A 111,689-nucleotide genomic window follows, 5' to 3' on the forward strand; every position below is an offset into this window, starting at 1 on the left:
CCGGATCAGGATCAGCAGTAGGCCAGACCGTTGTAAGAAACCTGCCGACGTGACAGGCTTGTCCGAAAAACAGTTTTGGTAAGCACAAGTCGGCAGGTGGATCCTTGATGAAAAATGCTGTTTTGGTCACATTGACCAGTCTCTCAACCCTGAGTTCGGGTGCTGTCTGGGCTGATGATTGGGAGTTCGTCATTGCCCCTTATCTCTGGGGACCGGATTTCAGAACCTCGCTGGATATTGGGCCGAACCCTCCGGTTGATGGCAGCAAATCCATCTTCGACATTCTAAACAGTGCTTTCCTGATCGCGGGCGAGGCCCGGAAAGGGCGTTGGACGATCGGAGGCGAGTTCAACTATCTGAATCTGGGCGACACCGTTTCAATCGGACCATTCAGCAACGCCGCGAGCTGGGAGCTGGACGGGATCATGACCTCGCTCGCGGGCAGCTACGCTGTGGCAGAGGACAGCCAGTCCCGGATCGAGGTGCTGGGCGGGCTGCGCCATTGGGATCTTGATCTGTCGACAACTGTGGCCGGTTTCACGGCAAGCACTGACCAAAGCTGGACAGATCCAATCATTGGGGCACGATACTCTCGTGCGCTGAATGAGCGGTGGAAACTTGCGGCCATGGGCAACATCGGTGGCTTTGGCTATGGGTCGAAATTCCAGTGGGAAGCCCTCGTTCAAGCCAATTGGAGCTGGACCGAAACCGTCGATGTTGCAGCCGGCTACCGTCATCTGAGCGTTGATTTTGAGGACGGCCGCAACGTTGTCGATCTTATTCTGACTGGCCCGTACGTGGCGTTGGCGTTCAAGTTCTGAGCTTTCACGCAAAATGCAAAAAAGGCCGGAGAGGATCTCCGGCCTGTCTTGGGCAGTTGGGGGGTCTTGTCAGCCCGCGGCGCGCTTGTCGTCGGGGCGGAAGCCGATCTGGTTCGAAGCGGCAAAGCGCCCTCCGCCGGCTTTTTCGATCTTTCCATCGCGCAGAAGCTGGCCGAACGAGCGCAAGCTTTCTTCTCGGTTGAACTCATCCTGCTTGAGTGAACGCACCTTGTTCATCAGCTGCGGACGCGAGAACTGCTCCTGACCTTCGATGAAAGACAGGTAGGCCGCGGCCGCCTCCAGCAGGTCGGGCAGGGATTGTGCGCCCTGCTCCTGAGCGAAATGGGCAAAGCCGCCTTCTTCGGATGCGTCGTCGTCTTGTGCTGCGGTCACGCGGCGCGGGGTGACCGGACCGGCGTCCGCGTCCTGCGTATCGATGCGCTGCTCGGCCACCAGCTTGAGCGGCGCGGCCGTATCCGACTCGGGGCGCATGCTGGTGACATGGATTTCCGGACGACGGGGGCTGACGACCGAGGCCAGGTCTCCACGATATTTCTGGTTTTCGTCCTCATCCGCATCGCGGGCCTTGCCGCCTTCAGCTTCGGTCGCTGCCACAGCTGTGCGCAGGTGGGAATAAGTCTCCCGCTTGTCCGAAGTGGCCGGGTCGTCCATCTGGGCGTCGGCCTTCTCCATCAGGCGCAACACGTCCGAGTCCACGTCCTGAGGCTTGTTTGCGTCGCGTTTCGAGCGCGCATCCATCTCCGCCTCGATTTCCGAGATCTCACCCAGGATGCTCTCTTCGTCTTCGGCAGTCAGGACGCCGTCTTCCGCGAGTTCAGAGGCTTCCTCATCCGCATCTTCGGGCTGGTCACCCAGAATGTTGAGGATGTCGTCAGCCTCGGGTTCCGAGTCGGTGTCCTCTTCAAGATCCGCGAAGAGAATGTCGGACGAGGCTTTTTCATCACTGGCGGCCTGGTCGTCTTCGAACGTTTCTTCCGCCGCGGCTTCCTCAGCCACTTCCAGATCAGCTTCAACTTCCTGAGCATTTTCGGCGGCTTCATCAGCCTCCGCTTCGACTTCCGGTGCTGCCGGGAATTCTTCTTCCGCTTCGAATTCGACTGCGGCCTGAGTTTCTTCCTCCGCAAGGTCGGCAAACGGGTCCGTGGGCTGTTGTGTGGCCTCTACCGAAGCATCTTCCTGCGTCACCTCTTCGGTTGCATCCAGATCGTCGGGGCTGAGCGCTCCGGCTTCGAATGCGGCCGAGATGGCGTCGATCTGGGGCTCGGGCGAGGCCAGAAAACCGCTGTCTTCGTCCTCGCTGTAGGCGGGGGGCGTCTGGTCACTATGCGAGACGACCGCGCGGATGCGCTGCAGCTTGGCGGCGATGCTGTCGGCGCCCTGGGGGGCTGCAGATTCGACCGGCTCGGCATCGGCAAAGAATGCGGCAGCACCAGCCGCCGGTGCCGTGTCGACCACGCTCAGGTCAGGGCTGGCGGGCGCCGGAGTGCTGGCCACGGGTGCGGGTTGTTGCGGGGCCTCGTCATGAGCTTCGTCCGTTGCGCGCAGCAACAGTCCGGTGTCGTTCTGCTTGGCTTCCACCCGGCGCGAAGCGTCACGCTGAGCGATACGGGTCAACATTTCTGCGTCTGGTTGCGGAGGCTCGGACCCGAAATACCTGTCATCCGCGGCAAGATCGCGGAAGTATTCGGCAATCGCTTTCATCGTCTCGAAGGAATCGTCAAAGCCTTCCAAAGTGCATGAGAAGGTTCCGTAGGAAACGGTCAATACCTTGTTGTTCTGTACCATCAGACGCACGTCCTCTACAAACTACACAGAGCCAACCCGCGCGACGCTGGGCGCGTTCGTCAGCTCGAACCTGTTCTAAAGAACCTATCATTTTGTGGTCTCAATGTGTCCAAAAGCGGGAAAAATGGTCAATCTTGGAAAAAACGGCGAAATTGTTCATTCCAAAAGACCAATTGCCCTGTTCGGAGGAGGGGAAATCGGCCCCCATGACCTGAATCTGGCGCTGAATCGCGTCAACGGCGCTGTTGCTGCGGACGGTGGAGCCGCCACATTGATCGATTCGGGGCGCGTTCCGGATGCGGTGATCGGCGACTTCGATTCGTTGGCGCACGCTTATCTTGCACGGATACCAGAGGACCGTTTGTTTCCGATCCGGGAACAGGACAGCACCGATTTCGACAAGGCCCTGCGCAATATCCGCGCGCCGCTGGTCTTGGGTGTCGGGTTCCTCGGAGGTCGGCTGGACCACCAGTTGGCGGTACTGAATACCCTTGTTTGCCACCAAGACAGGCCTTGCGTCCTGCTGGGCGCACGCGAAGTGGTCTTTCACGCCCCGCCCAGGATATCACTGTCGCTCACGCCAGGCGACACAGTGTCATTGTTTCCATATCAGCGGGTAACCGGGCGCAGTTCGGGGTTGGAATGGCCGATCGACGGTCTGGTACTTGAGCCGGACGGACGGGTCGGAACATCGAACCGTGCGCTGGCTCAGGTTACCCTCGAGGTCCACGGACCCGGGTTGCTGGTCATGGTGCCGCGCGATGCTCTTGATGCTGTCATGCGGGCGTTTGCGTCGGAGCAGACCGGGCGCTGGCCCGCTCGCGCAGGATGACATAAAGCCCGGCCGCGATCGTGATGGCGATCCCCAAGGCCGCCGGGCCGTTTGGCAGGTCGTGAAAGATGAGCCAGCCGATCAACGTCGCCACCGGAATCTCCAGATATTGCATCGGCGCCAGCGTTGCCGAAGGCGCGAACCGCAGCGCCCATGTCATCAGCAGATGCGCCACGGTGCCCAGAACACCGATCGCCAACAGCAACCAATGGGCGTCGTCTTGCGGCAGGGTCAGTGCCAGATCCGGAAGACCTGTCAGAGCCCCGATCGCAAGCACTGGAGCCAGGACCGCGGTGGCCAGCAGCCCGGACACGGCCTGCAGGGCAATTGGATCGGTTTCTTTGGCAATCTGCCGGGTCACCAGCATGAACAGGGCAAAGACGACAGCCACGATAAGCGGCAAAAGGGCCGGAGCACCAACCTCGGCAAAGCTGGGCTGGATGACCAGCAACGTGCCTGCAAAGCCGACAATGCAGGCGATCAGACGACGATGCCCGACTTCTTCACCCAGCACATACTTGCCCAGCAGCAGCATGATGAATGGCATGACAAAGGCGATGGCGACGGCATCGGCCAGCGGCAGATACTGCAGCGCACTGAACATCGCGGCGATTCCGACAATGTGCAGCAGAGTGCGCAGCACGGTCAGCCGCAGGACGCGCCCGCGCATTCGCCAGGTCCGACCCGTCAGCGCCACCAGCGGGATCAGGATGGCCGCCTGCACCGCAAAACGCACCAGCACCAGAACGCCAAGCGGAGTGGTTTCTCCCAACAGCTTGGCCAAGGCATCGCCCAGCGGTGCAAGCACGCAGAAACCAAGCATCAAAACGATGCCGAAGACGGGACGATCCTGTGTCATGGGCGCGACGCTAGACGTTTCCCGAAGAATGGGAAAGGCCCGTCGTCAGCCCTCGGGCAAAGGCTGAACCTTTGTGTAGTCCGGACCGAAGCAAGTGGGCAGCCCGTCGCCCAGTTCGAGCCACGTCAGTTTCTCTTCATAGGCGACATGCAGCGTTGGCCGCAGGGCTTCGGGGTTCTCCAGTGTCGCTACATAAAGGTGCAAAACGTCGGACATCGTAGTGGATCGGAACGAGATCGGCGTTCCGCAATGCGGGCAAAAGCTGCGCTCGACACCGGGGGACGAGTTGAACCGCTTCGGTTCCTCTCCGGTCCAACGCCACTGACCGTCGCGCACCCCAAAATATGTGGTCATCGGCGCGGCACACTGGCGGCGGCAGCTGTCACAATGGCAGGAAACACAAGACAGGACCGGAGGGTCGACCTCGAACCCGATTCTGCCGCACAGGCAATGTCCGCGCATTGAGCTGCCCTCCCGGTTTGATCCCTCAGCAGTTTGGCACGTTGACGGCCAGACCGCCCAGCGAGGTTTCCTTATACTTCTCGTGCATGTCATGACCGGTCTGGCGCATGGTCTCGATCACCGCGTCCAGTGGCACGAAATGCTGCCCGTCCCCGCGCAGGGCCAGCGACGCCGCCGAAACCGCCTTGATCGCGCCCAGCCCGTTGCGCTCGATGCAAGGAACCTGCACCAGCCCGGCGACCGGGTCGCAGGTCATGCCCAAATGATGTTCCAGCGCGATCTCGGCGGCGTTTTCCACTTGTTCCGGTGTGCCGCCCATCACTGCGCAAAGACCCGCCGCGGCCATTGCGGCGGCGCTGCCGACCTCGGCCTGACAGCCGGCTTCGGCGCCTGAGATCGAGGCGTTGTACTTCACCAACCCACCAATCGCGGCGGCGGTCAGCAGGAAATCCTCGATATGGCTTTCCGATGCGCCGGGAACGTGGTCGAGGTAATAGCGCAGCACCGCCGGCAGTACGCCCGCAGCGCCGTTGGTGGGGGCGGTGACGACCTGACCGCCGGCGGCGTTTTCCTCGTTCACCGCCATCGCATAGACGCTCATCCAGTCGTTGATCGTGTGCGGCGCGTTCAGGTTCATGCCGCGCTCGGCCATCAGTGCATCGTGGATCGCCTTGGCCCGGCGCCGCACCTTGAGGCCGCCGGGCAGGATGCCTTCGGTGGTCAGCCCGCGCTCGATACAGGCGTTCATCACCTCCCACAGGCGGGCGGTGCCTTTTGCGAAACTGTCCGCGCAGCCCCGCGCGATCTCGTTGGCGCGTTTCATCTCGGCGATGGTCTTGCCGCTGCTGCGCGCCATTTCCAGCATTTCGGCGGCGGTCTTGAACGGGAAGGGCACGGGCGGGCCGTCATTGGTGTCCTTGCCTTCGGCCAGCTCCTCTTCGGTCAGGACAAAGCCGCCGCCGACCGAGTAATAGACCTGCCGCAAGATCACGTCGCCCTGTGCGTCGGTGGCCATCAGGATCATGCCGTTGGCATGGCCGGGCAGGGTGTTGTCGTAGTCGAAGACCAGATCGGCCTTTGGGTCGAACCGCAGGGTCGGCAAACCCTCGGGTGTGACAGTGCCGGTTTCGGCAATTGCAGCCAGTGCCGCTTCGGCACGGTCGTGGTCATAGCTGTCGGGGACAAACCCAGCCAGCCCAAGGATCGTGGCGCGGTCCGTGGCGTGGCCGACGCCGGTGAAGGCCAAAGATCCATGCAGCGAAGCGCGCAAGCCGGCAAATTCGAACGGCGAAGCGCGCATCAGATCGAGGAACCGCGCGGCCGCCACCATCGGCCCCATCGTGTGGGACGAGGATGGGCCAACGCCCACTTTGAACATATCGAAGACGGATAGAAACATGTCTGGTCGCAGAGCCTTGTGGCGAGTTGGCGGCCGGGCCGATTTGAACCGCCCGAACCGCTGGGAATCTGTATGCGCTTTATTTACACAACCGAGCCGAGCACTGAAGATTTGATTGCGACGTTTCCGATGGGAAACGCGTATTCATGTATCGATTATTGCGCCTGTCCCGCGGATTTTGGGCCTCGCAGTCGGGCAGGGCTTTCCGTATAAGTTCCCCAAAGAACTGAGGGGAAGCCGCAATGACAGCAGAGTTGTCACCCATCGACCGGGCCAAGAGTGTCGCCGCCTATCGCGCGGCCGAGATGGTCGAAGACGGGATGCGCGTGGGTCTGGGTACCGGATCGACCGCGGCATGGTTGGTGCGTCGTCTGGGAGAGCGGGTGCGGGACGAAGGTCTGCGGATCAAAGGCGTCCCGACGTCGACGGCTACGGCACAGTTGGCGCGCGAGGTCGGGATCGAGGTTGTTTCGCTGGATCAGGCGGGTTGGCTGGACGTGACGATCGATGGCGCCGACGAGTTCGACGGTGAATTGAACCTGATCAAGGGCGGCGGCGCGGCGTTGCTGCAGGAAAAGATCGTGGCCACGGCCAGCGACCAGATGATCGTGATCGCCGATGCGGGCAAAGAGGTCGAGGCGCTGGGCGCGTTCCCGCTGCCGGTAGAGGTCATTCCCTTTGGCTGGCAGACCACGCGCACGCTGATCGAGGAGTTGCTGGACACGATGGACGTGCTGGGCACTTCGGCGACCTTGAGGATGAACAACGAGGCGCCGACCGTGACGGATGAGGGCAATCACATACTCGACCTGCACCTGCAACGCATCGGCAACCCGAGGCAACTGGCTCTGGTGCTGAACCAGATACCGGGTGTGGTCGAAAATGGGCTGTTCATCGACATCTGCGACAAGGTCGTGATCGGCCACGGCGACGGCCGGGTCGAGCTGCGCGATTTCAACAGCGGTACGATCGAGCTGGATCGGTTGGGCGACGAGCACGATAACCTCTTTTCGGACCTGGCCGACTGAGCCGACCGCGCACCCTGCTTCACAGCGGTGTGCGATTTCCGGGCCAAGGGGTTGGCACGATCATTCACGCCCCCAAATACTCAGGGCAATTTCAGGCAGGCTGACAAAAGGAACGCGGCATGAGCTTTGACTATGATCTTTTCGTCATTGGAGGCGGTTCAGGCGGTGTCCGCGCGGCGCGCGTGGCGGCGGGCGAAACCGGGGCCAAGGTCGCGCTGGCCGAAGAGGACCGCTATGGCGGAACCTGCGTGATCCGTGGCTGCGTTCCCAAAAAGCTGATGGTGTTTGCCAGCGAATACGCGGGAATGGTCGAGGACGCTCTTGCCTATGGTTGGGACATTCAGCCGGGCGCTTTCGACTGGCCGCAGTTCCGCGGCAAACTGCATGCCGAGCTGGACCGGCTGGAAGGGATCTATCGCAACATCCTCAAGAACAACGGCGTCGAAACCTTTGACCAGCGCGCGAAACTGGTCGACCCGCATACGGTTGAACTGGCCGACGGCACCCGCAAGACGGCCAAGCACATCCTGATCGCCACCGGCGGGCGCCCTGTGGTGCCGGAATTCCCCGGTTCAGATCTGGCGATCACCTCGAATGAGGTTTTCCACCTTGAGAAGCTGCCCGAGACCATGCTGATCGTCGGCGGCGGCTATATCGCCTGCGAATTCGCCGGAATCATGAACGGCATGGGCGTCAAGACCACGCAGTTTTATCGCGGCGCGCAAATCCTGCGGGGTTTCGACGACGAGGCGCGCGGGCTGATCTGTGAAGAGATGTGCCAAAACGGGGTCGACGTGCATCTGGGCACCAATGTGCTCGAGATGAAAAAGCAGGGCGACAAGATCTGGGTCAAGGCGACCAACGGGTCTGAACAGTTGTTCGACGTGGTGATGTATGCCACGGGCCGGGCGCCAAACGCCGATGATCTGGGCCTTGAGGCGCTGGGCGTCGAACGTGGCCGCAAGGGGCAGATTGTCGTGGACGAATACAGCCAGACGGCTGTGCCCTCGATCTATGCCATCGGGGACGTGACCGACCGGGTGAACCTGACGCCGGTCGCCATCCGCGAGGGGATGGCCTTTGTCGAGACCGTGTTCAAGGGCAACCCCACCCCGGTGGATCATGAACTGATCCCGACCGCGATCTTCACCCAGCCCGAGATGGGCACCGTGGGCCTGAGCGAGGAGGCCGCTGCCGAGCAGGAGCCGATCGAGGTCTACGCGACTTCGTTCAAGCCGATGCAGAAGGCATTTGCAGGGGGCACCCAGCGGGTTTTGATGAAACTGATCGTCAGCCAGGCCACCCGCAAGGTGCTGGGTTGTCACATTGTCGCCCCCGGCGCGGGCGAGATGATCCAGTTGGCGGGCATCGCCGTGAAAATGGGCGCCACCAAAGAAGATTTCGATCGTACGGTTGCAGTTCATCCGGTGATGGCCGAAGAACTGGTAACCATGCGGCAACCCGTGCGTACCGCTTGATTTGCAAGCGCGCGCACACAGGTTACAAGGGATCCCGTAAGCACACGGGCCAAAACAAGGGAAATGAAACACATGGCGGGCAACAGCGGAGGCCCCTGGGGGGGCGGAGGCTCATCCGGTGGCGGAGGAAACCGGGGAAACAATGGGGACGGGCGACGCCCGCCCGAAGGCGACGGGCCGCAGATCCCCGAGATCGACGAGTTGATGAAAAAAGGCCAGGAGCAGCTGCGCGTGCTGATGGGCGGGCGCGGCGGCGGGGGCCGAGGCGGCAACGGATCCGGCCAGGGCGGCGGTGGCGGCCCGGCAATTACCAAGGGCACCATCCTGCTGGGCGGGGTTGCCGCTCTGGTTCTGTGGGGCTTTGCCAGCGCCTATACGGTCAAACCCGAAGAGCAGTCGGTTGAACTGCTTTTCGGTCGCTTTACCGGAATCGGCACCGAAGGTCTGAACTTTGCCCCGTGGCCTGTTGTCACGGCCGAAGTCATCCCGGTGAAGGTCGAACAGACCGAAACCATCGGATCGGGCGGTCGCGGTTCGGACGCCGGGCTGATGCTGACGGGCGACGAAAATATCGTCGATATCGATTTCCAGGTGGTCTGGAATATCTCGAATCCTGCGGACTACCTGTTCAACCTGCGCGACCCGAAACAAACTATCCAGGCCGTGTCTGAGTCGGCCATGCGCGAGATCATCGCGCAGTCGGACCTCGCGCCGATCCTGAACCGCGACCGTGCTATCATCGCCGAACGGCTTGAGGAACTGATCCAGTCGACTCTGGACAGCTACAACTCGGGTATCAACATCGTCCGTGTGAACTTTGACGGCGCCGACCCACCGGAACCGGTCAAAGATGCCTTCCGCGAGGTTCAGTCGGCTGGACAGGAACGCGACCGGCTGGAGAAGCAGGCCGATGCCTATGCGAACCGGGTTTTGGCCGGAGCGCGTGGTGAAGCCGCGCAGGTGCTGGAAGAGGCCGAAGGCTATCGGGCACAGGTCGTGAACGAAGCCGAGGGCGAGGCCAGCCGCTTCAGCGCGGTTCTGGAAGAGTATTCCAAGGCGCCTGACGTGACCCGCAAGCGCCTGTACCTTGAACGGATGGAGCAGATTTTGCGCGACGTGGATAAGATCATTCTGGACGAAGGCACCGGCGGATCGGGTGACGGGCAGGGCGTTGTGCCCTATCTGCCGCTGAACGAACTGCGCCGCAATTCGGCAGGGGAGAACTGATCTATGCGCAAGACAACATTTATCCTGCCAGCCGTTTTCGTGGCGATCGTGATTGCCCTGTCGGCGGTCTTTATTGTGGACGAGCGTGAAAAGGCGCTGGTTCTGCAATTCGGCCGCGTGATCGACGTCAAGGAGGAGCCGGGCCTGGCTTTCAAGATTCCGATCATCCAGGAAGTGGTGCGATATGACGACCGTATCCTCAGCCGCGAGGTCGGGCCGCTGGAAGTAACGCCACTGGATGACCGTCGTTTGGTGGTCGATGCCTTTGCCCGCTATCGCATCACCGACGTGCGCCAATTCCGCGAGGCCGTGGGCGCAGGCGGTATTCAGACCGCCGAGGCTCGCCTGGATTCGATCCTGCGCGCCAAGACCCGCGAAGTGCTGGGTTCGGTCAGCTCGAATGACATCCTCAGCTCGGACCGGGCGGCGCTGATGCTTCGCATCCGAAACGGCGCCATTACCGAGGCGCGGGATCTAGGCCTTGAGGTGATCGACGTTCGCCTGAAGCGCACTGACCTGCCGCAGGCCAACCTCGAAGCGACCTTTGCCCGGATGCGCGCCGAGCGCGAACGCGAGGCCGCCGACGAGGTCGCGCGTGGTGAGGAAGCCGCGCAGCGTATCCGCGCCCAAGCCGACCGCACCGTGGTCGAGCTGGTGTCGGAAGCCCGTCGCGAAGCCGAGATCGTCCGCGGTGAAGCCGACGCGCAGCGCAATGCGATTTTTGCCGAAGCCTACGGCAAGGACCCGGATTTCTTTGAATTCTACCGGTCCTTGACCGCCTACGAGAATGCCCTGCAGGGCAACAACAGCTCGTTGGTGCTGCGGCCAGATTCCGAGTTCTTCCACTATCTCCGGTCGTCCGAAGGGCGGTTGGGTGCCGCGCCGGTGGCCGAGTAATGGGCATGATCCTGCTGGCCTTCGGGCTGGTGTTGATTGTCGAGGGGCTGGCTTATGCGCTGGCCCCTTCGCTTGTCGAGCGGATGCTTGAGGCGTTGCGCAGCATCCCCGAGCCGGCCCGCAGACTGGTCGGACTTCTGTGTGTGGTCAGTGGCTTCGTCCTGTTGTGGACGGCCAATCGGCTGGGGTTTTGATCGGTCGAAGTAAACTGGCAGTGAATTCCTCAACTTCCCGAGTTGCGGGCGGTCACAAACTGACTACATTGTTTCCCAGCAAGCTGCTCAGGCAGCCACCAACAGAACAATGTCGACAAGGAGAGACCAAGTGCAGGCAGTAGCACGCAGTGTATCCGTCCGCCGGGACGATGTGGTGACGATGGCGCGGCTTTTATGGCTGGCCTTTGCCGCGGTTTCCCTTTTGTTGTTCCAGACGATGGCTGCACAGGCCCGTCAGGAAAGCCTGGCGCCGCTGGTCAACCGGATCAGCCCGGCCGTGGTCAACATCACCACGACGACCCTGATCGAGGGGCAGTCGGGCGCGCAGGGGATCGTTCCCGAAGGGTCCCCCTTCGAGGACTTTTTCCGCGAGTTCCAGGACCGCAATGGCGACCAGGACAATCGCCCGCGCCGCAGCAATGCGTTGGGATCGGGCTTCGTGATTTCCGAGGATGGCTACATCGTCACGAACAATCACGTCATCGCAGAGGCGGATGAAATTCTGATCGAGTTCTTTCCCGGCGATGGTCAGCCTGTGAAAGAGCTGCCGGCCAAGGTCATTGGAACGGATGAGAAAACGGACATCGCGTTGCTCAAGGTCGAGGTGTCGGGTCCACTGAAATACGTGACTTTCGGCGACAGCGACACAGCGCTTGTAGGGGACTGGGTGGTTGCCATGGGCAACCCGCTGGGCCAAGGGTTCTCGGTATCTGCCGGGATCGTGTCGGCGCGCAATCGCGAGCTCAGCGGTTCCTATGACGACTATATCCAGACGGACGCGGCCATCAACCGGGGCAACTCGGGCGGTCCTCTGTTCAACATGGACGGTCAGGTCATCGGTGTGAACACCGCGATCTTGTCGCCGAATGGCGGGTCGATCGGTATCGGGTTCTCGATGGCGTCGAACGTGGTGTCCAAGGTTGTCGATCAGTTGCGGGAATTCGGCGAAACCCGTCGCGGCTGGCTGGGTGTCCGCATTCAGGACGTGACCGAGGATATGGCCGAGGCGATGGGCCTCGACAAGCCGGGCGGTGCTCTGATCAGCGATGTGCCGGACGGCCCTGCCAAAGAGGCGGGTCTGCTCGCAGGGGATGTGATTCTCAGCTTTGATGGTGTTGAGGTGAAGGACACGCGCGGATTGGTGCGACAGGTCGGTGAGACGCCGGTCGGCAAGTCCGTGCGCGTGGTCGTTCAGCGGGACGGCAGCACTCAGACCGTGCTTGTCACTCTGGGGCGTCGCGAGGATGCCGAGCGTGCGGAAACCGGCGATGATGATGGTGCGGAAGAGGCGCCGCTGGACGAGAATGCAGACATCCTTGGCCTGACGATTTCGCCGCTGACCGACACATTGCGCGAGGATCTGGGTCTGGACGCGGACGCGGATGGTCTGGTTGTGACGGATGTGGATGAGGCCTCCGAAGCCTACGCCAAGGGCCTGCGGGCAGGCGACCTGATCACCGAGGCTGGTCAGCAGAAAGTGTCGTCGATCTCCGATCTCGAGGATCGTATGGACGAGGCGCGGGAGGCGGGGCGCAAGTCGCTGCTGCTGCTGGTGCGTCGTGGTGGCGATCCGCGCTTCGTCGCGCTGAGCCTCGAAGAGTAGGACAGCCAGTTTGGTCAACATGATCGGCCGGGGCAGATGCTCCGGCCGGTTTTCGTTCTGGCTGCAGAAATCAAAAGAGCCACACGCCGGGGAGGCGCGTGGCTCTGGTGCAGGGAGATGCCAGTGGACAGATATCGGGGATGATACTCTGGCACCCTACGGTAACAATTCATTACCTAATGGAAGCGAATCCCGTTGTATGTGAAGCGGATCACATCCGGGCCATTTTCCGGGCAGCAGGTCAGATCAGATCGGATTCGGCGAGTTGGCGCAGGGCGTCAAAGTCGTGGATCTGCAGCCCACCGCGCGAAGCCTCGACCACGTTCGAGCGTTTCCACGTCGAGATCGTCTTGGATACCGCCTCGCGCGTCGCGCCGACGAATTCCGCAAGTTCACTCTGCGACAGGGCGATGCGTTCGGACGGCGCGTCCTGCTGGTTGGCCAGAAGCAGAAGCTTTCGCGCAAGTCGCACAGGCATCGGCAGGAATACCTGCTCGTTCAACTGCGCCCCCATCCAGCGCATGCGCAGTCCGGCCAGCCGGATCATGTCCTCGGCCAGTTCGGGGTGCTTGCGGATTTGTTCCATCAGATCCTTGCGGCGCACGCGCAGTACACGCGACGGCTCGGCTGCGGTGATGGTGGCGGTGCGCGGGCCGCTGTCGAAGAGGGCGATTTCGCCGAACACTTCGCCCGGGCGCATCAGGCTGAGCGCCAACTTGCGCCCGCTCATGGCCAGGAAGGACACCTCCAAAGCGCCTTCCAGCAAAGCGTAGAGGGCGTCCCCCTCGTCGCCTTGTTCGAACAAGACCTCGCCGCGGTCCAGCGAGACAGAAGTGGCTAGCGCAGAGAGCATATCACGAAGCCGGTCTGAAGCTTCGGACAGGAACCCGCTGTTCGGAAAGGCGGTCATGGAAGACACGGTTCTCCGGATGAGTGGTGTGGGTGGTTTCCCAGCTTTCCACAGCTTTGGAGCTAAGCCAAGGATTTTATCCGGTTTTCCGAAGGTTTCCCCCAGGTTCGCCGGCCCGTGTCAGGGACGCGTTACTGCTTGTCCGGATCGTCCATATAGCTTTGCAGGATGCTGAATTGCAGCATCAGGAACCCCATCAAAGCGATCGGAAAGCCAAAGGTTTCGATCTTGACCCAAAGATCGGTGGACAGAGTCCGCCAGACCAGTTCGTTGGCCACCGCCAGCACGGCGAAACAGGCGCACAGGCGGCGGGTCAGGATCATCCAGCCCTCGTGGCGCATGGGCAGCATCTCGTCCAGCACATAGGCGAGGTATGACTTGCCCTGGAGCAGACCGATGCCCAGCATCATCGAGAAGAACCCGTAGACCAGCGTGGTTTTCATCTTGAAGAACCGCTCGTCGTTGAACCAGGCGGTCAGGCCACCGAAGAAGATGACCATGATGGCGGTGAAGATCTGCATCCGGCTGAGCTTGCCGGTCAGATACCACAGGATGCCCATCGCCCCCAGCATCAGCGGAACGAAGATGATGGTGGCCACGATGAAGCCGGAATATTCGGTGCCGCCGATCAGAAAGCTGTCGTCGCGCAGGCGCAGGTAGATGAAGAAGAAGGCCAGCGGTGGTCCCAGTTCCAGCACCTGTTTCAGAAACGGATTGATCTCTTTCTTGTCTGCCATGCCTGTCGTCCTGCTGTTCACCCGCCCATTTCAACTATTACCGCGCCCAATGCAATCAATGCCATCAGGATTATGCGCCGAGGCCCCACGGTCTCTTCCAGGGCCAGCCAGCCGATCAGCGCGGCAAAGACGGTAGAGGTTTCGCGCAGCACCGCGGCTTCGCCGACCTTGTCCAACCGGGTGGCCAGCATGATCGCTCCGAAAGACATGGGGGCGATCAGCCCGCCTGCAAGCCCCCGCAGCATCAACGGCCCGATTGCCGGGCGGTGAACCATCGCCCGCCAACGCAGGAAGGCGTAGATCGGCATGGTCGCCCCGTCGATCATGAAGAACCAGGCCAGAAAGGTGAACGGATCGGCCGTAGCGCGGATGCCGTAGGCGTCATATGTGGTGTAGAGCGCCACGAAGAGGCCGGTTGCAACCGCAAGGGCCAATGCGATGCCCAGAGTTTCGCGGTTGGTTTCCAGGAAGCGGAAATTGTAGGCGGCCAACCCGAAGATGCCCGTCAGCAGCACGGCGACGCCCAGCCATTGGGTCGGTGAGAAGGTTTCATTGAACAGAAGATAGGCGCCGATGACGGTGAACAACGGGCCGGTGCCACGCACCACCGGGTAGACCACGGTGTAAGACCCTTTGGTATAGGCCATCGCCTGCAGCGTTTTGTAGGCGACATGGATCAGCCAGACCACGGCGAATATCGGCCACATGAAGGGTTCGGGCCAGGGCACGACGAAGAACGCAAAGGGCGCGGCCATCAGGCAGTAGCAGGCGTCGATCGCCCCGCGCGACAGCCACGGGTCGTGCCGCCCCTTCTGCAGCGCACCGAACACCGCGTGCAAGAAGGCCGCCATCAGGGCGAGGCCAAGGGCCAGCCTGTGTCCGGCCTCGGTGCCTTCGAGGGAGATCAGCCAGTCGCTCACGCTGCGGGTCTTTCGCTGGTGGAGAGGCTGGGGGTTTTCCACCCCCAGACCCCCGAGGATATTTGGGGCCAGATGAAGGTCAGTTGCTGTCGAGGCCGGTCAGGGCGGCGGCGAATTCCTCGGGGTCGAAGGGGGCCAGATCGTCGATCTGTTCGCCGACGCCGATGGCGTGGATCGGCAGGCCGAACTTGTCGGCCAGCGCCACAAGCACGCCGCCCTTGGCCGTGCCGTCGAGCTTGGTCATCACCAGGCCCGAGACATCGGCCAGCTTGCGGAAGGTTTCCACCTGGCTGAGCGCGTTCTGGCCGGTGGTGGCGTCGAGCACCAGCAGGGTGTTGTGCGGGGCGGTTTCGTCGATCTTGCGGATGACGCGGACGATCTTGGCCAGTTCCTCCATCAGATCGGCGCGGTTCTGCAGGCGGCCGGCGGTGTCCATCATCAGCAGGTCGGCGCCTTCAGCTTGCGCCTTGGTCAGGGCGTCGAAAGCCAGCGAGGCGGGGTCGGAGCCTTCGGGCGCGGTCAGGACTGGAACTCCGGCGCGGTCGCCCCAGACCTGCAGCTGTTCCACGGCGGCTGCGCGGAAGGTGTCGCCCGCTGCGATGACCACCTTTTTGCCTGCTGCCTTGAACTGGCTGGCAAGCTTGCCGATGGTCGTCGTCTTGCCAGAGCCGTTGACGCCCACCACCAGCACCACTTGCGGGCGCTTGGGGTAGAGGGGCATCGGTTTGGCGACCGGCTCCATTACGCGGGCGATTTCCTGCGCCAGCAGTTGCTTGATTTCCTGGGTCGAGAGTTTGCGGCCATAGCGCCCCTCGGCCATGTTGGCGGTGACGCGCAGGGCGGTGTCGACACCCATGTCAGAGGCGATCAGCAGTTCCTCGAGCTGTTCGAGCATGTCGTCGTCGAGCGTGCGGCGCACCACCGGCCCGGCATCGCCGCGACCGAAGAGACGCCCGATCAGGCCCTTGGACTGCGCCTGTTCCGGCAGTTCCGGCGGAGGCGGTGCGGGGGGTGGGTCCACCGGCTCGGGCGACGGTGTCTCGACCGGTTGCGGTGTGGGTGCGGGTTCGGGGATTTCCGGGACGGGTTGCGGCTCGGGCTCGGGCTGGGGGATCACCGGGTCGGGGGCGGCGGTTTCTTCGCCGCCGTCCTCGACGATTGCCTCAAGCCCCTGTTCGAGGCGGGACGAGGATTTGAACAGCCGGTCCTTGAGCTTGGTAAAAAACGCCATCTTGGTCTCCGCAGGTGTTCCCTTCACCTAATGCGGAATGGCGGCAGTTGCAAAGGGTCAGGTGAAGGCCAGGAAAAAGCCGAACTGGGCGCCCCAGTAGAGCGGCCAGACCAGATAGGGGGTCAGCCGCAGGGCCGGGTGGCCGGACGGCAGCAGGAACCTTTCGGTTGCCAGGATCAGGTCCGAGGCGATGAAGGCCATCGCGGCCGGCAGCGCCCATCGCAGCGCTCCGGCCTCGGGCAGGGCCAGAACGGTGATGCCCATGCCCAGAATGATCGGGATATAGGCCAGGACCGGTCCGCGCAGATCACCGGCCCGCTGGGCCAGCAGCGTGGCCATCACGATGCCCAGAATGACCAGCGTCCAGGCGTATCCGGGCTTGTCCAGGATCAGGTCGGTGTCGCTTGACGGATGGGTCAGGAACAGGGCGATGTATACCAGATGCCCGGCGGCGAATGCCCCGATGCCGGCCATGAAGGTGCCGTCGGTCTCACGCGACAGAAGGGCGTCGCCCAAGGCGCAGAGAGACAGCGCCAGGATCAGAAGCAGAGGGCCGGACTGCACCGCGGCCTCGACCGCCAACAGGGCGACGCTTGCGGTTTTCAGCGCCGTGCGTAGCAGGCTGGCCGGACGGGCCGTCAGGGCCAGGTAGGCCAGGGCACCGGCCAGCGCTGCGAGTACGAGTATCGTCATGTCCTGCCTTCCGATGGCACCGATGCAATGCAGTGTCGCCGCGAACTGAGTTTACGCTCAACCCATAACGTTGGGGCAGGGCGTTCCAAGATTGGCGCGCGGCCGTGGCATCTGCCAGAATGAAACGATGTGGATACGTTCGTTAATTCTCGGATCTTTGCTGGCCCAGCCGGTCGTCGCGCAGTCTCTGTCAGGGGCGGAATTCGATGCCTACACGCGCGGTAAAACCCTGTTCTACGACTTTGGTGGAACGACTTATGGCGTCGAACGGTATTTGCCCAACCGGCGCGTGGTCTGGTCGTTTCTGGATGGCGACTGCAAGGAGGGCATCTGGTACGAACAGAACGGCCAGATTTGCTTTGTTTACGAAGACCGCACCGACCCGCAATGCTGGGTCTTTACCCGCTCGTCCCAGGGGTTAATCGCGCAGTTCGAGGGCAACCCCGAAGCCACCGAACTGTACGAAGCAACCGACGTCGACGAAGATATGATCTGTTACGGACCCGAGGTCGGCGTCTGAACGTGGGTCTTCGTCAGAACAACGATCCTTGATCCGGGGCCGGTGGCTTGGACGGTTTGTTGGCGGTCGGGGTTGTCCCGGACAGCGGTTCGGTCTTCAATTCTCCATCGGCAAACTCGATGGTCAGTGCAGCGTGCTTGCTGGCTTGCGCCTTTGTGGTGACCACGCCGCTTTCGGAATGCACCACGGCGTAGCCGCGTTGAAGCGTGGCTTTGTAGCTGAGCGTCTCGCGCAACCGGTCAGTCGCATCTAGTTGCTGGCGGAGCCGGTCCACCCGCAGAGTCTGCGCGGCCGTCATGCGCTGGGCCAGTTGGTTGACTCGGTCGCGCTGCTGCTGGATGTCGCGTTGGATCGGGCGGATCGACAGGCGCGAGGACAGGTTGCGCAGCGTGTCGCGCCGCGCGGCCACGAGGTTGCGCAACGTTGACGGGCGCAGGTGCCCGGACAGTTCCACCACCTGCAGGCGGCGGTTCTGCACACCGCGTTGCAACGCTGGGGCTAGACGATCGGCAATCAGGTCCAGTCGCTGGCGCGGACCATCCAGTAGGGTCTCGGGGCGCGGCAGGGCGCGCGACAGATCGCGCAGGCGTTGGGCGCGGCGCTGTACGGCGTCGGTGGCTGCGCGGGACAGACGCGCGCCCTGTTCGCCGGTCCAGGCCAGCAGTTCCATCCGCACGGGAACCGCCAGTTCGGCGGCGGCGGTGGGGGTGGGCGCACGGCGGTCCGAGACATAGTCGATCAATGTGGTGTCGGTTTCGTGCCCCACGGCCGAGATCAACGGAATCTCGGACTCGGCGGTGGCGCGGGCGACGATTTCCTCGTTGAAACCCCACAGATCCTCGATCGAGCCGCCACCGCGGGCGACGATGATCAGATCGGGGCGGGGCAGCGCGCCGCCGGGTGTCAGGCGGTTGAAGCCCTGAATGGCGTTGGCGACCTCGGACGCGCAATTGGCGCCCTGCACGGCCACGGGCCAGATCAGCACCTTGCGCGGGAAACGGTCGCGCAGGCGGTGCAGGATGTCGCGGATCACCGCGCCCGAAGGCGAGGTGACGACGCCGATGATCTGCGGCAGGAAGGGCAGGGGCTTCTTGCGCTCGGGCGCGAAGAGCCCTTCGGATTCGAGCTGTTTCTTGCGTTTTTCCAGCAGCGCCATCAGCGCGCCTTGCCCGGCTACGGCCACCTCGTCGACGTTCAGGTTGTATTTCGACTGCGCGCCAAAAGCTGTGAGGCGGCCCGTGACGACGACTTCGAGCCCCTCTTCCGGCACCACCGACAGGCCCGCGATCTGGCCCTTCCAGGTGGTGCAGGCCAGTACGTTCCGGTCGTCCTTGATGTCATAGTACAAATGCCCCGAGCGCGCCTTGAACACACGCCCGACCTCGCCCCGTACGCGGATTCGGCCAAATGTGCCTTCCAGCGTGCGTTTCACCTCGCCCGAGATCTCGGACACGGTGTATTCGGGGGTATTCTGGCCGGGAATCGGATCGTCAAGCAGGTCGGACATTTCAGCGCCTTGTTTCGATTGCCCGCGCAGCTTAGAACGCCGCGCAGGCAAGGCCAAGCAGATCGGAGACTTTCATGAACATCCTCATTCTCGGCAGCGGCGGGCGCGAACATAGCCTGGCCTGGGCGGTGATGCAGAACCCCAAATGCGACCGCCTGATCGTGGCGCCGGGCAATGCCGGGATCGCGCAGATCGCCGATTGCGCGGCGCTGGATATAGAGAATGGCGGCGCGGTGGTCAGTTTCGCCGAGGAAAACGCGATTGATTTCGTGATCGTCGGCCCCGAGGCGCCCTTGGCCGCTGGGGTGGCCGACCGGCTGCGCGAGGCGGGCATCCTGGTGTTTGGCCCTTCGGCCGAGGCGGCGCGGCTGGAGGCCTCAAAAAGTTTCACCAAGGAAATCTGCGATGCGGCCGGTGCGCCCACCGCTGCCTACGCCCGGTTCACCGAGGCCGAGCCGGCCAAGGCCTATATCCGCCAGCAGGGTGCGCCGATCGTGGTCAAGGCCGACGGTCTGGCCGCGGGCAAGGGCGTGATCGTGGCGATGGACGAGGCGACCGCGCTGGAGGCCGTGGACGACATGTTCGGCGGCGCCTTCGGCGGGGCCGGGGCCGAGGTGGTGATCGAGGAGTTCATGGACGGCGAAGAAGCCTCGCTATTCGTGCTGTGTGACGGCGAGAACATCCTGTCGGTCGGCACCGCGCAGGACCACAAGCGTGTGGGCGAGGGCGATACCGGCCTGAACACCGGCGGCATGGGGGCCTATTCTCCGGCACCGGTTCTGAGCCCCGAGGTCGAAGAACGTGCGATGGAACAGATCGTGCGCCCGACGATGGCCGAGATGGCCCGGCGCGGCACGCCGTTTCAGGGGGTGCTGTATGCCGGGCTGATGATCAAGGACGGGCAGCCGAGGCTGGTGGAATACAACGTGCGCTTTGGCGACCCGGAATGCCAGGTACTGATGATGCGTCTGGGGGCGCAGGCGCTGGACTTGATGCACGCGGCGGCCGAGGGACGGCTGGGCGAGGTGCGGGTCAACTGGGCCGACGATCACGCCTTGACCGTGGTGATGGCCGCGCAGGGCTACCCTGGGGCATATGAAAAAGGCAGCGTGATCAACGGGCTGGATGACTTGCCCGAGGACAGTAGCCATATGGTTTTTCACGCAGGCACCAAAGCGCAGGACGGGCAGGTCATGGCCTCAGGGGGCCGGGTTCTGAACGTGACGGCGCGCGGAGCAACACTGCAAGAGGCGCGTGACAACGCTTATGCGATGGTCGAGGCCATCGATTGGCCGGGCGGCTTCTATCGTCGCGATATCGGGTGGCGGGCGCTTTGACGGTTTGAGGGTCCGCAGGTAAGAGGGGCCTCGGCCGACGGCCTCACCTCGGGATTTCTTGACCAGATGAATCCCCGGATCAGCAGTTCAGCGCGCTCACAAGGGCTTGTCGGTTTTTCAACGGGCCAATATCCTGGGTTTTCCAGCCGCCATCGTAGCGGACAGCAATGATCCGGCGCCAATCGCTGCTGGCGACGATCAACTCAGGCTGGCCGTTGCAGGTACGAAGGCCGCCTGAAATGAAATCCTCTCCGATCCGGTGATTAGTCAGGCCGGGGAGCGCGGCGATTTCCGTCAGTCGGCCGTCCGAGAAGCGCCAGATGCGCAGGGTCTTGGCCAGGTGGGGGCGGTCGACATAGGCAATTTCGATATTTCCGTCGCCATCCAGGTCTGCTGCTCCGACAGGGGCCAGCCAGCGGAAACGGGTGCCGATATGCGGTGTCGCCGCCATGCGGCCCTGCGGGCCGTAGATGGCAAGCCGAGCGCCCTGTCGTGCGTCACTCTCCACCGCGATGACTTCTGGAAGCCCGTCGCCCGTGACGTCGATTACGCGGGGCGCGAGGTCTTCGAAGACCAGATGATCGGGCAGCGTAAAGCTGCGGTGTTTGCCATCTGAAAACGTGAGTTCAATCGAACCCCATTCGATCTGGTCACCCAGAACGCCGTGGGGATAGCGGGTGGTCGGATCCGTGTAGCGGGCGGTCGTTATGGTTTCGGCAGCCAAGGCAGGACCCGCCAGCCACAGGCATGCAGCCATAAGCGCGCCGCGCACGCGGCATGGCCAAAAGCGCACCGCCGGACGCGGCGCTTTGAAGCCGCAGCGCATGCCGCCGGACGAGCGGGGCATGCGCCGTCGCATCAGATCTGCTTTTCCGGCATCTGGACGACCAGCCCGTCCAGTTCGTCCGTCACCTTGATCTGGCAGGTCAGGCGCGAACGGGCCGGGTCGGGCTCGTAGGCGAAGTCCAGCATGTCTTCTTCCATGTCGTCCTTGGCAGGCAGTTTCTCGACCCAATCGGGATGGATGTAGACGTGACAGGTCGAGCAGGCGCAGGCGCCGCCGCAATCGGCCTCAATGCCGGGAATGTTGTTGTCACGGGCGCCTTCCATGACGGTCAGGCCGTTGGCGACCTCGACTGTGTGTTCGATGCCGCCATGCTCGACATAGGTGATCTTTGCCATTGCTCGCGTCTTCCTTCTGCGGTGTTCAGGTTCCTCATTAGTCAAGGGATTTAGGTCTTTCCAGTGCCATTTGCGACCAATCTGGGCGTGATCGGGCAAACGGTCCGTCATTGTCGCCCAAATTCCACGCGTTCGCGCCGCAACCCAATGGTTTGGCCGGCTTGTTCCATCAAAGGTTGAGGCGCGGATAGCGGTTTCGATTGTTGCGTGCACGGATTTGTGTTCAGGTCGTGTGACCGTGATTTGATAAGGGAGTGAGCAGATGCCGTTGACGGTTCAGGACGCAAAGATTGTGGTTGGGATGAACGAGCGGGGCGATGCCGAGCATGACATTGCCGCGTGGTTTGGCGAAAGCCAGGCGAAAATCGTGGAGGTGATCGACGGGATCAGCCATGGTGCATTGGCAGCAGCGAATGACGATGAGCTTCATCCGGTCGGAGCACCGGGCCCCAAGGCTCTGCGGTTGCGCAGTGACGTTTTGCGGGCGCTGGATGCGTTGGACGGGGATGACCTGGCCAAGGCCAAGGCGGTTCTGCGGGAAGGTTTGGCCACGTTCAACGCGCATGACGCCAAGTGACATTGGTCTGCGCTGCGGCCGCGCGTAGCGCATGACCTTTCTGGCTGTGGTTTCGGTCCCCTGCATCTGGACATTCAAGGTATTTGTTCTATTTTTGTTCTCATGCGTATCGCATCGACACCACAGCCCAGTTCGGGCCGCCCATGGCCCAGACCACCGGCCTGCCTTCCAGCCGACCGACTGGACGACCCGCCCGAGGGTGCGCGGGTTGCTGTGGCGGGATTGGTGATCCTGCGGCAGCGACCTGGTACGGCCAAAGGGGTGATCTTCATCACGCTCGAAGACGAGACCGGCATCGTGAACGTGATTGTCTGGCGCAAGATCTATGAGCGGTTCCGCCGGGCGGTGATCTCGGGGCGGTTGCTGCGGGTGACCGGGCGGATGCAGCGGGCCCATGCGGTGACCCATGTGATCGCGGAAGAGATCGAGGACATCTCGGGCATGCTGGACCTGCTGGTGCGGGGTGACGGGGCGGATGCCTGTCGGCCTCAGCCGACTGCAGAGCACAATGAGTTCGCCAAAACGCGCAATTTCGGCTAGTCTTTTGCATCATGCGGTTGCCGGGGGGGAGCGCAGATGTCGACGAATTCGGCTGGTTTCGTAGGCAATATTCCAAGTCATTACGACGCGGGGTTGGGTCCGAATATCTTCACTGACTACGCGGACAGACTTGCCGCCCGTTGCGCCGAAGAGCCGGTGGCCAAGGCCATCGAACTGGCTGCGGGCACGGGGATCCTGAGCCGCAAGCTGTGCGATGTGCTGCCGAGTGAGACCCAAGTTTTGATCTCGGACCTGAACGCGCCCATGCTGGAGGTTGCAAAGGCCAAGTTCACGGCGGCGGATAGCGTCGAGTTCGCGGTCGTCAACGCGATGGATCTGCCGTTCGAAGACGGCGCGTTCGACATGATTACCTGCCAGTTCGGGGTCATGTTCTTTCCCGACAAACCCGCTTCGTTCCATGAGGCGGCGCGGGTGCTCAGACCGGGTGGGCGCTATGTTTTCAACGTGTGGAGCTCGATGTCCGAGAATCCGTTCTCGCAGGTCGCGCACGATGTGGGCGCATATTTCTTTCCGCAGGATCCGCCGGGATTCTACAAGGTACCGTTTCACTATGGTGACCCCGAGGCTGTCCGGGCCGATCTGAGGGCCGCAGGCTGGACGGATATCCAACACGAAACGATCCGGCTGACGAAGACCATCGTCAACCCGGAAGCCTTTGCCCACGCTCTGGTTTTTGGCAACCCGTTGGTTGATGAAATACGAGAGCGCGGCGGCGTGGATCCCACGGACGTGGCGGCGCGGATGTTCTCTGAATTGAAGCGCGCCTTTGCTCCGCAGGGCATGACGATGCCACTGTCAGCGACCACGTTCGTCTGCCGAAAGACCTGACGCTATGTCGCGCACACTCCGACCCGGGTCAGAAAATACCCGATGACGATCAGGCCAGCAGCGCTTGACCGTTCTTGAGGTGACGCGAAATCAGACCGCGCTGCTTGTGACCCTTTGGGATCAGGGCGGCTGGCCGCGGTTCAAAGCCGGGGTCCTCAAGCTCGGGGAACAGGGCCAATATCTCGGCGCGAGCCGCCTCGGGGATGGATTTCAGCGCTTCGGGACCGGCGAACAGGCTTTCGCTTGGGGTGTCGTTGGTAAAGACGACCTGATGCGTGTCGAAAAGAAGGTGGAAATAGCAAACGGATTCCTTGTCACAGACCCGGTCAATACCGTCCAGCGGCAGCAGCGACTTGGCCGAAACCAGCACCTCGTTGGTGTTGAACATGCGTTGCGCGATCTTTGACCGCACCAGAATGCGGTGCTGGGGTGAAACGGTCAGGTCCTGTGTTGGCAGCCCTGCGCCGAGCGCGCCGGCGGCGATCCGGATCGGAACCAGTTTCGGATTGGCGGAGAGGTCGACGCTGTCCAGTTCACGGCGCCCGATCCAGCGGATCGGCTGATAGCTGCCAGCGTAGGTCAAAACCAGATCTCCGACCGACAAGTTTTCGATCCTTGTTGTCCCGTCCTTGGTGGTGATCAATGTGCCGGCGGTAAAGCATGGGACATTCGAAATCGGCGATGCCTGACCATCACTGCTGCCGGCAACCTCATAGGTCGTACCGGGAGTCGGCAGGACGGGACCGCTGATGCCGACATTTACACCGTCGATGCGAATGACCCAGAACGTGTCGCCGGAGGTTGTCGTAAAACCGAATTCGAGCTCGACCTGATCGCCGGGCTGAAAGGTCTTTCCGTTGATCGTCACCGCCTGGCTCAAAACCTGGTCGTTGTTGGCCGTACTGGGCGATGAGCCGTCCCCGGGCGTGTCTATGTAACCGTCCGAAAACAGCTGGCTGGCCGTGCCGTCGTCATCCTTGACGTTGATCACGGTCAGTGCGGCACCAGCATTCAAGGAAAAGGTCGTTCCGACGGGATAGCCGACAGTGTTGTTCGTCGATGCGCCTCTCCATTGGTCGAACCCATAGATCGGCACCGTGAAATTAAATGTCGCCAAACCTTAACTCCTTGTTACCGCTTGTAGTTACAGAACGGCCAACGCGCAATTCAACTCTCGTCAGGGCTTTGATGCACAAAGAGGTGCGATACGCTCCGAGTTGCCTGAGATTTCAGCATTTGGTGAACGCTACCGTTTGAACAGAACGTTCTGCGCGTCTTTGCTGCGATGATCTCCGCGCAGCTCGGCATGCAGGGCACGTCCCGCCTGAACTCCGGGGCGGGCTCCCACGGTTTCCAGCCACCGGGCAAAGTGGGGTTTGTCCTCCAGCGTCTGCTGCTGACCCTCCCACAGGCTGGCCCAGCCCCAAATCGACATATCGGCGATCGAAAAAAAGTCGCCGGCAACATATTCGTTGTCGGCAAGGCGCCGGTCCAGAACGCCGTACAGGCGCGCAACCTCGGTGCGGTAGCGGTCCTTGGCATAGGGCAGGTCCTGCGGCGGGTCCAACTGGGGGGCATATTTCAGAAAGTGGTGTGCCTGACCGGCCATCGGTCCGACGCCACCCATCTGCCACATCAGCCATTCCTCGACCGCGATCCGGTCACGCTCGGTCGATCCGTAGAACCGGCCGGTCTTGCGGGCCAGATACATCAGGATCGCGCCGCTTTCGAAAACCGAGATCGGTGTGCCATCCGGGCCGTCTGGGTCGACGATCGCCGGCATCCGGTTGTTGGGCGAAATTTCCAGAAACTCGGGCGCGAACTGATCACCTTTGCCGATGTTTATGAGGTGTGTCTGGTAGGGCAGCCCCATCTCCTCAAGGGCAATGGATACTTTCCAGCCATTTGGCGTGGGCCAGAAATACAGGTCGATCGGGTGTGTCATGGGGCCTCCGTTTTGCGAGACGATCATGAGCCATTCGCCGCAAAGGGCAAGTGCGCGGTGGATGTCGCGGCTTGACGCCCGCGCGCCCGAGGCGTATGCGCAATCCAGAAACCACGTGGCGATTTGTTACCGGATTGCGGGCCACGCTAAACAACACCGCTAAAAGGTCAGGATGAAAGACCCCTTTCGCTTGACCGCGTCTGGGGTTTTTTTGATTTGCCCTCGGGTTTCGGGGCCGAAAGGTAAAGACATGAGCGAAAGCTGGAACAAACGCACCCAAGCCGTCCACGGCGGTATCCGTCGCAGCCAGTACAACGAAGTCAGCGAAGCGATTTTCCTGACGCAGGGGTTCGTCTACGACTCCGCCGAGCAGGCCGAAGCTCGGTTCATCGAGACTGGCCCGGACGAGTTCATCTATGCCCGTTATGGCAACCCGACGGTTGCGATGTTCGAGCAGCGCATCGCTGCGCTTGAGGGGGCCGAAGATGGTTTTGCGACGGCGTCCGGTATGGCGGCCGTGAACGGGGCGCTGACCTCGATGCTGAAGGCGGGCGATCACGTGGTTTCAGCCAAGGCCCTGTTTGGGTCCTGCCTGTACATTCTGGAGAATATTCTGACCCGCTATGGTGTCGAGGTGACCTTCGTCGACGGCACCGACCTGGACCAATGGAAGGCCGCGATCCGGCCCGACACCAAGGCCGTGTTCTTCGAATCCATGTCGAACCCCACGCTCGAAGTCATCGACATTCGCGCGGTGGCAGAACTGGCCCATGCGGTGGGGGCCACCGTGATCGTCGACAACGTGTTCTCGACCCCGGTGTTCTCGCAGGCGATCGCGCAGGGCGCGGATGTGGTGGTTTACTCGGCCACCAAGCATATCGACGGGCAGGGCCGCGCGCTGGGCGGCGTGATTCTTGGAACCAAGGAATTCATCCGCGGCACGGTAGAGCCTTACCTGAAACACACCGGCGGCGCGCTCAGCCCGTTCAACGCCTGGATCATGCTCAAGGGGCTGGAAACGTTGGCGCTGCGGGTCAATGCCCAGGCCGAGACGGCGCAGAAGCTCGCCGAGGCGCTGGAGGGGCACCCGGCGCTGGAGCGGATCATGTATCCGGGCCTGAAATCTCATGCCCAGAACGCTCTGGTGCAGAGCCAGCTGGGGGGCAAGGGCGGTACGGTCTTGTCGCTGGCCATCAAGGGGGGCAAGGACGCGGCCTTCCGGTTCTTGAACGCGCTGACGATCCCGGTGATCTCGAACAATCTGGGCGATGCCAAGTCCATCGCAACCCATCCCGCAACGACCACGCACCAGCGGTTGAGCGATGCGCAGAAAGACGAATTGGGCATCACGCCCGGTTTGATCCGCTTTTCTGTCGGGCTCGAAGATGCTGACGATCTGCTGGAGGATATTCGGCAGGCATTGTCGGCTGCTGCGGTGTGACGGCGCACACGCGCCATTGAACACATCGGCAACCGCGCAATGTCGTCCGGATAAAAGGGCGCAATCCGTTCGGAAATGGCGGTTTTGCGATGGTTTTTTCGATCCGGGCTGCTATCTCACCCGTATTGGGTTACACTGTGGTTTCCGCCGCAGTCAGAGATGGCCTGACGACACACCGAGGATACGCAGCCAATGAACATTCATTCGCGCGACATTGACGAAAAACCTGATCGGGACGAGGCCGCTGAGGCTCTCAAGGTCTTGCGGAAATGGGCAAAGGGCGCCAGCGTGGCCGAGATCAGCCAGCTTGATCCGGCGGTTGCGCGCTTGGTGCCAGGGTTGATGCCGGACAACTACCCTGCGATGTCACGTGAATACCCCGAAGACTTCAAAGTTGACGAAGCCTACAAATCTGCGTTGCCCGATCTCCAGAACGGCCCGTCCAGCCTGATCCGCGGTGCGAAACAGCAGATCCAGCATGTGGGCATCTCGAATTTCCGCCTGCCGATCCGGTTTCACAGCAAGAACGGTCCGGACCTGACGCTGGAAACCTCGGTTACGGGCACCGTCAGCCTCGAAGCCGAGAAAAAGGGCATCAACATGTCCCGGATCATGCGGTCCTTCTACAAGCATGCCGAGCGTACGTTCAGTTTCGAGGTGATGGAATCCGCCCTAAGCGATTATCTGACCGACCTCGACAGTTTCGGTGCAAGGCTTCAGATGCGCTTCTCCTATCCCGATCGGGTCAAAAGCCTGCGTTCGGGTCTTGAGGGATATCAGTATTACGACATCGCGCTTGAACTGGTCGAACAGGGCGGCGTGCGTCAGAAGATCATGCATCTCGACTATGTCTATTCTTCGACCTGCCCATGCTCGCTGGAACTCAGCGAACACGCCCGGTCGGTGCGCGGACAGCTTGCGACGCCGCATTCGCAGCGTTCCGTGGCGCGCATTTCGGTCGTGGTCGATTGTGACGCCGATTGCCTGTGGTTCGAGGATCTGATCGCCCTGTGCCGCCGTGCCGTCCCCACCGAAACCCAGGTGATGGTCAAGCGCGAAGACGAACAGGCCTTTGCTGAGCTGAACGCCGCCAACCCCATCTTTGTCGAAGACGCCGCGCGTCTGTTCTGTGCCGAGCTGCTGGCCGATCATCACGTGGGTGACTTCCGCGTCATCGCCAGCCATCAGGAAAGTCTGCACAGCCACGATGCGGTGTCGATTCTGACCGAGGGGCCGACATTTGCGTCCACCAGTCTGGACCCGCGCCTGTTCACGACGCTGTTCCACGTCGGCTGACCCAAAAAACGCCGCGAAAACCGGCGTATATTGGGCGGTAGGCGCCTTTTTGCCGCAATGCAGCGGAAAATGCTGCATTCGCGCGATTATTTGCATACATTGAAGATGAATGCAGCTGTGGCGCGCCATGTCAGATGTGGCGCACCACCCCGAAAGGAAGCCGGGACGTGTTACGCCTTGGACTGCAATACACCTTCGTCCGTCCGCGCGATCGGAACGGCAAGGGCTTTTCTACCTCGGAAATCGGGCTGCTTCATTGCTACAGGAGAGACTTGGAATGAATCCCATTGCCCAACAGCTTGAGCTGCAGGCCGCCGCCGTGCGTCTGGCCGGCTATGCCGTGACCAGCCAGATGAAAATGATGCAGGCATTTGCTCAAACCGTGTTCCCGATCCCGGTTGCGTCGGTCACCGAACCAACGAAGCCGGCCGTGAAGTCGGCCAAGAAACCGGTGGCGCGAACCACGGCCAAACCCGCCGCGAAGAAGGCGAAACCTGTTGTCCGGGCCAAGGCCAAGACGGTCGCAAAGCCGGCTCCGAAGCCGAAGGCACCCGCAAAAGCCGCACCGAAACCGGACGCGAAAGCCACAGCCAAGCCCAAAACGCCGCCTGCAACGGCTCAAAAACCGTCGCAGCCCGTCGCAACGGCCACCCCTGCACAGCGCGTCACTCCGGTCGCATCGGAGAAACCCGCAACGGCCGTGACGCCCAAGGCCAAGCCCAGCGTGGCAAAACCTGCGGCTTCAACCGAAGAAGCCAAGGCCAAAAAGCCCGTAGCGGCTGCAACAACCAAACCCGCCGAGGCACCGAAACCGGCAACGCGCCGCACGCGTGCGCCGTCCAAGCCACCGGCCATGCCGCCCGTGGCTGAAAAAATGGACGACTGATCACAGATCATCTGCTTGACACTTTCGGGCCAGCGCGCCAACGCTGCCCGTCATGATGGATCTTCGCCCGGTCGGATATGTGATTGGCTTGCTGGTCGCCATACTTGGGGCGACCATGCTGTTGCCGATGCTTGCGGACATCATCGAGGGGCGGGGCGAGTGGAACGTTTTCTTTGAAAGCGGTGTCATCACGATCCTGACCGGCGTGGTTCTGGCCATGAGCTGCTCGAACGGTGTGGGCGAGGGGCTGACCATCCGTCAGACCTTTTTGCTGACCACTGGCGTCTGGGTCGCGCTGCCGCTTTTCGGGGCAATCCCCTTCGTGTTCGGTGAGACCGAACTGCGATTTGTCGATGCCTATTTCGAAGCCATGTCCGGGCTGACCACCACCGGTTCGACCGTTATTTCCGGGTTGGATGATCTGCCGCGTGGCCTGCTTTTGTGGCGCGGTTTGCTGCAATGGCTGGGCGGGATCGGCATCATCGTCGTGGCCATGGTCTTCCTGCCCGAACTCAAGGTCGGCGGTATGCAGATCTTCCGCTCGGAAGGGTTTGAAACCATGGGGAAAATCCTTCCGCGCGCGCAAGAGATCGCGGGCCAGATTTCGCTGATCTATGTTTTCCTGACCGTAGCTTGCGCCTTGGTGTATGCCGGTTTGGGCATGAACTTTTTCGACGCGGTCGTTCATGCGTTCACAACCGTGTCCACTGGCGGGTTCTCGAACTATGATGCTTCGTTCGGAACGTTTTCGGGGCCCGCGGAATACGCCGCGTCCGTATTCATGATCCTGGCTGCTCTGCCGTTCGTGCGCTATGTGCAGTTCGTCAACGGCCGGACAGGCTCGATCCTGGAAGACAGCCAGATCAGGGCCTTTCTGGCCACGATTGCCGTTCTGGTGGTGATCATGGCGGTCTTTCTGACATCGGTCTTTCCGCATCACTGGGAACAGGCGGTGCGCGAGTCGCTGTTCAACATCACCTCGATCATTTCCGGCACCGGCTATGCCAGTGTCGATTACATGACCTGGGGCAGTTTTCCGATCATGATGTTCTTCATGATCGGCCTGATCGGTGGTTGCGCCGGTTCGACGGCCTGCTCCATCAAGATCTTCCGGTATCAGTTGCTGATTGCTTCCATCAAGGCTCAGATCAGCCGGATTCGGTCTCCGCACGGAGTGTTCGTGCCCAAATATGATGGCCGCGCCATCAGCCGCGATGTCCTGACATCGGTCATGAGCTTTTTCATGTTCTTCGCGCTGTCGCTGGGGGCGTTGTCCTGGGCGCTGGCGCTGACTGGTCTGGATTTCATCACGGCAGTATCCGGTGCAGCGACGGCGCTTGCCAATGTTGGCCCCGGCTTGGGTGACCAGATCGGCCCCGCAGGGAATTTCGCCGGGCTGAACGACACGGCCAAGTGGTTGCTGACCTTCGGAATGCTGACCGGCCGGCTGGAGCTGATGGCCGTGTATGTCCTGTTCACCATTCGGTTCTGGAGAGGCTGATGAAAAGACCATTGGGCGCCCAAATCTCGCACATGCTCAAGGATCGGGGGGTCGAAGTCATTTTCGGCATTCCCGGTGTGCACAATCAGGAAATGTACCGTGGAATCGAAGAAGCGGGCATTACTCATGTGCTGGCGCGGCATGAGCAAGGCGCGGGCTTCATGGCTGACGGTTATGCAAGGGCGACGGGCAAGCCCGGCGTCGCCTACGTGATCACCGGTCCTGGCCTGTGCAACGTCATGACGCCGATGGGGCAGAGCTATACCGACTCGGTTCCGATGCTGGTTCTGTCGTCCTGTCTGGGCGAAACTCAGGCGCAGCGTGGCCAGTTGCACCAGATGAAAGATCAGCGCGCGGCCGCTGAATGCGTGACCGACTGGTCCTGTCAGGCAAACGACGCGCAATCAGCCTATGGCCTGATCGAACGCGCTTTTGAGGAGTTCGCGTTGAAACGCCCGCGCCCCAAGCATATCCAGGTCCCGATTGCGCAGTTGGTGGCCGAGGCCGACCCCGCTCCTTTTCCAAACCAGGACGCGGTGCGGGTCAAGGCTCTGGCGCCGGACATCTCGCCGGTTCTGTCGCTGCTGAACATCGCACGGCGGCCGCTGTTCATACTGGGTGGTGGGTCGAGGTCGAACCTGTGGCGCCAGATTCTGTCTCAGCTCGGTGCGGCCTGTTTCACCACTTATGCAGGGCGTGGGTTGGTCGGCACCGGCTATACCCTGGATTTCGGCGCGAAATTGCCGCGACCCGGCAGTGCCGAGGTGATTGGGTCGGCCGATCTGGTCATCGCGGTCGGTGCCGAATTGGGTGAGGTCGACCTTTGGCGCGATCAGTTGGGCCACAACGCGACCTTGGTGCGGGTTGACCTCGACCCCGAGGTGCTGGCCGACCGGCACCGGGCGGCGGTCAAGCTGCAGGCCGACGGCGAAAGTTTTGCCCATTCACTGTGGTCCGCGACCCAAGACTGCAAACCGGCCACCGGCTGGTCGCCGGAAGAGGTGGCCGAAGCCCGAGCGCGCTGGCGCGCCGAGGTCGACGCGGAAAGACCGGGTATCGTGCCGGTTGCCGACGCCTTGCGTGCAGCGATGCCCGCCGACACCATGATCTATTCCGACATGACCCAGTTCGCCTATGTCGCGAAAGAAGTCTGGGACATGGCGCGCCCATACCACTGGCACCACCCGACCGGGTTCGGCACTCTGGGCTATGCACTGCCGGCCGGGATCGGCGGCGCGGTTGCGCGGCGCGGAAAGCCAACTGCCGTGATCGCGGGTGACTACGGGTTCCACTATACGATGCAGGAACTGGGTGCGGCGGTCGAGCTGGGGTTGTCGCTGCCCATCATCCTTTGGGACAACGGCAAGCTGAAAGAGATCGAGGACAGCATGGTCGGCAGCCAGATTGCTCCGAACGCGGTTGTCGCGCGCAACCCTGATTTCTGCAAGCTGGCCGAGGCTTTCGGTGCGCGGTCGGCCGGTCCGAACTCGCTACCTGAAATGCAGGCTGCCGTTCGCGCGGCCTTTGACGCGCCCGTGCCGACCCTTGTGCACGTCACGCCCGATATCTTGAAGGGCTAAAAAAGGCGCCGCAATGTCCTGCGGCGCCCTCAAATTCTATTCGTGACTTTCGGTCAACCCCAGCAATTCACCAGCACGGTCATGCCAGTCGCGCGGCGGTTCAACTCGTCAGGCGAAACTTGCCCGGTCTCCTGCGCGGTCTGAGCCGTTGCCCCGGCCTTTGACAGGATCTCGTGAAGGCGATCGGCCGCGGCAGCCAGGCTGACATCGCGGGGCAGGGTTCGCCCCTCGGTCCGCGCAGGCAGCAGCATTCCGACCACGTTGCCGTGATCATCGAATACCGGGCCGCCGGCGTCTCCGGGTTGTGCGGTCAGGCTCAGGCGGGTCACACCGGCCTCTCCGTTCAGCCCGCGGATATCGGCGATCTTGCCGTAGGTCAGGGTCGGAGCCCCCAAAGCGCCCCCATATGAGTATCCCGCGACGGCCACTTCAGATTGCAGGCGAGGCTGGGCTTCGTTCAAGGCCGCAACGGCCATCGGTGCCAGCGTTTTGTTGGGGCGCAGGACCGCCACGCCCAGTTCGGGATCGCTCCACGCGGTTTGCAGTTCCTGACCGTCCTCAAGGGTGACGCGGGTGCAGTTCTGCACAGCCTCGGCCACGGTCAGGACCAGACCGTTGGGATCGGCAAAAAAGCCCGACCGAGACAACCGTGGCCTTCTGAGTTGGAGACCGGACATCAAGTCGATGCTTTGCTCGGCATTGGCGCCAGCCGCAGCATCAAGAACACCATCGGTGGTTTCAAAGCTGGCAGTCATTGCGGCCAGAACCCGGGCGCGGCGTGCGTCATCGCCTTCGGGCCAGACAAGGGTGAAGCCCTTGATCTTGCCGTCGCTCAGATTGGCCTGTGTATAGGATACGATCCCGTTGCCGCGGCCTTCGATGGTAAACCTGTCGCCACGCAGCTCACGCGGGCCGTTCAGCGGCACGATCTCAAGCGATTGCATCGCCTCGAACAGCGCGCGCAAAGTGGTTTTGCTGCCCTCCTGGCTGATCAATACGACCCGTGCGTCCAGATCCCCGCTGGAATTGAAATGCGCGAACGGCGCCTCGTATCGGTCGAAGGCAATTACCCCAAGCGGCAGGTCGACGGAAATCCCGGCGCGATCATCGACGTGACGCGCCATGCCGACGCTGATCAGCGGGGCATTGTAGTCATCCATCAAAGCCTTGCGCTGTGCCGTCGTCAGGACACCGGTCGGTTCAAAGCCGTTGAACCGCTGCCATTCCGCCATCGACCGGCGTGTACCTTGGCCGAATGCCCCGTCAATGGTCGAACTGTAGAACCCGGCAGCCTGCAATGCGGTTTGCAGGTCTTTTCGTTCCTGTCCGCTCAGCAGCCGCTCGGACTGCAGGGCCTGTGATCTCGTCTCGTCCGAAGGTTGCGGTGTCAGACCGGCCTGAGGCTGCTCTGGCTGCGGCTCGGGCTGAACGGGCGCTGTGATTGCGCCGCGGTTCAGGACATTGGCGCCGATTGGCCAGAACTGCTGCCCCAGGGCGCCTGAAAATGTGATGAAACTGTCTGAGGGGATCTGCCGTTCGGCCCGGTAGACGCGCAGCACCTGCTCGGCGTCGGCCCGCAGATAGGGGCCGATCACTATGGCGTACCAGCCGCTGTTCAGGCGGAACCCGTTCACGTCGGGCAGGGCATTGGCATAGACTTGCGCCCGGTCCTGTGCCTCGCGCAGCGATGGCTGCGCTTCGACCTGAACCCAGACGCCTGCGTCAGCCCCCTGTTGAGCATACGCAGCGCGCATGCCGACTGTAATCAGTAAAAGAATTGCAACGAATATGCGTGTCATTTTCTGCCCGTTTTATGCAGTGTTTTGGCTTTGCCTCAACTTACGCGATTCAGGGGTGAAAACGCTATGCCCACGATACGGGGAATTTCTGGTGTGGCGGCACAGTGACAGCAGGCGGGCATTGGCCCGTTGACGCCCCTTGGCCCCTTGCATAGGAAGGGCAAAACCGACCGAAACCGGGCAAATCCGCGCCCAAAGGGAATGTCATGACCGAACCGTCCAGCGCACCACGTTCATTTCAGGAAATCATCCTGCGGCTTCAGAACTACTGGGCCTCGAAGGGCTGTGCCATCCTGCAGCCATACGACATGGAGGTCGGTGCCGGTACATTCCACCCTGCAACCACCCTGCGGGCTCTGGGGTCCAAACCCTGGGCTGCGGCCTACGTTCAGCCGTCGCGCCGTCCGACCGATGGGCGCTATGGCGAGAACCCCAACCGCTTGCAGCATTACTATCAGTACCAAGTGCTGATCAAACCCAGCCCTCCGGACCTGCAGGAGCTGTATTTGGGCAGCCTTCAGGCCATCGGCATCGACATGGACCTGCACGACATCCGTTTCGTCGAGGATGACTGGGAAAGCCCCACCCTGGGCGCATGGGGCCTGGGATGGGAGGTCTGGTGCGACGGCATGGAAGTCAGCCAGTTTACCTATTTCCAGCAGGTCGGCGGCCATGACTGCGCGCCTGTCTCGGGCGAGCTGACATATGGTCTGGAACGTCTGGCGATGTATGTGCTGGGCATCGACCACGTAATGGACATGCCCTTCAACGACCCGCAATCACCCAGCCCGCTGACATATGGCGACATCTTCAAGCAAACCGAAGAGGAATACGCCCGTTGGAACTTTGACGTGGCCAACACCGAGGTTCTGTTGCGCCACTTCGAAGAGGCCGAGGAAGAATGCGCCGCGATCCTGAGCCAGGAAAACGTTGACCCCAAAACGGGCAAGCGCATCATCATGGCGCATCCTGCTTATGACCAGTGCATCAAGGCCAGCCATATCTTCAACCTCCTGGACGCGCGCGGCGTGATCTCGGTGACCGAGCGGCAGGCCTATATCGGGCGGGTGCGCGCGCTGGCCAAGCAATGCGCCGATGCCTTCGTGCAGACCGAAGCCGCAGGTTTTGAGGCCTGATGGCCCGTCGCACCCCACAGGAGGATCGCGCATGACCGGGAAAATGCTGGCAATTCTGTTGGTCGCTTGCGCCGTCATTGCTGGCGTCAGCATGTATTACCTTCAGGTCTACGGTTACTACTACGAGGTCGAACCCTCACCCGGTCAGGATGTTGTTCTGACCGAAGCCGCGACCGGCCAACCGGTGCCAATTGCCTACAGCGCGTTTCAGGCGATCGACGCCGACAGCTCTCCGATCCGGTATCGGGCTTGTTTCCAGACAGATCTGAAGCCGGAACAACTGGCCGTCCGCTACATGAGCGCCGAAGAGGCCGAGCCGCTGACGGCCCCGGGTTGGTTCGACTGCTATGATGCGGCTACTCTGGCCGAGGCGTTGGCGAACGGATCCGCCCGCGCGTTCGTAGGGGTCAAGAACATCCACTATGGCGTTGATCGGATCGTGGCGGTAACGCAGGACGGTTCGGGTTTTGCCTGGCATGCCCTGAACAACTGCGGCGAAAAGGCCTATGACGGAACGGTTGTCGGCGAAGAGTGCCCGCCCCGACCGGAAAACTGAGTGGGTGGGATGGGGTTCATCGTTGAAATCCCCGGATTTCTGACGGCAACGCTGGGCTTTGCCGTCTACCTGATGGGCGCCGAGATCAACGCCCGCGCAGAGGTTCTGCGCCGGTTCAACATTCCCGAGCCCGTGACCGGAGGCCTGTTGGCCTCGTTGGTGGTTCTGACGCTGTATCTGCTGTTCGGTATGGAACTGGAGTTCGACCTGACCGCGCGGGATTTCCTGCTGGTGCTGTTCTTTGCCGGGATCGGCCTGAATGCCCGGCTGTCCGATCTGATCGCGGGCGGAAAGCCTCTGGTGCTGCTGCTGATCCTGACGTTGCTGACGATCGTGGCGCAGAACCTGATCGGCGCGGCGGGGGCGGCGGCCTTCGGCTATCCGGCGCAGTCCGGCGTTCTGTTCGGCTCGGCTGCCCTGATCGGCGGCCACGGCACCGCCATCGCCTGGGCGCCCGAGGTGGCGCAGGTCACCGGGCTTGAGGGCGCGACCGAGCTGGGAGTGGCCGTGGCGACCCTCGGGCTTGTTCTGGCTGCGCTGGTCGGCGGCCCCATCGCGCGACTGTTGATCGAAGGGCGCGACCTGTCGCCAAACCGGCCGGACGAAGAACACACGATCGGCGTACCCGACGAGCCGTCAGACGCGGCCGCGAAGATTGACCACCTGACGCTGATGCGGGTGCTGCTGTACCTGAACATGGCCATTATCGCAGGCTATGCTCTGTCCGAGGCGATTCTGGCCGCGGGTTTGAAACTGCCGCTGTTCGTGCCCTGCCTGATCATGGGCATCGTGATCGGCAACCTGCGCCCGCTGCTGGCCCCGCGCGCCGCGCCGGTGTCGCGCACGCCGTCGCTGGCGCTGATCTCGGAATTCGCGCTGGGCGCGTTTCTGGCCATGTCGCTGATGAGCCTGCAACTGTGGACCATCGCCGATCTGGGCCTGTCGATCGTGGTGATCATGACGGCGCAGACTTTGTTTGCGGTGGCTTTCGTGATCTGGGTTCTGTTCCCGGTCATGGGCGCGAACTACCGCGCGGCGGTGCTGGCGGCGGGGTTCGGCGGCTTCGCGTTGGGCGCAACACCGACCGCAATTGCCAATATGACCGCCGTAACCAAGCGATACGGGCCTTCGCCTATTGCCTTTATCGTGCTCCCCCTTGTATCCGCATTCTTCGTGGATATCGCCAATGCCATCGTCATCCAGACGATCGTCAATTTCTAAGGATCGAAAATGCCCGACCTGCTGATCGAACTGTTTTCCGAGGAAATCCCCGCGCGCATGCAGACACGCGCCGGCGAGGATCTGAAAAAACGGATCACCGATGGTCTGGTCGAGGCCGGTCTAACCTACGCCCATGCCCACGCCCTGACCACGCCGCGCCGCCTGACGCTGGCGGTCGAGGGGCTGCTGGCGGAAAGCCCCACCATCCGCGAGGAGCGCAAGGGCCCCAAGGTCGGCGCGCCCGAAAAGGCGATCGAGGGCTTCCTGCGAGGCGCAGGGATCAGCCGCGACCAGCTCGAGGAACGGGACACGCCCAAGGGCGCGGTCTATTTCGCCACCATCGAGAAACCGGGCCGCCCGGCGGCCGAGATCGTGGCCGAGGTTCTGGCCGACACGATCCGCAACTTCCCCTGGCCGAAATCCATGCGCTGGGGCAGTGGGGCCCTGCGTTGGGTGCGCCCGCTGCATTCGATCCTGTGCATCCTTGGCGATGAAGCCGGCGCGCAGGTCGTACCGATGGAAGTCGACGGCATCACCACCGGCGACACCACCGAGGGCCACCGCTTCATGGCGCCGGGCCGGTTTGCCGTGACCGGGTTCGAGGATTACGCCGCCAAGCTGAAGCGCGCCTTTGTCGTGCTGTCGCCCGAGGAACGGGCCGAGCACATCTGGAATGACGCACAGAACATGGCCTTTGCCGCCGGTCTGGATGTGGTCGAGGACAAGGGCCTGCTGGCCGAGGTGGCCGGGCTGGTCGAATGGCCGGTTGTGCTGATGGGACAGATCGACGATGAATTCCTGGACCTGCCCCCCGAGGTGCTGCAGACCTCGATGAAAGAGCACCAGAAATTCTTCTCGGTCCGCAATCCCAAGACGGGCCGGATCGAACGGTTCATCACTGTGGCCAACCGCGAGACCACCGACAATGGCGCGACCATTCTGGCCGGAAACCAAAAGGTGCTGTCGGCGCGTCTGGCCGATGCGAAATTCTTCTGGGAGAATGACCTGCGCGTCGCCAAATCGGACATCACGCAATGGACCCGCGCGCTGGAGAACGTGACCTTCCACAACAAGCTGGGCACCCAGGCGCAGCGGATCGACCGTATCGCCGCGCTGGCCCGCGAACTGGCACCGGTGACGGGAGCCGACCCGGATCAGGCCGAGAAGGCCGCGCGTCTGGCCAAGGCCGATCTGAGTTCGGAAATGGTCTATGAATTCCCCGAACTTCAGGGGCTTATGGGGCGGTATTACATTGAGGCCGCTGGAGAAGACGCCGCCGTGGCCGCCGTGGCGCAGGAGCATTACTCGCCTCTGGGCCCGTCGGATGACGTGCCCACCGCGCCGCTCTCGGTGGCCGTGGCGCTGGCCGACAAGCTGGACACGCTGACCGGGTTCTGGGCGATTGATGAAAAACCCACCGGCTCGAAGGACCCGTTCGCGCTGCGTCGGGCGGCGTTAGGGGTGACCCGATTGATCCTGAACAATGATCTGCGGCTGAAGCTCGACCGTTTCTTCGACGCGCAACTGGTTCGGGCCGAAGCGGCTTCGAACGAAGCCTTGCACGACGAGCATGTCGCAGAGCTGTTGGATGAAATCGCCGATCACGGTGTTTTCGGAGCGGCGTTCCGCACGGTGAAGGAGAAGCTTGCGGGCGACGAGGCCGGGAAACACCAAGTGACGGATTTTCTGCATCTTGAACGGAAGGTGCCCGATACGTCCGAGGATCTGCTGACCTTCTTCCACGACCGCCTCAAGGTCTTCCTACGTGACGAGGGCATTCGCCACGACGTGATCGACGCCTGTATCGCGATGGACGGCAATGACGACCTGAACCTGCTGGTCAAACGCGCCCGCGCGTTGAATACGGTGATCGCGACCGAAGATGGCGAAAATCTGGTGCAGGGGTTCAAGCGCGCCAACAACATCCTGACCCAGGCCGAGGAGAAGGACGGGGTCGAATACTCGTTCGGTGCCGACCTGAAATTCGCCGATACCGACAGCGAAAAGGCCCTGTTCGCCGCACTGGATCAGGCACAGGCCAAGATTGCACCGGCACTCAAGGCCGAGGATTTCCCGGCGGCGATGGCGGCCATGGCCGCGCTGCGCGGGCCCATCGACGCGTTTTTCGAGGACGTGCAGGTCAATTCCGACAATGCCGTGCTGCGCCGCAACCGCCTGAATCTGCTGAGCCAGATCCGCCAGATCTGCTCGAGCGTCGCGGACCTGACCAAGATCGAAGGCTGACCCAAAGGGCGCGCTCTGGCGCGCCCACAAGGCCCTTGCGCGGAAGGCTGGGGCGCTTATGCTGCGGTGAAACCAAAAGGTGCCGCAGTGCAGAATAATCCGCATACCACGCTCATCACTCCTGATGCTCCTGTCGCCGCCGACACCCATGGCGGCCGGGCGAAATGTCTGCAGCGCCTCGTGCGGTTGGACCTTCCCGTACCGCGTACGGTGGCCCTGTCCTTCGATCAGGTGCGGCGGATCGCTGACGGCGATATCCCGGCAATCGAAGCTATACTTGAACAGTTCGACGCATCGGCGTTGCTGTGCGTGCGCCCCAGTTCCGAGGACCCTGACTGGGGTGGCCCCGGCGCGGTTCTGAACATCGGGATGAACGATGCCCGTTTCGTGGAATTGTCCGACAAGATGGGTCCCGAGGCCGCCGCCGCACTGTATCTGCGGTTCGTCCAAAGCTATGCGATTCACGTCGCGCGTCTGGACGCGGATGTTTTCGACGACATCGAAGCCGATGGCCGCGAAGGCCTGCGCCAGACCCTGCGCGCCTATGAAGACGAAACCGACGAAGCGTTCCCCCAGGATCGCGGCGAGCAGTTGCTGGCGGTCCTGCGCTCGATGGCGCGGGCGTGGGACGGTACGTCCGCCCGCCTGTTGCGGCAAGCCAAGGGCGCTCCGGCGGATGCCGGGTTGGGCCTTGTCATTCAGGAGATGATCCCGGGCGTCGGTCAGGGCGAATGCGGATCGGGGGTGTTGCAGCTGGTGGATTCCTCGACCGGCATGCCGCAGATCACAGGCCGCTACCTGAGCCAAAGCCAGGGGCGTGATGCGCTGGGCGAGGGGGTTGCGGCCCTCTACCTTGAAAAAGACCCGCGCGGGCAGGCGCTCGAGGATGTTGCGCCTCAGGCCTTTGCCGACCTTAAGGCCCATGCGGCGTTGATGCGGCGCAAATTGCGCGAAGAGATGCAGGTCGAATTCGTGATCGAAAACGGCAAGGTGCATATTCTGGACGGGGTCCGCGTTCAGCGCAGCGCCCGCGCCGCCATGCGGATCGCTGTTCGATTGGCCGAGGATGGCATCATCACCCCGCAGGAAGCCGTCATGCGGATCGACCCGCATTCTCTGAATGAGTTGCTGCACCGTCAGGTGCATCCCGAGGCCAAGCGTGACGTGCTGACCACGGGTATCGGGGCCAGTCCCGGGGCGGCCACCGGCCGGATCGTGTTCACTTCGGCCGAGGCACAGGCCAGCGCGGCGCGCGGCGAGCCCTGCATTCTGGTGCGCCGTGAAACCTCGCCCGAGGATGTGCGCGGCATGCACGCCGCGGTCGCCGTACTGACCGAAAAGGGTGGCATGACCAGCCATGCGGCCGTGATCGGGCGCGGGCTGGGGCTGCCCTGTATCGTCGGCGCGTCCGAGATGCGGTTCCAGACCAAGAAAAAGCAGCTTACCGTTCCGGACGGCCGCGTTTTCACCACAGGCGACATTCTGACGATTGACGGAAGCTCGGGCCAGGTGTTGGGGGGCGAGCCGGCGATGCTCGAAGCTGCACTGGATGACTGTTTTCAGACTTTGATGAGCTGGGCCGACGCCGAGCGTGACATATCAATTCGTGCCAACGCCGACACTCCTGCCGACGCGCAGGCTGCGCGGAACTTCCAGGCGCAGGGGATCGGGTTGTGCCGAACCGAGCATATGTTTTTCGACCCCGGTCGTCTGATCGTGATGCGCGAGATGATTTTCGCTCAGACTTCATCGGGACGCGCGGCGGTTCTGGAGCGGTTGCTTCCGATGCAACGCGATGATTTTGTGCAGCTTTTCCGGATCATGGAAGGGCAGCCCGTCTGCATCCGACTGTTCGATCCGCCTCTGCACGAGTTTCTGCCGACCACGCGCAGCGGGCAGCGCGAACTGGCCGAAGCGCTGGATCTTCCGGTTTCGGATGTGGAGCGTCGGGTGGACGAAATGAGCGAATACAACCCCATGCTGGGGTTGCGGGGCGTACGCCTTGGTATCACGGTGCCCGAGATCTATGACATGCAAGCCCGCGCGATCTTCGAGGCGACGCTCGAAGCCAGCAAAAATGGCGCGCCGGTGGTGCCCGAGGTCATGATTCCGCTGGTTTCGGCCAAGCGCGAGGTCGAACTGATCAAGGCGCGGGTGGACACGGTTGCCGCAGCCGTTGCGGCCGAGCGTGGTCAGGAGTTCGAATACCGGTTGGGTGTGATGGTCGAAACGCCCCGGGCCTGTTTGCGCGCCGAGGAAATCGCTCCTCATGCCTCGTTCCTGAGTTTCGGCACCAATGACCTGACGCAGATGACCTATGGTCTGTCACGCGACGACGCGGGACGCTTCATGTCAGCCTATGTTCGGCAGGGGGTGTTCACCGAGGATCCGTTCCATGTTCTGGACGCCGATGGGGTCGGCGAACTGCTCAAGCTGGGCTCGGAGCGGGGGCGTACAGCTCGGCCCGATGTCACGCTTTCGGTCTGTGGTGAACATGGCGGCAACCCCGAATCAATCGCCCTTTGTCGGGATTTGGGGTTCGATTATGTGTCCTGTTCACCCTTCCGAGTCCCGGTCGCTCGGCTGGCTGCCGCTCAATTGGCGATTTCGTCAAAACTTGGGGGTTGACAGGCCGTCAAAGCCCTAGGAATAGTGGTTTCGGGATGGACCTGTGGCTGATTAATTTTGGCCCCGCGGGCAAGATTTTTCTTGCTTTTTCCTCAGAACTGGACCTTTCGCGCCTTCTGCGTTAAGACCCCGTCGCGCCCGCCGGGGGAGGGTATGGCGCGTGAAGTGCCTGTGCGAGGTTATCTGATGCTACGATATATACTGGCTGTTGCCATTGCGGCGGCAACCGTGATGCCGAGTGCGTCCGTTGCCGAGAGGGAAGCCACCGAGACTGCCAAGCGCGAACTGGTGTCGCGCAACGAGGTGCCGGGACAAAGCTTTCGCGACTATCTGAAGCTGTTCCAACCTAGGAAAGAGGTCCAACCGGTTGAGATTTCCTACACCAAGGCCTGGCTGGACCAACAGCCCAAAGCCAGCGGTGGCGAAGATCTGAAATGCTTGGCCGAGGCCCTGTATTTCGAAGCGCGCGGAGAGAGCGTGCGCGGCCAATTCGCGGTTGCCGAGGTGATTTTGAACCGGGTGGAAAGCACCCGTTTCCCGAACACCGTCTGCGGCGTGATCCGTCAGGGAACAGGCAAGAAATATCAGTGCCAGTTCACCTATACCTGTGACGGCCGCAAGGAAGTCATTCACGAGAAGAAAGCCTATGAGCGCGTGGCCAAAGTTGCCAAGGCGGCGATCGAGGGGGTCAGCGATCCGCTCACGTCGGGGGCCACGCATTACCACACCAAGGCGGTGCGCCCGTCGTGGTCGCGCGTTTACAAGGAAACTGCGCGCATCGGTGTGCATATCTTCTACCGCCACAACTACCGCACTGCGAGCAACTAGCGCGCATTGACGCACCCGCGCTGGAACGTTGATGGCGCGGGTGAAACCAGGGGCTATATTGCGGGCAAGGAGACCCGCAATGAATCTGAGCCGCCGAAGCCTTTTGAAATCTGCCGCCGCGCTTGCGGTGTTTCCAACGCCAGCGCGCTCCGCGCCGCTGACCCTGACTGCGCGCGAGGGCGCTCAGTTGATTGCCCCTCCGGGGTTTCCGGAAACCGCTATCTGGGGCTTTGATGGGCAGGTGCCGGGCAGCCCCATCCATCTGCGGCAAGGCGAGCGTGTTCAACGCCGCTTGGTGAACGAATTACCGAAAGCCACTTCGGTTCATTGGCACGGTATCCGCATCGACAACGCTATGGATGGCGTTCCGGGGCTGACTCAGGATGCGGTTCCAGGCGGCGCGACCTTCGACTATGATTTCATCGTGCCGGACGCCGGAACCTATTGGTACCATGCGCATAACAAGTCAGTCGAACAGGTGGCCCGTGGCCTGTATGGCCCATTGATCGTGCACGAGTCCGAGGCGCCGGATGTGGAGCAGGATCTGGTGCTGATGCTGGATGACTGGCGACTTGATCCGGAAACGGCCCAGATTACCCAAGATTTCGACAACGGCCATGACCTCAGCCATGCTGGACGGTTGGGAAACCTCATCACGGTCAATGGTGCATTCGACCCATCCTTTCCTGTTCAACAAAACCAACGCCTGCGCCTGAGGTTGGTCAACGCCGCAAATGCGCGTGTCTTCACTGTTGGCCTGGACGGAATGACCGGATGGATCGTCGCGCTGGATGGAATGCCTTTGGCCGAGCCGATCCCGATTGAGGACACGTTCCCGCTGGCCCCGGCACAACGTGCGGATTTGTTGGTGGATGTGCTGGCTGCGAATGCGGAAACGGCCAGCCTGTTCAGTCAGGAACGTGACGGCGCCTTTGGTTTGGCCCGATTTTCAGTGGCGGGGCAGGCGGCTTCCACTCCCCGGTCGGGAGTTCGGCCATTGCCGCCGAACCCGCTTCCGGAATTGACGGACCTCAACAACGTACCGCGGCACGAGATGAGGCTGCAGGGCGGTGCCATGCGCTGGCTTGAAAGCGCGCGGATTGGCGAAACCGAGCTCTCGGGCCGGGAACTGGCTCAGCTGGGGCGGTTCTGGGCGCTGAATGGCTACGCCGAGCGACCGGATGACCCGTTTCTGGACGCGCCCTTGGGAAGCGTTCACCGGATTGCCTTCGTGAACGAAACGGTATTCCCGCACGCGATGCACCTGCATGGCCACCACTTTCGGCTGATCTTGCCGGACGGGACCCTTGGCCCGTGGCGCGACACGGTTCTGGTCGAACGCGGCGAAACCCGCGAGATCGCGCTGGTCACCGACAACCCGGGCAACTGGCTGCTGCATTGCCATATGCTTGGACACGCCGCATCGGGTATGATGAGTTGGTACCGCGTCACCTGACGCCGCATTCGGCGGCTGGAATGGCGTTTGCTTGAATGCTATAGCCGCGCGGAACCAATAATTTGGGCAAACCTGTCCAATCTGCCCGAAAAGGCCCGTGCCATGAGTACTGAAATCCGCCTTGCTTTTGCGCACCCGTCCGAACGGTCCGAGGCGACCGCGCCACGCGGGCCGCTGGATCGTATCTCGCTGCGCGACCACATTGTCGAGGTCGAGATCGGCGCTTTTCAGGCCGAGCGGGGCACCACCCAGCGCATCTGTTTCAACATCGTGGTCGAAGTGCGGCCGCTGACCGAAAACATCGACGATGATGTCGATCGCATCCTGTCCTATGACCGGGTGACCGAGGCCATTGCCTATGAACTGGCGGCCGAGCGTCTGAACTTGCTCGAGACGCTGGCGGATCGAATAGCCGAGCGGATCCTGCTTGAGCCTCAAGCGGTAAGGGCTTTCGTACGCATTGAAAAACTGGATCGTGGTCCGGGCGCTTTGGGAGTCGAGATCGTGCGTGGCAAGGATGGCGTCCATCACGATGTCATCGAGGAAGAGCGTCCACATCCCCGGCTGGTCTTTCTGTCGAATGCAGCGATTGAGTCGGCCAATTTGTCGGGCTGGATCGACCAGTTGGAAAACCGACAGCGACCGCTGATTCTGTGCGTGGGTGCTTCCGAACTACCGGTGCCGCAGACCGGGCATGCCATGACCCAGCGCCGGATCGACCTGCTGGCGATCGAGCAGAATGCCTGGGTGCTGGCCGCGCGTGATCATCGCTGCGTCGTCGTCTCGACCCGGACCGAACTGGACTGGGCCATGAAGAACGGTCAGATCTGTGTCTGGGCACCGTCCAAGATCGTGTTGGATGCGGTCGATGGGCCTTCGGCGGCGCCGTCCGATGCGGTGGCCTTGGCCGCCTGGTTCGCCGCCACCTTTGAGGCCAGCGAAATGCTGGTCATTGGCGGGGAACTGCCCGAGTCGCCCAAAACGCCGCTCCGTGCGGTTCCGGTGGAGCAGGCGCAACTTTGACCAGTTACTATCGCCCATTGGTGCAACACGGGCTTGTGCGCCCGGACGGGGCCTTGCCACTGGCCGGGCAGGGCCTGTGGTTCACCCATGCCGAATGCCTGCAACGTGACGCGGCACCCCGGATCGTTGCGGCCGCCGAAATCCCTGAATCGTGGCAGGACCGGCTGACACGACCGCGCGCCGCGATTGCCGGTCTGGACATGACACAGCCGCAGATCATGGGCATCCTTAACGCCACGCCCGACAGCTTCTCCGACGGTGGCCAGCACAACACCCCCGACGCCGCGTGTGCGGCGGCCCGGGAAATGGTCGCGCACGGTGCGACCATTCTGGACATCGGCGGTGAATCTACCCGTCCCGGTGCGGATTTCGTGCCCGAGGACGAAGAGATCGCCCGCACCCAGCCCTTGATCCGCGCGATCCGGGCCGAGACACCGGCGCTGATTTCGATCGACACGCGCAAATCCGCCGTGGCAAGGGCCGCGGTCGAGGCGGGGGCGGGGCTGATCAACGACGTTTCGGGCTTTACCTTCGATCCCGCGCTTGGCGCTTTCTGCGCCAAGATCAACGTGCCGGTCTGCGTGATGCACATGCAGGGCGACCCGGCCACGATGCAGGACAACCCGACCTATGATGACGTTCTGCTGGACGTTTTCGATTTCCTGTCGGGGCAAGTGGCCCGGCTGGAAGGCCTCGGGCTGAATCGGGGCCGGATCATCGTCGATCCGGGTATCGGGTTTGGAAAGACCGAGGAACACAACCTGACCCTACTACGCAATCTCAGCCTGTTTCACGGGTTGGGCTGCCCGATCCTTCTTGGCGTGTCACGCAAGGGCTTCATCGGCCGGATCGGCGCGGAACCGCGCAAGGATGCCCGCGCGCCGGGATCAATTGCCGTTGCGTTGGCCGGATTGTCGCAAGGTGTGCAGATCATCCGGGTGCATGACGTGGCAGAGACCGCTCAGGCCTTGCGCCTGTGGGCCGCTGTCCGGTAATCGGGTCGCAGGCAGGACTTTGTGGAGTAACAGGTATGCGCAAGCTGTTCGGAACCGACGGGGTGCGGGGCACCGCCAACACCTATCCGATGACGGCCGAGATGGCGTTGCGGATCGGCGCGGCCGTGGGGCGGTACTTCCGCCGGGATGGCTCGGGCGTTCATCGGGTGGTGATCGGCAAGGATACGCGCCTGTCGGGCTATATGCTGGAAAACGCGCTGACGGCGGGTCTGACGTCGACCGGCATGAACGTGCTGCTGCTGGGGCCGGTGCCGACACCGGCGGTCGGGCTGATGACCCGGTCGATGCGGGCCGATTTGGGTGTGATGATCTCGGCCAGCCACAACCCGGCCGAGGACAATGGGATCAAGTTCTTCGGCCCCGATGGATTCAAACTGTCCGACCAGGCCGAACTTGAAATCGAACAGCTGATCGAAGAGGGGGTCAAACCCGCGCAGGCGCAGAATATCGGGCGCGCCCGGCGTGTCGATGACGCCCGATTCCGCTATGGCGAGCGGGTCAAGTCATCTCTGCCGCGCGAGCTGCGTCTGGATGGCCTCAAGGTGGTGATCGACTGCGCCAACGGCGCCGCGCATCGCACCGCGCCCGAAGTGCTGTGGGAACTGGGGGCCGAGGTGATCCCGGTGGGAACCGCGCCCAACGGCAAGAACATCAATCTGGGCTGCGGCTCGACCCAGCCGCGCGTGGCGGCCGAGGCCGTCGTGGCGCATGGGGCGGATGTGGGCATCTGCCTCGACGGTGATGCCGACCGGGTGGTGATCGTTGATGAAACCGGACAGGTCGCCGACGGTGATCAGCTCATGGCCCTTTTGGCCACCGCCTGGGCCACTTCCGAACGGCTGAAAGGCGGCGCGCTTGTTGCGACCGTTATGTCGAACCTGGGGCTCGAGCGGTTTCTGGGCGCGCGCGGGCTGCGGCTGGAACGGACGGCGGTCGGTGACCGCTATGTGGTCGAGCGTATGCGGGAAGGCGGGTTCAACCTTGGCGGTGAACAATCCGGCCACATCGTCATGAGCGACTATGCCACCACGGGCGATGGCCTGATGGCGGGGTTGCACTTCCTGGCCGAGATGGTGAATTCGGGGCGCAAAGCCTCGGATCTGGCGCAGCAGTTCGAGACGGTGCCGCAACTGTTGAAGAACGTGCGCTATGGCGAAGGGCAGGCCCCGCTGGAAGCGGAAACGGTCAAGGCCGCGATTGCTGATGCCGAGGCGCGGCTGAACGGGCAGGGGCGGTTGCTGATCCGCAAGTCGGGCACCGAGCCCTTGATCCGCGTGATGGCGGAATGCGAGGATGACGCCCTTTTGGCACAGGTGGTCGATGGGATCGTGGCCGAGGTCGAAGCCGCCGCGCGTCAGTAGCCCAACAGCAACTTGCGCAGGCTGAACCATTGGCTGATGGCCATGCCTGTCAGGATCAGCGCCAATGCTATGTAGAACCGCAGCGGCAGTGCCTCGGACAGGATCCACGCGCCGAAGATCATCGACCAGACCGGCACCTGATAGTTCACCAGAGTCATGAAGACCGACCCGGCGCTGCGAATGATCGACACCCGCAGCAGGGTGGCAAAGGCCGTGGGCACAAGGCCCAGCACGATCAGCGCAAGCGTGGGGCGCAGGCCTTGCGGTGCGGGCACGCCCTCGGTCACCATCATGATCGGCAGCAGGATCACCGCACCCACCACCAATGTCAGTGCGGCCAGTACCACCGGGTCGATCGGCGGGCAGCGCCGGGTCAGGATCGACGCCACCGAATAGCAGAACGCCGCCCCGATGCAGGCCAGCTGTGCCAGCGGCTCGGCCCCGCTGCCCAGTTGCGCCAGCCCTGGGCCGATAAGCACCAGCGCTCCGGTGAAGCCCAGCGATACCCCGACGAAACGACGTGGGTTCAGGGGTTCATCCGAGAAGAAATGCGCCAGCGGAAGAACCATCAGCGGAATTGCGGCCATGGACAGCCCGGCAAAGGCCGAGGGTACATATTGCTGCCCCCAGCTGAGCAGCACGAAAGGCAGCGCGGTGGACAGGATGCCGATCAGGATTACCGACCACGCGAGACTTGGTGTCAGGCTGGGAATGCGCCGCCGGGTCAGCCCCATCAAGGCCAGCAGCATCACCGCGCCCAGCGTCGTCCGCGCCGTGGCCACCGTGATCGGGCCATAGCCTTCCAACGCCATCGCGACGACCATGAAGGTGCCGCCCCAGATCAGGCCCAGGGCAATGACGCCGCTCCAGTCGCGTATGTTGGGTTGAGGCACCATCGCTGGCCGTTCATCCGTTCTGCATGAAAAGGGCGGCCACCGGGGCCGCCCTTGGGTCCAAGCCGTTTGGGCTTAGTTCTTTTCCTGATCGACCAGCTTGCCGGCCGAAATCCAGGGCATCATGCCCCGCAGCTTTTTGCCGACTTCTTCGATCTGGTGTTCGTCATTGGCCCGGCGCGAAGCCTTGATCGTGGGCTGACCGACCTGGTTTTCCAGCATGAAGTCACGCACGAACTTGCCCTGCTGGATGTCGTTCAGAACCTCTTTCATCGCCTTCTTGGTCTGCTCGTAAGGCAGGATGCGCGGGCCGGTCACGTATTGACCGTATTCCGCGGTGTTCGAGATCGAGTAGTCCATGTTGGCGATGCCGCCTTCATAGATCAGGTCCACGATCAGCTTCACCTCGTGCAGACACTCGAAATAGGCCATCTCGGGTGCATAGCCGGCCTCGACTAAGGTTTCAAAGCCGCAGCGGATCAGTTCGACCAGACCGCCGCACAGAACGGCCTGCTCGCCGAACAGGTCGGTTTCGCATTCCTCGCGGAAGTTGGTCTCGATGATGCCCGAACGGCCGCCGCCGATGGCCGAGCAGTAGGACAAGCCGATTTCCAGCGCCTTGCCGGTCGCATCGGTGTGGACCGCCACAAGGCAGGGCACGCCGCCGCCTTTGACATATTCGCCGCGCACGGTGTGGCCGGGGCCTTTGGGGGCCATCATGATGACGTCCACGCCCTCTTTCGGCTCGATCAGGCCGAAATGCACGTTCAGGCCGTGGGCAAAGGCGATGGCCGCGCCGGGCTTGATGTTGTCATGCACGTATTTCTTGTAGGTCTCGGCCTGAAGCTCGTCGGGCATGGTGAACATGATGACGTCGCACCAGGCCGCGGCCTCGGCAATGCCCATCACCTGCAGGCCTTCGGCTTCGGCTTTCTTGGCCGAGGGCGAGCCTTCGCGCAGGGCGACGACCAGGTTCTTGGCACCCGAGTCGCGCAGGTTCAGCGCGTGGGCGTGGCCTTGAGAGCCATAGCCCAGGATGGCCACTTTCTTGTCCTTGATCAGGTTGATGTCGCAATCGCGATCGTAATAGACGCGCATTTTGCCGGTCCTTTCTGTTTCGATTGCTGCGGTTCTATCTGCAGTGATTGCTATTGGCGAGAGCGATGACATTGGATATTGACGAAAGAAGTGAAGAATAATTCTTAGAAACCGGAAAACTTGAAAAAGTAATGCTTGACGACATCGACCGCCGCATCCTGCGCCATTTTCAGGCCGACCCAAGCCTGAGCACCGCCGAACTGGCCGAGCGGTGTCGGATCAGCAATGGCGTGTGCTGGCGGCGGATCGAGAAGATGCAGGCCGCCGGGATCATTCAGGGGCAGGAGGCCGTGATCGACTGGTCCGCCATGGGCTATGCGGTCGAGGTGTCGCTGCGGGTGACCTTGGACAAGACCCAGCCGCGCGCCTTCGACGAATTCACCGATGCCGCCCGCAAAGTGCCCGAGGTGATCGAGATCCAGACCTTTCTGGGGCGGGTGGATGTCCGCCTGTCCGTCATCGCGCGGGACATGGCGCATTATCAGCAGGTCTATCGCGACCGTATCCTGACCCTGCCGCATATCGCCGACATCGAGGCCCTGATGCACATCGCGCGGGTCAAGCGGGACGAGGTGCTGCCGGTATGATCGAGCTGGATGATCTGGACAGGAAGATTCTACGGGCCTTGGCTCAGGACGCGACGCAAAGCGCGGGGGCGCTGGGGCGGCGTTTCGGGCTGTCGCAGCCCGCGACATGGCGCCGGATCCGGCGGCTGGAGCAGGCGGGTGTCATCAAGGGGCGCCGGCTGCGCTTGAACGCCGAGGCGCTGGGGTTCGGCGTCACCGTATTTCTGGGCGTCAAGCTGGCGCGCAAAGGCCAGGTCAGCCTCGAGGATTTCGAACGCGCCGTCAGCGCCATTCCCGAGGTGCAAACCGTGGAACACGTTCTGGGCCTGTACGACTATCGGCTGCGCGTGGTCGCGCGCGACCTGGCGGACTTCGAACGCGTCCTGCGTCGGCGTATCATGACCCTGCCGGGGGCAGGGGATGTCGAAGCAAATGTACTGCTGAGCGAGGAACGCCTGCCCGGGCCGATTGGCTAGCGGTCAGTAGCGGGTACGGATGCAATAGCCCGGATGGTGGGTCAGGCGGGCAAACGAAACCGGCTGTCCGTCTTTCCATGTCATGCGCTCAAGCTGAATCATCGCGGCCCCGGTCGTTGTTCCCATGTAATCTGCCAGATGGCTGTCGGCGGAAATGGCGTAGAGTGCAAGCTCGGCGTCAATGAAGGGGTTCGCGTTCAACAGCCATTCATGCGGCCCGACCTCTTCCAGATTGGCATCTTCAACCTCGGGGACGGCCGAAATGTTGATCCAGCGTTCTTCGTGTTGAAACGGGCGGTTGTCGGCATAGTGCATACACACCAGATGCAGGATCTGCGACTGCGGCGGCAGACCCAGTTGCGAGCTGAGCCAGCCGGGGCTCGTGTCAACGCTGCGCTCGACCAGGGCATAGCGGTAGGTTTGGTTCTGGTCTTCGACGATCTGACGGGCCAGCGACAGTTCCAGCTTGGCCTGTTTGCTGGGTGATTTCTTGACCCGCGTTCCGCTCTTGCGCTTGCGCTCGACGAACCCTTGCTCGGCCAGTTCGCGCAGCGCACGGTTGACGGTTGCGCGCGCGCAGTTGAACTCTTCGGCAAGCTGGGTTTCGGTCGGCAGCAAGGAACCCTGGGGCCAGACCCGTGTCTCGATCCGCCGCTTCACTTCGTCCCGAACGAATTGAAAACTGATCCGCTTTTGAACGTTCACGGTCTAAAATATCCTTTCAAGCTCAAGATGTGCGTATCTGTTCAGAAACACGTCAAGGTGTAAAGAGAGAGGTGACACTAATTGGCGTCAATTCGGTCTCTCAGGCTGTTGAAACGGGTGTCCAGCCGAGCTTCTGACCGTTGACCTACGGGAAGCGCATGAGGGTCAATGAGCACTTTACCAACAGATGCAAAGCCTTCAGAAAGTGAGCAACCCAGAAAAGGAGACAACATGCCGGCATTGTTGAATACAGTCGATCCGGACGGGCTCGAAGAATTCTCGGTCGTGTTCACCGACCGCTCGCTCAACCACATGTCGCAGGCGTTCCAGCAGGTGATGCGCGACATCTCACGGATGCTGCGTGAGGTCTATGGCGCGGAAGGCGTAGCAGTGGTGCCAGGTGGCGGAACCTATGCGATGGAGGCCGTGGCCCGCCAGTTCGCCCGCGGTGCCGATGTGCTGGTGGTGCGCAACGGCTGGTTCTCGTATCGCTGGAGCCAGATCATCGAAACCGGGGGGCTGACGGCGTCAGCCACCGTGTTGAAGGCCCGTCAAACGGGGAATTCCAGCCCGTCGCCCTTTGCGCCAGCGCCGATCGACGAGGTGGTCGAAACCATTCGCAGCCAGCGACCCGGCGTGGTGTTCGCGCCGCATGTGGAAACCTCGGCCGGGGTCATTCTGCCGGACGACTATGTATCGGCGATGGCCGCCGCCGCGCACGAGGTCGGTGCGTTGATGGTGCTCGACTGCATCGCCTCGGGCTGTGCCTGGATCGACATGAAGGCCACCGGCGTGGACGTTCTGATCTCGGCCCCGCAAAAGGGTTGGAGCGCCTCGCCCTGTGCCGGTCTGGTCATGCTGTCCGACCGCGCCGAGGCGCGGCTGGCCGAGACCGCCTCGGACAGTTTCGCGCTGGACCTGAAGAAATGGCGCCAGATCATGCAGGCCTATGAGGGCGGCGGCCATGCCTATCATGCCACCATGCCCACCGATGCGCTGCGGGCGTTCCGGGACACGATGCTGGAGACCCGTGACTATGGGTTCGACAAGTTGCGCGATGCGCAATGGCGGCTGGGCAATGCGGTGCGGGCGATGCTGCGCGACAAGGGGGTCGTTTCGGTCGCGGCCGAAGGCTTTGGCGCACCGGGGGTGGTGGTCAGCTATACCGACGATCCCGAGGTGCAGAACGGCAAGAAATTTGCCGCGCTGGGCATGCAGATCGCCGCCGGGGTGCCGCTGCAATGTGACGAGCCCGAGGGGTTCAGCACCTTCCGCCTCGGCCTGTTCGGGCTGGACAAGCTGTATGATGTCGATGGCACGGTGGCCCGGCTGAAGCGGGTTCTGGATCAGGTGCTGTAGGCCGGTACGGGCCTCAGCGCACGCCGAGGCCCATCTGCATCAGCGTCTTGCGCACCACCGGCATCGAATAAAGCGCGTTCAGCCCCGCAGCGCGCGCATCGCGCAACGGCCGTGCCTCGACCATCGAGGCACGGTTCAGCAGGTCGATCCCTTTGACGCGCAGTTCGATTTCGGTGTGGCGGGCCATGTGATAGGCCTCGAGCATCTGGGCATCTCCCAGACCCTCGGGCCGGGCTTGGGCCAGGTCCAGCAGGCTGCGTAGATCCCCCAGTGACATGTTCAGCCCCTGCGCGCCGATCGGGGGCACCACATGGGCGGCCTCGGCCATCAGGGCCACGCGCTGCGCCGACAGGCGCTCGGCCGATTGGCTGATGATCGGCCAGATCGTCCGGCGCGAGGCCAGTTTCAGCGGCCCGAACAGGCCGCAGGACCGCTCGGTCATCGCGGCCTCGAATTCGGCCTCGGGCAGGTTCAGTAGTTCGACCGCGCACGGGCCGCGCTCCATCCAAACGATCGCCGACGAGGGCTGGCCCTCCCAGTCGGGCAGGGGGACCAGAGTGAACGGCCCGCCGGACTGGTGGATCTCGGTCGAGACGTTTTCATGGGCGATCGGATGCGTCACCGCAAAGGCCAGTGCCTTCTGCCCGTATCGCGTGGTGTGGACCTTGATCCCCGCAGCCTCGCGCATGGGCGAGTTGCGGCCGTCGGCGGCGATCACCAGCTTGGTGCGGATGCGCGTGCCGTCGGACAGGCCCACACGCGCCTCGGCGGTGCGGGTGAACAGGCTGACGGTGCCGGTGCCGGGGCGGAAATCGACATTCGGCAGTTCGTGCAGCCGGGCCACCATCTCGCGCCGCAGCAGCCAGTTGGGCAGGTTCCAGCCAAAGGGTTGATCCGAGATATCGGCGGCGTTGAAATCCCGCACCACGCGCGGTTCAGGGATGTCGCCGCCCGCGTCCACGATGCGCATGATCTGCAGCGGCGCGGCGTGGGGTTCCAGCCGGTCCCACAACCCGCAGTGCTGCAGCTGGCCGTGGGCCGGTTGCAGAAACGCGGTGGTGCGCAGGTCGGACCCGTCGGCGTCGCGGTCGGTGACGGGCGGGGTCGGGTCCACGCAGATCACGTCGAACCCTGCGGCGCCTAATACGGCCGCCGCAGTCAAACCGGCGATGCCACCGCCGGAAATCAGGATGTCACAACTGTCGGTCATCGCGTCACTCTCCGTTGCCTGCGGACCCTAGTGCGGTTCTGGGGCCTGCGCCAAGTGACATCCTGTCCCGTAGTCTAGCCGCGTGAAATCAGGACCAGAATCAGGAACATCACCGGCACCATCGCCAAGGCCGGCAGATACAGGCCCGGCAGGCCGAACAACAGGGCGGAACAGCCCCACATGCTGAGCAGTGCCGCAACGGTATAACCCAGATCCTCGGGCTTGCCATTGGCCGCATCGCGGGCCAGCCAGCCAAACAGTGGAATTGCAAAAAGCAGGCGCTGCCAGAAGGGCAGGCGGCCGGGCATCTCGATCGCGGTCATCGGGGTCTCCAGTTCTGTTCGTCGCTGAGCCTGATGTAGGAACGACTTTGCAGCTGCAGAATGCGCGGATCGTCGCAGTTTCAGGCTGCACGCAGGCGCATTTCGTCGCAGTCTTTCGGCGGAGGTCCGGTTCAGATCAGACGGGCCAGAAAGGCTGTCAGGTCATCGGTATGGTGGTGGATGTGATCCGCGTCATGCGGATCGGGCGCGACATGCACCGTACGCATGCCCATGTCATACGGGGCCTTCAGGTTGCGCGGCTCGTCCTCGAACATCGCGGCGCGGTCGGGGTGGATGCCATCGCGGGCAAACACCGTTTCAAACGCGGCCTTGTCCGGTTTGGGCCGATATCCCGCATGTTCGACCCCATAGATCGCGTCGAACAGCCCATCCAACCCGCGTGAGGCCAGAACCCGCTCGGCATAGGGCGCGCTGCCGTTGGTGTAGACGATACGCCGCCCGGGCAGGGCCCGGATATGCGCGGCCAGCGCAGGGTCGGGCTCCATGTGGCTCAGGTCGACCTGATGAACCGCGTGCAGATAGGGCTTGGGGTCCAGATCATGTTCGGCCATCAGCCCGGCAAGCGTGGTTCCGTGTTCGCGCCAATAGTGCTGGCGTAGCCGGTCAGCCTCGGCCCGGTCGACGCGCAGGGCTTCGACCACGTATTCCGTCATCAGCACCTCGATCTGATCGAACAGGCGCATCTGTGGCGGATAGAGGGTGTTGTCCAGATCGAACACCCATTGGGTGACATGTGAAAATGCAGGCTTGACCATACGCTTGGGTTTAGGCCGCGGCCACCCGGTTTTCAATGGCGCACTTGATTGCAGACCCATGGCCCGGATAGACAGGTCCGAACGAGGAGAGACCTGACCCAATGAACCAGTCCCGACAGCCCCAGACCGATGCCTACAGCCTGATCCTCGAAGCGATCGACGTGGGGGTGTACAAACCCGGCGACCGGCTGGTGGAAAGCGAACTGGCCGAGCGGTTCGGCGTGTCCCGCACCCCGATCCGTGAGGCGCTGCAGCGGCTCGAGACGCAGTCGCTGCTGGAACGTGACGGGCGGTCGCTGATCGTGGCCTCGCTGGACCACAACCAGATGGCCGAGCTCTATGTCGTTCGACGTGAATTGGAAGGGCTGGCGGCCCGGCTCGCCGCGCGGCATGCCACGGATGAGGAAATCAAAGTCCTGCAGGATATGGTCGAAGCCGATGACGCGCTTGTGGATGATCCCGTGGCGCTGTCCCGGGCCAACCGACGGTTCCACGAGCAGATCCACCTTGCGTCGCACAACCGCTACCTTGTGCAGCAATTGGACCTTGTCCATCGCACCATGGCTCTGATGGCAACGACTTCATTGGCCGCGCAGGGCCGCGGTGAAATCGCTCAGAGTGAGCATAAGGGGATCGTCGAGGCGATCGCGGCTCATGACGAAGAAGCCGCCGACCGGGCCTTGAAGGAACATATCTCGGTCGCGTTCATGACCCGGCTGAAGCAGGATGCAATCCGGCGCGAGAAATAGCTGCCTCATCTGGCTGCGCTTCTTCGCTGGCGTGCCCGTGCTGGGTCTTGTCCCAGAAGAACGGTCTGACCGCCAGTTCCCACAGCGCCTTGTATGCTGCTGCCACACCCAAGGGGTAGTAGAGTGCCATGGTCGGGACCCACGGCAACAGAAAGCGGCGCCCTCCGGCCACCACGCCCAAGCCTCCAACAAGGATGTTCGCGGCCTCGGCGGTCAGGAATAGGTAGACACAGGCGTTCAAGATCTGCGGCGCCAATACAGCTTCAAATGGGTTCATCAGCCCCAAAAAGGTCAGCCAGAAGACCCACAGCACCGGGGCAAGCAGGAATTGTCCGACCGTCCCCAGGAAAAAGGCTTGGACACCCAGAAAGCGCCACATCCCCAGATCGCGCATCAATGCCAGGGGCGAGCGCATGTGGACAAGGTATGTGACCATGAACCCTTTGAGCCAGCGCGAGCGTTGCTTCACCCAAGGCCAGGCGCGGAAATTGGCCTCTTCATACGTGGCGGTATTTACGATTTCGGTGCGATAGCCCGCGCGGCTGAGTCGAACCCCCAAATCCGCGTCCTCGGTCACATTGTGAGCGTCCCAGCCCCCCAATTCCAACAGCTTGTCCCTGCGGAAGAAGAACGTCGTCCCGCCCAGGGGCACCACAAGACCCAACCGTGCGATTCCGGGCAGGATCACGCGGAACCAACCGCTGTATTCGATGGTGAAGCAACGCGAGCGCCAGTTGGTGCGCGGGTTGTAGTAGTCCAGGACACCCTGCAGGCAGACCACATCATCGGGCGCGCGGGCGAATTGCTCCACCACGGTCTCGATTTGGTCTGGCAGAGGCGCATCCTCAGCATCCCAGACGCCCAAAATCTCTCCTCGGCAGAAATCCAGCGCATAGTTCATCGCCCGTGGTTTGGTGGTCAGGTTGCCAAGATCGGGCACCTCCAGCGTTCGGATCCAGCTGGGCAGGGTGGTCTGCGCAAGCGCTGACCGGGTGACGTCATCATGCTCTTCCAAGACCAGGATCACGTCCAACAGCGCCTTTGGATAGGTCAGGCGTGTCAGCCGTTGGATCAGCGCACCGGCGATTTCCCGTTCCTTGTGCAGCGGCACCAGAATGGACACGCAGGGCAGGCGGTGTTGCGCAAGCAGACCGTCTGGTTTCTCGGCCTTTTTGGGGAAGAGATACGATATCAACCCGGCCAGCCGAAGAATCAGGAAAAGGATCAGCGTTGAAACTGCTGCCCAGAACAGCAGGGATAGCCCGGCATTCGGTTGCAGATCCAGGCCCACAAGCGCGGCCAGCGCCAAGAGGGTCGGCAGGAGACGTGAACTCGCAGTCCATGAGCGGCAGCTTTGCGATAGCGGCGCCCGTGTTTCCGCCGCCTCAGCCAAAGGTTTTGCGTAATGTCGGGCAATGGCTTGGTCGATGTCATCGGGTGCGGCTAGCACCGGAAGGACTGTCTGGGCGCAATCCGCCAACCCGGACCTTATTTCATCAAAGCGGTCTGGGTAGGCTGTCGCGACCAAGAGCACGGGCCCGACTCGCAGCCACGGAATGGCGTTGTGCGTCAGCCAGAACTGCATTGGGCGCAGCGCGCAAAGGTCATCGGGTGGCGGCGTGCTTTCCAGATCGGCGATCTGCAGCCCATGTTGTTGACCCAGCGCCAACAGCACATCGCTGCGCGCGGCCATTTGCTCGCCAACCATAATTTCGCCCAGAGGAGCGTTCTGCCGCTCCTGTAGTTTCAGGGCGTGATCCAGTTGAGCGGGGGTGATCACCCCCAAGTCGATCAGGCAAGTGCCCAAAGGTTTGCGGGGGCCAATTCCGGAAACCGGGGTCGCGGGTCCGTGACCCAGAAAATTCAATTCAACCATAAGAAAACCCTGCCCGAAGTGTCGGGTCAGAGTTGCTCAATCAAGGTTAATTCCGGGTTAACGTTGACGCGGTCCGCAAACCTGCGGGATTAAGCGCGCACTTTTCGGTCGGCCATGGCCGCGGCAAACCGTTCAAAAAGGTAAAAGCTGTCTTGCGGGCCGGGCGAGGCTTCGGGGTGATACTGAACCGAATACACCGGGCGATCGGACATGCGGATGCCGCAGTTCGAGCCATCGAAGAGCGACCGGTGGGTTTCAACCACCCCGGCAGGCAACGATTGGGCGTCGACCGCAAAGCCGTGGTTCATCGAAGTGATTTCGACCTTGCCGGTTTCCAGGTCCTTGACCGGGTGGTTGGCGCCGTGGTGTCCGTGGTTCATCTTGATGGTCTTGCCGCCCAACGCCAGTGCCAGCATCTGGTGACCAAGGCAGATCCCGAAAATCGGCAGATCCGTGGTTTCAAGAATTTCCTTGATCATCGGCACAGCATAAGTGCCGGTAGCAGCCGGGTCTCCCGGGCCGTTGGACAGGAACACGCCATCAGGGTCGTGCGCCAGCACCTCAGCCGCGGTTGCGGTTGCGGGCAGTACCGTCACGTCGCAACCGGCCGAAGCCAGGCAGCGCAGGATGTTCCGTTTTGCGCCGTAGTCCAACGCGACGACCTTGTGCACGGGCGCTTCCTGACGCCGGTAGCCATCCGGCCAGGCCCAGCGCATCTCGTCCCAGCGGTAGCTCTGGGCGCAGGTCACATCCTTGGCCAGATCCATGCCCTCCAGCCCGGCGAAACCACGCGCCGCAGCAACCAGGGCTTCGATGTCGAAGTTGCCTTGCGGGTCATGGGCTAACGCGACATGCGGAGCGCCTTGCTGGCGGATCGCGCGGGTCAGCCGTCGGGTATCGACCCCACCGATGGCGATCCGGCCGCGGCGGGCCAGCCAGTCGGTCAGCCGCTCGGCCGAGCGCCAGTTCGACGGCTCGGTCGGATCCCACTTGACTACCATGCCCGCGGCGACAGGATCGGCGGTTTCGTCATCGTCGGGATTGACGCCGACATTGCCGATATGCGGGAAGGTGAAGGTCACGATCTGCCCGGCATAGGACGGGTCGGTCATGATCTCCTGATATCCGGTCATCGCGGTGTTGAAACACAGCTCGGCCACGGTTTGTCCCGTGGCGCCGAACCCGGTTCCGAAGAAGAGCGTTCCGTCGGCCAGAGCCAGACATGCGGTGGGCTTGGACGTGGCTTGATGGGCCATGGCGCGACTCTCCTATCGGGTAAATCGGCGCATAACTAAGGGGGTTGGGGTCTCGGGTCAACCCTGTTCAAATTTTGGGCTATTGTTGTTTTTCAATGATTTAGCCTTATGTGTCTCCTGTTGTGCCTCGGATTTTGTTTAGATATGTTCGGGGTTCCGTTGCCATGGGGATGGACAGAACAGATGGATATGCGAACTCGGGTGACCACTGCCCTGAAGCAAGCAATGAAGGACAAGGATGCCGAGCGTCTGTCGACGCTGCGGCTGGTCAATGCCGCGATCAAGGATCGGGACATCGCGCTGCGTGCGGTTGGAAACGAAGAGGCCAAGGGCTGTGATGACTCAGATGTTCTTGAGATTCTTGGGAAAATGAGCAAGCAGCGCAAGGAAAGCGCGCGGGCCTATGAGGAAGGTGGTCGTTTGGACCTGGCCGAGCGCGAACTGCGCGAGGTGAAGATCATCGAGGAATTCCTGCCCAAGCAGTTGGATGATGATGAGGTCGCAAAGGCCATCCAGACGGCGATCACGGCGACCGGTGCCGGGTCGATCCGGGACATGGGCAAGGTCATGGGCGAGCTCAAGGCCAACTACACAGGCCAGATGGACTTTGGAAAGGTAGGGCCGCTGGTCAAAGACCACCTGTGCGCCGCGTCGAACGGCGACTGCTGACGCACTTTATTCGGGTGCCGGTTCGCGCAGCCGCTTTACCAGATCATCATACAAGGCAATGCGTTCCTCCTCTGAGAGGAACGCGCCAATCTCGACCACCCGTCCTTCGCCCGACAGGGTCACATAGTTCGGAACCGGACCGCCGGCCTTGTGCATTTCCGGACGGGCCCAGTATCGATTGCAACTCCATTCCTGCTGCCCGGTCCGGGCGCTGTGATGGATCAGGCGTGCTTGGGTTCCGGTAAGGGTCAGTACTTCAAACACGTTTCGGGACCGATAGTTTGACTGGATCGCAAGCCATAGGCCCGCCACCGTCAACAGAAGGAACGGCAATAGCCCCCACAGTAGAACCGATCCCAGAACTGCCAGTAGGGGTATCAGTCCAAACAGGAAAACCGATAGCACGACGGCCATTGCGCCGCGCGGTGGCAGGGAATTGTGCGGCCAAAGGCGCAATTCCTGTTCCGAGTTCGAGCTGACGTTCCAATGGTAGGGCATATTGCAAAAATAGCGCCTGCTGATCCGGTGTCGATTGCAAATTTTAAACGACGTGTCCGACCCGCGCCCAGGACAGCGCGTCTTCAAGCCGGTCGTCGCCCCAGAACACTTCGCCCCGCGTAACAAAGCTTGGCGCGCCGAATACGCCCAGGGCTACCGCTGTTTCGGTTTCAGCTTTCAACGCGGTTTCGATTTCGGGGCTGCGCGCGCGGGCCATGACCGGCAGCGGGTCCAGCTGGCAACGGAACAGAGCCTCGGAGATGGCGTTTTCACTGCCGGCTTCGATACCGTCCTCAAACCAGATCCTGTAAAGGTTTTGGGTAAAGCTCTTGCCCCATCCTTCCCGGATTCCCAGCAGCGCGACCTGGTTGGCCAATTCGAGGTTCGAAATCGGATAGGGGGCGGGCAGCTTGGCGTGGATATGGTACTTGGCTGCGCGGCGTTCGATGTCGCGCCACATGTAGGCCGACTTGACGGGTTTGCCCGCAAACGGAATGTTCTTCTGTTCAGACATGACCGCGCGCACGTCGAAAGGGCGCCAGTTTACCTGCGCCTGATGTTCTGCACACCAATCGTCCAGACGCATGATGGTCAGGAAACTGTAAGTGCTGCCGATGGAGTACCAGAAATCAATATCGGGCATGGTAACCTCGGAGATTGGCCGGACATGCGGCGCGCTAAGGATACCCGATTTTCTACGATATTGCGACCGCCCGCGGAATGCGATGGCCGGTAGAGCGCGAACAGAAAAAGAAAAACCCCGCCGTGAAGGCGGGGTTTCCTGTTTTCGGGAAGGGATCAGTGCGCGTGGCCCTTGTCCCAGTCTTCCTGCTTGGGCAGCTGCTCGAACGTGTGCTCGGGCGGCGGTGAGGGCAGGGTCCATTCCAGCGTATCTGCGTATTCGTTCCACGGGTTCGGGCGTGTTTCCTTGGCGCCTCGGAACAGGGCGTAGAACACGATCCCGAAGAACAGCAGGAACGAAGCGAACGAGACGAACGCACCGATCGAAGACACGAAGTTCCATTGAGCGAAGGCTTCGGGATAGTCGATATACCGGCGCGGCATGCCCTGACGGCCCAGGAAGTGCTGCGGGAAGAAGGTCAGGTTTGCACCGATGAAGAACATCCAGAAGTGCACCTTACCCCAGAACTCCGAGTACTGACGGCCCGTCATCTTCGAGAAGTAGAAGTACACGCCTGCAAAGATTGCAAAGACTGCACCCAGGCTCATCACGTAGTGGAAGTGCGCGACGACATAGTAGGTGTCGTGGTAGGCCCGGTCGATACCGGCCTGCGACAGAACCACACCGGTCACACCGCCGACGGTGAACAGGAAGAGGAAGCCGAAGGCGAACAGCATCGGCGTCTTGAACTCGATCGAGCCGCCCCACATGGTGGCGATCCACGAGAACACCTTCACGCCCGTCGGAACCGCGATGACCATCGTGGCCAGCATGAAGTAGGCCTGCTGGCGCAGCGACATGCCGACGGTGTACATGTGGTGTGCCCACACGACAAAGCCCAGCGCGCCGATTGCGATGATCGCCCAGACCATCGGCAGATAGCCGAAGATCGGCTTGCGCGAGAAAGTGGCGATCACGTGGCTGATGATGCCGAAGCCTGGCAGGATCACGATGTACACTTCGGGGTGGCCGAAGAACCACAGGATGTGCTGGTACAGGATCGGGTCACCGCCACCGGCCGGATCAAAGAAGGTGAAGCCGAAGTTGCGGTCCATCAGCAGCATGGTGATCGCGCCCGCCAGAACCGGCAGCGACAGCAGAATCAGCCACGAGGTGACGAAGATCGACCAGCTGAACAGCGGCACCTTGAACAGGGTCATGCCCGGGGCACGCATGTTCAGGAAGGTGGTGATCATGTTGATCGCGCCGAGGATCGAGGAGGCGCCCGATACGTGCACGGCAAAGATCGCCAGGTCCATGGACATGCCGCCTTCGGTCGTCGACAGCGGCGGGTACAGAACCCAGCCCACGCCCGAGCCGGCCTGGTCGTTGCCGCCGGGGGCCAGCAGCGACGCGATGCCCAGCGAGGTGCCGGCGACATACAGCCAGAAGGACAGGTTGTTCATCCGCGGGAACGCCATGTCCGGCGCACCGATCTGCAACGGCATGAAATAGTTGCCGAATCCGCCGAACAGCGCGGGGATGACCACGAAGAACATCATCAGAACACCGTGATAGGTGATCATCACGTTCCACAGGTGTCCGTTGGGCGTGCAGGGATCGGCCATGAAGCCTTCCAGGCACATGTACTGAACGCCCGGATGCATCAGTTCAAGCCGCATGTAGATGGTCATCGCGACCGAGATGAACCCGGCAAAGGCCGAGAAGATCAGGTATAGGATCCCGATATCCTTGTGGTTGGTCGACATGAACCACCGGGTAAAGAACCCGCGCTGGTCTTCATGATCGTGACCATGAATGGCTGCGTCTGCCATTTAGGTGCCTCCTGTTGCAAATAGACCGCGCAGCCGGACCTCTCCGGCGCGCGGGATTCCTGCTGGTTTTAGAATGCAAGGGGGCGGCCTTCAATGGCCGAGTTTGATCTGGATCAAGATTAATTGTCGCGGGGCAGGAGGACACCCGTGCGATTTCAGCCTTGGATGACCGGTATCTGGGGATGATCAGGCGAATTGCAAGGACAGGGGCTTCGCAAGGGCGGAATCACGCCTTGACCCGCTGCGGGCTTGGACGCAGAACAGCACGCAGCCCCTTTGTCGGAGACCCACCATGACCGCTTATGATCCCGAAAACATCTTTGCCAAGATCCTGCGGGGCGAGATCCCCTCGACCCGCGTCTACGAGGATGAGGACACGCTGGCTTTCATGGATATCATGCCGCGCGCGGACGGACACCTCCTGGTGATCCCGAAGACGCCTTGCCGCAACGTGCTGGATGCCACACCCGAGCAATTGGCCGCAGTCATGACCACGGTTCAGAAACTGGCGCGTGCGGTCATGCGCGCCTTTGACGCCGAAGGGGTGACCATCCAGCAGTTCAACGAGGCGGCCGGAGGGCAGGAGGTGTTTCACCTGCATTTCCATGTCCTGCCCCGGCACGAGGGCGTCTCTCTGCGCCCGCCCGGCAAGATGGGCGATTTCGACGAGATCGCCAAACACGCCGGGCGCATCAGGGCTGCACTGGCGTGACGGGTGGGGGCGCCTGATGCGTCTCTGAACAGGCATCGTGATCCCCAAACGCCTGCAAGACTGAGCAGACGTGGTCGTGCTGCCCGTCGCAGGCCGCTGCGATCCGGGCAAGTTCGGTCTCGAGCCGGCGCAGTTTTGCAATCCGATCTTGCAGGTCCGCCAGTTGCCGCTCGGCGATTTCGTGTGCCCGGTTCAGATCGGCGCCTTGGGCGCCTTCCAATGACAGCAGGGCCTCGACATCGGCCAATGGCAGTCCAAGATCGCGCGTGTGTTTGACAAAGTGCAGCCGCTCGAGCGCGGCGCGGTCATAGCGCCTTTGGTTGCCGGCGGTCCGTTCCGGCGGTGGCAACAGGCCCCTTTCTTCGTAAAACCGGATCGTGGCGACTTTGACGCCTGTGCGCCGGGACAAATCCCCGATCGAGAACATTTTCCGAAATCCCCCTTGAACCTCTAGTCACTAGAGGAATTAGGTATGGACCATGACCCAGACAAGGACACGACATCATGGCGCATGATCATTCCCACGCCGGACACAAACAACACGCCCATATCGACGCCAATGCCGGAGACGCTCGGGTGGCATGGGCCATCGCGGTCAACATGTTTCTGACGCTGGCACAGGTGGTCGGCGGGATCTTTTCGGGGTCGCTGGCGCTCATCGCTGACGCGCTGCACAATTTTTCCGATGCAATTGCACTGATCATCGCGTTCTTTGCCCGCAAGATTGCCCGGCGCCCAGCCGACCCGCGCATGAGCTTCGGATACGGTCGGGCCGAAGTGGTCGCGGCGCTGGTCAACTATACCACACTGATCGTCATCGCCGTGTACCTGATGTACGAAGGGGTGACCCGGTTCTTTCAGCCCGAGCCGATTGACGGCTGGCTTGTGGTCTGGATTGCCATGCTGGCGTTGGTGGTGGATCTGATCACCGCGCTTTTGACCTATAGCATGGCCAAAACCAGCATGAATATCCGCGCGGCTTTTCTGCACAACGTTGCTGACGCGTTGGGATCGGTTGCAGTGATCGTGGCCGGGGTGGCTGTGATCCTGTTCAACTGGACCTGGGTCGACCCGGCCGTCACCATTCTGATTTCGCTCTACATCCTGTGGCATGTCCAGAGCGAAATCGGAGGAACGATCCGTGTTCTCATGCTTGGCGCGCCGCCCGATCTGGACCCCGAGGAGGTCGCCTCGGCCATTGAGGCAACGGACGGCGTGCGCGAGGTTCACCATGTCCACTTGTGGAGCATGCAGGAAAACCAGCCCGCTCTTACCGCGCATCTGGTGGTCGAAGACTGCGCCTGGTCGCAGGCTGAACAGGTGCGCGGTCTGGTGAAACAGGCAATGCGCGACAGTTTTGGGATCGGCCACCTGACGCTTGAGGTGGAAATGGCCGCTCGGTCCTGCCCAAAGACCATGCGGTTCGGCCATGCCGCGGACCAATCAGGCGAAAACTGAGGCCCCAAAAACGAGAATTGCCGTTCCGATATGGGGTCGGAACGGCAGACTCGTAACCAAACACTTGATCGATTTTCGCGGGCTGGCCGCGATCACCGGTTAACATACCACTCACTCTTGAACGGTATATTCATGATACCTCAAACTGCGGCTGTTGTGTGGAAGGAAGAAGGAGATTCCCTAAATTTTTAGGCAATTCGCGGCAATCTTCGGAAATTTGCGACCATATTGAGAAACAGAAGAACCCTGCATCGAGGATTGTCGTTCCGCGGGGTCAGATTCTGCGATTCGAGACCATGGTCGATGCGAGGGGGTCAGGCCGCCTCGGGGCCGAAAGCCTCAGTAAAGGTTTTGCGCAGAGCCACATCGACATCGGCCATTGTCACCGGCAATCCCAGATCCACCAACGAAGTCACGCCGAACTCCCGGATGCCGCAGGGAACGATGCCCGAAAAATGCTCTAGGTCCGGTTCCACGTTTATCGAGATGCCGTGGAAGCTGATCCATTTCCGCAAGCGGATGCCGATCGCAGCGATTTTGTCCTCGGCTGGTTCGCCGCTGACGGTCAGCGGCTTGTCCTTGCGCGGCACCCACACACCGACACGGCCTTCGCGGATTTCTCCGTGGACGTTGAACTCGGCCAGTGCCGAGATCACCCAGGTTTCCAGCTGTTTGACAAAGCGGCGGACATCATGGCCGCGCTTTCCGACATCCAGCATGACATAGACGACCCGCTGGCCAGGTCCGTGATAGGTGTATTCGCCCCCGCGCTTGCTGGCATAGACCGGGAATCGATCCGGGTCGGTCAGGTCTTGGGGTTTGGCTGATGTTCCGGCCGTATAGAGCGGCGGATGCTCCAAGAACCAGATGCACTCGTCCGCGGTTCCGGCCGCAATCTCGGCCACCCGCGCCTCCATGAAGGCGACGGCGGTGTCATAGTCGGTCAGTCCGTCGGTGATCTTCCATTCCATGCGCGCCTCATAGCCGTCCTGCTGTCCAAGCGAAAGAGGTTAGGCGGCCTCGGCCCGGCATCGCTGCAGGACCTGAGCGTAGGTCTCGGTGCCCTGCGCACCCGTCAGCAGGTACTTGCCGCCAAAAACCATTGCCGGAACTCCGGTGATGCCTCGGCTGGTCCAGAATTGTTGCTTTTGCCTTACCGGGCCTGCATGCGCGCCCGATTCCAATGCCGCGCGGGCGGCGTCTGGGTCGAGGCCGGCGGTCTGAGCGGCATCCAGCAATACCTCAACTTTCGAAACATCCCGCTGATCTGTGAAATAGGCCTTGAACAAGGCCAGCTTCAGAGGGTGTTGCCTGCCTTGCGTTTCGGCCCAGTCCAGAAGTTGATGTGCAGCGAAGGTGTTCACTATGCGGCTGTCATCATTGAAATTGAACGTGAAACCCAAATCTGCACCGAGCGCTGTCAACCGGTCTCGAGCCTGCTGGCTCTGCTCGGCGGTCGAGCCGTACTTTTCCATGATGTGCTCTCGCAGGCTCTGGCCGTCCGGCCCCATAGTGGGGTTCAGTTCGAATGGGTGCCACCGGAGCTGCGCCATCACGTTCTCCTGCTCCAGCGCCAGATCAAGCTGACGAAACCCGACGATGCACCACGGGCATACGACATCGGATACGATGTCGACTTGGATGACGGGGCGGGGATCGGGTGTGGGCATCGTATGCTCCTGCTGCGATGTGGCATCGGGTTTCGTGACCCCACAGATATGGTTGCGGGCCGGGAATTCCAATGCGGTTGCTTTTGCCTCTTCACATCCTTTTGCCAAGCGTCTATACGCCGCCTACCAAGTCACAGGCAGTGCGGCCGTGGCGGAATTGGTAGACGCGCAGCGTTGAGGTCGCTGTGGGGTAACACCCGTGGAAGTTCGAGTCTTCTCGGCCGCACCATTTTCTTCCTTGTCAATTCACCCGTCGTTCCGTTTTGGGCGAGGGGCGGCATTGTGGCTAATCGCGAATTCTTGCGAGCGGTTTCAGCACGCCAAACACGGGCACTTGATTCCGCTGTTAATTCGAATATCCATGAATTATGGAAAAAGTGATTCCCGACCGCCTGTCCACCTTGGGTCATCCGTCTCGGTTGGCCGTTTTTCGGCTGTTGATGCGCCGGTATCCCGATCGCATACCCGCGACCGAGATTGCCATCGCGTTGGACCTCAAGCCGAATACGCTGTCCAACTACGTGAATGCGCTGATGCAGGCGGGACTTGTGACGCAGGAAAGGGTCGGGACGTCCTTACGCTACTCGGTGGATATGAAAGCCGTGCGGGAGACGTTCGATTACCTTCTGCTGGATTGCTGCCGTGGGCGTCCGGAACTCTGCGCGCCCAGTCCGCTCAACGGCGTTGACGCGCATGCGGCCAATGCCGCGCGTACCTACAACGTTTTGTTCATATGCACCGGGAATTCCGCGCGCTCGATTTTCGCCGAGGCCCTTTTGAAGCAGCTTGGCGGCGACCGGTTCCACGTGTTTTCCGCCGGTACACGTCCTCAGTCCCAGTTGAACCCAGCGGCGCTTGAGGTGCTGCGGCAGAATGGGCACGACATCTCGGACCTGCGCGCCAAGAATGTAGGCGAGTTCCAGGCCCCGGGCGCGCCGAAATTCGATTTCGTGTTCACCGTATGCAATCAGGCTGCGAACGAAGATTGCCCCGCCTGGCCCGGGCAGCCGATCAGCGCGCACTGGGGTATGCCCGATCCGGTGAAGGCCGAGGGGACAGAGGCCCAAAAAAGCCTTGCCTTCCAGCAGGCCTACGGCGCGTTGCGCAACCGGATCCTGACCTTTTCCTCGCTGCCGTTCGAAACCCTTGACCGCATGTCCCTTCAGAAGGCCGTGGATGACATCGGCCAGATCCATACCGGAGAAATCGCATGACCGTTTATGCTCTCAACGGCCTTGGCCGCATCGGCAAGCTGGCCTTGAAACCCCTGCTTGAGAAAGGCGCGCAGATCGCCTGGATCAACGACGCGGTGGGCGACCCGGCCATGCACGCACATCTGCTGGAGTTCGACACCGTGCATGGCCGCTGGGACGCCGAGTTCCGCCATGATGAAAGCTCGGTCACCATCGACGGCGTGCGGCTGCCCTTCATCGGAACCCGCAACCTGTCGGAGCTGCCGCTTGAGGGCGTCGACGTCGTCATCGACTGCACCGGGGTCTTCAAGACCGATGCAAAGCTGGCCCTTTACTTTGACGCCGGTGTGAAAAAGGTGGTGGTCTCGGCTCCGGTCAAGGATGGCGATGCGGCCAATATCGTCTTTGGCGTGAACGAAGGCACCTATGACCCGGCCCGCCACCGCATCGTGACCGCGGCCAGTTGCACCACGAACTGCCTGGCCCCGGTGGTCAAGGTCATCCACGAGAGCCTGGGCATCCGGCACGGCTCGATCACCACGATTCATGACGTGACCAACACGCAGACGATCGTGGACCGTCCGGCCAAGGACCTGCGCCGTGCCCGGTCGGCGCTGAACTCGCTGATCCCCACGACCACCGGCAGCGCCACGGCGATCACCCTGATCTATCCCGAACTGACGGGGCGGCTGAACGGGCATGCGGTGCGGGTGCCGCTGCTGAATGCCTCGCTGACCGATTGCGTGTTCGAGGTTGAACGCGAAACGACGGCCGAAGAGGTGAACGCCATGTTCAAGGCCGCGGCCGAGGGGCCTCTGGCCGGCATTTTGGGCTATGAGGAGCGTCCTCTGGTCTCGACCGACTATACCAATGACACCCGGTCCAGCATCGTGGATGCACCCTCGACCATGGTGGTGAACGGAACGCAGGTAAAGGTCTATGCCTGGTACGACAACGAGATGGGCTACGCGCACCGTCTGGTGGATGTCGCGATGATGGTCGGGGTATCGCTTTGACAAGCGCTTCCCAGCGTCCGGACGGGTTGTCGGCCTATATGGCCGTCACGGCTGCCTATTGGGCCTTCATGCTGACCGACGGCGCCCTGCGGATGCTGGTGCTGCTGCATTTTCACACGCTGGGCTTTTCACCGGTTCAGCTGGCCTATCTGTTCGTGCTGTACGAGATCGCCGGGATGGTCACCAATCTGGCCGCCGGGTGGATCGCCGCGCGGTTCGGGCTGACCGCGACCCTGTATGCGGGGCTGACGATACAGGTGCTGGCATTGCTGGCGCTGGCGCAGTTGGATCCGGGCTGGACCATCGGTGCGTCCGTCGCCTTCGTGATGGTCGTGCAGGGCGCCAGCGGCGTGGCCAAGGACCTGACCAAGATGTCGTCGAAATCGGCGGTCAAGCTGTTGGCCCCCACCGAAGGCGGCGGGTTGTTCCGCTGGGTCGCGGTGCTGACCGGGTCGAAGAACGCGGTCAAGGGGCTGGGCTTCCTGCTGGGGGCGGCCTTGTTGGCCGGGCTCGGCTTCACGGGCGCCGTGCTGGGCATGGCGGGGGTTTTGTTCCTGATCCTGGTGGCGGTGCTGCTGGCGATGCCGCCGGGGCTGCCCAAGGGCCGCAAGGGCGCGAAGTTTTCCGAGGTCTTCTCAAAATCGGCAAATGTGAACTGGCTGTCCGCGGCGCGGGTCTTCCTGTTCGGGGCGCGCGACGTCTGGTTTGTCGTCGGCATCCCGATCTATTTCTACGCCGTGCTGTCGGATGGCAGCGAAGCGGGCAACCGCTCGGCCTTTTTTCTGATCGGCGGGTTCATGGCCTTGTGGATCATTCTGTACGGCATTGTTCAGGCTGCGGCCCCGCGCCTGCTGCGGGCAGGGTCGCGGGATGAGGCCGACCTGGTCGCGGCGGCGCGCAGTTGGGCCTGGGGGCTGGCCTGCGTGCCGGCCGTCCTGACGGTGGCCGCGCTGATGTCCTCTGGTCCGGCGCCGTGGCTGACGCTGACGCTGGTAGGTGGCCTGCTGGCCTTTGGCGCGGTCTTTGCGGTGAATTCCTCGCTGCATTCCTATCTGATCCTGGCCTTCACCCGGGCCGAGCGGGTGACGATGGATGTGGGCTTCTACTACATGGCCAATGCGGGCGGGCGGCTGTTGGGCACGCTGCTGTCCGGGCTGACCTATCAATGGGGCGGGTTGCCCTTGATGCTGGGGACGGCGGCCGCCATGGTCTCGCTGTCCGCCGTGGCGGCGGGGCGCTTGCAGCCCCAAACAACTTCGGAGATCTCGGCATGAGCGTATTTGAACGGTATCTGTCCCTGTGGATCGCGCTGGCCATGGCCGCTGGGATCGCCATCGGCTCGTTCGCGCCGGGTTTGGTTCAGGCCATCGCGGCGGCCGAGGTGGCCAATGTCAACCTGGTGGTGGCGGTGCTGATCTGGGCCATGGTCTATCCGATGATGGTAGGGGTGGACCCAGGCAGCCTGCGCGACGTGGTGAAACAGCCCAAAGGGCTGGCGATCACCCTGGTGGTCAACTGGCTGATCAAGCCCTTTACCATGGCGGCGCTGGGCGTGCTGTTCTTCGAATACGTCTTCGCCGACCTGATCGCGCCCGCCGATGCCCAGCAATATATCGCGGGGCTGATCCTGCTGGGTGCGGCACCCTGCACGGCAATGGTGTTCGTCTGGTCGCATCTGACCAAGGGGGACGAGAACTATACCCTGCTGCAGGTGTCGGTGAATGATATTGTCATGGTCTTTGCCTTCGCTCCGATCGTGGCCTTCCTGCTGGGCGTGACCGACATTTCCGTTCCCTGGCAGACGCTGGTCCTGTCGGTTGTCCTGTTCGTGGCACTGCCCCTGGCGGCGGGTGTCTGGACGCGCAACCGGCTGGGCTCGGCCGAGCGGATCGAGGCGTTCCGCGACCGGGTCAAGCCGTGGGGCGTTGTCGGCCTGATTGCCACCGTCGTCATCCTGTTCGGCCTGCAGGGGCAGGTGATCCTGGACCGCCCGATGGTTATCGCGCTGATCGCCGTCCCGATCCTGATCCAGTCCTACGGGATCTTTGCAGTGGCCTATACGGCGGCCTTTGCCCTGCGCGTGCCGCACCGGATTGCGGCGCCCTGCGCACTGATTGGCACGTCGAACTTCTTTGAACTGGCGGTGGCCGTCGCCATCAGCCTGTTCGGCCTAAATTCGGGTGCGGCTCTGGCCACGGTGGTGGGTGTTCTGGTCGAGGTGCCGGTGATGCTTTCGCTGGTGGCTTTCGCCAACCGGACGCGCGGCAGTTTTGCCGAGCGCTCGGAACAATCTCCAGAGGACGTCCGGGCCTAGCAATCCGACGGTGGATATCCGGCGTCAAACAGTGGTAGACGCCTAGCGCGGACCCGGCTTGGCCGGGCGCCGCAGATTTGTCTGGGCCACAAAAAGGAACGTGCACTGATGGCGGGGTCTCAATCTCGGGCACTTGCTGATCGCAGCGAAGTCACTCGCGCTGCGCGCTTGTCGGTTGCGCCGATGATGGATTGGACCGATCGGCACTGTCGGTATCTGCATCGTTTGCTCAGTGCTGAAACGCTGTTGTACACGGAAATGGTGACGGCCCCTGCTCTGGTACGGGGTGGAGCGCTGCATCTTCTGGACCACAGCCCCGAGGAACATCCCGTCGCTTTGCAATTGGGCGGATCTGACCCGCAGGAGCTGGCTCAGGCGGCCGCATTGGGGGCTGAGGCAGGGTATGACGAGATCAACCTGAACTGTGGCTGTCCGTCAGACCGGGTTCAATCGGGAACGTTTGGGGCCGTCCTGATGAAAGAGGCGGGCCGGGTCGCCGAATGCGTGGCCTCCATGCGGGAAGTTGTAGATGTCGATGTCACGGTCAAATGTCGGATCGGCGTGGATGACCAAAACCCCGAGGACGTATTGCCCGAGTTTCTGGATCGGATTCGCGCCGCCGGCTGTCAGCGCGTGACGATCCACGCCCGCAACGCTTGGCTTCAGGGGCTTAGCCCCAAAGAAAACAGGGATATACCGCCGCTGGACTACGATCTGGTTCACCGGATGAAAGCAGATTTTCCAGATCTCCACATCTCGATCAACGGAGGCATCACGACACTGGCCGAAGCCCAGGTGCATCTGGACGCCGGACTGGACGGGGTGATGATCGGCCGGGCTGCTTATCATCAGCCAACCGATATTCTGGCCGATGCCGACCCGCTGATCTACGGGTCGGGGCAAAAGGCGGATCCGGTTGAAGTCGTGATGAAAATGCTGCCCTATATCGATCGGCATCTTGCCGGCGGGGGGCGGTTGCACCAGATCACCCGACATATGCTGGGATTGTTCGCAGGACGCCCGGGTGCTCGTGGTTGGAGGCGCGCTTTGTCCGAAGGCGCGGTCAAAGACCATGCCGGACCCGAGGTGGTTCTGGGCGCGCTGTCCCGCGTGACACCGGATGCCGAGGCGGCGCAGGTAGTTTAAGACGGCCCAAGGGCCGGGGACCAAGGGGGACGGATGCCCGATACGATGTTGCTGGCCCAGATGCTGGGCCTTTTGCTTGTGATCGGCGCGCTGGCCGGTGTTTTGGCTGGCCTTTTGGGAGTCGGTGGCGGGATCGTTCTGGTGCCGGCCTTCTTCTACGCTTTTCAAACGCTGGGATATGGTGGCCCGCAGCTGATGCAGCTGTGTCTTGCGACGTCACTTGCCACGATCATCGTGACTTCGGTTCGTTCGGTGCTGAGTCACAACAAGAAAGGCGCCGTCGATTGGGATATTCTACGCGGTTGGGGTCCGGGTATCGCAGTCGGTGCGATTGTTGGCGTACTGGTCGCCTCGGCCCTGCGCACGGAAGCGTTGCAGGCGCTGTTCGGTATCCTTGGAATGGTGATTGGCGCTTATCTGGGACTTGGCAAGTCCGAATGGCGATTGGGTGATGCCATGCCCGGCGGGCTGAAGCGGTTGGTGATTTCGCCGTTGGTCGGGTTTCTGTCGGTGCTGATGGGAATTGGCGGCGGCAGCTTTGGGGTGCCTCTGATGAGCCTCTACAACACACCGATCCATCGGGCCGTTGCGACGGCCGCGGGGTTTGGCGTGATCATCGCCGTACCCTCGGTACTGGGCTTTCTGTTTCTGCCGATCGCAGCTGAACACCGTCCGCCGCTGACAATCGGCGCCGTCAATCTTGTGGCCTTTGGTGTGGTTGTTGCGATGACGATGATCACCGCGCCCTGGGGGGTGAAACTGGCCCATGCGATGGACCCCAAGCCGCTCAAACGGGTGTTTGCCGTGTTCCTCACGCTGGTGGCCCTGAATATGCTGCGCAAGGCAGTAGGGTGGTAAGGCATTTCTGGTCGCGGGGTTGGGAAGTATTCCCCTACGACCAGCCCATAGCAGACTGGGTGGCCCACGCCCTACCACTGGCGCAGCAGGCCGCCAGTGACCCAGCCCACCGGCAGTGGTTGGATTGCGAAGGCACCTGGTTCATCGGCGTCGATGCTCTGCCCAATGACGGGGCAGGGCGTGTCGTCGCCTCAGCTCCGTTGAGCGGGCAGGCTGTCGCGTTTCTGGTTGAACACTATGGTTCGATCGAATTGCACAAGGGGCAGGTCTCGGTCGTCTATCCCGGCTATCCGCGCCCGCGCAGGGGCGAGAACGAGGCGGCGGCCCGATACCGGGCCAAGCGCGACGCGGCGCATGTGGATGGCCTGAAACCCGGCGGCCCGGACCGTCGGCGCAAGATCGACGAACCTCACGCATGGGTCCTGGGTATCCCACTGACACAGGCGAGCGCAGATGCTGCGCCTCTGGTTGTTTGGGATGGCAGCCACAGGACCATGGGCGCGGCATTCCGGGCTGCGTTGGCCGGTGTTCCTCGCGCTCAGTGGGCGCAGACCGATATCACCGAGGCCTATCAGGCTGCTCGTCGCGAAGTGTTCGAAACCTGCCCGCGTATCGAAGTGTCGGCTTCGCCCGGCGAAACCTACGTGTTGCATCGCCATTGCCTGCATGGGGTCGCGCCTTGGGGGGCAGGGGCAACGGCGGGGCCGGACGGACGGATGATTGCCTATTTCCGGCCCGAGCTGCCGGGCGGTGTGGCCGAATGGATCGAATCCCCGTAACCTTCTGCCATTCTTTGGCTTTGGAGGCTCAAAATGATTACGGTCCACAAGAATTCCGACGGTGCATTGATCGAAATCGAATTGTCGGGCGAAGTAACAAGCGCCGATTACACAAGCACTTTGGTTCCCGCAATCGAGGCTGCGCTGGCGGAACATGACGCCGTCCGCCTCCTGGTAATCGTCGGCCCCGAGTTCAAAGGCTATGATCTGGGCGCTGCTTGGGAAGATACCAAGCTGGGCCTAAGCCATTGGCGCGGGTTCGATCGCGCCGCGGTCGTCGCAGACAAGGGCTGGGTCCAGACCAGCGTGCGCCTGGCTGCGCCGCTGATGCCCTGTCCGGTGCAGGTGTTCGAGCTGGCCGAGCTGGAAGAAGCGCGCCGCTGGATCCGTGAATCCCTGGGCGCGATCCACATTGTGGATTTGGGCGGGCCATGCGTGCAGGTCAGCCTTATGGGTAAGCTGGACCCCGAAGAATACGAAAAGGCCGAAGCCGATTTGGATGCCATCCTGGGTGACAGGGATGCGTTCCGGTTGCTGATCGATCTGAGGGAGTTCGATGGCTGGCAAGGGCTGACCGCTCTGGCCGCGCATTTCCGTCTGGCCCGCGGTCACGTGGGAATGCTGGATCGGGCAGCCATCGTCGGCGACAAGGCATGGCAGAACATCGCGCAGCGCGTGGGTGGCCACATTCTGGGTACACGTACCCAGTTTTTTCCGTCCGAAGAGATTGAAAACGCCAAAGCGTGGCTGGCTGCCGGATGACGGTGGCGCGCGGCCCGAATGATTGGGCCGCGCTGCGCGTCCGGGGGTAAATCCTGGATTGACACCTGACGCTGTCGCGGGCCGGTCCAACTTGTTACGTTACGTCCTTTTCGCCCAGCCGCGGGGCGCGAAAGCATTGTAACTGTTGAGTCTCTCCGGCTAATTTGTCTAATTGGTAAAAAAATTGAAGCGCGACGGCAGGTTTTCCCCCTTTCTCAAAAGCCTGACTCCGGTATGCGCAAATCGTCGCTGCGGGCCGCCACTCACTCACGCATAGTCATACGGCTCGATCCCCCTTTTCCCGAGCTCTCGACCGGCCCGCAGCGACGCAGATTTATTCAGGAAGGCTCGTATGCGGCTGATCAAGTTTTTGAAAAGAAAATCCATGACCAGTGCGGCTGTCGAAGTTGATTTCCACGATTCTACTCTTCGACGCGCGCAGACCAGCAAGTCGGAAATCACCCGTTTGTTCCGCAGTGAATTGAAGGCCGGGAAACGGTCCGGTGTGAAGACATGCGCAGACACTGCGAAAGATGAAAAAGACGGTCGGAAGACCGACAAAGCCCTTTGAAAGTCAGGATTTGTCCAGACGGGCCGCGCGACCACCCCGTCTCTTGGCCAAGCGAGGCTTGCGGGCAGGCAGGTCATTCATGATTTCGGCGCGTTCCGAGCTGTCCATTTTCGACCAGCGCGTGATTTCGTCGATGGTGCGATAGCAGCCGGTGCAGATACGCTCGGTCGGATGCACGACGCAGATCTGGACACAGGGGCTTTCGACCTCGTTCCTTTTCCAAATCATGTTCGTCATCGCCGGTCTCCGGGCTCGTTAAAGAAAGCGCAGCCTGTCCAGCGCTCCTTGCAGGATATAACCCGCCGCGACGTGGTCGATAACCTGTCCGCGACGTTTTCGTGTCGTATCCGCCTCCAAAAGTGCCTTTTCTGCCGCAACTGTGCTCAGACGCTCGTCCCAGAACCCGATCGGGATGTCGGTCAGTTGGGACAGGTTGCGGGCAAACGCGCGGGTTGATTGGCACCTTGGACCCTCGGATCCGTCCATATTCATGGGCAGGCCAAGAACGATCCCTACGATCTCGCGGTCGGCAGCGATTTCCAGAATCCGGGCAGAGTCCAGCTTGAATTTCTTGCGGCGCACGGTCTCAAGTGGGCTGGCTACGCCGCGCATGCGGTCGGAAACAGCCACGCCGATCGTCTTTTCGCCCAGATCCAGACCCATCAACGCCTGCATCGGGGGCAGTGCGGCTGCGAAATCATCGAACACGTCCTGGATCATTGCGACAGGCCAGCCTGCTGCGCGGCCGAGTTGATCAGTTCAAGCGCGGCAGGGTCTTCGGCAAACTTGGTCGCGGCTTCATCCCGGATCGCGGCGGCCTGCTCGGTTTCTCCCAGCACCCCCAGCGCCGAGATCAGTCGGGCCCATTCCTGCGGAGAACCACCTTCGGTCGCCAGCCGGTCCGATAATCCGTCAACCATGCCGCGGATCATCTCCTGACGCTCCTCGGGCGTCATTTCTGCCGCGGCTTCCATATCCGACTGGCTGGGGCCCGCACCTGCCGGAGCAGCTGCCATTTCGGGCGCGTTGAAGACGCCGGCGCGCCAGGCAAGTTCGTCGATCTGGGCGCGAATGGCGTTGGCCCAAGGCGCCCCCGGTGGCGACGTGCGCAGCGTGTCCATCCAGACGCGATAGGCCTGGTCCGGCCGTCCGATCTGCAGCAGCATCTGGCCCCAGTAATAGCGCGCCGGTCCCGATTGCGGGTCGCGTTCCAGTGCCTGACGCAAGGCCGCTTCGGCTTCGGGCGAGACATAGCCCCCCGCCGCGAGGATCAGCATTTCTGCCAGGTTAGAATAGGCGTCCGCCGGGGCCTCGTCCCCCATCAATTCGATTGCACGGCGCTGGGCTGCATAACCGGCCTGAAAATTACCCGCGTTGGTTTCGTGCTGCGCCAATAGAATGTGACCCTGAAGATCGTCCGGTCGGTCTGCCACGGTCGTGCGCAGCTGGTTCAGAAGGTTGGCATAGCTGTCTTCAAGCTGAGGCGCTTCGACGGGCGGGGCCATCTGCTCGGCCTCTTCCTGGCCGGGCCTGCTCTCACGCAGTTCGGCGGCCATCTCCATGCGCGCTGAAAGCGGCTGATCAGGGTATCCGGCGGCACCCAGTTGGCGGTACAGAGCAAACGCTCCGCCGATCAGAACCAGGGCAACGAACCCGATGGCGGCCAACCGAACAGTGGTCGATGGCCCGGTCGTCGCGTCACCGGTACGGATTTGCGCGTCGGCGGCCAGTATACGGCGCGAAATCTCGGTCCGAACCCGCTCGGCGTCGGCCTTGGCGATCACTCCGCGGGCCAGATCGCGATCAACGCTGGCCAGTTGTTCCTTGTAAACCCGCAGATCGTAGGCCGCCGGATGTTCCTGTCGCCGGCGGGTTCGGGTCAGGCCAAAGGCCAGAAATGCGGTGATCGACAGCGCAAAGAGCAGAAGCAGAACCCAGAATGTCATGATCTCTCCGGAATTGTTGCCCTCACTTAGACCTGCGCGCGCCCGGAAAAAAGGGACAAATGGCCGCGAATGGCCTACATGTCGCAATAGTGCGATATTGCGGCGCTGTACGGCAGGGGTAATCTGTCGCCGCACGGCATATCTTCGGCCAATCACGAACCGGACGGATTCGCTCATGAAACACTATTCAGCCTTTGCCGTAGCGCGAGAGGCGCTGCGCTATCACACCGGATGGGAGCGCGCCTGGCGTTCGCCAGAACCCAAGAAACGGTATGACGTGATCATCGTCGGTGCCGGCGGACACGGTTTGGCGACGGCGTATTATCTGGGCAAGAATTACGGTATCCAGAACGTCGCAGTGATCGAAAAGGGCTGGCTGGGCGGCGGCAATACCGGGCGGAACACGACCATCATCCGCTCGAACTATCTGCAGGACCCGTCGGCGGCGATATACGAAAAATCGCGCAGCTTGTACGAGGATCTGAGCCAGGATCTGAACTACAACGTGATGTTCAGCCCGCGCGGCGTGATGATGCTGGCGCAAACCCAGCACGAAGTGCGCGGCTATCAGCGTACGGCGCATGCCAACGCCCTGCAGGGGGTCAAGACCGAATGGATCGAGCCCGAGCGCGTAAAGCAGCTGGTCCCGATCATCAACATCGACGGCCCGCGCTATCCGGTCCTTGGTGCGCTGTGGCAAGAACGCGGAGGCACCGCACGCCACGATGCGGTGGCTTGGGGCTATGCGCGTGCCTGTTCGAATATGGGTATGGACATCATCCAGCAGTGTGAGGTCACGGGCGTCCGGTCTGAGAACGGTCGCGTCACAGGGGTCGAGACGACCAAGGGCGCCATCGAATGTGACAAGTTGGGCATCGTTGTCGCGGGCCATTCGGGCCAACTGGCCGAGATGGCGGGCTTCCGCCTTCCGGTCGAGGCGCTGGCCCTGCAGGCGCTGGTGTCCGAGCCGATCAAGCCCTGCATGGACGTGGTGGTGATGGCCAACACCGTACACGGCTACATGTCGCAATCCGACAAGGGCGAGATGGTGATCGGGGGTGGCACCGACGGGTTCAACAACTACACCCAGCGCGGTTCGTTCCACCATATCGAGGAAACCGTCCGCGCCCTGGTCGAGACCTTCCCGATGATCTCGCGCCTCAAGATGCTGCGGCAATGGGGTGGGATCGTCGACATGACCGGCGACCGTTCGCCCATCCTGTCCAAGACGCCCTTGGGCGGTTGTTTCATCAACTGCGGTTGGGGGACCGGCGGGTTCAAGGCCATCCCGGGCTCGGGCTGGGGCATGGCGCAGCTGATGGCCACCGGGCATTCCCCGTTGACCGAGGCGTTCTCGCTGGACCGGTTCAAAGAGGGCCGCTTCATCGACGAAAGCGTCGCCGCCGGGGTCGCGCACTGATGTCAGTCGCCCCAATGTGCTCCGTGAATGGTTTCGGAACTGTTCGCCCTGTCGGATCTTGGTTTGATCGTTTTCCTTTCTTCCGATCGGAAAATGACGAAGGCGATCAGTCCAAAAACGGCAAGCGTGCCAGCAACGGTCAAAACAATGGTCAAAATATCCATGCGCTAAATCTGGGCGTGTGGTCCCTATTTTTCAAGCGAGGAGTGGCATCATGCTGATCCTGAGTTGCCCCTATTGCGGCGTCGACGCCGAAGAGACCGAACTGACTGCCGGCGGCGAAGCGCATATGAAACGCTTCGGTCCCGGCTCGACGGACGAAGAGTTCCATGACTATCTGTTCATGCGCGAAAACCCCAAGGGCGTGCACTTCGAACGCTGGCGGCACAGCAACGGCTGCGGCAAGTGGTTTCATGTCGCGCGGTGCACCGCGACGCTTGAGGTGTTCGGCACCTATTCGGCCCAGGTCACCGAGCCGCCAAAGGAAATCCGCGATGCGATTTCGGCCAAACGGCCGGGTTGGACGTGGAGAGAGTTCTCCTGATGCTTCGTCTTTTTAAGAACACATCTGCCGGAGGCCCTGACGCCTCCACTTGCGAAAGGTCCGCAAAATGAGCACCCGTCTCGCAAATCAAGGTCGCCTGATCGACAGGTCGAAACCGGTCACGTTTTCATTCAACGGTACCTCTATGCAGGGCTATCAGGGCGACACGCTGGCCTCAGCCCTGCTGGCTAACGACCAGATGATGGTCGGCCGGTCCTTCAAATACCACCGTCCGCGCGGCGTCGTCGCCAGCGGTGCCGAGGAGCCCAACGCTCTGGTCGGTCTAGGGCAGGGCAACCGGTTCGAGCCGAACCAGCGCGCCACCACGACCGAGCTGTTCAACGGCCTGACCGCGATCTCGCAAAACCACTGGCCCAGTCTGGAGTATGACATCGGCGCGGTGAACACGGCGCTGGCACGGTTCCTGCCGGCGGGGTTCTACTACAAGACGTTCATCCACCCCAAACCGTTCTGGAAACATGTGTACGAGCCGTTCATCCGCCAGTCGGCCGGTTTGGGCAAGGCGCCTGACAAGGACAGCCGCGACGCGGACACGTATGAACATTTCTATGGCTTCACCGACGTTCTGGTGATCGGCGGCGGTGTTGCGGGCCTGCAGGCGGCCAAGACCGCGGCGCAATCGGGTGCCAAGGTCATGTTGATCGAACAGACCGCCCATTGGGGTGGCCGCGCGCCTGTCGATGGCGGCACCGTCAACGACGAGCCTGTGGATAAGTTCGTGGAACAATTGGTTTCCGAACTCGAAACAATGGACAATGTCACCCTTCGGTCGCGCTGCATGGGGGCCGGGGTCTATGACCACGGTTACGTGCTGGGATACGAGCGTCTGACCGACCACAAACCGGGCACCCAGGGTCCGCGCCACCGCCTGTGGCGCATCCGAGCCAAGCAGGTCGTCACGGCCACCGGCGCAATCGAGCGCCCGTTGTCCTTTGCCGGCAATGACGTGCCGGGGGTGATGCTGGCCTCGGCCATGCGCGACTATGTGGTCAATTGGGGCGTGACCCCGGGCGAGCGCGTGATCGTCGCCACCAACAATGACGACGCCTACCGCACCGCGATCATCCTGAAACAGGCGGGCGTGGATGTGCTGCGCGTCGTCGATGCCCGTCCCTCGGCCGGGCCGCTGGCGGACGAGGCGCGCAGCCTCGGCATCCGGGTCGATCCCGGCAAGGCGATCGCCAATGTCAAGGGCGGCAAGCGGGTCAAGAAGGTCGCGATCTGCAATCAGGAAGGCATCGGCGGCGCTCGGGAAGAGGTCGAATGCGATGCGGTTGCCATGTCGGGCGGCTGGTCTCCGGTGGTGCACCTGTGGTCACATTGCGGCGGCAAGCTGATCTGGGACGAAGCCAACGCCCATTTCCGCCCCGACCCCGACCGTCCGCCGCTGGGCGCGGATGGCGCAGGCTTTGTTGTGGCCGCAGGCTCGGCAAGCGGGCCGATGGCGCTGGGCGAGGTTCTGGCGGATGCCCACGCCGCGGGCAAGTCCGCGGCCAAGGCAGCCGGGTTCAAGCCGAAGAACACTAAGGCACCGCAGGGCGAGGCCGAGACCGAAGCGCCCGTGCAGGCCGTTTGGCTGATGCCCGCCAAGGCCGACGTTCAGCTGCGCATGAAGTCGTGGCTGGACTTCCAGAACGACGTGAAGGTCTCGGATGTGCAACTGGCCGCGCGCGAGGGCTATGAAAGCGTCGAGCACACCAAGCGTTATACCACGCTAGGCATGGCGACGGATCAGGGTAAGCTGAGCAATATCAACGGCCTGGCGATCCTTGCTGATGCTCTGGAGTCGGAGATTCCCAAGGTCGGCACCACCACGTTCCGCCCGCCCTACACACCCATCTCGATGGGAGCCATCGCGGGCGAGGCGCGCGGCGAGGTGTTCCAGCCGATCCGCCGCACGCCGATGCATGACTGGCATGACCGGAATGGCGCGGATTGGGAGCCGGTGGGCCACTGGCGTCGTCCTTACGCCTATGTCCGAGCCGGGGAAACCGTGCATGACGCGGTGAACCGCGAGGTCCGGAACACCCGTGAAAACCTCGGGCTGCTGGATGCCTCGACCCTGGGCAAGCTGATCGTCAAGGGCCCGGACGCGGGCAAGTTTCTGGACATGATGTACACCAACATGATGTCCACGCTGAAGGTCGGCAAATGCCGCTATGGCCTGATGTGCTCGGAAAACGGCTTCCTGATCGACGACGGCGTCGTCGCCCGCATCGACGAGGACACCTGGCTGTGCCACACCACCACCGGCGGGGCTGAGCGCATCCATGCCCATATGGAGGAGTGGTTGCAGACCGAGTGGTGGGACTGGAAGGTCTATGTCGCCAACGTGACCGAGCAATACGCCCAGGTCGCCGTTGTGGGCCCCAACGCCCGCAAGGTGCTGGAGAAGCTCGGCGGCATGGATGTCCGCCGCGAGGCGCTGCCCTTCATGGAGTGGCGCGACGGCCAGATCGGCGGCTTTGATTGCCGGGCCTACCGCATCTCGTTCTCGGGCGAACTGTCCTATGAAATCGCGGTGCCCGCCAGCCAGGGCCAGGCCTTCTGGGATGCCCTGATGGAGGCCGGGAATGAGTTTGGCGTGATGCCCTATGGCACGGAATGTCTGCACATTCTGCGGGCCGAGAAGGGCTTCATCATGATCGGGGACGAGACCGACGGCACCGTGATCCCGCAGGACCTGGGGCTGCACTGGGCGATCTCGAAGAAGAAAGAGGATTTCCTGGGCAAGCGCGCGCAGGAACGCACTCACATGACCGACCCGGACCGCTGGAAACTGGTGGGTCTGGAAACTGTGGATGGATCGGTTCTGCCCGACGGTGCCTATGCGGTGGGCGAAGGCGTGAATGCCAACGGCCAGCGCAACGTGATCGGGCGCGTCACCTCGACCTATTACTCGGCCAACCTGGGCCGGGGCATCGCCATGGGGCTGGTCAAGAATGGGCCGAACCGCATGGGAGAAGTGATCGAATTCCCGGGCACCGACGACAAAAACTACAAGGCCAAAATCGTGGACCCGGTGTTCTACGACAAGGACGGGGAGAAGCAGAATGTCTGAACCCATCAGCGCACTGAACCACGCAAGCTTTGACGGCATCGCCCGGATTGAGGAATGCGGCCTGCAGGGGATGATCACCCTGCGCGGCGATCTGTCCGACAAGCTGGTGACCAAAGCGGTCAAGGATGCCACCGGCCAGAAGATGCCCGGCCAGCGCGAGGCTTTCGTCGATGGCGAAACCGGCGTCTGCTGGATGTCGCCGGACGAGCTGCTGGTGCTTGTTCCCTACGCCGAGGTCGAGGCCAAACTGGCCGCCATGCAGGGCGCGCTGAGCGGCGTGCATGCATTGGCGGTCAATGTCTCGGACGCGCGGGCGGTGTTCCGGGTCTCGGGACCGACCGCGCGTGAGGTGCTGGGCAAGGTTGCGCCCGTCGATTTCTCGTCCGATGTCTTCCAGCCCGGTCAGATCCGGCGCACGCGCCTGGCGCAGGTTGCGGGGGCGTTCTGGATGGACGACGAGGAATCCTTTCGCGTGGTGTGCTTCCGATCAGTTGCGGACTACGTTTTCAAGCTGCTGAAGGTTGCGGCGCAGCCCGGCAGCGAGGTCGGATACTACTGAACCCGACCCCACCTTGGCAGACAGAAAAAGCCCCGGACATCACCGGGGCTTTTCATTATTTGACGACCTCGCATCTGCCGGTTCCGTAGGGTTTGTTCGATGCCCCGACATTCACGAAACTGCCGCTCACCTTCAGCCCACCGTCTGTTGCAAGATTCGCCTGATAGCGCATGCGAATGGCCTGACCTTCGGTACTTTTGAGCGTCACGTTCCAGATCATCCGACAGCTCTTGGCCCCACGATCCCGAAGCTGCGCGTTGGTCCAGTCATGGTAGTTGCTGGCGGCTTGGGCCGTGCCGGCCTCGGGGTCGATTTGAAAGGCATATTCGGGCGCGATCTAGCCGTGGCTATCCCTCTTTGTGATCGTGCACTTGTAAGCCATGGGGGATGCGGCAGCCGCCTGTGCCGTCAGGGCCGCGGCGAGGAATAGAATAAGTCGCGAGTCAATTTTCCTGTGACTTCAGTGGTCAATACAGGAAAATGAACACCGCGTCGCTGGGTGTACAAGGGCAAATTCTCGTTTGAGTAGAGTTTCCGTGACGGAACTCTATTACGTGAACAGGACGCTGCGGTACTGGGTCAAAGCGCTCGGGCCCAGCAAGTCCTGGGCTGAGATTGGGCGCCCGGTTTCATCGTGCATGTTCGAGTATAAAGACAACGTCGCAAGCAGGGCTTCGACCCGTTCGGCGCGGTTGTTTTCGTCCAGCAGGGGCGCGTGCAGAGACAGATACAGGGCTGGCTTCTGATCCTGCAGCCAGTCGGCGAGCGTCGGCAGAACCGCAAACTCCGCTCCTTCGATATCCATCTTGACCAGCGAAATGCCTGACAGGTCCGTCGCTGTGGCGAACTGGTCCCAGGCGATGGTCAGGGCGTTGGTTCCATGCGCGCCGTCATGCAGCAGAGAACTGGTGGAGTCGCCGGGCTCGCCCCGGACAGAGGCCATGCGGGCCACGCCAAACCGGTCGGACAAAGCCACGCCAAAGGCCGAGACGTTGCGGATGTCGTTCAGGTCGAGGTTCCAAGCCAGATGGCGAAAGGCGGTGGGGTCGGGTTCGAAACACCAGACATGCCGGGCTTTGCGCGCGCCATACAGAACTGTCGGGCCGATCCACGCGCCGATGTCCAGATAGTCGCGGTCGGGCGACAGGTGCTGGTCCAGCACCGCGAATGTCTCGGGCTCCCAGTCGCCGGCCGAGGCCTTGCGCCAGAATTTCGAATGGTATGGGTCCAGCCGGAACGCCTCGCCATTCAGGTTGCCTGCATAATGACCGCGGGCACGGTAGAACATCTTGCGCGCCTGCGTCAGCATAGCGGACCTCCGGGTTTTCTGCGCTCGGGCCTTGACCTGCGGCGGTTGCCAAAGCATTTAACCTTGGGAACGCAACACAAATTTACAGGGGGCCGAGATGGCTTTTGAACTTCCTGATCTTCCTTATGCACATGACGCGCTGGCAGCCAAGGGCATGTCGGCGGAAACGCTGGAATATCACCATGATCTGCACCACAAGGCCTATGTCGACAACGGCAACAAGCTGATCGCCGGGACCGAGTGGGACGGCAAGTCGCTGGAAGAGATCATCGTCGGCACCTATGACAAGTCGGCCGTCGCACAGAACGGTATCTTCAACAACATCAGCCAGCTTTGGAACCACAACCAGTTTTGGGAAATGATGGGTCCGGGCGAGTCGAAGATGCCGGGCGAGCTGGAAAAGGCGTTGGTTGAAAGCTTCGGTTCGGTCGAGGAATTCAAATCGCAGTTCAGTGCGGCCGGTGCCGGTCAGTTCGGTTCGGGCTGGGCGTGGTTGGTCAAGAATGCCGACGGCTCGCTGGCGGTTACTAAAACCGAAAACGGCGTGAACCCGCTGTGTTTCGGCCAGACGGCGCTGCTGGGTTGCGACGTATGGGAACACTCCTACTACATTGATTTCCGCAACAAGCGTCCGGCTTACCTGTCGAACTTCCTCGACAACCTGGTGAACTGGGAAAACGTTGCATCGCGGATGTAAGACTTGACCCGACGAGGGTTTATCAAGGGCCTGCTGGCGGTGACGCTGGCAGGCCTTGTTGTTTCGCTGTACGGGTTCTTTATCGAACCGGCTATGCGGCTGCGGGTTCGCAAATGGAAGCTTAAGCGTGCGGACTGGACGGCGCCTCCGCTGCGGATCGCGGCCATCGCCGACCTTCATGCCGGCGAGCCATTCGTTACCATAAAGCGTATCAAGCAGGTCGTAAGGCGCACAAATGCGCTGGATGCCGATCTGGTCTTGCTGCTGGGGGATTTCACCGCCAGCCACAGGATGGTTTCGAAACCTGTCGCGATGGCGGACATCACCCCGGTTCTTGCCGGACTAACCGCGCGCCATGGGGTTTTCGCGGTGCTGGGAAACCATGACTGGTGGGATGATACGGCCGCTCAACGCCGGGGCGGTGGGCCCAACTTATATGCCGATGCGTTGGCCGCGAGTGGCATCCCGGTCCTATCCAATTCTGCGCAGAAACTCGATGACCCGGGAATCTGGCTGGCGGGCCTCGAAGACCAACTGGCGATTGTGGAGGGCAATGGGCGATACCGCGGCCTGGACGATCTGTCCGGCACATTGCGGCAAATTACAGATGATGCGCCCGTCGTCCTGATGGCGCATGAACCGGACATATTTCCCCAAGTGCCAGATCGCGTTGCCTTGACACTGTCCGGTCACACGCATGGTGGGCAAATCAGACTGTTTGGGTGGTCGCCCGTGGTGCCCTCGCGGTTTGGCAATCGCTATGCCTACGGCCCGGTGCGCGAAGGTGGGAAGGATCTTGTAATTTCCGGCGGCATCGGGTGTTCGATCCTTCCGGTCCGGTTTGGTGTTACACCCGAGATTACGCTTGTCGAAATTTCTGCCTGATCTGTGCCTCGGGTGCAAACTTGCCGAAACGTCAACTTTTGCGCGCATGCGCCGTTGCAAGACGCCAAAGAGTGATTAGCTGATATATGCGGGAGGAGAGAACCGCCAAAACCAAAACAATGAGGGAATAGCTGCCGAATTGTGCCGTGGGTGCACGAACTTTGGCTATTCTTGTCCGGGCGGGGGACGGCCACGAAAACCACAACGGGAGATCGCAATGGTCGCACTTGCACAGGGTACTTGGGTCATCATCGCCGACGGGGAAAAAGCACTGTTCACTGAAAACGTGACGGATGCCGAGAATCCCAATCTGGTGGTCGTAGCGGTTGAGGAACAGGATCATCTCGCCGCGCGGGGCAAGCCCTCGGATCGGGCGGGACGGCGAAATGATACCGGGCCGAACCAGAAATCTGCCGTGGAAGAAGACACCTGGCGCACCCATGCCAAATCCCTGTTTGTTCAGGATGTGGCCAACCTGCTCAACAAAAAAGGGCTGAAGGGCGCGTACAAACGGCTTGTTCTGGTCGCCAGCCCACAGGTCCTGGGCCTGCTGCGCCGGCGCCTACACAGCGAAGTTCTGGCCAAAGTCGTAGCCGAAGTCGACAAGACCCTGACCAATCATCCACTGCACAAGGTCGAAAAGGTGCTGCAACGCCAGCTGCGCAGCTCGACCGCCTGATCTTGCTGGTTCGGGACCCACGGGCGGGGAAGCCGCCCGTGACGTCTATTATTTCAATAACCTGCGCAATTCGTCCATCGCGGACTCGGCGTCGTCGACCCATGTGATGAAACTGGCCAAGGAGGCATCCGCAAAACCTGCGTCGATCACCTGATCCAAAAGAGTGTGAAGCGCGTCCCAGTATCCGTCCACATTCATCACCAGAATGGGTTTGTCATGCAGGCCCAACTGGCGCCAGGTCAGCGCCTCGAACAACTCGTCCAACGACCCGGGTCCGCCGGGCAGCACGACCACGGCATCCGCATTCATGATCATGACTTTCTTGCGTTCGTGCATCGTTTCGGTGACCACGAAACGCGTCAGATCTGTTTTTCCCACTTCCCGCCGCAGCAGATGAACCGGTATCACGCCGAAGGTTTCGCCTCCGGCGGCTTGCGTGGCCCGGGCGACTTCGCCCATCAGGCCCACGTCACCCGCACCGTAGACCAGCCGCCAGCCTTCGGCGGCCAGCAGCCGTCCAAAGGTGCCTGCGGCCTTTGTGTAGGCCGAATTCGCGCCATTGCGTGACCCGCAATACACACAGATCGATTTCTGGGACATCAAACAGCGACTCCGGGGTTGTGTCAGAGGTTTTGACCCGTGATAGCGGGATTGATAAATTGGCTCAACCGTTCGGCGGAAAGCTTTTGAGTGAAGGCATTTGCGCTGCGGAGTAAAGGAAAAAACATGGACGCCAAATCGGGAAGCGGTAGGTCGGGTGCATTCGTTTGGGGTATCCTTGCGGGTATCTTGGCTGTGATTGGCGCCGGGGGCTTGTATCTTTCGGGTGTCTTTGGTCCTGCGCCGCAATCTGAACAGTCCACTACGAAAGAGGTCGTCGCCGAAAGCGCCAGCGAAGAGACGACTGAGCCAGCCGCCGCACCGGCACCAAGCCCCGATGCTGGGGACTCGCAGGTCATTGCGGAACCTGACAACGCGGATGAGGTTCAGATTTCGACCGAGACCGAAGAAGCAACCGCGCCGGAAGCCGAAGAGACAACTGCGACCGACGAGCAGACTGCGCAGGACGCGACGGTTGAAGAACAGCCGGCGGAGGCGGCTCCCGCACCCGAGGCTACCGCGGCCGCAATTGCTCCGACGCTCGACCAGATATTCGTGGAGCCCGACGGCAATGCGCTGCTGTCCGGCAAAGGCGACCCGGGCAGTCAAATTCGTATCCTGCTGGATGGCGAGCCGATCCACAGCTTCACGGTCGATGGCAGCGGCCAGTTCGCCGAGTTCGTCACCATCCCCTTCAGCGAGGCCGCGCGAGGTCTGGTCCTTGAAGCCGGTGACGGTACCCGGTCTGCGCAATCGGATGACTATCTGATTGCCGCGTTGCCCAAGCCGCCTGCGCCACCCGCTACGGACGAGCAAGTCGCCAGCACGGACACCGAAGCGCAGGACGAAACGGCGGAACAGCCGTCTGCGGCCGCAGTCGCAGAGGACACCGAGGTCGCGCAAGCGGACGAGACCGTTTCCGGGGCGCAGGACGAAGAAGCAACCTCACCCGAGGCCACGACCGAGACTCAATCCAGCGAAAGCCAGCAGGTGGCCGTTTTGCGGTCCGGTGAGGAAGGGGTTGAGCTTGTCCAGTCGCCGTCGTCCGAAGACGCGTCGCCTGAGCAGGTTGCGCTTGATACGATCGGCTATTCCGACGCTGGCGATGTCCAATTGTCCGGCCGCGTATCCGAGGGTGCTGCGGTTCGGCTCTATCTGAACAACAAGCTGGTGGCCGACATCACGCCAGGACAGGACGGTGATTGGCGCGGGGAAATCCAGGAAGTCGATCCCGGTGTCTATACTCTACGCGTTGACGAAGTCGACACCGACGGAACGGTGCTGAGCCGTCTGGAAACGCCATTCAAGCGCGAACCGGTTGAAGTTTTGCAGGCGGCCGAGGCGCAGGATGCGGTGCCGGGTGCTGACCAGAGCACGCCGATCCGGTCTGTTACCGTGCAGAAGGGCGATACCCTGTGGGCGATCTCGCGAGAGCGTTTTGGCGACGGTGTTCTGTATGTCCGCCTGTTCGATGCGAACCGCGACCTGATCCGCGACCCTGACCTGATTTATCCAGGCCAGGTCTTCACCATCCCGGAATAAAGGCTTAGGTCTTGCGGGGCCGGGTTTTCGCCCGGCCTCGAAGCTTTCCGGGTCAGACATGAGAAGACTTGCGCCTATGCATTCCGCAGACATGCCACAGATGGACGAACGCAAGTCGGGTTGGCTGACCATCCGAAAAGTGGCTCCGTACCTGTGGCCCGAAGATGAGCCGTGGGTCAAACGGCGGGTGGTCTTCGCGATGGCCATGCTGGTTCTGGCCAAGCTGATCGCGGTCTATACGCCGATCCTGTACAAGGGCGCGGTCGATGCCTTGGCGGGCGAGGGCGTGCCGCCGCTGGCGCTGGGCGCCGTGGGGCTGACCGTGGCCTATGGCGTGGCGCGGATGTTGACCGTGGGGTTCCAGCAGTTGCGCGATGCGCTGTTCGCGCCGGTGGGTCAACGCGCGCTGCGGGCACTGGCGCTCGAGACCTTCCAGCACATCCACCAGCTGTCGATGCGCTACCATGTGACCCGGCGCACGGGCGGCCTCAGCCGGATCATCGAGCGTGGGGTCAAGGGCGTGGAGTTCCTGCTGCGCTTTCTGCTGTTTTCGATCGGCCCGTTGATGCTGGAACTGCTGCTGGTTGCGGTGGTTCTGATGTGGCTGTTCGACGTCTGGTATCTGGTCGTGGTGGCCGTCACCATCGCGCTGTACATCTGGTTCACCTTCACGGTCACCGAATGGCGGGTGAAGCTGCGGCGCGAGATGAATGACCAGGACACCGAGGCAAACCAGCGCGCCATCGACAGCCTGCTGAATTTCGAAACCGTCAAGTATTTCAATGCCGAGCGGCGCGAAGCTGAACGATATGACGTGTCGATGAAGGCCTATGCGCAGGCCGCATTGAAAACGGCATATTCGCTGGCCTTCCTGAATTTCGGTCAGTCCTTCCTGATCACCTGCGGGTTGATCGGGGTGATGGTTCTGGCCGCGATAGGCGTGCAGAACGGGTCGCTGACGGTGGGCGATTTCGTGATGGTCAACGCCTACATGATACAGATCACCGTGCCGCTGAACTTTCTGGGCACCGTCTATCGCGAGATCCGACAGGCTCTGGTTGATATGGGCCAGATGTTTCAACTGCTGGAGCAACCCGCCGAAGTGGTGGACAAGCCAGACGCCAAGCTCCTGCAGATCACCGAAGGCCGGGTCGAACTGGACGATGTGCATTTCGGCTATGACCCGGACCGCGAGATCCTGCGCGGTGTCTCTCTGGTGGTGCCGGGGGGGCAGACCGTGGCCATCGTGGGCGCGACCGGCTCGGGCAAATCCACCATCGGTCGGTTGCTGTTCCGGTTCTACGACGTGACCGAAGGCGCGTTGCGGATCGACGGGCAGGACGTGCGCGACGTGACGCAGGAAAGCCTGCACGCCGCCATCGGGGTGGTGCCGCAGGATACGGTGCTGTTCAACGATACGATCCGGTACAACATCGCCTATGGCCGCGAGGGGGCCTCGCAGTCCGATATCGAAGCCGCCGCAAAGGCCGCCCAGATCCACGACTTCATCACCTCTCTGCCCGAGGGGTACGAGACCAAGGTGGGTGAGCGTGGCCTGAAGCTGTCAGGTGGAGAGAAGCAGCGCGTGGGCATCGCGCGGACGCTGTTGAAGAACCCGCCGATCCTGCTGTTGGACGAGGCCACCAGCGCGTTGGATACCGACACCGAGCAGGACATCAAGGATGCCCTGGCCCGCGCCGGCGAGGGGCGCACGGTGATCACCATCGCCCACCGCCTGAGCACGATCGCCGAGGCCGACCAGATCGTCGTTCTGGAAAAGGGCGAGATCATCGAGCGGGGCACCCACGACGAGTTGCTGCGCCGTGAAGGGCGTTATGCCCAGCTGTGGAACCGCCAGCAATCGGATACGCAGGCAGCCTGAAACCTCTGCGGCTAAGGTCTCAAACAAAAAACGGGCCGGCAGGACCGGCCCGTTTCCTTTGTTACTCTGCCGCTTTCAGCGGATGTCCCGGTGTGTCGCCCGGGCTTTCCTCGGCATCGGTGGCCTCGACCTCGGTCCAGATGATCACGGTTGCCTGCATCCGGCGGGCCGAGTCTCCGATCGCCATGTCCTGCGCGATCTGGCTGGACTTTCCTGCAGTGACCCGCGCCATCAGTTTGCCCAGCCATATGGCATAAGTGGTCACCCACACCCGCAACGCCAGGAACGAGGGCGTCACGATCAGGGTCAGAACCGTGGCGATGCCCAGGCCGAACACCACCGCCGTCGCCAGCTGTTTCCACCACAGCGCGGTGGGGCTATTGATCGAATAGCCGCCGTTGATGAAGTCCAGTGACAGGCCGAACATCATCGGCGTCAGGCCCGCCATCGTGGTCAGCGTGGTCAGCAGAACCGGACGAATCCGCGCCTCGGCCGTGCGCACGATGGCGTCGATCCGGGGCATGTAGCGGCTGTATTCCTGGTAGGTGTCGATCAGAACGATGTTGTTGTTCACCACGATCCCCGCCAGCGCAACGATGCCCGTCCCGGTCATGATGATCGAGAAGGGTTGTTGCATCACCATCATCCCGATCAGCACGCCAGTGGTGGACAGAACCACCGCCAGCAGCACCAGCACCGAGTTGTAGAACGAGTTGAACTGCGCCAGCAGGATCACGAACATCAGACCCAGCGCGGCCAGGAAGGCGCTGGAGAGGAAGGCCTGGCTCTCGGCTTGGTCCTCCTGGTCTCCGGTCCATTCCCAAGTGATCGTGTTAGCAAAGGGCTGAGTGTCCAGCCACTCGGTCAGTACCGCGATCCGCTCGTTCGGGTTGATCAGCGTCAGGCGGGCGTCGCCGTCATCAATGGCGGCCTGCACCTCCTGGAGGGTTTCGGCGCCGGTCAACTGAACCAGAGAATAGGCCGTACCATCGGCACCGTTGACCGTCGCACCTTCAGGTTCCGAGCCTTCGGTCACTTCGCGCACCACGGCCAGCCGCTGTTCTCCGTCCGGGGTGGCGATCACCACTTTGCTCAGGCTGGGTTCCACATCGGCCTTGACGTCGTAATAGCGCTCTTGATCCACACGGTTGATTTCGGCCAGCTTTGCCACCGGTTTGCGGGTGATGAAGTTCGACAAGGGCACCAGCCCGTCCGGTGTACGCACTTTGAGCGTATCCAACGTTGACAGGACCCGATCCTGATCGGGCAGGCGAACGCGGATCTCGATCTCTTCATCCACGCTTTCGGGGCGCATTTCGCCCAGCAGGATGCCACGGGTCACCAACTGCACCATCGCGCCCACGGTTGCCACGTCGGCCCCGAACCGGCCGGCCTTGGCCACGTCGACGTCGATCTGCCAATCGATGCCGGGCAAGGGCAGGGTGTCCTCGATCTTGATCAGGCCTGGGGTGTTTTCGAACACTTCGCGCGCGGTCAGCGTGGCGCCGGTCAGGTCGTCCCAGTTGTCGCCCTTGATCCGCAGGTGCACGGGCTTGGCCGATGCCGGACCCTGTTCCAACGGCAGGATCTCGACAACGAAACCCGGCAGCTTGGCCAGTTCGGCGTTCAACTGCTCGATCACGAAGTCGCCGTCATACTCGGGCGCGACGGTGTGCTTGTCGAACAATCCGCCTGCGACAGGTTCTGACACGTTCGGGCGATCCTCCCACGGGATGATCTCGAACTGCACGCGGCCCACCGTGTCCGCCGGAGCCTGCGCCCCGCCGTTGTTCTGGTTCAGGCCGCCTTCACCGGCGAACGAGAACACGTTGATCACCGCCGGATGCTGGCTGATCACCTGTTCAGCCTCAAAGACCAGCGCGTCTTTTTCGGCTAGAGACAGGTTGCCCCGCGCACGGACATAGGCGGTGGCCTGTTCCGGCTCGCTTTCGACGAAGAATTCAACACCGCGGTTGTTCTGACCGTACATGGTCATCACCGTCATCACCGCAAAGCCTACCGCCACGATCGAGACGATCGGCATGATCGGATTGCCGACCAGGAACTTGATGACATAGCCGAAGGGCGTATGCTCCTTGGCTGTGTGGACACGTTCGTCCGGCTTGCGCTCGATCCGGGCTGCGCTCAGCGTGACCGATCCGGCGAAGGCGCCGAACAGGAACAGAACCGCGCCCAGCAAGAACCCACCGCCTGCGCCTTCCGGCAACAGATACGTGGGGTTCAGCAGCTGCATTGCGCCCAGGAAGATCATGTAGACCGAGGGTGGAACCATGATGGCACGCACCCACCAGGGCGTCCGCGCGCGCAACCAATCCGAGCTGCGGTCGAACACGCGGCTCAACCGGCCCGAGACACCGCCCATCACCGGCAGGTAGATCAGCGCCACGATCAGCGAGGCCGACAGAACGAAGATCAGCGTGACCGGCAGCATACCCATGAATTCGCCCGGAATGCCCGGCCAGAACAGCATGGGAAGAAATGCGCACAGCGTCGTGGCGGTTGACGAGACGATGGGCCAGAACATCCGCTGGGCTGCCTCGACATAGGCGTGCATCGGGCCGACGCCTTCCTTGATGCGTTTGTCGGCATACTCCACGACCACGATCGCGCCATCGACCAGCATCCCCACAGCCAGGATCAGGCCGAACATGACGATGTTCGAGATGCTGACGCCCATGATGGCCAGGAACGCGAAGCACAACAGGAACGAGGTCGGAATCGCGAATCCCACCAGCAGCGCCGCGCGGGTACCCAGCGAAGCCAGTACCACGATCATCACAAGCGCGATGGCCGTCAGAACCGACCCTTCCAGCTGGCTGACCATCGAGCCGACGATGCGGCTCTGGTCATTAGAAGTGCCGACATTCACGGCAGCCTGCAGCTCGGCCGGCCACTTGGTCTCGGCCTTGGCGACGGTCTCTTTCACCTGGGCCACGGTGTCGATCAGGTTGAAACCCTTGCGTTTGACGACCTGCAGCGCCACGGTCGGTTCGCCGTTGAAGCGGGCGGTCCCTTCGCGGTCTTCGAAGGTATAGTTGATCTCGGCCAGTTCGCCCAAGGTCACGACCCGGTCGCCATTGACCTTGATCGGCAGTCCATAGACATCCTGTGCGGTCTTGAAGGACGAAGGAATCTTGACCGAAAACGCACCCTGTTCGGTTTCGACCTCACCAGCGGCGATCAGCTGGTTGTTGTTCTGCACGACGTTGATCAGCTCGGCCGCGGTGACGTTGTACGCCTCAAGCCGCAGCGGATCGATGACCACTTCCAGCATTTCATCGCGGTTGCCGGCGATCCCGGCCTCAAGGACCGAATCCAGCGCCTCGAGCTCGTCCTGAAGGTCCTTGGCGACCCGCGCCATCGTGCGTTCGGGCACGGCACCCGACAGGTTCACGATGACGATCGGGAATTCCGAGAAGTTGATCTCGGTCAGCGTGTATTGCTCGGCGCCTTCGGGGAAGTCGGCCTGCGCGCTGTTCATCGCGTCGCGCACGTCAGCGGTAATGGCTGTCTTGTCCCAGCCAAAGTCGAACTCCAGTGCGATCCCCGCATAGCCCTCGGCGGCGGTGGCGGTCATCTCCTTCAGGCCGTCCAGATCCGCAAGCTCGGTTTCCATCGGCTTGATCAGCAGGTTTTCACTGTCTTCGGCCGAAATGCCCGGAAACTGAACCGACACGAACAGGGCCGGAATCTCGATGTCCGGTTCACCTTCTTTGGGCAGGCTGACATAGGCAAACCCGCCGATGATCAGCGAGATGGCAATGAATGCCAGAACCATTCTGGCCCTGTCGGCGGCCCAGCTGACTATGCCCGTCATTGGGAAACGTCCTTATAGGTGGGCGCTACGACCACACCCGCAGTCACGAACTCTTGTCCGACCACGATAATGTCTACGGTTTCCGCAAGACCGCCGACCCAAACACCGTCGGCCGTATCGCGCAACAGGCGGATGGGTACGAAATCGACGATATTACCGGCTCCGACCGTCCGAACGCCTAGCTGGCCTTCGTTGTTCAGCGTCAACGCCGATTGCGGCAGCAGGTGAGCCTTGGCGCCTTCGGCCGCGATGCGGATGCTTGCGGTCTGCCCGTCCCGGATCAGAAGCTCGGGGTTCGGGATGGTAACTTCCACCTCGAATGTGCGGGTTGTGTCGTCCGCCGAACGGCTGAGGAAGGTCACACGGCCCTCGACCTGCAATCCGGTCACCAATTGTGCCTGCGCCGGAGCGCCGACGGTGACACGGTTCACTTCGGTTTCGGGAACAAAGCCAACCAGCTTGATCGGATCAAGCTGGATCACGGTCGCGCACAACGATCCGGGCTGCATCAGACTGCCCAATTCGGCGGCATCGCTTTCCAGAAGGCCCTGAAACGGGGCCTCGATGGTGATGCGGTCCAATTCCAGTTCGGCAGCCGCAACCGCCGCCTCCGCCGCCTCGATGCCCGCCTCCGTAGCCTTCAACTCGGCCTCGGCCGCCTTGATACCGGCCTTTGCGGTACTCATCTCGGCCTCGGCCGCGATCCGCCGGGTTTCGGAGCCGAAGCCAGTTTCCGACAGTTTGCGGGCTGCAATCAGGTTTATTTCGGCCTCGGCAACGCGCGCATGCGCTTCCTCCAGCCGTGCTTCGGCTTCGGGCACACGGCTTTCCGCCTCCAGCTTGGCCGCCTTGGCTTGGGCAAGCTGTGCCGGGCGTGAGCCGGGATCCAATTCGCACAGCAGATCGCCGGCCTCGACGAAGGTGCCCTTACGCTTGGGTTCCGAAATGACGGTTGACGTCGTTTCCGCCAGAACTTCGACCTGACGGATTGCTTTGGTTTCACCGCGCAGCAAAACCGCGCTGTCGATTTCGCGCGCAGTGGAGCGCAACGCAACAACCCCAACGGCCTGCACGGCCGAGGCGTCGTTTGCTTCAGCGCCAGCGTCAGACTGGCTCGCAGCATCTTCGCGACCGGCAAATGCAAACAGGGCATCGCGCTCGAAAACCACGAAATACAATGCAACGATGACCAATGCGGCGTTGACGAGGGATATCAATCGCATGCCGTCATTCTCCTTGAAATATTATGTCCGCACAAATGCCGATGAGCACGCAATGACATGGGGGCGTGCGTGCGCGAAGTCCATACTGAACTGAATAGTTCGGTTTGTTTTTTTTCGCAAGAGCGCCCTGACGCTGAGCAATTGTGCATTTCGGGTACTTGGCTTGCTGATGGTGCCGGGGTATGACATGGCGCCAGAAAGCTGAATGCAACGCCCGGGGGCAGGAATGAGCGACGTCGACAGTTTCATTGATGAGGTCACCGAAGAGGTGCGCCGCGACCGGCTCTACCTGCAGCTGCGTCGATGGGGCTGGGTCGGTGTTCTGGCCGTTGTTCTGATCGTGGGCGGCGCCGCTTTCAATGAATACCGCAAGGCGCGCGATGCCAGTCAGGCCCAGAAGCTGGGCGACGATATTCTGGCCGCGATGCAGCTTAACGACGCTGCCGAACGTGCGGATGCGTTGGCGCAGGTCACGGCCAATTCGGCCGGCGAACAGGCTGTTTTCGGCTTTCTCCTCTCGGGCGCATTGTCCGAGTCGGGATCGGTCGAACAGGCCGTTGAACAGCTGAACGCGATTGCGGTTCAGGGTGATCTTCCGGAAATCTACCGCTCGATCGCTGCCTTCAAGGCCCTATTGTTGCAGTCCGAAACCATGCCCGCCGCCGAGCGCCGGCAACAGTTCGAGGCACTGGCCGCTCCGGGCGCGCCGCTGCGTCTACTGGCAGAAGAACAACTGGCCCTGATCGACCTCACCGATGGTGACACTCAGGCCGCGCTGGAACGTCTGCAGTCCATCCGTCAGGATGCAGAGGTCAGTGCCGACATCCAGCAGCGTGCAACCCAATTGATCGTCGCGCTGGGCGGAACGCCCGAACCGATCACCGCACAGCAGGGTTGATACGCGGCCCATTTCAGTGAACCAAGACAGGCGAGTTCGGAGTTTCATGGCAAAAAGACTATTTTCCCGATTTGGTTTGCCGGTCGCAGCCCTGGCGCTGACGGCGCTGAGCGCCTGCGAGGAACCCGAAGTGATCCTGCCGGGCGAGCGTGAAGACATCCGCCCGGCCCAGGATCTGGAAACCGTTCAGACGACCGGTGCCAAACCGATCAGCCTGCCGGCCGCAAAGCGCAACGCCGAATGGGCGCAGAGCCCGGGAACCGCGGCTTTCCGTACCACCAACGCGGCGCTCAGCCCCGCGCCGCAGCGCATCTGGTCAACCTCGATCGGGGCCGGCGACGGGCGCAAACAAAGGATCACCGCTGATCCGGTCGTCGCAGGTGGCCTGATCTACACCCTGGACGCGGCGGCAACCGTTTCCGCTGTCTCTCCCCAGGGGCAACTGGTCTGGAGCACAAACCTCGTCCCCGCCACGGATGGCGAAGAGCAGGCAACCGGGGGCGGCATCGCCTATGCAGACAACACGCTGTACGTTTCGTCCGGTTTCGGGCGTCTGACCGCTCTGGATGCGCGCACCGGCGGAATTCGCTGGCAAAAGAAGCTGAACGCGACGGGTAGCGGAGCGCCGCTGGTTTCTGGCGGCCTGCTTTACCTTGTGGCGGGGGATCAGACTGGCTGGGCGGTTGATGCAAAGGACGGGCGCATTGCCTGGCAGATCGAGGGCACGCCCAGCGTGGGCAATGTTCTGGGCGCTCCGGCACCAGTATTGGCGAACGAGTTCGCAGTCTTTGCGTTTGGGTCCGGTGATGTGGCGGCCGCTTTCCGCAAAGGCGGTATCCGTCGCTGGAACGCGTCTGTCGCCGGCGGCCGCAGGGGGCGGGCCGCAGCGCAGATCGTGGATGTGACGGGCGGCCCGATCGTATCCGGAAACTCGATCTATATCGGCAACCACTCGGGACGCACGGTCGCCTTCGACGCCAGCTCGGGGGAACGGATCTGGACCGCTTTCGAAGGCGCGGTCGATACCGTCTGGCCAGTCGGCAACAGCGTTTTCCTGATCAGCGACCGCAGCCAGTTGGTGCGGTTGGACGTGTCAGACGGGTCTGTGGTCTGGGCCATCGACCTGCCGGGCTTCGTCAAGGACAAGCCCAACCGTCGCGGACCGATCTTTGCGCATTACGGCCCCATCATGGCGGGCGGACGTATCGTCATCGGCTCGAACGACGGTTATCTGCGGTTCTACAACCCAGTCGACGGCACGCTGGTGCATCAGGTCGAGGTTCCGGGCGGGGCGACAACGGCACCGGTCGTCGCGAACCAGACCCTCTACGTGGTTTCGACCAAAGGGCAACTGCACGCTTTCCGTTGACGACAAGATGCGTTAAAGGGCGCGTCTGAGTCTTGAAAGTTGAGTATCATGTCTTTGACCCTCGCCATCGTGGGGCGCCCCAATGTGGGCAAATCCACCCTGTTCAATCGCCTTGTGGGCAAGCGCCTTGCGCTGGTGGACGACCAGCCCGGCGTTACCCGCGATCTGCGTGAGGGCGAAGGGCGGCTGGGTGACCTGCGCTTTACCGTGATCGACACGGCCGGGCTGGAGGATGCCACCGACGACAGCCTGCAGGGCCGGATGCGGCGCCTGACCGAGCGTGCCGTGGACATGGCCGATGTCTGCCTGTTCATGATCGACGCCCGTGTGGGCCTGACCCCGACCGACGAGATGTTTGCCGAGATTCTGCGCAAGCGGTCCAAGCATGTGATCCTGGCGGCCAACAAGGCCGAGGGGGCGGCGGCGGATGCCGGTGTGCTCGAGGCGTACAACCTGGGTCTAGGCGAGCCGATCCGCCTGTCGGGTGAGCATGGCGAAGGCATGACCGACCTTTACGCGGCGTTGATGCCTTTGGCTGACGCCATGGAGGAAAAACAGCCAGAGGACGTTCCGCAAACGGATATCGATCTGGACGAGGATGGGGAAACCGAGGGCGAAGCCCCTGCAATTACGCCGGACAAGCCGTTGCAGGTGGCCGTTGTCGGGCGTCCGAATGCGGGCAAGTCCACACTGATCAACAAGATCCTGGGCGAAGATCGTCTTCTGACCGGTCCCGAGGCCGGCATTACCCGTGACGCCATCAGTCTGAAGTTGGATTGGGGTGGCACCCCCATGCGCATCTTTGACACCGCCGGTATGCGCAAGAAGGCCAAGGTACAGGAAAAGCTCGAGAAACTCTCGGTGTCGGACGGCCTGCGCGCCGTCAAGTTCGCCGAAGTCGTGGTTGTCCTGCTGGATGCAGCGATCCCGTTCGAACAGCAGGACCTGCGCATTGCCGATCTGGCCGAACGTGAAGGCCGTGCCGTGGTGATCGCGGTGAACAAGTGGGATGTCGAGGATAACAAGCAGGAGAAGCTGCGCGAGCTCAAAACCTCGTTCGAACGCCTGCTTCCCCAACTGCGCGGCGCACCTCTGGTGACCGTGTCGGCAAAGACGGGCAGGGGGTTGGAGCGGCTGCGTGATGCGATCCTGCGCGCCCACGATGTCTGGAACCGTCGGGTTCCCACCGCGGCCCTGAACCGCTGGCTGACCGCCATGTTGGAGCAGCACCCACCGCCAGCCCCCCAGGGGCGCAGGATCAAGCTGCGCTACATGACCCAGGCAAAGACGCGCCCGCCGGGCTTTGTCGTCATGTGCTCGCACCCGGACAAGATGCCGGAAAGCTACTCGCGGTATCTGGTCAACGGTCTGCGCGAGGATTTCGATATGCCCGGAACCCCGATCCGGCTGACGCTGCGCGGGCAGGGGGACAAGAACCCCTACAAGGGGCGCCGCAAGAAAAACGCGGGTGCGCTGGCCAAACATCTCAAGGGCAAGGCGTAACTGCGCCAATTTTCAGCATTTTCGGGCTTGGGGCGTGACAGCCCTCAAGCATCGCGCTAGCATTCGCATGCGTGCATTCATTTCGCGCGCGATTTGCGCGTGCCAGTGACGTGCAAAATTTCGCAAGGACTATTGAACCGGACCATCGTGGGGAGCGGGCTGGATGGACCTGAGAGAATATACGAGACAGTACGCGGTGCAGGACAATCGGCTGGCCGCGCTCAGCTATTTCGGGACGTTCGTGGTGTATTTCGCATCGCTGACGCTGGCGATCGTCTATGAGGATCAGTGGTTCATCATGATCCCGGCTGGGATCGTGTTCGCCTTTTCGGCAGTGCGTCTCTATGTTCTTCAGCATGATTGCGGTCATCATTCATTGTTCGAAACCCGACGGCAGAATGAATGGGCTGGCCACGTGCTGTCGCCGTTCACCTTCGCTCCGTTCGAAGTGATGAAACAGAACCACAATCTGCATCACGCGGGCATCGGCAATCTCGAGCATCGGGAGACCGGGGAAATCAACACGATGACCTTGCGGGAATGGAATGAAGCGGATTGGAAAACCCGTCTGTTCTACAGGCTTTACCGCAATCCCTTCATCCTGGTGCCGGTCGGGGCCCTGTTCACGTATTTCATCCGCTATCGCTGGCCCAAAAACACGGTGCGGTTCGGCGTCCGTGGGGTCGTGCTGCACAACTTGTCCATCGTGGTTTTCCTCGGGCTGTTGTATTGGATTGCTGGCATGACGGGCATACTCGTCTGGCTGGCCTTCTCGTTTCTCGGTGGAATGCTGGGTGTGTTTCTAGTGTATCTTCAGCACAATTTCGAGGACACCTACTGGGATCGCCGCCCGGATCTGGACCCGCAACTGGCTGCGCTTCAGGGCTCGTCAGCACTGGATTTCGGATGGTGGTTCGACAATGCGGTCGCCTGCATCACGCTGCATGACATCCACCATTTCAATGCCCGCATCCCGTCCTACCGCCTGCGCGCCTGTCACTACAACCTGCCACCTGAATACACACCCCGCCGGATCAAGTTTCCCGAGGCGGTGGCCGCGCTGAACCTGAAACTGTGGGATGAAGATGCCAAGCGGCTCGTTCCCTTTCCGCGGCAAGGTGAAACCGGTGAGCTGGCCCGGGGCAGTTAAAGGTGGTTTTCCGAAGGTTGTGCAGAGCAAAGCCTTGCCTTGCTGCCTGTCGGACGTAGTTTTTGAGTTGGATCGTTTAGGAGTTTTGGAATGACAGCGGTGACCAAGGTTCGCGGCATCGGAGAAGCACTTGGCCGCGCTCTCAACGACAATGGCATCAAGACGGCCGAGGAACTGGCCAAGGCCAAGCCGGCTGCGCTGGTCGCCGTTCCCGGTATCGGAGCGCGCCGGGCGCCCGGATTGATCGCCGCCGCCAAACAGGCCACCTCCGGCGCTGCGCCCGTCGCCAAAACCCGCTCGCAGAAGGCCCCTGCGCGGAAGGCGGCGCAACCTCGGACCTCAGCTGCTGCGCGCAAGGCCGACGCAGAAGCCAAGGTGGCAGCCGAGAAAGCCGAAGCAGAGGCCAAGGCCCGGAAGAAGGCCAAGGCCAAAGCCAAGGCCGAAAAGGCAGCGAAGAAAAAGAAAGAGATGGAAGCGGCGATCTCGAAGGCGAAGGAAAAGATAAAATCCAAGGCCAAGTCGAAAAAAGACAAGAAATCCAAGAAGGAAAAAGAGAAGGCCGGCGGTGAGTCCAACAAAGACAAAAAGGACAAGAAGGCCAAGAAAAAGGCAAAGAAGTAGTCACTTCTTTGCCTTGATCCGAAGCAATGCGGTCGCGGCTGGCGTGACCGCTAAAAGTTACGCCAGCGTGCCGTCAGCCTGCAGGGTCAGCTTGCCGCCAAGATACGGCGAAAGAACCTCGGGCAAGGTCACGGTGCCATCGGCGTTCTGGCCGTTTTCCAGAACCGCGATCAAGCAGCGCCCCACCGCCAGGCCCGATCCGTTCAGCGTGTGCACGAATTCAGGTTTGCCACCGCCCTCAGGCCGGAAGCGCGCATTCATGCGACGGGCCTGGAAATCTCCGCAGGTCGAAACCGAGCTGATCTCGCGATAGGTGTTCTGGCCGGGCAGCCAAGCCTCGATGTCGAAAGTCCGCCGCGCGCCAAACCCCATGTCGCCGGTGCACAAGACGACGGTACGGTAGGGAATGCCCAGCTTTTCCAGGATGCCTTCGGCACAGCGCAGCATGCGCTGCTGTTCGTCGTCCGATTTGTCGGGATGCGTGACCGAGACCATCTCGACCTTTTCGAACTGGTGCTGGCGCAGCATGCCGCGCGTGTCCTTGCCGGCCGAGCCCGCCTCGGAGCGGAAGCACAGCGAATGTGCCGTGTAGCGGCGCGGCAGATAGCTTTCCTCGATGACGCAACTGTTGACGATGTTGGTCAGCGACACCTCGGAGGTCGGGATCAGCCACCACCCCTCGCGGGTTTGGTAGCTGTCCTCGCCGAACTTCGGCAGCTGGCCGGTGCCCTGCATCATCTCGGAGAGCACCAGAACCGGACCATTCACTTCGGTCAGACCGTTCTCGTTGGTGTGCGTATCCAGCATGAACTGCGCGAGCGCCCGATGAATGCGCGCCACACCGCCCGACAGCAGCACGAAACGAGATCCTGCCAGCTTGGCGGCAGTCTCGAAATCCATGCCGTTCTGTACCGAGGCGATCTCGAAGTGTTCCTTCGGTTCAAAGTCATAGTCCCGCGGCGTGCCCCAGCGTTTGACTTCGACATTGTCATTCTCGTCTTTGCCGTCGGGTACGTCCTCGGCCGGCAAGTTCGGGATGCGAACCAACTGGTCAGTCAGAAGGGCGTCGATATCCTTGGCCTCGGTCTGCATACGGGCGATTTCGGCCTTTTTCTCGGCCACAAGTGCCCGAAGACGCTGGAACTCGGCTTCGTCGCCGCGCGCCTTGGCTGCGCCGACTTCCTTGCTGGCCTTGTTCTGTTCAGCCTGCGCCGTTTCGGCTGCCAGGATCTTGGCCCGACGGCTTTCATCCAGGCGCAGCAGGTCTGACGATACCGGAGCTTCCCCCCGGCGCGCGAGCGCGGCGTCGAAAGCTGCTGGGTTTTCGCGAATTGCGCGGATGTCGTGCATAGGTCAGATCCTTGGCAAGTGAATCACTAGGCCCGCTTATGCACCATCTGACCGGCAGGGTGTAGCACCGGGTTGGAAAATCGGCCTAGTTGTCGGTGTCTTCAACCGCTTCATGTGCCAGTCGACCGTCCCAGGGATGGTTCGGGATCTTCAGCGCGGGCGGGTCGGCAACGTAGGACGGCGTCATGATCTGAACACCGTTCTCGTTGAACACCTCGACGATGTTGCGGTGGAGGTCGGACTTGATCCGCGGGATCGAGTTGCCACGGGTCGTGTAGGCGTTGATCTGGTAGTTGATCGCGTAATCGGCCAGCGCGGTCCACAGGACAAATGGCTCGGGGCGGGCGCGAAGGCCATCGGTACGGCGGGCTGCCTCGATCAGCATGGCTTCGACCTTTTCGGGGGGCTCTTCATAGCCGATCCCGACCGTCGTGTGCAAAAGCAGGCCCTTGCCGTCGGTCTGCTTGGAAAAATTGACCACGTCCGAGTTCATCAATTGGGCGTTGGGAATCGAGATCAGCTCGTTCTTGATGGACTTCAGGTGGGTTTCCATAAGTTTGATCTGCACGACATCACCGATGTGGTCACCGATCTGGATGCGGTCACCGATCGACGTCGACCGGCGATAGATTACGAACAGTCCAGCCAGCATGTTGCTGACAACCGAGTTCGCGCCCAGCGAGAGCATTGCACCAACCAGGATGGTCAGCCCCTGAAAGGCCGCCGAGTCCGAGCCCGGGATGTACGGAACCGCAAAGACAAGGGCGATCAGGATCACCACGACACGCGCGATGTTGAACGTGGGATTGACCCAATGTTTCTCGAAATCGCCCATGTCGAAAGTGCCGGCCTCGACCGCGTCGAAGAACACCCGCATGCCCTTGATGATGTACATCGTCACCCAAGCGATCAACGCCAGCATGATCATGTTCGGGATATAGCTGAGAATACCCCGGAAAATCAGCAGAACCGGTTCGGTCAGGTAGGTCAGCAGCAGCTGCGCAAAGTACCGCGACTCGGCAAATGCCAGCAGGACGAACGACAGATAGTAATAGAAACCCAGAAAGAAGATGATCAGCAGGCCAAAATTCAGCCCGTATCGGATCAGTGCGGCAATCGCCTCGGCCTGTACGCTCTTGGCGGTAGCTTCCTCAACGTCCCTCAAGTATCGCCGGACAAAGATCAGCGTGCGTCGCCGAACGCGCCTGTGCAGCCACAGGATCACCAGGACGAAGACGATGAACCCCAACGTCCACGCCGCCGCTTCGATCGCACCCGACACACGCGCCTCGTCCGTGCGGTTTGCCCGGTAAGCCATGATCGCGTCCCTGATGGCGTCGCCATGCAAGACCGTCAGGACGCTCAGTTCCATCTGCTCCAGCTCGGCATCGGCCTCGGTGACGATGGTGACCATCTGCCCGTCCGCCAGAATGCGGGTGCCTATCTCGGTGTCCTGATAGGTGATGTCGACATCCGTGGCATCCGAGGATTCGGCGACCTTGATGATCGCGTCCTGAATGTTTTCGGCCCTTTCCGGAGCGGGCAGGGCGCTGGAGCCTCGAATGTGAAACAAGGTGTCGCCGTCAACGATGACCGGAGCCATGAAGGTCTCGGCGGCGGCGCTGTCGGCTTCGGGTACGTCCTGCGGGGCATCCTGTGCCATGACAGGCACCGAAAAGGCCCAAGCCGCAAACAGCATGGACAGCAAAACACCCAATGGAAATGGGGCCTTGACGAAACTCCGCATGGGTCCTCCCTGACTTTGACTATACCCAAAGCCCCGTACCATCCTAGTGGATATCTGCGGTGTAATTCATCATCTTCGGGGATCGTGACACTGTCGCACGGCATGCCAAGTCGGGCATCGCTTGCAAAGGTTGATTTCAAAGCATAGTTTCCCGGCAAATTCGCGGTGCTCACTCCGCGACCTCAAGAAAAAAGGAATGTCCCATGGAAGGTGGCGCAATCGCCCAGTTTCTCCCGCTCATCCTGATCTTCGCGATCATGTACTTTCTGCTGATCCGTCCGCAGCAGAAGAAGATGAAGGAACATCAGGCCATGGTCGAGGCAGTGCGCCGCGGCGATCAGGTCGTCACTCAGGGTGGCCTCATCGGCAAAGTGTCGAAGGTCAAGGAAGGCGAAAACGAGATCGAGGTCGAGATCGCGGACGGTGTCCGGGTTCGTGTGGTCAAGTCGACCATCGCTCAGGTGCTGAACAAGACCGAACCGGCGAAGTAATTTCGCGTCGCAACTTCCTGAAAAGGCAGGGTAATGCTGCAAATTGATACCTGGAAACGGGTCCTGATCTGGCTGGTCTGCGTGGTTGGCCTGCTGATGGCCCTGCCGAACGCGTTTTACACGCGGGTCGAACAATCGAACGACGCCAAGGCCGCCATCGAACTGGGCATCGACACGCCCGAGATGCAGGCGCAAGCAGAACAATGGCCCGACTGGTTGCCGTCGTCATTGGTCAACCTGGGGCTTGATCTGCGCGGTGGGGCGCATCTGTTGGCCGAAGTTCAGGTTGGCGATGTCTACGAGACACGGATGGAGGCCATGTGGCCCGAAGTTCGTGATGCCCTGCGGGACGAACGGGCGACGGTCGGAACCATCCGCCGTCAACCCTCGGCCCCGGATGAGATTCGCGTTCGCATCAGCCAGCCGGACGGGATGCCAAGCGCTCTGGAAGCGGTGCGCGGGCTGGCCCGTCAGGTGCAGACGCTGACCGGCGTCGGTGCCACGGATATCGAAGTCAGCGCCGACGGCGACACCCTGATCGTAAAGCTGTCCGAGGCGGAAAAACTGGCCTCGGATGATCGCACGGTGCGTCAGGCTCTGGAAATCGTGCGCCGCCGGATCGACGAGGTTGGCACTCGTGAGCCGACCATCCAGCGTCAAGGCACCGACCGGATCCTGATTCAGGTGCCCGGGATCGGCAGTGCCAGCGAGTTGAAGGACATCATCGGTACCACGGCGCAACTGACCTTCAATCCGGTCGTGGCCCGCGGCACCGATCCGGACGTCGTGCCCGGCGTCGGTGAAGAGGTCGTGCCGTCGATCGACGAAAACGGCGTGTACTACACCATCGAATCCGCACCCGTCGTGACGGGCGAGGAATTGGTCGACGCGCAGCCTTCCTTCGATCAGAACGGACGCCCGGCGGTCAGCTTCCGGTTCAACACATCCGGCGCCCGCAAATTCGGCGATTACACCCGTGACAATATCGGTGCCCCTTTTGCAATCGTGCTGGATGACGAGGTGATCTCGGCTCCGGTGATCCAAAGCCATATCCCTGGCGGTTCCGGCATCATCACCGGCAACTTCACCGTCGAAGAAAGCACGAACCTCGCTGTTCTGCTGCGTGCCGGCGCGCTGCCGGCGGGTCTTGAGTTCCTCGAAGAACGTACGATCGGCCCCGAACTGGGCCAAGACAGCATCGACGCGGGTAAGGTCGCGACCACCGTCGCTTTTGCAGCAGTCTTGATCTTCATGGCGCTCAGCTATGGTCTTTTTGGCGTCTTCGCCAACATCGCTTTGCTGATTAACGTCGGGCTGATCTTTGGGCTGTTGTCATTGATTGGCGCGACATTGACCTTGCCAGGCATTGCCGGGATCGTCTTGACGGTCGGTATGGCGGTGGATGCCAATGTGCTGATCTTCGAACGTATCCGCGAAGAGCTGAAATCGGCCAAAGGCCCCGCTCGGGCAATCGATCTGGGCTATGAAAAGGCCCTGTCGGCCATCCTGGATGCCAACATCACGACCTTCATCACTGCCGTCATTTTGTTCGCCATCGGCAGCGGCCCGGTTCGCGGCTTTGCCATCACTCTTGGCCTGGGCATTCTGACGTCGGTCTTCACCGCGATCTTCGTGACGCGGCTGATGATCATCATGTGGTTCGAACGGCGCCGCCCGAAAACGATCGAGGTTTGACATGAGACTGAAACTCGTACCCGAAAACACCTCGTTCGATTTTTTCAGCCGCTGGCAGCTGTGGCTGGGCATCTCGGGCCTGATGATGGTTATCGCATTCGCCTCGTTCATGCTGCAGGGTTTGAACTTCGGGATCGACTTCCGGGGCGGTACCACGATCCGGACGCAGAGCACGCAGGAACTGGACGTCGGAGTTTATCGCGACGCCATTGCGCCGCTGGGCCTCGGGGATGTCACCATCACCGAGATCTTCGACCCGACGTTCGGGCCTGATGAGAACGTGGCCATGATCCGCATTCAAGCGCAGGACGGTGCCGAGTCTGTCACGGCCGACACCATCGCGGCAGTCGAAGGCGCCTTGCAGGCGGTAATCCCAGATATCCAGTTCGTTTCGGTGGAATCCGTGGGCCCGAAAGTCTCGGGCGAGCTGATCCAAACAGCTGTGATTGCTGTGGTTCTGGCGATCGGAGCGGTGCTGGTCTACATCTGGCTGCGGTTCGAATGGCAGTTTGCGCTGGGAGCGGTCGCCGCGCTGGTGCATGACGTGTTGCTGACGATCGGTATTTTTTCCGAGCTGCAGATCCGGTTCGACCTCGCGATTATCGCCGCGCTTCTGACAATCGTCGGTTACTCGCTGAACGATACTGTGGTCGTGTTCGACCGGGTGCGCGAGAACCTGCGAAAATACAAGAAGAAGGACCTGAAAGAAGTTCTGAACATCTCGATCAACGAAACGCTCAGCCGAACCGTCATGACGTCGGTCACCACGTTGCTGGCACTTGTCTCGCTGTATGTGCTCGGCGGCGACGTGATCCGCGGGTTCGTCTTCGCGATGATCTGGGGCGTGATCGTAGGGACCTATTCGTCGGTTTTCGTGGCCTCGACCATCCTGCTGTGGCTGGGGGTCAAACGCGATTGGTCCAAGCCATCGAACACGGCCGGCAACCAGTTTGCCAATATTGATGCCTGATGTGTTCGGCCAATCCCCAACGGGATTGGCCGTCATCATTTTTGCAGCCCTCGCGGGTGGAATCGTTCGAGGGTTTTCCGGGTTCGGCACCGCGCTGATCTTTCTGCCGCTGTCGACGCCTTATCTTGGTCCGTTCGGGGCTTTGATCGCGTTGACCTGCATGGATGTCTTCGGGCCACTTCCCAATCTGCGCCGCGCCTGGGTTGATGTCGACAAACGCGATCTCGTGCGACTTGTCGTCGGGTGTGCACTTTTGCTGCCGGTCGGACTGTCGATATTGACCCGAGTCCAGCCTGAGGTTTTTCGCTACGCCGTCAGCCTCGTGACCCTGTTCATGCTGGTCGTGCTGATTTCGGGGCTGCGGTACAACGGCGAAGTCCGGCGCAACATGGTAACTGCCATCGGCGCTGCGGCCGGCTTTTTGGGGGGCGTTGCAGGCATCCCGGGTCCGGCGGTAATCCTGTTCTACATGTCTCGCCCGTTGCCTGTGGCAGTTGTTCGGGCCACGATCCTGCTGTTCCTTCTGGCCTTTGATTTTCTGATCTTCGGATATCTCGCTGCGTTCGGGCAATTGACCTGGTCAACGGTTGGGTTGGGGCTGGCGCTTGCCGTTCCGAATCTGGCAGGAAATTGGCTGGGCGGCTGGATGTTTCAGCCTGCCAGGGAACGGGTCTACCGCGTGATCGCGTATGCAGTCATCGCTGCTGCGGCCTTGTCGGGCTTGCCGCTTTGGGGATAGAAGATCACATGCGTCTGAACGAGATCACATATACCAACGCAGTTCCGATTGATGGCTATGGGCCGGGATTTTTTCGGATAGGCGGCGAGGTTCACGAAGGCAGTGTTCTGACAGGCCCCGGAGGGACCGGACCTTGGGGCGGTTTTGCGGACAGCGAGAGCCTTCTAGGGCTGGCCAATCAGGTTGACGTTCTGTTCATCGGCACCGGCGCTGATCTTTCTCACATACCATCTGATTTGCGGTCGACCCTCGAAGAGGCCGGCATCGGGGTCGAGATCATGAACTCGCCCGCCGCCTGCCGCACCTACAACGTGCTTTTGTCCGAGGGGCGCCGCATCGCTCTGGCCCTGTTGCCGGTCTGACCGCTTCATCTGGCCCCTCACATCCCGCCCCGCCAAAAGGCCCTGCGGCAAATCCGTCCTTTTTCCCCCGCAACCAATCGGATAAGCGGGTCTCATGACACTGACCGTGACCGACCTTGCCATCGCCCGAGGGGGTGTGCCCGTGCTCGAAGGCCTCAGTTTCGCGCTGCCCCCGGGCAAGGCGCTGATCCTGCGCGGCCCGAACGGGATCGGCAAGACCACCCTTCTGCGCACGCTGGCCGGTCTGCAACCGCCGCTCTCGGGCCGGATTGAGGGGGCCGAAGACCGGATCGCCTATGCCGCCCATTCCGACGGGCTGAAACCCACCCTGACCGTGACCGAGAACCTGACCTTCTGGGCCTCGGTCTTTGGCACGCGTGACACACAGCCGGCGCTGGAGGCCTTCGCCCTGAACGAACTGGCCGATCGTCACGCAGGCAACCTGTCGGCGGGCCAGAAACGCCGGCTGGGTCTGGCCCGAATGCTGGTGACCGGCCGCCCGATCTGGATGCTGGACGAACCCACCGTGTCACTGGACACGACCGCCGTGGCAATGTTCGCCGATGCAGTGCGGACGCATCTGGGGCAGGGCGGCTCGGCCCTGATTGCCACCCATATCGACCTGGGCCTTGATGGTAAGGTCCTGGATGTCGGCCTCAACAAGGCGCGCCCCAAGGCGCTGGATGACTTCGACGGAGGCTTTCTGTGATCGCCCTGCTGTTGCGCGACCTGAAACTGTCCTTCCGCGCGGGCGGAGGGTTCGGCCTCGGGCTGGCCTTCTTCCTGATCGTCACCGTTCTGGTGCCGTTTTCGGTGGGTCCGCAATCCTCGCTGTTGGCGACAATCGCGCCGGGGGTGCTGTGGCTGGGCGCATTGCTGGCCTGCCTGCTGTCGCTGGATCGCCTGCTGGCACTGGATTGGGAGGACGGGTCGCTCGATCTGCTGGCCACCGCGCCGCTGCCGTTGGAATCGGTGGTCACGATCAAGGCGCTGGCGCATTGGATCACCACCGGCCTGCCGCTGGTGCTGGCCGCGCCGGTGCTGGGTGTGCTGCTGAACCTGCCCGGCCCCGGTTTCGGCTGGTTGGTCGTCTCGCTGCTGATCGGCACGCCCGCGCTCAGCGTGATCGGCACTTTCGGCGCAGCCCTGACCGTTGGGCTCAAACGCGGAGGCCTGCTGCTGTCGCTGCTGGTGCTGCCGCTTTACGTGCCCACGCTGATCTTCGGGGCCGAGGTCGCGCGCCGTGGTGCCACCGGGATGGAGGTCCAGACCCCGCTGCTGATGCTGGCCGGGATCACCGCCGCCACGGTCGCCCTTCTGCCTTTTGCCAGCGCGGCGGTGCTGCGCATCAACCTCAGATGATTGGGGCACGTTGACCGATGTCAATTGAGAACGCCCCCGACTCGGACTAGATAAGGCCCATGTCGATAGCAGCCAAAGCCAACGCCCTGTGGGAATACGCCAACCCGCGCAAGTTCCTCGCCACCAGCGAGCGGGTCCTGCCGTTCTTCTGGATCAGCTCGGCCCTGTTTCTGGTCGTCGGGCTGGTGTGGGGGTTCTTCTTCACGCCGGATGACTACAAGCAGGGGTCGACCGTCAAGATCATCTATCTACACGTGCCATCGGCGCTGATGGCCATCAATTGCTGGCTGATGATGCTGGTCACCTCGCTGGTCTGGCTGGTGCGCCGGCACCATGTCAGTGCCCTTGCCGCACGCGCCGCAGCGCCGATCGGCATCGTGATGACCCTGATCGCGCTGGCCACCGGCGCCATTTGGGGGCAGCCGATGTGGGGCACCTGGTGGGCCTGGGATCCGCGCCTGACCTCGTTCCTGATCCTGTTCCTGTTCTATCTGGGCTACATCGCCCTGTGGGAGGCGATCGAAGACCCCGACACGGCGGCGGACCTGACCTCGGTCCTGTGCATCGTGGGCTCGGTCTTTGCCATTCTCAGCCGCTATGCGGTGAATTTCTGGAACCAAGGCCTGCATCAGGGCGCATCGGTGATGCGCGCAGGTGCGATCACCGGCACGGACACCACCGAGAAGGTCAGCAACGTGTTCTTCTACCCGCTGCTGACCTGCATCATCGGCTTCGTGCTGCTGTTCATCGCGCTGGTCCTGTACCGAACCGGCACCGAAATCCGCGCGCGGCGCATCAAGGCGCTGCTGGCACGGGAAAGGGTAAACGGATGATGCCTGATCTGGGAAAATACGCCGAAACGGTTCTGTCCTCCTACGCGGCCTCGATCGTTTTGCTGGTGGCACTGGTGGTTTTCAGCATCCTGCGTGGTCGCAAGGTCCGGGCCGAGATGGAAAAGATCGAACAGAGGATGTCGCGCAATGGCTAAGATCTCGCCGTTGATGATTGCTCCACCACTGATTTTCGGAGCCTTTGCAGTGCTGGCTGCCATCGGCATGTTCCGCGAAGACCCCAACGCGCTGCCCTCGGCCCGCGAAGGCCAGCCCGCGCCGCCCGTTGTCCTGACCGAGTTTCCGGGCAAGCAGGGGTTCGACGACGCAACCCTGCGCGACGGCCAAGTCAAGCTGGTGAATTATTGGGCCAGCTGGTGTGCTCCCTGCCGGGCCGAGCATCCGAACCTTGAGCAACTGGCGCAGGAAGGTATTCCGGTCTACGGCATCAACTACAAGGACAAACTGGCGAATGCCGATGCGTTCCTGGCTGAGCTGGGCGATCCCTATGCCGCCATCGGGCGCGATGAAAATGGCCGCATGGGGTTGGACTGGGGCGTCTACGGCGTGCCCGAGACCTACGTGATCGACGGTGACGGCACGATCATCCTGCGGTTTGCCGGCCCGATCACCCAGCGCGTGATCGAGAGTACTATCCGACCCGCATTGGAAAAAGCCGCCGCGCAGTAACGCCGAGGCTAAAGGCGATACCCGCCAGAGACGGTCAGCACCTCTCCGGTGATGAAGGACGCGTCTTCGGATGCGAGGAAGCGAACTGCGCGCGCGATGTCTTCGGGGGTGCCAACACGCCCCAGCGCGGTGTTCTGAACGAACAAGTCGGTCAGATCGTCGGGTCTGGGGGCTTCGGGGATATTGATCGCTCCGGGCGCCACCGCGTTGACGCGAATGCCGTCCGGACCCAATTCTTTCGCCATGGCGCGGGTCCAAAGGTTCAGCGCAGCCTTGCTGGCCCCATAGGTCGCGGCGTCGCGCGGGGAAAGCTGGGCATTGACTGACGAGATACTGACGATCGACGCTCCCCGCCGAAGGTGAGGCAACGCGGCAGCCAGAAGCGCGGCCGGAACCAGCAGGTTGAGATCAAGAATAGCCCTGTGGTCCTTTCGGCTGAAGCTGTCCTTCGGCGTGGCCTGAACCAGCCCGGCATTGTTGATGATCACATCCAGCCGCCCGAACCTGTCGATGACGCGGCGCACCACGTCTTCGGGCTGACCTTCTTGCGTGAGATCGCGTTGCAGGGTCAGGGCCGGTCGGTCATCGGGCAAGGGCTGCGGTTCGGTCCTGTGCCACGTCAGGGCGACGCGATGATCCACGGCCAGATCAACCGCGATGGCCCGGCCAATTCCGCGAGCACCACCAGTTATCAAGGCAACTTTTTCCATGTCCCCAGCAGACCGCTTATCTGCACGGAACACAACGCGATAGTGGCCAGACCTGAAAC

Annotated in this window: 110 protein-coding genes, 1 tRNA gene and 1 riboswitch (1 of these 112 cut by a window edge); of the genes, 70 read left to right on the forward strand and 41 right to left on the reverse strand. The window is 61.9% G+C overall.

The window, feature by feature from the left end:
- Both ACR0FC_RS02230 and ACR0FC_RS02235 read left to right on the forward strand, forming a co-directional pair.
- Positions 1-21, forward strand: partial view of a DUF2842 domain-containing protein gene (locus ACR0FC_RS02230; protein WP_093962533.1) — the 3' end only. It extends 222 nt beyond the left edge of the window; the window shows 21 of its 243 coding nt (coding positions 223-243); its start codon lies beyond the left edge, outside the window; the stop codon is at positions 19-21.
- An 86-nt stretch (positions 22-107) separates the two neighbouring features.
- Positions 108-821 carry a porin family protein gene (locus ACR0FC_RS02235; RefSeq protein WP_170337854.1) on the forward strand — a complete coding sequence of 238 codons (714 nt, stop codon included), beginning with the start codon at positions 108-110 and terminating at the stop codon, positions 819-821.
- A gap of 69 nt (positions 822-890) precedes the next feature.
- On the opposite strand, the gene ACR0FC_RS02240 is transcribed toward ACR0FC_RS02235, so the two are convergent.
- Positions 891-2,627 carry a hypothetical protein gene (locus tag ACR0FC_RS02240; protein WP_170337855.1) on the reverse strand — a complete coding sequence of 579 codons (1,737 nt, stop codon included), beginning with the start codon at positions 2,625-2,627 and terminating at the stop codon, positions 891-893.
- A 124-nt stretch (positions 2,628-2,751) separates the two neighbouring features.
- Between ACR0FC_RS02240 and ACR0FC_RS02245 the strand changes: the two genes are divergently transcribed.
- Positions 2,752-3,459, forward strand: a complete 708-nt coding sequence (locus ACR0FC_RS02245) for a thiamine diphosphokinase (RefSeq protein ID WP_170337857.1) — start codon at positions 2,752-2,754, stop codon at positions 3,457-3,459.
- Here the strand turns inward: ACR0FC_RS02245 and ACR0FC_RS02250 are convergent.
- From ACR0FC_RS02250 to ACR0FC_RS02260, 3 genes are read right to left on the reverse strand one after another with little or no spacing between them, the layout of a single operon-like run.
- Entirely contained in the window at positions 3,404-4,318 is a 915-nt protein-coding gene (locus tag ACR0FC_RS02250) for a DMT family transporter (protein WP_170337859.1), read from the reverse strand. The genes ACR0FC_RS02245 and ACR0FC_RS02250 overlap by 56 nt on opposite strands.
- Before the next feature lie 45 nt (positions 4,319-4,363).
- On the reverse strand, positions 4,364-4,873 hold the full coding sequence (locus ACR0FC_RS02255) for a GFA family protein (RefSeq protein WP_367646634.1): 510 nt from the start codon (positions 4,871-4,873) through the stop codon (positions 4,364-4,366).
- A complete protein-coding gene (locus ACR0FC_RS02260; protein WP_170337863.1) occupies positions 4,806-6,179 on the reverse strand; it encodes an L-serine ammonia-lyase in 1,374 nt (457 codons plus the stop codon). Before ACR0FC_RS02260 ends, ACR0FC_RS02255 begins: the two co-directional genes overlap by 68 nt.
- A gap of 242 nt (positions 6,180-6,421) precedes the next feature.
- On the opposite strand from ACR0FC_RS02260, the gene rpiA reads away from it, so the two are divergent.
- The 6 genes from rpiA to ACR0FC_RS02290 all read left to right on the forward strand — a co-directional run bounded on the left by rpiA (position 6,422) and on the right by ACR0FC_RS02290 (position 12,627).
- On the forward strand, positions 6,422-7,207 hold the full coding sequence (rpiA, locus tag ACR0FC_RS02265; protein WP_170337865.1) for a ribose-5-phosphate isomerase RpiA: 786 nt from the start codon (positions 6,422-6,424) through the stop codon (positions 7,205-7,207).
- Between the two features lie 119 nt (positions 7,208-7,326).
- Entirely contained in the window at positions 7,327-8,685 is a 1,359-nt protein-coding gene (gene gor / locus ACR0FC_RS02270; protein ID WP_170337867.1) for a glutathione-disulfide reductase, read from the forward strand.
- 72 nt (positions 8,686-8,757) lie between these two features.
- Positions 8,758-9,912: an FtsH protease activity modulator HflK gene (gene hflK / locus ACR0FC_RS02275; RefSeq protein ID WP_093962524.1), complete on the forward strand. Its 1,155-nt coding sequence runs from the start codon at positions 8,758-8,760 to the stop codon at positions 9,910-9,912.
- A gap of 3 nt (positions 9,913-9,915) precedes the next feature.
- Positions 9,916-10,809, forward strand: coding sequence for a protease modulator HflC (hflC, locus tag ACR0FC_RS02280; protein WP_170337868.1), 894 nt, complete (start codon positions 9,916-9,918; stop codon positions 10,807-10,809).
- A complete protein-coding gene (locus ACR0FC_RS02285; protein ID WP_093962522.1) occupies positions 10,809-11,003 on the forward strand; it encodes a DUF2065 domain-containing protein in 195 nt (64 codons plus the stop codon). The genes hflC and ACR0FC_RS02285 overlap by 1 nt, the downstream gene beginning before the upstream one ends.
- 130 nt (positions 11,004-11,133) lie before the next feature.
- Positions 11,134-12,627, forward strand: a complete 1,494-nt coding sequence (locus ACR0FC_RS02290; RefSeq protein WP_437342511.1) for a Do family serine endopeptidase — start codon at positions 11,134-11,136, stop codon at positions 12,625-12,627.
- A 241-nt stretch (positions 12,628-12,868) separates the two neighbouring features.
- Here ACR0FC_RS02290 and ACR0FC_RS02295 read toward each other — a convergent pair whose 3' ends face one another.
- The 5 genes from ACR0FC_RS02295 to ACR0FC_RS02315 all read right to left on the reverse strand — a co-directional run bounded on the left by ACR0FC_RS02295 (position 12,869) and on the right by ACR0FC_RS02315 (position 17,118).
- Positions 12,869-13,537 carry a Crp/Fnr family transcriptional regulator gene (locus ACR0FC_RS02295; protein ID WP_170337872.1) on the reverse strand — a complete coding sequence of 223 codons (669 nt, stop codon included), beginning with the start codon at positions 13,535-13,537 and terminating at the stop codon, positions 12,869-12,871.
- 131 nt (positions 13,538-13,668) lie between these two features.
- Entirely contained in the window at positions 13,669-14,274 is a 606-nt protein-coding gene (locus ACR0FC_RS02300; protein WP_170337874.1) for an inner membrane-spanning protein YciB, read from the reverse strand.
- Between the two features lie 17 nt (positions 14,275-14,291).
- The gene (locus ACR0FC_RS02305; RefSeq protein WP_170337876.1) at positions 14,292-15,194 is read right to left on the reverse strand and encodes an EamA family transporter; all 903 of its coding nucleotides are present in this window, start codon (positions 15,192-15,194) and stop codon (positions 14,292-14,294) included.
- Between the two features lie 79 nt (positions 15,195-15,273).
- A complete protein-coding gene (gene ftsY / locus ACR0FC_RS02310) occupies positions 15,274-16,425 on the reverse strand; it encodes a signal recognition particle-docking protein FtsY (protein ID WP_170337878.1) in 1,152 nt (383 codons plus the stop codon).
- A gap of 57 nt (positions 16,426-16,482) precedes the next feature.
- Complete coding sequence (locus ACR0FC_RS02315; protein WP_170337880.1) at positions 16,483-17,118, reverse strand: lysoplasmalogenase; 636 nt, start codon at positions 17,116-17,118, stop codon at positions 16,483-16,485.
- A 127-nt stretch (positions 17,119-17,245) separates the two neighbouring features.
- Here ACR0FC_RS02315 and ACR0FC_RS02320 point away from each other — a divergent pair, with 127 nt between their 5' ends.
- Positions 17,246-17,638, forward strand: coding sequence for a hypothetical protein (locus ACR0FC_RS02320; RefSeq protein WP_170337882.1), 393 nt, complete (start codon positions 17,246-17,248; stop codon positions 17,636-17,638).
- Positions 17,639-17,651: 13 nt separating this feature from the next.
- Here the strand turns inward: ACR0FC_RS02320 and xseA are convergent, their stop codons facing one another.
- Positions 17,652-19,145, reverse strand: coding sequence for an exodeoxyribonuclease VII large subunit (gene xseA, locus ACR0FC_RS02325; protein ID WP_170337884.1), 1,494 nt, complete (start codon positions 19,143-19,145; stop codon positions 17,652-17,654).
- 74 nt (positions 19,146-19,219) lie between these two features.
- Between xseA and purD the strand changes: the two genes are divergently transcribed.
- Positions 19,220-20,482, forward strand: coding sequence for a phosphoribosylamine--glycine ligase (gene purD / locus ACR0FC_RS02330; RefSeq protein ID WP_170337886.1), 1,263 nt, complete (start codon positions 19,220-19,222; stop codon positions 20,480-20,482).
- A 79-nt stretch (positions 20,483-20,561) separates the two neighbouring features.
- Here purD and ACR0FC_RS02335 read toward each other — a convergent pair whose 3' ends face one another.
- Together ACR0FC_RS02335 and ACR0FC_RS02340 are read right to left on the reverse strand one after the other, a co-directional pair.
- A complete protein-coding gene (locus ACR0FC_RS02335; RefSeq protein WP_437342515.1) occupies positions 20,562-21,308 on the reverse strand; it encodes an FG-GAP repeat domain-containing protein in 747 nt (248 codons plus the stop codon).
- A gap of 32 nt (positions 21,309-21,340) precedes the next feature.
- A complete protein-coding gene (locus tag ACR0FC_RS02340; protein ID WP_170337888.1) occupies positions 21,341-21,664 on the reverse strand; it encodes a 2Fe-2S iron-sulfur cluster-binding protein in 324 nt (107 codons plus the stop codon).
- Between the two features lie 262 nt (positions 21,665-21,926).
- Between ACR0FC_RS02340 and ACR0FC_RS02345 the strand changes: the two genes are divergently transcribed.
- From ACR0FC_RS02345 to ACR0FC_RS02355, 3 genes are all read left to right on the forward strand, one after another.
- Positions 21,927-22,241: a hypothetical protein gene (locus ACR0FC_RS02345; RefSeq protein WP_093962513.1), complete on the forward strand. Its 315-nt coding sequence runs from the start codon at positions 21,927-21,929 to the stop codon at positions 22,239-22,241.
- A gap of 102 nt (positions 22,242-22,343) precedes the next feature.
- Positions 22,344-22,781, forward strand: a complete 438-nt coding sequence (locus ACR0FC_RS02350; RefSeq protein ID WP_093962512.1) for an OB-fold nucleic acid binding domain-containing protein — start codon at positions 22,344-22,346, stop codon at positions 22,779-22,781.
- A gap of 36 nt (positions 22,782-22,817) precedes the next feature.
- On the forward strand, positions 22,818-23,630 hold the full coding sequence (locus tag ACR0FC_RS02355) for a class I SAM-dependent methyltransferase (protein ID WP_170337889.1): 813 nt from the start codon (positions 22,818-22,820) through the stop codon (positions 23,628-23,630).
- Positions 23,631-23,679: 49 nt separating this feature from the next.
- On the opposite strand, the gene ACR0FC_RS02360 is transcribed toward ACR0FC_RS02355, so the two are convergent.
- Complete coding sequence (locus ACR0FC_RS02360; RefSeq protein WP_254437747.1) at positions 23,680-24,747, reverse strand: Hint domain-containing protein; 1,068 nt, start codon at positions 24,745-24,747, stop codon at positions 23,680-23,682.
- A gap of 129 nt (positions 24,748-24,876) precedes the next feature.
- A complete protein-coding gene (locus ACR0FC_RS02365; protein ID WP_170337891.1) occupies positions 24,877-25,575 on the reverse strand; it encodes a glutathione S-transferase N-terminal domain-containing protein in 699 nt (232 codons plus the stop codon).
- A 105-nt stretch (positions 25,576-25,680) separates the two neighbouring features.
- Positions 25,681-25,758: riboswitch (SAM riboswitch) on the forward strand.
- Between the two features lie 67 nt (positions 25,759-25,825).
- Here ACR0FC_RS02365 and metZ point away from each other — a divergent pair.
- From metZ to ACR0FC_RS02390, 5 genes are all read left to right on the forward strand, one after another.
- Positions 25,826-27,016 carry an O-succinylhomoserine sulfhydrylase gene (gene metZ, locus ACR0FC_RS02370; protein WP_093962511.1) on the forward strand — a complete coding sequence of 397 codons (1,191 nt, stop codon included), beginning with the start codon at positions 25,826-25,828 and terminating at the stop codon, positions 27,014-27,016.
- Between the two features lie 192 nt (positions 27,017-27,208).
- Entirely contained in the window at positions 27,209-28,312 is a 1,104-nt protein-coding gene (gene folE2, locus ACR0FC_RS02375; RefSeq protein WP_170337893.1) for a GTP cyclohydrolase FolE2, read from the forward strand.
- Between the two features lie 277 nt (positions 28,313-28,589).
- Positions 28,590-29,198 carry a hypothetical protein gene (locus ACR0FC_RS02380; RefSeq protein ID WP_170337895.1) on the forward strand — a complete coding sequence of 203 codons (609 nt, stop codon included), beginning with the start codon at positions 28,590-28,592 and terminating at the stop codon, positions 29,196-29,198.
- Between the two features lie 52 nt (positions 29,199-29,250).
- Positions 29,251-30,699 (forward strand): TrkH family potassium uptake protein, encoded by a 1,449-nt coding sequence (locus tag ACR0FC_RS02385; RefSeq protein WP_093962508.1) that lies wholly within the window; start codon positions 29,251-29,253, stop codon positions 30,697-30,699.
- The gene (locus ACR0FC_RS02390) at positions 30,699-32,279 is read left to right on the forward strand and encodes a thiamine pyrophosphate-binding protein (RefSeq protein ID WP_170337897.1); all 1,581 of its coding nucleotides are present in this window, start codon (positions 30,699-30,701) and stop codon (positions 32,277-32,279) included. The genes ACR0FC_RS02385 and ACR0FC_RS02390 overlap by 1 nt, the downstream gene beginning before the upstream one ends.
- A gap of 53 nt (positions 32,280-32,332) precedes the next feature.
- On the opposite strand, the gene ACR0FC_RS02395 is transcribed toward ACR0FC_RS02390, so the two are convergent.
- Positions 32,333-34,078 carry a serine protease gene (locus ACR0FC_RS02395; RefSeq protein WP_170337899.1) on the reverse strand — a complete coding sequence of 582 codons (1,746 nt, stop codon included), beginning with the start codon at positions 34,076-34,078 and terminating at the stop codon, positions 32,333-32,335.
- Between the two features lie 206 nt (positions 34,079-34,284).
- Here ACR0FC_RS02395 and ACR0FC_RS02400 point away from each other — a divergent pair, with 206 nt between their 5' ends.
- The 10 genes from ACR0FC_RS02400 (at position 34,285) to glmM (ending at position 47,547) form a co-directional block, all read left to right on the forward strand.
- On the forward strand, positions 34,285-35,214 hold the full coding sequence (locus tag ACR0FC_RS02400; protein WP_093962505.1) for a glycine--tRNA ligase subunit alpha: 930 nt from the start codon (positions 34,285-34,287) through the stop codon (positions 35,212-35,214).
- A 31-nt stretch (positions 35,215-35,245) separates the two neighbouring features.
- Entirely contained in the window at positions 35,246-35,770 is a 525-nt protein-coding gene (locus ACR0FC_RS02405) for a DUF6446 family protein (RefSeq protein WP_170337901.1), read from the forward strand.
- Between the two features lie 9 nt (positions 35,771-35,779).
- Positions 35,780-36,991 carry a sodium/glutamate symporter gene (gene gltS, locus ACR0FC_RS02410; RefSeq protein WP_170337903.1) on the forward strand — a complete coding sequence of 404 codons (1,212 nt, stop codon included), beginning with the start codon at positions 35,780-35,782 and terminating at the stop codon, positions 36,989-36,991.
- Between the two features lie 9 nt (positions 36,992-37,000).
- Positions 37,001-39,235, forward strand: a complete 2,235-nt coding sequence (glyS, locus tag ACR0FC_RS02415) for a glycine--tRNA ligase subunit beta (protein WP_170337905.1) — start codon at positions 37,001-37,003, stop codon at positions 39,233-39,235.
- 66 nt (positions 39,236-39,301) lie between these two features.
- A complete protein-coding gene (locus tag ACR0FC_RS02420) occupies positions 39,302-41,863 on the forward strand; it encodes a putative PEP-binding protein (RefSeq protein WP_170337907.1) in 2,562 nt (853 codons plus the stop codon).
- A gap of 186 nt (positions 41,864-42,049) precedes the next feature.
- A complete protein-coding gene (locus tag ACR0FC_RS02425) occupies positions 42,050-42,691 on the forward strand; it encodes a cell wall hydrolase (protein WP_170337909.1) in 642 nt (213 codons plus the stop codon).
- Positions 42,692-42,770: 79 nt separating this feature from the next.
- A complete protein-coding gene (locus ACR0FC_RS02430; RefSeq protein ID WP_170337911.1) occupies positions 42,771-44,147 on the forward strand; it encodes a multicopper oxidase family protein in 1,377 nt (458 codons plus the stop codon).
- 102 nt (positions 44,148-44,249) lie between these two features.
- On the forward strand, positions 44,250-45,170 hold the full coding sequence (locus tag ACR0FC_RS02435) for a dihydroneopterin aldolase (RefSeq protein WP_170337912.1): 921 nt from the start codon (positions 44,250-44,252) through the stop codon (positions 45,168-45,170).
- Complete coding sequence (gene folP / locus ACR0FC_RS02440) at positions 45,167-46,165, forward strand: dihydropteroate synthase (protein ID WP_170337914.1); 999 nt, start codon at positions 45,167-45,169, stop codon at positions 46,163-46,165. The genes ACR0FC_RS02435 and folP overlap by 4 nt, the downstream gene beginning before the upstream one ends.
- A gap of 35 nt (positions 46,166-46,200) precedes the next feature.
- Positions 46,201-47,547, forward strand: coding sequence for a phosphoglucosamine mutase (glmM, locus tag ACR0FC_RS02445; protein ID WP_170337916.1), 1,347 nt, complete (start codon positions 46,201-46,203; stop codon positions 47,545-47,547).
- Here the strand turns inward: glmM and ACR0FC_RS02450 are convergent.
- Positions 47,541-48,443 carry a DMT family transporter gene (locus ACR0FC_RS02450; RefSeq protein WP_170337918.1) on the reverse strand — a complete coding sequence of 301 codons (903 nt, stop codon included), beginning with the start codon at positions 48,441-48,443 and terminating at the stop codon, positions 47,541-47,543. The two genes, glmM and ACR0FC_RS02450, sit on opposite strands and share 7 nt — an antisense overlap.
- 72 nt (positions 48,444-48,515) lie before the next feature.
- A complete protein-coding gene (gene ilvC, locus ACR0FC_RS02455; protein ID WP_093962496.1) occupies positions 48,516-49,538 on the reverse strand; it encodes a ketol-acid reductoisomerase in 1,023 nt (340 codons plus the stop codon).
- Between the two features lie 131 nt (positions 49,539-49,669).
- Between ilvC and ACR0FC_RS02460 the strand changes: the two genes are divergently transcribed.
- Both ACR0FC_RS02460 and ACR0FC_RS02465 read left to right on the forward strand, forming a co-directional pair.
- Positions 49,670-50,125, forward strand: a complete 456-nt coding sequence (locus ACR0FC_RS02460; RefSeq protein ID WP_170337919.1) for an Lrp/AsnC family transcriptional regulator — start codon at positions 49,670-49,672, stop codon at positions 50,123-50,125.
- Entirely contained in the window at positions 50,122-50,580 is a 459-nt protein-coding gene (locus ACR0FC_RS02465) for an Lrp/AsnC family transcriptional regulator (RefSeq protein WP_170337921.1), read from the forward strand. Before ACR0FC_RS02460 ends, ACR0FC_RS02465 begins: the two co-directional genes overlap by 4 nt.
- A gap of 3 nt (positions 50,581-50,583) precedes the next feature.
- Here the strand turns inward: ACR0FC_RS02465 and ACR0FC_RS02470 are convergent, their stop codons facing one another.
- Entirely contained in the window at positions 50,584-51,285 is a 702-nt protein-coding gene (locus ACR0FC_RS02470; RefSeq protein ID WP_170337923.1) for a GntR family transcriptional regulator, read from the reverse strand.
- A gap of 231 nt (positions 51,286-51,516) precedes the next feature.
- Between ACR0FC_RS02470 and ACR0FC_RS02475 the strand changes: the two genes are divergently transcribed.
- The gene (locus tag ACR0FC_RS02475; RefSeq protein ID WP_170337925.1) at positions 51,517-52,644 is read left to right on the forward strand and encodes an aminotransferase class V-fold PLP-dependent enzyme; all 1,128 of its coding nucleotides are present in this window, start codon (positions 51,517-51,519) and stop codon (positions 52,642-52,644) included.
- Between the two features lie 13 nt (positions 52,645-52,657).
- On the opposite strand, the gene ACR0FC_RS02480 is transcribed toward ACR0FC_RS02475, so the two are convergent.
- From ACR0FC_RS02480 to ACR0FC_RS02490, 3 genes are all read right to left on the reverse strand, one after another.
- The gene (locus tag ACR0FC_RS02480) at positions 52,658-53,854 is read right to left on the reverse strand and encodes a UbiH/UbiF family hydroxylase (RefSeq protein ID WP_170337927.1); all 1,197 of its coding nucleotides are present in this window, start codon (positions 53,852-53,854) and stop codon (positions 52,658-52,660) included.
- A gap of 74 nt (positions 53,855-53,928) precedes the next feature.
- Positions 53,929-54,177: a hypothetical protein gene (locus tag ACR0FC_RS02485; protein ID WP_170337928.1), complete on the reverse strand. Its 249-nt coding sequence runs from the start codon at positions 54,175-54,177 to the stop codon at positions 53,929-53,931.
- 131 nt (positions 54,178-54,308) lie between these two features.
- Entirely contained in the window at positions 54,309-54,953 is a 645-nt protein-coding gene (locus tag ACR0FC_RS02490) for a pyrimidine 5'-nucleotidase (protein ID WP_170337930.1), read from the reverse strand.
- 101 nt (positions 54,954-55,054) lie between these two features.
- Between ACR0FC_RS02490 and ACR0FC_RS02495 the strand changes: the two genes are divergently transcribed.
- On the forward strand, positions 55,055-55,702 hold the full coding sequence (locus tag ACR0FC_RS02495) for a GntR family transcriptional regulator (protein ID WP_093962488.1): 648 nt from the start codon (positions 55,055-55,057) through the stop codon (positions 55,700-55,702).
- Here ACR0FC_RS02495 and ACR0FC_RS02500 read toward each other — a convergent pair.
- Both ACR0FC_RS02500 and carA read right to left on the reverse strand, forming a co-directional pair.
- Positions 55,659-57,578, reverse strand: coding sequence for a glycosyltransferase family 2 protein (locus ACR0FC_RS02500; protein ID WP_170337932.1), 1,920 nt, complete (start codon positions 57,576-57,578; stop codon positions 55,659-55,661). The genes ACR0FC_RS02495 and ACR0FC_RS02500 overlap by 44 nt on opposite strands.
- Before the next feature lie 89 nt (positions 57,579-57,667).
- A complete protein-coding gene (carA, locus tag ACR0FC_RS02505) occupies positions 57,668-58,834 on the reverse strand; it encodes a glutamine-hydrolyzing carbamoyl-phosphate synthase small subunit (RefSeq protein WP_170337934.1) in 1,167 nt (388 codons plus the stop codon).
- 183 nt (positions 58,835-59,017) lie between these two features.
- Here carA and ACR0FC_RS02510 point away from each other — a divergent pair, with 183 nt between their 5' ends.
- Positions 59,018-59,503: a GatB/YqeY domain-containing protein gene (locus ACR0FC_RS02510; RefSeq protein ID WP_170337936.1), complete on the forward strand. Its 486-nt coding sequence runs from the start codon at positions 59,018-59,020 to the stop codon at positions 59,501-59,503.
- Between the two features lie 6 nt (positions 59,504-59,509).
- On the opposite strand, the gene ACR0FC_RS02515 is transcribed toward ACR0FC_RS02510, so the two are convergent.
- The 3 genes from ACR0FC_RS02515 to ctaD form a co-directional block, all read right to left on the reverse strand.
- Positions 59,510-60,001 carry a DUF2244 domain-containing protein gene (locus ACR0FC_RS02515; RefSeq protein ID WP_170337938.1) on the reverse strand — a complete coding sequence of 164 codons (492 nt, stop codon included), beginning with the start codon at positions 59,999-60,001 and terminating at the stop codon, positions 59,510-59,512.
- Positions 60,002-60,044: 43 nt separating this feature from the next.
- Positions 60,045-60,644 carry a 2-hydroxychromene-2-carboxylate isomerase gene (locus tag ACR0FC_RS02520; protein WP_170337940.1) on the reverse strand — a complete coding sequence of 200 codons (600 nt, stop codon included), beginning with the start codon at positions 60,642-60,644 and terminating at the stop codon, positions 60,045-60,047.
- 155 nt (positions 60,645-60,799) lie between these two features.
- The gene (gene ctaD / locus ACR0FC_RS02525; RefSeq protein ID WP_170337942.1) at positions 60,800-62,458 is read right to left on the reverse strand and encodes a cytochrome c oxidase subunit I; all 1,659 of its coding nucleotides are present in this window, start codon (positions 62,456-62,458) and stop codon (positions 60,800-60,802) included.
- A gap of 292 nt (positions 62,459-62,750) precedes the next feature.
- Here ctaD and ACR0FC_RS02530 point away from each other — a divergent pair, with 292 nt between their 5' ends.
- The gene (locus tag ACR0FC_RS02530; RefSeq protein WP_170337944.1) at positions 62,751-63,170 is read left to right on the forward strand and encodes an HIT family protein; all 420 of its coding nucleotides are present in this window, start codon (positions 62,751-62,753) and stop codon (positions 63,168-63,170) included.
- Here ACR0FC_RS02530 and ACR0FC_RS02535 read toward each other — a convergent pair.
- Positions 63,151-63,597 (reverse strand): MerR family transcriptional regulator, encoded by a 447-nt coding sequence (locus tag ACR0FC_RS02535; RefSeq protein WP_170337946.1) that lies wholly within the window; start codon positions 63,595-63,597, stop codon positions 63,151-63,153. The genes ACR0FC_RS02530 and ACR0FC_RS02535 overlap by 20 nt on opposite strands.
- 77 nt (positions 63,598-63,674) lie before the next feature.
- Between ACR0FC_RS02535 and ACR0FC_RS02540 the strand changes: the two genes are divergently transcribed.
- Positions 63,675-64,628 (forward strand): cation diffusion facilitator family transporter, encoded by a 954-nt coding sequence (locus ACR0FC_RS02540; protein WP_170337947.1) that lies wholly within the window; start codon positions 63,675-63,677, stop codon positions 64,626-64,628.
- Positions 64,629-64,942: 314 nt separating this feature from the next.
- Here the strand turns inward: ACR0FC_RS02540 and lipB are convergent, their stop codons facing one another.
- Positions 64,943-65,599: a lipoyl(octanoyl) transferase LipB gene (gene lipB, locus ACR0FC_RS02545; RefSeq protein WP_093962478.1), complete on the reverse strand. Its 657-nt coding sequence runs from the start codon at positions 65,597-65,599 to the stop codon at positions 64,943-64,945.
- A gap of 39 nt (positions 65,600-65,638) precedes the next feature.
- Positions 65,639-66,298, reverse strand: coding sequence for a DsbA family oxidoreductase (locus ACR0FC_RS02550; RefSeq protein WP_170337949.1), 660 nt, complete (start codon positions 66,296-66,298; stop codon positions 65,639-65,641).
- Between the two features lie 142 nt (positions 66,299-66,440).
- On the opposite strand from ACR0FC_RS02550, the gene ACR0FC_RS02555 reads away from it, so the two are divergent.
- The 10 genes from ACR0FC_RS02555 (at position 66,441) to ACR0FC_RS02600 (ending at position 74,937) form a co-directional block, all read left to right on the forward strand.
- A tRNA-Leu gene (locus tag ACR0FC_RS02555) sits at positions 66,441-66,527 on the forward strand.
- A 139-nt stretch (positions 66,528-66,666) separates the two neighbouring features.
- A complete protein-coding gene (locus tag ACR0FC_RS02560; protein WP_170337951.1) occupies positions 66,667-67,512 on the forward strand; it encodes an arsenate reductase/protein-tyrosine-phosphatase family protein in 846 nt (281 codons plus the stop codon).
- Positions 67,509-68,507, forward strand: coding sequence for an ArsJ-associated glyceraldehyde-3-phosphate dehydrogenase (locus tag ACR0FC_RS02565; RefSeq protein WP_170337954.1), 999 nt, complete (start codon positions 67,509-67,511; stop codon positions 68,505-68,507). Before ACR0FC_RS02560 ends, ACR0FC_RS02565 begins: the two co-directional genes overlap by 4 nt.
- Positions 68,504-69,781, forward strand: coding sequence for an organoarsenical effux MFS transporter ArsJ (gene arsJ / locus ACR0FC_RS02570; protein ID WP_254437748.1), 1,278 nt, complete (start codon positions 68,504-68,506; stop codon positions 69,779-69,781). The genes ACR0FC_RS02565 and arsJ overlap by 4 nt, the downstream gene beginning before the upstream one ends.
- Complete coding sequence (gene arsB / locus ACR0FC_RS02575; RefSeq protein ID WP_170337956.1) at positions 69,778-70,821, forward strand: ACR3 family arsenite efflux transporter; 1,044 nt, start codon at positions 69,778-69,780, stop codon at positions 70,819-70,821. The genes arsJ and arsB overlap by 4 nt, the downstream gene beginning before the upstream one ends.
- 108 nt (positions 70,822-70,929) lie before the next feature.
- Positions 70,930-71,967 carry a tRNA dihydrouridine(20/20a) synthase DusA gene (dusA, locus tag ACR0FC_RS02580; protein WP_170337957.1) on the forward strand — a complete coding sequence of 346 codons (1,038 nt, stop codon included), beginning with the start codon at positions 70,930-70,932 and terminating at the stop codon, positions 71,965-71,967.
- A gap of 33 nt (positions 71,968-72,000) precedes the next feature.
- A complete protein-coding gene (locus ACR0FC_RS02585; protein WP_170337959.1) occupies positions 72,001-72,825 on the forward strand; it encodes a sulfite exporter TauE/SafE family protein in 825 nt (274 codons plus the stop codon).
- A 59-nt stretch (positions 72,826-72,884) separates the two neighbouring features.
- On the forward strand, positions 72,885-73,604 hold the full coding sequence (locus ACR0FC_RS02590) for a hypothetical protein (RefSeq protein WP_367646635.1): 720 nt from the start codon (positions 72,885-72,887) through the stop codon (positions 73,602-73,604).
- A gap of 33 nt (positions 73,605-73,637) precedes the next feature.
- Entirely contained in the window at positions 73,638-74,366 is a 729-nt protein-coding gene (locus tag ACR0FC_RS02595; RefSeq protein WP_170337963.1) for a SpoIIAA family protein, read from the forward strand.
- 352 nt (positions 74,367-74,718) lie between these two features.
- Complete coding sequence (locus ACR0FC_RS02600) at positions 74,719-74,937, forward strand: hypothetical protein (protein WP_170337965.1); 219 nt, start codon at positions 74,719-74,721, stop codon at positions 74,935-74,937.
- 3 nt (positions 74,938-74,940) lie between these two features.
- On the opposite strand, the gene ACR0FC_RS02605 is transcribed toward ACR0FC_RS02600, so the two are convergent.
- Genes ACR0FC_RS02605 through ccmI form a run of 3 tightly spaced genes read right to left on the reverse strand, consistent with a single transcriptional unit; the run spans position 74,941 to position 76,883 of the window.
- Entirely contained in the window at positions 74,941-75,174 is a 234-nt protein-coding gene (locus ACR0FC_RS02605) for a DUF1289 domain-containing protein (protein ID WP_170337967.1), read from the reverse strand.
- A gap of 18 nt (positions 75,175-75,192) precedes the next feature.
- Positions 75,193-75,657 carry a Holliday junction resolvase RuvX gene (gene ruvX / locus ACR0FC_RS02610; RefSeq protein ID WP_170337969.1) on the reverse strand — a complete coding sequence of 155 codons (465 nt, stop codon included), beginning with the start codon at positions 75,655-75,657 and terminating at the stop codon, positions 75,193-75,195.
- Positions 75,654-76,883, reverse strand: coding sequence for a c-type cytochrome biogenesis protein CcmI (gene ccmI / locus ACR0FC_RS02615; protein WP_170337971.1), 1,230 nt, complete (start codon positions 76,881-76,883; stop codon positions 75,654-75,656). The genes ruvX and ccmI overlap by 4 nt, the downstream gene beginning before the upstream one ends.
- A gap of 175 nt (positions 76,884-77,058) precedes the next feature.
- Here ccmI and ACR0FC_RS02620 point away from each other — a divergent pair, with 175 nt between their 5' ends.
- Positions 77,059-78,303, forward strand: coding sequence for a sarcosine oxidase subunit beta family protein (locus ACR0FC_RS02620; protein ID WP_093962465.1), 1,245 nt, complete (start codon positions 77,059-77,061; stop codon positions 78,301-78,303).
- A 2-nt stretch (positions 78,304-78,305) separates the two neighbouring features.
- On the opposite strand, the gene ACR0FC_RS02625 is transcribed toward ACR0FC_RS02620, so the two are convergent.
- A complete protein-coding gene (locus ACR0FC_RS02625) occupies positions 78,306-78,467 on the reverse strand; it encodes a hypothetical protein (protein WP_170337973.1) in 162 nt (53 codons plus the stop codon).
- Positions 78,468-78,517: 50 nt separating this feature from the next.
- Here ACR0FC_RS02625 and ACR0FC_RS02630 point away from each other — a divergent pair, with 50 nt between their 5' ends.
- The 3 genes from ACR0FC_RS02630 to ACR0FC_RS02640 all read left to right on the forward strand — a co-directional run bounded on the left by ACR0FC_RS02630 (position 78,518) and on the right by ACR0FC_RS02640 (position 82,488).
- The gene (locus tag ACR0FC_RS02630; protein WP_170337974.1) at positions 78,518-78,847 is read left to right on the forward strand and encodes a sarcosine oxidase subunit delta; all 330 of its coding nucleotides are present in this window, start codon (positions 78,518-78,520) and stop codon (positions 78,845-78,847) included.
- 67 nt (positions 78,848-78,914) lie between these two features.
- The gene (locus ACR0FC_RS02635) at positions 78,915-81,929 is read left to right on the forward strand and encodes a sarcosine oxidase subunit alpha family protein (RefSeq protein ID WP_170337976.1); all 3,015 of its coding nucleotides are present in this window, start codon (positions 78,915-78,917) and stop codon (positions 81,927-81,929) included.
- Complete coding sequence (locus ACR0FC_RS02640) at positions 81,922-82,488, forward strand: sarcosine oxidase subunit gamma (protein ID WP_170337978.1); 567 nt, start codon at positions 81,922-81,924, stop codon at positions 82,486-82,488. The genes ACR0FC_RS02635 and ACR0FC_RS02640 overlap by 8 nt, the downstream gene beginning before the upstream one ends.
- A gap of 55 nt (positions 82,489-82,543) precedes the next feature.
- On the opposite strand, the gene ACR0FC_RS02645 is transcribed toward ACR0FC_RS02640, so the two are convergent.
- Positions 82,544-82,708, reverse strand: coding sequence for a hypothetical protein (locus tag ACR0FC_RS02645; protein WP_170337980.1), 165 nt, complete (start codon positions 82,706-82,708; stop codon positions 82,544-82,546).
- A 330-nt stretch (positions 82,709-83,038) separates the two neighbouring features.
- A complete protein-coding gene (locus ACR0FC_RS02650) occupies positions 83,039-83,797 on the reverse strand; it encodes an FkbM family methyltransferase (protein ID WP_170337982.1) in 759 nt (252 codons plus the stop codon).
- 97 nt (positions 83,798-83,894) lie between these two features.
- On the opposite strand from ACR0FC_RS02650, the gene ACR0FC_RS02655 reads away from it, so the two are divergent.
- From ACR0FC_RS02655 to ACR0FC_RS02665, 3 genes are all read left to right on the forward strand, one after another.
- Positions 83,895-84,494 carry a superoxide dismutase gene (locus ACR0FC_RS02655; protein ID WP_093962459.1) on the forward strand — a complete coding sequence of 200 codons (600 nt, stop codon included), beginning with the start codon at positions 83,895-83,897 and terminating at the stop codon, positions 84,492-84,494.
- Between the two features lie 3 nt (positions 84,495-84,497).
- Positions 84,498-85,379, forward strand: a complete 882-nt coding sequence (locus ACR0FC_RS02660; protein ID WP_254437749.1) for a metallophosphoesterase — start codon at positions 84,498-84,500, stop codon at positions 85,377-85,379.
- Between the two features lie 217 nt (positions 85,380-85,596).
- On the forward strand, positions 85,597-86,058 hold the full coding sequence (locus ACR0FC_RS02665; protein WP_170337984.1) for a host attachment family protein: 462 nt from the start codon (positions 85,597-85,599) through the stop codon (positions 86,056-86,058).
- Between the two features lie 48 nt (positions 86,059-86,106).
- Here ACR0FC_RS02665 and ACR0FC_RS02670 read toward each other — a convergent pair whose 3' ends face one another.
- A complete protein-coding gene (locus ACR0FC_RS02670; protein WP_170337986.1) occupies positions 86,107-86,658 on the reverse strand; it encodes an LOG family protein in 552 nt (183 codons plus the stop codon).
- Positions 86,659-86,784: 126 nt separating this feature from the next.
- Between ACR0FC_RS02670 and ACR0FC_RS02675 the strand changes: the two genes are divergently transcribed.
- Positions 86,785-88,200, forward strand: a complete 1,416-nt coding sequence (locus tag ACR0FC_RS02675; protein WP_170337988.1) for a LysM peptidoglycan-binding domain-containing protein — start codon at positions 86,785-86,787, stop codon at positions 88,198-88,200.
- A 76-nt stretch (positions 88,201-88,276) separates the two neighbouring features.
- Complete coding sequence (locus ACR0FC_RS02680; RefSeq protein WP_170337990.1) at positions 88,277-90,082, forward strand: ABCB family ABC transporter ATP-binding protein/permease; 1,806 nt, start codon at positions 88,277-88,279, stop codon at positions 90,080-90,082.
- Positions 90,083-90,143: 61 nt separating this feature from the next.
- Here the strand turns inward: ACR0FC_RS02680 and ACR0FC_RS02685 are convergent, their stop codons facing one another.
- Positions 90,144-93,920 (reverse strand): efflux RND transporter permease subunit, encoded by a 3,777-nt coding sequence (locus tag ACR0FC_RS02685; RefSeq protein WP_170337992.1) that lies wholly within the window; start codon positions 93,918-93,920, stop codon positions 90,144-90,146.
- Positions 93,917-95,143, reverse strand: coding sequence for an efflux RND transporter periplasmic adaptor subunit (locus tag ACR0FC_RS02690; protein WP_170337994.1), 1,227 nt, complete (start codon positions 95,141-95,143; stop codon positions 93,917-93,919). The genes ACR0FC_RS02685 and ACR0FC_RS02690 overlap by 4 nt, the downstream gene beginning before the upstream one ends.
- A gap of 226 nt (positions 95,144-95,369) precedes the next feature.
- Here ACR0FC_RS02690 and ACR0FC_RS02695 point away from each other — a divergent pair, with 226 nt between their 5' ends.
- The 5 genes from ACR0FC_RS02695 (at position 95,370) to ACR0FC_RS02715 (ending at position 100,684) form a co-directional block, all read left to right on the forward strand.
- On the forward strand, positions 95,370-96,041 hold the full coding sequence (locus ACR0FC_RS02695) for a hypothetical protein (protein ID WP_170337996.1): 672 nt from the start codon (positions 95,370-95,372) through the stop codon (positions 96,039-96,041).
- 46 nt (positions 96,042-96,087) lie between these two features.
- The gene (locus tag ACR0FC_RS02700) at positions 96,088-97,410 is read left to right on the forward strand and encodes a PQQ-like beta-propeller repeat protein (RefSeq protein ID WP_170337998.1); all 1,323 of its coding nucleotides are present in this window, start codon (positions 96,088-96,090) and stop codon (positions 97,408-97,410) included.
- Between the two features lie 48 nt (positions 97,411-97,458).
- Positions 97,459-98,913 carry a ribosome biogenesis GTPase Der gene (gene der, locus ACR0FC_RS02705; RefSeq protein WP_170338000.1) on the forward strand — a complete coding sequence of 485 codons (1,455 nt, stop codon included), beginning with the start codon at positions 97,459-97,461 and terminating at the stop codon, positions 98,911-98,913.
- 163 nt (positions 98,914-99,076) lie between these two features.
- Entirely contained in the window at positions 99,077-100,063 is a 987-nt protein-coding gene (locus ACR0FC_RS02710) for a fatty acid desaturase (protein WP_170338002.1), read from the forward strand.
- A 90-nt stretch (positions 100,064-100,153) separates the two neighbouring features.
- The gene (locus tag ACR0FC_RS02715) at positions 100,154-100,684 is read left to right on the forward strand and encodes a helix-hairpin-helix domain-containing protein (protein ID WP_170338004.1); all 531 of its coding nucleotides are present in this window, start codon (positions 100,154-100,156) and stop codon (positions 100,682-100,684) included.
- Between the two features lie 57 nt (positions 100,685-100,741).
- Here ACR0FC_RS02715 and serS read toward each other — a convergent pair whose 3' ends face one another.
- Complete coding sequence (gene serS / locus ACR0FC_RS02720; RefSeq protein WP_170338006.1) at positions 100,742-102,034, reverse strand: serine--tRNA ligase; 1,293 nt, start codon at positions 102,032-102,034, stop codon at positions 100,742-100,744.
- A gap of 85 nt (positions 102,035-102,119) precedes the next feature.
- On the reverse strand, positions 102,120-103,781 hold the full coding sequence (locus ACR0FC_RS02725) for a mechanosensitive ion channel family protein (RefSeq protein ID WP_170338008.1): 1,662 nt from the start codon (positions 103,779-103,781) through the stop codon (positions 102,120-102,122).
- A 203-nt stretch (positions 103,782-103,984) separates the two neighbouring features.
- On the opposite strand from ACR0FC_RS02725, the gene yajC reads away from it, so the two are divergent.
- The 10 genes from yajC (at position 103,985) to ACR0FC_RS02775 (ending at position 110,920) form a co-directional block, all read left to right on the forward strand.
- Complete coding sequence (yajC, locus tag ACR0FC_RS02730) at positions 103,985-104,272, forward strand: preprotein translocase subunit YajC (RefSeq protein WP_093962445.1); 288 nt, start codon at positions 103,985-103,987, stop codon at positions 104,270-104,272.
- 33 nt (positions 104,273-104,305) lie between these two features.
- A complete protein-coding gene (gene secD, locus ACR0FC_RS02735; protein WP_170338009.1) occupies positions 104,306-105,967 on the forward strand; it encodes a protein translocase subunit SecD in 1,662 nt (553 codons plus the stop codon).
- A gap of 1 nt (position 105,968) precedes the next feature.
- Positions 105,969-106,937, forward strand: a complete 969-nt coding sequence (gene secF / locus ACR0FC_RS02740) for a protein translocase subunit SecF (protein ID WP_170338011.1) — start codon at positions 105,969-105,971, stop codon at positions 106,935-106,937.
- A complete protein-coding gene (locus ACR0FC_RS02745) occupies positions 106,930-107,676 on the forward strand; it encodes a sulfite exporter TauE/SafE family protein (protein ID WP_170338013.1) in 747 nt (248 codons plus the stop codon). The genes secF and ACR0FC_RS02745 overlap by 8 nt, the downstream gene beginning before the upstream one ends.
- Positions 107,677-107,684: 8 nt before the next feature.
- Entirely contained in the window at positions 107,685-108,038 is a 354-nt protein-coding gene (locus ACR0FC_RS02750) for an Mth938-like domain-containing protein (RefSeq protein ID WP_170338015.1), read from the forward strand.
- A 94-nt stretch (positions 108,039-108,132) separates the two neighbouring features.
- Positions 108,133-108,747: a heme ABC exporter ATP-binding protein CcmA gene (gene ccmA / locus ACR0FC_RS02755; RefSeq protein ID WP_170338017.1), complete on the forward strand. Its 615-nt coding sequence runs from the start codon at positions 108,133-108,135 to the stop codon at positions 108,745-108,747.
- On the forward strand, positions 108,744-109,400 hold the full coding sequence (ccmB, locus tag ACR0FC_RS02760; protein ID WP_093962439.1) for a heme exporter protein CcmB: 657 nt from the start codon (positions 108,744-108,746) through the stop codon (positions 109,398-109,400). The genes ccmA and ccmB overlap by 4 nt, the downstream gene beginning before the upstream one ends.
- Positions 109,401-109,459: 59 nt before the next feature.
- Positions 109,460-110,233 (forward strand): heme ABC transporter permease, encoded by a 774-nt coding sequence (locus ACR0FC_RS02765; protein ID WP_005982368.1) that lies wholly within the window; start codon positions 109,460-109,462, stop codon positions 110,231-110,233.
- Positions 110,230-110,388 carry a heme exporter protein CcmD gene (gene ccmD, locus ACR0FC_RS02770; RefSeq protein WP_005982370.1) on the forward strand — a complete coding sequence of 53 codons (159 nt, stop codon included), beginning with the start codon at positions 110,230-110,232 and terminating at the stop codon, positions 110,386-110,388. Before ACR0FC_RS02765 ends, ccmD begins: the two co-directional genes overlap by 4 nt.
- On the forward strand, positions 110,381-110,920 hold the full coding sequence (locus ACR0FC_RS02775) for a DsbE family thiol:disulfide interchange protein (protein WP_093962437.1): 540 nt from the start codon (positions 110,381-110,383) through the stop codon (positions 110,918-110,920). The genes ccmD and ACR0FC_RS02775 overlap by 8 nt, the downstream gene beginning before the upstream one ends.
- A gap of 8 nt (positions 110,921-110,928) precedes the next feature.
- On the opposite strand, the gene ACR0FC_RS02780 is transcribed toward ACR0FC_RS02775, so the two are convergent.
- Complete coding sequence (locus ACR0FC_RS02780) at positions 110,929-111,630, reverse strand: SDR family NAD(P)-dependent oxidoreductase (RefSeq protein WP_170338020.1); 702 nt, start codon at positions 111,628-111,630, stop codon at positions 110,929-110,931.
- Positions 111,631-111,689: the final 59 nt, after the last annotated feature.

It is taken from the genome of Ruegeria sp. BB9 (genome assembly GCF_056539345.1).

Bases quoted from the DNA above. Each gene is read 5' to 3' on its own strand.
- ACR0FC_RS02650 (WP_170337982.1), bottom strand. From the start codon at position 83,797: ATGCTGACGCAGGCGCGCAAGATGTTCTACCGTGCCCGCGGTCATTAT.
- ACR0FC_RS02405 (WP_170337901.1), top strand. From the start codon at position 35,246: ATGACCGGGAAAATGCTGGCAATTCTGTTGGTCGCTTGCGCCGTCATT.
- ACR0FC_RS02550 (WP_170337949.1), bottom strand. From the start codon at position 66,298: ATGCCCACACCCGATCCCCGCCCCGTCATCCAAGTCGACATCGTATCC.
- ACR0FC_RS02630 (WP_170337974.1), top strand. From the start codon at position 78,518: ATGCTGATCCTGAGTTGCCCCTATTGCGGCGTCGACGCCGAAGAGACC.
- ACR0FC_RS02750 (WP_170338015.1), top strand. From the start codon at position 107,685: ATGCGTCTGAACGAGATCACATATACCAACGCAGTTCCGATTGATGGC.
- ACR0FC_RS02430 (WP_170337911.1), top strand. From the start codon at position 42,771: ATGAATCTGAGCCGCCGAAGCCTTTTGAAATCTGCCGCCGCGCTTGCG.
- ACR0FC_RS02400 (WP_093962505.1), top strand. From the start codon at position 34,285: ATGACCGAACCGTCCAGCGCACCACGTTCATTTCAGGAAATCATCCTG.
- ACR0FC_RS02715 (WP_170338004.1), top strand. From the start codon at position 100,154: ATGACAGCGGTGACCAAGGTTCGCGGCATCGGAGAAGCACTTGGCCGC.
- ACR0FC_RS02680 (WP_170337990.1), top strand. From the start codon at position 88,277: ATGCATTCCGCAGACATGCCACAGATGGACGAACGCAAGTCGGGTTGG.
- ACR0FC_RS02640 (WP_170337978.1), top strand. From the start codon at position 81,922: ATGTCTGAACCCATCAGCGCACTGAACCACGCAAGCTTTGACGGCATC.
- ACR0FC_RS02300 (WP_170337874.1), bottom strand. From the start codon at position 14,274: ATGGCAGACAAGAAAGAGATCAATCCGTTTCTGAAACAGGTGCTGGAA.
- ACR0FC_RS02635 (WP_170337976.1), top strand. From the start codon at position 78,915: ATGAGCACCCGTCTCGCAAATCAAGGTCGCCTGATCGACAGGTCGAAA.
- ACR0FC_RS02340 (WP_170337888.1), bottom strand. From the start codon at position 21,664: ATGGCAAAGATCACCTATGTCGAGCATGGCGGCATCGAACACACAGTC.
- ACR0FC_RS02670 (WP_170337986.1), bottom strand. From the start codon at position 86,658: ATGTCCCAGAAATCGATCTGTGTGTATTGCGGGTCACGCAATGGCGCG.
- folE2 (WP_170337893.1), top strand. From the start codon at position 27,209: ATGAACATTCATTCGCGCGACATTGACGAAAAACCTGATCGGGACGAG.
- ACR0FC_RS02595 (WP_170337963.1), top strand. From the start codon at position 73,638: ATGATTACGGTCCACAAGAATTCCGACGGTGCATTGATCGAAATCGAA.
- ACR0FC_RS02345 (WP_093962513.1), top strand. From the start codon at position 21,927: ATGCCGTTGACGGTTCAGGACGCAAAGATTGTGGTTGGGATGAACGAG.
- gltS (WP_170337903.1), top strand. From the start codon at position 35,780: ATGGGGTTCATCGTTGAAATCCCCGGATTTCTGACGGCAACGCTGGGC.
- ACR0FC_RS02745 (WP_170338013.1), top strand. From the start codon at position 106,930: ATGCCTGATGTGTTCGGCCAATCCCCAACGGGATTGGCCGTCATCATT.
- glyS (WP_170337905.1), top strand. From the start codon at position 37,001: ATGCCCGACCTGCTGATCGAACTGTTTTCCGAGGAAATCCCCGCGCGC.
- ACR0FC_RS02700 (WP_170337998.1), top strand. From the start codon at position 96,088: ATGGCAAAAAGACTATTTTCCCGATTTGGTTTGCCGGTCGCAGCCCTG.
- ACR0FC_RS02355 (WP_170337889.1), top strand. From the start codon at position 22,818: ATGTCGACGAATTCGGCTGGTTTCGTAGGCAATATTCCAAGTCATTAC.
- secF (WP_170338011.1), top strand. From the start codon at position 105,969: ATGAGACTGAAACTCGTACCCGAAAACACCTCGTTCGATTTTTTCAGC.
- hflK (WP_093962524.1), top strand. From the start codon at position 8,758: ATGGCGGGCAACAGCGGAGGCCCCTGGGGGGGCGGAGGCTCATCCGGT.
- ACR0FC_RS02350 (WP_093962512.1), top strand. From the start codon at position 22,344: ATGCGTATCGCATCGACACCACAGCCCAGTTCGGGCCGCCCATGGCCC.
- ccmA (WP_170338017.1), top strand. From the start codon at position 108,133: ATGACACTGACCGTGACCGACCTTGCCATCGCCCGAGGGGGTGTGCCC.
- purD (WP_170337886.1), top strand. From the start codon at position 19,220: ATGAACATCCTCATTCTCGGCAGCGGCGGGCGCGAACATAGCCTGGCC.
- ACR0FC_RS02245 (WP_170337857.1), top strand. From the start codon at position 2,752: ATGGTCAATCTTGGAAAAAACGGCGAAATTGTTCATTCCAAAAGACCA.
- ACR0FC_RS02465 (WP_170337921.1), top strand. From the start codon at position 50,122: ATGATCGAGCTGGATGATCTGGACAGGAAGATTCTACGGGCCTTGGCT.
- ACR0FC_RS02380 (WP_170337895.1), top strand. From the start codon at position 28,590: ATGAATCCCATTGCCCAACAGCTTGAGCTGCAGGCCGCCGCCGTGCGT.
- ccmD (WP_005982370.1), top strand. From the start codon at position 110,230: ATGATGCCTGATCTGGGAAAATACGCCGAAACGGTTCTGTCCTCCTAC.
- dusA (WP_170337957.1), top strand. From the start codon at position 70,930: ATGGCGGGGTCTCAATCTCGGGCACTTGCTGATCGCAGCGAAGTCACT.
- ACR0FC_RS02600 (WP_170337965.1), top strand. From the start codon at position 74,719: ATGCGGCTGATCAAGTTTTTGAAAAGAAAATCCATGACCAGTGCGGCT.
- ACR0FC_RS02480 (WP_170337927.1), bottom strand. From the start codon at position 53,854: ATGACCGACAGTTGTGACATCCTGATTTCCGGCGGTGGCATCGCCGGT.
- glmM (WP_170337916.1), top strand. From the start codon at position 46,201: ATGCGCAAGCTGTTCGGAACCGACGGGGTGCGGGGCACCGCCAACACC.
- ACR0FC_RS02435 (WP_170337912.1), top strand. From the start codon at position 44,250: ATGAGTACTGAAATCCGCCTTGCTTTTGCGCACCCGTCCGAACGGTCC.
- ACR0FC_RS02495 (WP_093962488.1), top strand. From the start codon at position 55,055: ATGAACCAGTCCCGACAGCCCCAGACCGATGCCTACAGCCTGATCCTC.
- ACR0FC_RS02285 (WP_093962522.1), top strand. From the start codon at position 10,809: ATGGGCATGATCCTGCTGGCCTTCGGGCTGGTGTTGATTGTCGAGGGG.
- yajC (WP_093962445.1), top strand. From the start codon at position 103,985: ATGGAAGGTGGCGCAATCGCCCAGTTTCTCCCGCTCATCCTGATCTTC.
- ACR0FC_RS02655 (WP_093962459.1), top strand. From the start codon at position 83,895: ATGGCTTTTGAACTTCCTGATCTTCCTTATGCACATGACGCGCTGGCA.
- ACR0FC_RS02510 (WP_170337936.1), top strand. From the start codon at position 59,018: ATGGATATGCGAACTCGGGTGACCACTGCCCTGAAGCAAGCAATGAAG.
- ACR0FC_RS02395 (WP_170337899.1), bottom strand. From the start codon at position 34,078: ATGACACGCATATTCGTTGCAATTCTTTTACTGATTACAGTCGGCATG.
- ACR0FC_RS02765 (WP_005982368.1), top strand. From the start codon at position 109,460: ATGTCGATAGCAGCCAAAGCCAACGCCCTGTGGGAATACGCCAACCCG.
- lipB (WP_093962478.1), bottom strand. From the start codon at position 65,599: ATGGAATGGAAGATCACCGACGGACTGACCGACTATGACACCGCCGTC.
- ACR0FC_RS02475 (WP_170337925.1), top strand. From the start codon at position 51,517: ATGCCGGCATTGTTGAATACAGTCGATCCGGACGGGCTCGAAGAATTC.
- ACR0FC_RS02490 (WP_170337930.1), bottom strand. From the start codon at position 54,953: ATGGTCAAGCCTGCATTTTCACATGTCACCCAATGGGTGTTCGATCTG.
- ilvC (WP_093962496.1), bottom strand. From the start codon at position 49,538: ATGCGCGTCTATTACGATCGCGATTGCGACATCAACCTGATCAAGGAC.
- ACR0FC_RS02385 (WP_093962508.1), top strand. From the start codon at position 29,251: ATGATGGATCTTCGCCCGGTCGGATATGTGATTGGCTTGCTGGTCGCC.
- hflC (WP_170337868.1), top strand. From the start codon at position 9,916: ATGCGCAAGACAACATTTATCCTGCCAGCCGTTTTCGTGGCGATCGTG.
- carA (WP_170337934.1), bottom strand. From the start codon at position 58,834: ATGGCCCATCAAGCCACGTCCAAGCCCACCGCATGTCTGGCTCTGGCC.
- ACR0FC_RS02235 (WP_170337854.1), top strand. From the start codon at position 108: ATGAAAAATGCTGTTTTGGTCACATTGACCAGTCTCTCAACCCTGAGT.
- ACR0FC_RS02295 (WP_170337872.1), bottom strand. From the start codon at position 13,537: ATGACCGCCTTTCCGAACAGCGGGTTCCTGTCCGAAGCTTCAGACCGG.
- ACR0FC_RS02240 (WP_170337855.1), bottom strand. From the start codon at position 2,627: ATGGTACAGAACAACAAGGTATTGACCGTTTCCTACGGAACCTTCTCA.
- ruvX (WP_170337969.1), bottom strand. From the start codon at position 75,657: ATGATCCAGGACGTGTTCGATGATTTCGCAGCCGCACTGCCCCCGATG.
- ACR0FC_RS02695 (WP_170337996.1), top strand. From the start codon at position 95,370: ATGAGCGACGTCGACAGTTTCATTGATGAGGTCACCGAAGAGGTGCGC.
- ACR0FC_RS02460 (WP_170337919.1), top strand. From the start codon at position 49,670: ATGCTTGACGACATCGACCGCCGCATCCTGCGCCATTTTCAGGCCGAC.
- ACR0FC_RS02540 (WP_170337947.1), top strand. From the start codon at position 63,675: ATGGCGCATGATCATTCCCACGCCGGACACAAACAACACGCCCATATC.
- ACR0FC_RS02365 (WP_170337891.1), bottom strand. From the start codon at position 25,575: ATGACACACCCGATCGACCTGTATTTCTGGCCCACGCCAAATGGCTGG.
- secD (WP_170338009.1), top strand. From the start codon at position 104,306: ATGCTGCAAATTGATACCTGGAAACGGGTCCTGATCTGGCTGGTCTGC.
- ACR0FC_RS02585 (WP_170337959.1), top strand. From the start codon at position 72,001: ATGCCCGATACGATGTTGCTGGCCCAGATGCTGGGCCTTTTGCTTGTG.
- arsB (WP_170337956.1), top strand. From the start codon at position 69,778: ATGAGCGTATTTGAACGGTATCTGTCCCTGTGGATCGCGCTGGCCATG.
- der (WP_170338000.1), top strand. From the start codon at position 97,459: ATGTCTTTGACCCTCGCCATCGTGGGGCGCCCCAATGTGGGCAAATCC.
- ACR0FC_RS02450 (WP_170337918.1), bottom strand. From the start codon at position 48,443: ATGGTGCCTCAACCCAACATACGCGACTGGAGCGGCGTCATTGCCCTG.
- ACR0FC_RS02485 (WP_170337928.1), bottom strand. From the start codon at position 54,177: ATGACCGCGATCGAGATGCCCGGCCGCCTGCCCTTCTGGCAGCGCCTG.
- xseA (WP_170337884.1), bottom strand. From the start codon at position 19,145: ATGTCCGACCTGCTTGACGATCCGATTCCCGGCCAGAATACCCCCGAA.
- ftsY (WP_170337878.1), bottom strand. From the start codon at position 16,425: ATGGCGTTTTTTACCAAGCTCAAGGACCGGCTGTTCAAATCCTCGTCC.
- ACR0FC_RS02315 (WP_170337880.1), bottom strand. From the start codon at position 17,118: ATGACGATACTCGTACTCGCAGCGCTGGCCGGTGCCCTGGCCTACCTG.
- ACR0FC_RS02530 (WP_170337944.1), top strand. From the start codon at position 62,751: ATGACCGCTTATGATCCCGAAAACATCTTTGCCAAGATCCTGCGGGGC.
- ACR0FC_RS02250 (WP_170337859.1), bottom strand. From the start codon at position 4,318: ATGACACAGGATCGTCCCGTCTTCGGCATCGTTTTGATGCTTGGTTTC.
- ACR0FC_RS02620 (WP_093962465.1), top strand. From the start codon at position 77,059: ATGAAACACTATTCAGCCTTTGCCGTAGCGCGAGAGGCGCTGCGCTAT.
- rpiA (WP_170337865.1), top strand. From the start codon at position 6,422: ATGACAGCAGAGTTGTCACCCATCGACCGGGCCAAGAGTGTCGCCGCC.
- ACR0FC_RS02390 (WP_170337897.1), top strand. From the start codon at position 30,699: ATGAAAAGACCATTGGGCGCCCAAATCTCGCACATGCTCAAGGATCGG.
- gor (WP_170337867.1), top strand. From the start codon at position 7,327: ATGAGCTTTGACTATGATCTTTTCGTCATTGGAGGCGGTTCAGGCGGT.
- ACR0FC_RS02605 (WP_170337967.1), bottom strand. From the start codon at position 75,174: ATGACGAACATGATTTGGAAAAGGAACGAGGTCGAAAGCCCCTGTGTC.
- ccmI (WP_170337971.1), bottom strand. From the start codon at position 76,883: ATGACATTCTGGGTTCTGCTTCTGCTCTTTGCGCTGTCGATCACCGCA.
- ACR0FC_RS02335 (WP_437342515.1), bottom strand. From the start codon at position 21,308: ATGCGCTGCGGCTTCAAAGCGCCGCGTCCGGCGGTGCGCTTTTGGCCA.
- ACR0FC_RS02645 (WP_170337980.1), bottom strand. From the start codon at position 82,708: ATGATCTGGAACGTGACGCTCAAAAGTACCGAAGGTCAGGCCATTCGC.
- metZ (WP_093962511.1), top strand. From the start codon at position 25,826: ATGAGCGAAAGCTGGAACAAACGCACCCAAGCCGTCCACGGCGGTATC.
- ACR0FC_RS02775 (WP_093962437.1), top strand. From the start codon at position 110,381: ATGGCTAAGATCTCGCCGTTGATGATTGCTCCACCACTGATTTTCGGA.
- ACR0FC_RS02560 (WP_170337951.1), top strand. From the start codon at position 66,667: ATGGAAAAAGTGATTCCCGACCGCCTGTCCACCTTGGGTCATCCGTCT.
- ACR0FC_RS02665 (WP_170337984.1), top strand. From the start codon at position 85,597: ATGGTCGCACTTGCACAGGGTACTTGGGTCATCATCGCCGACGGGGAA.
- ACR0FC_RS02675 (WP_170337988.1), top strand. From the start codon at position 86,785: ATGGACGCCAAATCGGGAAGCGGTAGGTCGGGTGCATTCGTTTGGGGT.
- ACR0FC_RS02625 (WP_170337973.1), bottom strand. From the start codon at position 78,467: ATGGATATTTTGACCATTGTTTTGACCGTTGCTGGCACGCTTGCCGTT.
- ACR0FC_RS02425 (WP_170337909.1), top strand. From the start codon at position 42,050: ATGCTACGATATATACTGGCTGTTGCCATTGCGGCGGCAACCGTGATG.
- serS (WP_170338006.1), bottom strand. From the start codon at position 102,034: ATGCACGACATCCGCGCAATTCGCGAAAACCCAGCAGCTTTCGACGCC.
- ACR0FC_RS02685 (WP_170337992.1), bottom strand. From the start codon at position 93,920: ATGACGGGCATAGTCAGCTGGGCCGCCGACAGGGCCAGAATGGTTCTG.
- ACR0FC_RS02565 (WP_170337954.1), top strand. From the start codon at position 67,509: ATGACCGTTTATGCTCTCAACGGCCTTGGCCGCATCGGCAAGCTGGCC.
- ACR0FC_RS02725 (WP_170338008.1), bottom strand. From the start codon at position 103,781: ATGCGGAGTTTCGTCAAGGCCCCATTTCCATTGGGTGTTTTGCTGTCC.
- ctaD (WP_170337942.1), bottom strand. From the start codon at position 62,458: ATGGCAGACGCAGCCATTCATGGTCACGATCATGAAGACCAGCGCGGG.
- ACR0FC_RS02255 (WP_367646634.1), bottom strand. From the start codon at position 4,873: ATGACATGCACGAGAAGTATAAGGAAACCTCGCTGGGCGGTCTGGCCG.
- ACR0FC_RS02260 (WP_170337863.1), bottom strand. From the start codon at position 6,179: ATGTTTCTATCCGTCTTCGATATGTTCAAAGTGGGCGTTGGCCCATCC.
- ACR0FC_RS02515 (WP_170337938.1), bottom strand. From the start codon at position 60,001: ATGCCCTACCATTGGAACGTCAGCTCGAACTCGGAACAGGAATTGCGC.
- ACR0FC_RS02320 (WP_170337882.1), top strand. From the start codon at position 17,246: ATGTGGATACGTTCGTTAATTCTCGGATCTTTGCTGGCCCAGCCGGTC.
- ACR0FC_RS02780 (WP_170338020.1), bottom strand. From the start codon at position 111,630: ATGGAAAAAGTTGCCTTGATAACTGGTGGTGCTCGCGGAATTGGCCGG.
- ACR0FC_RS02520 (WP_170337940.1), bottom strand. From the start codon at position 60,644: ATGCCCGATATTGATTTCTGGTACTCCATCGGCAGCACTTACAGTTTC.
- ACR0FC_RS02500 (WP_170337932.1), bottom strand. From the start codon at position 57,578: ATGGTTGAATTGAATTTTCTGGGTCACGGACCCGCGACCCCGGTTTCC.
- ACR0FC_RS02690 (WP_170337994.1), bottom strand. From the start codon at position 95,143: ATGCGATTGATATCCCTCGTCAACGCCGCATTGGTCATCGTTGCATTG.
- ACR0FC_RS02710 (WP_170338002.1), top strand. From the start codon at position 99,077: ATGGACCTGAGAGAATATACGAGACAGTACGCGGTGCAGGACAATCGG.
- ACR0FC_RS02535 (WP_170337946.1), bottom strand. From the start codon at position 63,597: ATGTTCTCGATCGGGGATTTGTCCCGGCGCACAGGCGTCAAAGTCGCC.